The 115343-nt window shown below is 48.8% G+C and carries 87 protein-coding genes and 1 pseudogene (1 of these 88 only partly in view); 69 read left to right on the forward strand and 19 right to left on the reverse strand.

The features are described 5' to 3' along the window. Positions 1–201: 201 nt before the first annotated feature. On the reverse strand, positions 202–357 hold the full coding sequence (locus tag G358_RS32980; protein ID WP_019636682.1) for a hypothetical protein: 156 nt from the start codon (positions 355–357) through the stop codon (positions 202–204). Between the two features lie 572 nt (positions 358–929). On the opposite strand from G358_RS32980, the gene arfA reads away from it, so the two are divergent. The 8 genes from arfA to G358_RS0108020 all read left to right on the forward strand — a co-directional run bounded on the left by arfA (position 930) and on the right by G358_RS0108020 (position 10120). Then, the gene (arfA, locus tag G358_RS0107980; protein ID WP_033403856.1) at positions 930–2459 is read left to right on the forward strand and encodes an arabinosylfuranosidase ArfA; all 1530 of its coding nucleotides are present in this window, start codon (positions 930–932) and stop codon (positions 2457–2459) included. A 150-nt stretch (positions 2460–2609) separates the two neighbouring features. Further along, a complete protein-coding gene (locus G358_RS0107985; RefSeq protein ID WP_019636684.1) occupies positions 2610–3941 on the forward strand; it encodes an ABC transporter substrate-binding protein in 1332 nt (443 codons plus the stop codon). 282 nt (positions 3942–4223) lie between these two features. Continuing rightward, positions 4224–5117, forward strand: coding sequence for a carbohydrate ABC transporter permease (locus G358_RS0107995; protein ID WP_019636686.1), 894 nt, complete (start codon positions 4224–4226; stop codon positions 5115–5117). A gap of 3 nt (positions 5118–5120) precedes the next feature. Next, positions 5121–5954: a carbohydrate ABC transporter permease gene (locus G358_RS0108000; protein ID WP_019636687.1), complete on the forward strand. Its 834-nt coding sequence runs from the start codon at positions 5121–5123 to the stop codon at positions 5952–5954. Positions 5955–5993: 39 nt separating this feature from the next. Next, positions 5994–6956, forward strand: coding sequence for a glycoside hydrolase family 43 protein (locus G358_RS0108005; RefSeq protein WP_019636688.1), 963 nt, complete (start codon positions 5994–5996; stop codon positions 6954–6956). Between the two features lie 75 nt (positions 6957–7031). Then, positions 7032–8273, forward strand: a complete 1242-nt coding sequence (locus G358_RS0108010) for an extracellular solute-binding protein (RefSeq protein WP_019636689.1) — start codon at positions 7032–7034, stop codon at positions 8271–8273. An 83-nt stretch (positions 8274–8356) separates the two neighbouring features. Continuing rightward, positions 8357–9232, forward strand: coding sequence for a carbohydrate ABC transporter permease (locus G358_RS0108015; protein WP_019636690.1), 876 nt, complete (start codon positions 8357–8359; stop codon positions 9230–9232). A gap of 42 nt (positions 9233–9274) precedes the next feature. Next, positions 9275–10120, forward strand: coding sequence for a carbohydrate ABC transporter permease (locus G358_RS0108020; protein ID WP_019636691.1), 846 nt, complete (start codon positions 9275–9277; stop codon positions 10118–10120). 378 nt (positions 10121–10498) lie between these two features. On the opposite strand, the gene G358_RS29660 is transcribed toward G358_RS0108020, so the two are convergent. Further along, the gene (locus G358_RS29660) at positions 10499–11839 is read right to left on the reverse strand and encodes an S-layer homology domain-containing protein (protein ID WP_019636692.1); all 1341 of its coding nucleotides are present in this window, start codon (positions 11837–11839) and stop codon (positions 10499–10501) included. Between the two features lie 55 nt (positions 11840–11894). On the opposite strand from G358_RS29660, the gene G358_RS34255 reads away from it, so the two are divergent. Both G358_RS34255 and G358_RS0108035 read left to right on the forward strand, forming a co-directional pair. Continuing rightward, complete coding sequence (locus tag G358_RS34255) at positions 11895–12191, forward strand: alpha-L-arabinofuranosidase C-terminal domain-containing protein (protein WP_276203558.1); 297 nt, start codon at positions 11895–11897, stop codon at positions 12189–12191. Between the two features lie 251 nt (positions 12192–12442). After that, entirely contained in the window at positions 12443–12889 is a 447-nt protein-coding gene (locus G358_RS0108035; RefSeq protein ID WP_019636694.1) for a GNAT family N-acetyltransferase, read from the forward strand. A gap of 184 nt (positions 12890–13073) precedes the next feature. On the opposite strand, the gene G358_RS0108045 is transcribed toward G358_RS0108035, so the two are convergent. Next, a complete protein-coding gene (locus G358_RS0108045; protein WP_019636696.1) occupies positions 13074–13964 on the reverse strand; it encodes a helix-turn-helix domain-containing protein in 891 nt (296 codons plus the stop codon). Positions 13965–14119: 155 nt separating this feature from the next. On the opposite strand from G358_RS0108045, the gene G358_RS0108050 reads away from it, so the two are divergent. Then, a complete protein-coding gene (locus G358_RS0108050) occupies positions 14120–16096 on the forward strand; it encodes a glycoside hydrolase family 127 protein (protein WP_019636697.1) in 1977 nt (658 codons plus the stop codon). Positions 16097–16547: 451 nt separating this feature from the next. Continuing rightward, on the forward strand, positions 16548–18098 hold the full coding sequence (locus G358_RS0108055; RefSeq protein ID WP_019636698.1) for a response regulator transcription factor: 1551 nt from the start codon (positions 16548–16550) through the stop codon (positions 18096–18098). A 1001-nt stretch (positions 18099–19099) separates the two neighbouring features. On the opposite strand, the gene G358_RS0108065 is transcribed toward G358_RS0108055, so the two are convergent. Then, the gene (locus tag G358_RS0108065) at positions 19100–20005 is read right to left on the reverse strand and encodes an AraC family transcriptional regulator (protein ID WP_019636700.1); all 906 of its coding nucleotides are present in this window, start codon (positions 20003–20005) and stop codon (positions 19100–19102) included. Positions 20006–20139: 134 nt separating this feature from the next. On the opposite strand from G358_RS0108065, the gene yicI reads away from it, so the two are divergent. The 7 genes from yicI (at position 20140) to G358_RS0108100 (ending at position 32003) form a co-directional block, all read left to right on the forward strand. After that, positions 20140–22461, forward strand: a complete 2322-nt coding sequence (yicI, locus tag G358_RS0108070; protein ID WP_019636701.1) for an alpha-xylosidase — start codon at positions 20140–20142, stop codon at positions 22459–22461. A gap of 117 nt (positions 22462–22578) precedes the next feature. Further along, positions 22579–24369 carry a sensor histidine kinase gene (locus G358_RS0108075; protein WP_019636702.1) on the forward strand — a complete coding sequence of 597 codons (1791 nt, stop codon included), beginning with the start codon at positions 22579–22581 and terminating at the stop codon, positions 24367–24369. 114 nt (positions 24370–24483) lie between these two features. Then, positions 24484–25464: an ABC transporter permease gene (locus G358_RS0108080; RefSeq protein ID WP_019636703.1), complete on the forward strand. Its 981-nt coding sequence runs from the start codon at positions 24484–24486 to the stop codon at positions 25462–25464. Positions 25465–25476: 12 nt separating this feature from the next. Then, positions 25477–26379 (forward strand): carbohydrate ABC transporter permease, encoded by a 903-nt coding sequence (locus G358_RS0108085; protein ID WP_019636704.1) that lies wholly within the window; start codon positions 25477–25479, stop codon positions 26377–26379. 200 nt (positions 26380–26579) lie between these two features. Beyond that, positions 26580–28322: an ABC transporter substrate-binding protein gene (locus G358_RS0108090; protein ID WP_019636705.1), complete on the forward strand. Its 1743-nt coding sequence runs from the start codon at positions 26580–26582 to the stop codon at positions 28320–28322. Between the two features lie 106 nt (positions 28323–28428). Next, a complete protein-coding gene (locus G358_RS0108095; RefSeq protein WP_019636706.1) occupies positions 28429–30855 on the forward strand; it encodes a glycoside hydrolase family 95 protein in 2427 nt (808 codons plus the stop codon). Between the two features lie 92 nt (positions 30856–30947). Next, positions 30948–32003, forward strand: a complete 1056-nt coding sequence (locus G358_RS0108100) for a M15 family metallopeptidase (RefSeq protein WP_019636707.1) — start codon at positions 30948–30950, stop codon at positions 32001–32003. Between the two features lie 133 nt (positions 32004–32136). Here the strand turns inward: G358_RS0108100 and G358_RS0108105 are convergent, their stop codons facing one another. Beyond that, a complete protein-coding gene (locus G358_RS0108105; protein ID WP_019636708.1) occupies positions 32137–32973 on the reverse strand; it encodes an AraC family transcriptional regulator in 837 nt (278 codons plus the stop codon). A gap of 127 nt (positions 32974–33100) precedes the next feature. Between G358_RS0108105 and G358_RS0108110 the strand changes: the two genes are divergently transcribed. Further along, positions 33101–35134: a beta-galactosidase gene (locus G358_RS0108110; RefSeq protein ID WP_019636709.1), complete on the forward strand. Its 2034-nt coding sequence runs from the start codon at positions 33101–33103 to the stop codon at positions 35132–35134. A gap of 119 nt (positions 35135–35253) precedes the next feature. Here the strand turns inward: G358_RS0108110 and G358_RS0108115 are convergent, their stop codons facing one another. Next, entirely contained in the window at positions 35254–36327 is a 1074-nt protein-coding gene (locus tag G358_RS0108115) for a M42 family metallopeptidase (RefSeq protein WP_019636710.1), read from the reverse strand. Between the two features lie 555 nt (positions 36328–36882). Next, a pseudogene (locus G358_RS34510) lies at positions 36883–37257 on the reverse strand (transposase); the annotation flags it as partial. A gap of 434 nt (positions 37258–37691) precedes the next feature. Here G358_RS34510 and spoVAE point away from each other — a divergent pair. From spoVAE to G358_RS0108295, 33 genes are all read left to right on the forward strand, one after another. Next, the gene (spoVAE, locus tag G358_RS0108125; RefSeq protein ID WP_019636712.1) at positions 37692–38042 is read left to right on the forward strand and encodes a stage V sporulation protein AE; all 351 of its coding nucleotides are present in this window, start codon (positions 37692–37694) and stop codon (positions 38040–38042) included. Positions 38043–38260: 218 nt separating this feature from the next. After that, on the forward strand, positions 38261–39217 hold the full coding sequence (locus G358_RS0108130; protein ID WP_019636713.1) for an AAA family ATPase: 957 nt from the start codon (positions 38261–38263) through the stop codon (positions 39215–39217). A 3-nt stretch (positions 39218–39220) separates the two neighbouring features. Next, on the forward strand, positions 39221–40468 hold the full coding sequence (locus G358_RS0108135) for a DUF58 domain-containing protein (RefSeq protein ID WP_019636714.1): 1248 nt from the start codon (positions 39221–39223) through the stop codon (positions 40466–40468). Then, a complete protein-coding gene (locus G358_RS29665; protein ID WP_019636715.1) occupies positions 40465–42735 on the forward strand; it encodes a DUF4129 domain-containing transglutaminase family protein in 2271 nt (756 codons plus the stop codon). The genes G358_RS0108135 and G358_RS29665 overlap by 4 nt, the downstream gene beginning before the upstream one ends. A 113-nt stretch (positions 42736–42848) precedes the next feature. Then, positions 42849–43373, forward strand: coding sequence for a YqeG family HAD IIIA-type phosphatase (locus tag G358_RS0108145; protein ID WP_019636716.1), 525 nt, complete (start codon positions 42849–42851; stop codon positions 43371–43373). Beyond that, complete coding sequence (yqeH, locus tag G358_RS0108150) at positions 43370–44497, forward strand: ribosome biogenesis GTPase YqeH (protein WP_019636717.1); 1128 nt, start codon at positions 43370–43372, stop codon at positions 44495–44497. Before G358_RS0108145 ends, yqeH begins: the two co-directional genes overlap by 4 nt. 27 nt (positions 44498–44524) lie before the next feature. Next, a complete protein-coding gene (gene aroE / locus G358_RS0108155; RefSeq protein WP_019636718.1) occupies positions 44525–45394 on the forward strand; it encodes a shikimate dehydrogenase in 870 nt (289 codons plus the stop codon). Between the two features lie 79 nt (positions 45395–45473). Beyond that, positions 45474–45764 (forward strand): ribosome assembly RNA-binding protein YhbY, encoded by a 291-nt coding sequence (gene yhbY / locus G358_RS0108160; protein ID WP_019636719.1) that lies wholly within the window; start codon positions 45474–45476, stop codon positions 45762–45764. A gap of 20 nt (positions 45765–45784) precedes the next feature. Then, positions 45785–46378: a nicotinate-nucleotide adenylyltransferase gene (locus G358_RS0108165; RefSeq protein ID WP_019636720.1), complete on the forward strand. Its 594-nt coding sequence runs from the start codon at positions 45785–45787 to the stop codon at positions 46376–46378. Next, the gene (gene yqeK, locus G358_RS0108170; protein ID WP_019636721.1) at positions 46362–46937 is read left to right on the forward strand and encodes a bis(5'-nucleosyl)-tetraphosphatase (symmetrical) YqeK; all 576 of its coding nucleotides are present in this window, start codon (positions 46362–46364) and stop codon (positions 46935–46937) included. Before G358_RS0108165 ends, yqeK begins: the two co-directional genes overlap by 17 nt. Before the next feature lie 102 nt (positions 46938–47039). After that, positions 47040–47387, forward strand: a complete 348-nt coding sequence (rsfS, locus tag G358_RS0108175) for a ribosome silencing factor (protein ID WP_019636722.1) — start codon at positions 47040–47042, stop codon at positions 47385–47387. Next, on the forward strand, positions 47384–48298 hold the full coding sequence (locus G358_RS0108180) for a CvfB family protein (RefSeq protein WP_019636723.1): 915 nt from the start codon (positions 47384–47386) through the stop codon (positions 48296–48298). The genes rsfS and G358_RS0108180 overlap by 4 nt, the downstream gene beginning before the upstream one ends. A gap of 284 nt (positions 48299–48582) precedes the next feature. Beyond that, a complete protein-coding gene (locus G358_RS0108185; protein ID WP_019636724.1) occupies positions 48583–49356 on the forward strand; it encodes a class I SAM-dependent DNA methyltransferase in 774 nt (257 codons plus the stop codon). A gap of 245 nt (positions 49357–49601) precedes the next feature. Further along, positions 49602–51551 (forward strand): sensor histidine kinase, encoded by a 1950-nt coding sequence (locus G358_RS29670; RefSeq protein ID WP_157274293.1) that lies wholly within the window; start codon positions 49602–49604, stop codon positions 51549–51551. A gap of 682 nt (positions 51552–52233) precedes the next feature. Beyond that, positions 52234–53220: an ABC transporter permease gene (locus tag G358_RS0108200; protein WP_019636727.1), complete on the forward strand. Its 987-nt coding sequence runs from the start codon at positions 52234–52236 to the stop codon at positions 53218–53220. 65 nt (positions 53221–53285) lie between these two features. Then, positions 53286–54161 (forward strand): carbohydrate ABC transporter permease, encoded by an 876-nt coding sequence (locus G358_RS0108205; RefSeq protein ID WP_019636728.1) that lies wholly within the window; start codon positions 53286–53288, stop codon positions 54159–54161. Between the two features lie 70 nt (positions 54162–54231). Beyond that, a complete protein-coding gene (locus G358_RS0108210; protein ID WP_019636729.1) occupies positions 54232–55797 on the forward strand; it encodes an extracellular solute-binding protein in 1566 nt (521 codons plus the stop codon). Positions 55798–56042: 245 nt separating this feature from the next. Continuing rightward, positions 56043–56882 carry a response regulator transcription factor gene (locus G358_RS0108215; RefSeq protein WP_019636730.1) on the forward strand — a complete coding sequence of 280 codons (840 nt, stop codon included), beginning with the start codon at positions 56043–56045 and terminating at the stop codon, positions 56880–56882. 24 nt (positions 56883–56906) lie between these two features. Beyond that, positions 56907–57587 (forward strand): SGNH/GDSL hydrolase family protein, encoded by a 681-nt coding sequence (locus G358_RS0108220; protein WP_019636731.1) that lies wholly within the window; start codon positions 56907–56909, stop codon positions 57585–57587. Next, positions 57571–59955: a glycoside hydrolase family 95 protein gene (locus tag G358_RS0108225; protein ID WP_019636732.1), complete on the forward strand. Its 2385-nt coding sequence runs from the start codon at positions 57571–57573 to the stop codon at positions 59953–59955. The genes G358_RS0108220 and G358_RS0108225 overlap by 17 nt, the downstream gene beginning before the upstream one ends. Before the next feature lie 1361 nt (positions 59956–61316). Continuing rightward, the gene (locus G358_RS0108230) at positions 61317–62618 is read left to right on the forward strand and encodes an ABC transporter substrate-binding protein (RefSeq protein ID WP_019636733.1); all 1302 of its coding nucleotides are present in this window, start codon (positions 61317–61319) and stop codon (positions 62616–62618) included. Positions 62619–62735: 117 nt separating this feature from the next. Next, positions 62736–63635: a carbohydrate ABC transporter permease gene (locus G358_RS0108235; protein WP_019636734.1), complete on the forward strand. Its 900-nt coding sequence runs from the start codon at positions 62736–62738 to the stop codon at positions 63633–63635. Beyond that, complete coding sequence (locus tag G358_RS0108240; protein WP_019636735.1) at positions 63632–64471, forward strand: carbohydrate ABC transporter permease; 840 nt, start codon at positions 63632–63634, stop codon at positions 64469–64471. Before G358_RS0108235 ends, G358_RS0108240 begins: the two co-directional genes overlap by 4 nt. A gap of 92 nt (positions 64472–64563) precedes the next feature. Further along, a complete protein-coding gene (locus tag G358_RS0108245) occupies positions 64564–66339 on the forward strand; it encodes a family 43 glycosylhydrolase (protein ID WP_205621519.1) in 1776 nt (591 codons plus the stop codon). 34 nt (positions 66340–66373) lie between these two features. Then, entirely contained in the window at positions 66374–67687 is a 1314-nt protein-coding gene (locus tag G358_RS0108250; protein WP_019636737.1) for an ABC transporter substrate-binding protein, read from the forward strand. Between the two features lie 9 nt (positions 67688–67696). Further along, on the forward strand, positions 67697–69532 hold the full coding sequence (locus G358_RS0108255) for a cache domain-containing sensor histidine kinase (protein WP_019636738.1): 1836 nt from the start codon (positions 67697–67699) through the stop codon (positions 69530–69532). A 22-nt stretch (positions 69533–69554) separates the two neighbouring features. Continuing rightward, complete coding sequence (locus G358_RS0108260) at positions 69555–71177, forward strand: response regulator (protein ID WP_019636739.1); 1623 nt, start codon at positions 69555–69557, stop codon at positions 71175–71177. A 113-nt stretch (positions 71178–71290) separates the two neighbouring features. Then, a complete protein-coding gene (locus G358_RS0108265; RefSeq protein WP_019636740.1) occupies positions 71291–73081 on the forward strand; it encodes a glycoside hydrolase family 2 protein in 1791 nt (596 codons plus the stop codon). Between the two features lie 345 nt (positions 73082–73426). Then, positions 73427–73615 (forward strand): helix-turn-helix domain-containing protein, encoded by a 189-nt coding sequence (locus tag G358_RS0108270; protein ID WP_019636741.1) that lies wholly within the window; start codon positions 73427–73429, stop codon positions 73613–73615. An 82-nt stretch (positions 73616–73697) separates the two neighbouring features. Continuing rightward, positions 73698–75404, forward strand: coding sequence for a ribonuclease J1 (rnjA, locus tag G358_RS0108275; protein ID WP_019636742.1), 1707 nt, complete (start codon positions 73698–73700; stop codon positions 75402–75404). A 143-nt stretch (positions 75405–75547) separates the two neighbouring features. Further along, positions 75548–76777 (forward strand): M20 family metallopeptidase, encoded by a 1230-nt coding sequence (locus G358_RS0108285; RefSeq protein ID WP_240479975.1) that lies wholly within the window; start codon positions 75548–75550, stop codon positions 76775–76777. Next, positions 76778–78196, forward strand: a complete 1419-nt coding sequence (locus G358_RS0108290) for an MFS transporter (RefSeq protein WP_019636745.1) — start codon at positions 76778–76780, stop codon at positions 78194–78196. Between the two features lie 47 nt (positions 78197–78243). Continuing rightward, positions 78244–79437 carry a M20 family metallopeptidase gene (locus G358_RS0108295; RefSeq protein ID WP_019636746.1) on the forward strand — a complete coding sequence of 398 codons (1194 nt, stop codon included), beginning with the start codon at positions 78244–78246 and terminating at the stop codon, positions 79435–79437. 379 nt (positions 79438–79816) lie between these two features. On the opposite strand, the gene G358_RS0108300 is transcribed toward G358_RS0108295, so the two are convergent. The 4 genes from G358_RS0108300 to G358_RS0108315 all read right to left on the reverse strand — a co-directional run bounded on the left by G358_RS0108300 (position 79817) and on the right by G358_RS0108315 (position 84842). Continuing rightward, entirely contained in the window at positions 79817–80653 is an 837-nt protein-coding gene (locus tag G358_RS0108300) for a carbohydrate ABC transporter permease (RefSeq protein WP_019636747.1), read from the reverse strand. A gap of 16 nt (positions 80654–80669) precedes the next feature. Then, positions 80670–81560, reverse strand: coding sequence for a carbohydrate ABC transporter permease (locus G358_RS0108305; protein ID WP_019636748.1), 891 nt, complete (start codon positions 81558–81560; stop codon positions 80670–80672). A 70-nt stretch (positions 81561–81630) separates the two neighbouring features. After that, positions 81631–82920: an ABC transporter substrate-binding protein gene (locus tag G358_RS0108310; protein ID WP_019636749.1), complete on the reverse strand. Its 1290-nt coding sequence runs from the start codon at positions 82918–82920 to the stop codon at positions 81631–81633. A 32-nt stretch (positions 82921–82952) separates the two neighbouring features. Then, on the reverse strand, positions 82953–84842 hold the full coding sequence (locus tag G358_RS0108315; protein WP_019636750.1) for a beta-L-arabinofuranosidase domain-containing protein: 1890 nt from the start codon (positions 84840–84842) through the stop codon (positions 82953–82955). Between the two features lie 150 nt (positions 84843–84992). Here G358_RS0108315 and G358_RS0108320 point away from each other — a divergent pair, with 150 nt between their 5' ends. Next, positions 84993–85877, forward strand: coding sequence for a helix-turn-helix domain-containing protein (locus tag G358_RS0108320; RefSeq protein WP_240479976.1), 885 nt, complete (start codon positions 84993–84995; stop codon positions 85875–85877). Between the two features lie 334 nt (positions 85878–86211). Continuing rightward, positions 86212–87609, forward strand: a complete 1398-nt coding sequence (locus G358_RS0108325; protein ID WP_019636752.1) for a helix-turn-helix domain-containing protein — start codon at positions 86212–86214, stop codon at positions 87607–87609. Between the two features lie 161 nt (positions 87610–87770). Here the strand turns inward: G358_RS0108325 and G358_RS0108330 are convergent, their stop codons facing one another. Next, positions 87771–88628 (reverse strand): AraC family transcriptional regulator, encoded by an 858-nt coding sequence (locus G358_RS0108330; RefSeq protein WP_019636753.1) that lies wholly within the window; start codon positions 88626–88628, stop codon positions 87771–87773. Between the two features lie 243 nt (positions 88629–88871). Here G358_RS0108330 and G358_RS0108335 point away from each other — a divergent pair, with 243 nt between their 5' ends. The 3 genes from G358_RS0108335 (at position 88872) to G358_RS0108345 (ending at position 93783) form a co-directional block, all read left to right on the forward strand. Then, positions 88872–91166 carry a glycoside hydrolase family 127 protein gene (locus G358_RS0108335; RefSeq protein ID WP_019636754.1) on the forward strand — a complete coding sequence of 765 codons (2295 nt, stop codon included), beginning with the start codon at positions 88872–88874 and terminating at the stop codon, positions 91164–91166. An 827-nt stretch (positions 91167–91993) separates the two neighbouring features. Continuing rightward, positions 91994–93490, forward strand: a complete 1497-nt coding sequence (locus G358_RS0108340; RefSeq protein WP_019636755.1) for an alpha-N-arabinofuranosidase — start codon at positions 91994–91996, stop codon at positions 93488–93490. 5 nt (positions 93491–93495) lie between these two features. Then, entirely contained in the window at positions 93496–93783 is a 288-nt protein-coding gene (locus G358_RS0108345; RefSeq protein ID WP_019636756.1) for a DUF6171 family protein, read from the forward strand. A gap of 140 nt (positions 93784–93923) precedes the next feature. Here G358_RS0108345 and G358_RS0108350 read toward each other — a convergent pair whose 3' ends face one another. Further along, entirely contained in the window at positions 93924–94826 is a 903-nt protein-coding gene (locus G358_RS0108350) for an ArsR/SmtB family transcription factor (RefSeq protein ID WP_019636757.1), read from the reverse strand. A 388-nt stretch (positions 94827–95214) separates the two neighbouring features. After that, complete coding sequence (locus G358_RS0108360) at positions 95215–96066, reverse strand: helix-turn-helix transcriptional regulator (RefSeq protein ID WP_019636759.1); 852 nt, start codon at positions 96064–96066, stop codon at positions 95215–95217. Between the two features lie 166 nt (positions 96067–96232). Here G358_RS0108360 and G358_RS0108365 point away from each other — a divergent pair, with 166 nt between their 5' ends. Beyond that, positions 96233–97621 carry a family 4 glycosyl hydrolase gene (locus tag G358_RS0108365; protein ID WP_019636760.1) on the forward strand — a complete coding sequence of 463 codons (1389 nt, stop codon included), beginning with the start codon at positions 96233–96235 and terminating at the stop codon, positions 97619–97621. Between the two features lie 153 nt (positions 97622–97774). Then, on the forward strand, positions 97775–98929 hold the full coding sequence (locus G358_RS0108370) for an AGE family epimerase/isomerase (protein ID WP_026342145.1): 1155 nt from the start codon (positions 97775–97777) through the stop codon (positions 98927–98929). A gap of 770 nt (positions 98930–99699) precedes the next feature. Here the strand turns inward: G358_RS0108370 and G358_RS0108375 are convergent. Next, positions 99700–100737: a LacI family DNA-binding transcriptional regulator gene (locus G358_RS0108375; RefSeq protein ID WP_019636762.1), complete on the reverse strand. Its 1038-nt coding sequence runs from the start codon at positions 100735–100737 to the stop codon at positions 99700–99702. A 278-nt stretch (positions 100738–101015) separates the two neighbouring features. On the opposite strand from G358_RS0108375, the gene G358_RS0108380 reads away from it, so the two are divergent. The 6 genes from G358_RS0108380 to G358_RS0108405 all read left to right on the forward strand — a co-directional run bounded on the left by G358_RS0108380 (position 101016) and on the right by G358_RS0108405 (position 108524). After that, complete coding sequence (locus G358_RS0108380) at positions 101016–102449, forward strand: L-fucose/L-arabinose isomerase family protein (protein ID WP_019636763.1); 1434 nt, start codon at positions 101016–101018, stop codon at positions 102447–102449. 6 nt (positions 102450–102455) lie between these two features. Continuing rightward, complete coding sequence (locus tag G358_RS0108385; protein ID WP_338042679.1) at positions 102456–103325, forward strand: transketolase; 870 nt, start codon at positions 102456–102458, stop codon at positions 103323–103325. Positions 103326–103327: 2 nt separating this feature from the next. Next, a complete protein-coding gene (locus tag G358_RS0108390) occupies positions 103328–104266 on the forward strand; it encodes a transketolase family protein (protein ID WP_019636765.1) in 939 nt (312 codons plus the stop codon). Positions 104267–104278: 12 nt separating this feature from the next. Then, positions 104279–105853 (forward strand): glycerol kinase GlpK, encoded by a 1575-nt coding sequence (gene glpK, locus G358_RS0108395; RefSeq protein ID WP_019636766.1) that lies wholly within the window; start codon positions 104279–104281, stop codon positions 105851–105853. A gap of 102 nt (positions 105854–105955) precedes the next feature. Continuing rightward, positions 105956–107536 carry a glycoside hydrolase family 43 protein gene (locus G358_RS0108400; RefSeq protein WP_019636767.1) on the forward strand — a complete coding sequence of 527 codons (1581 nt, stop codon included), beginning with the start codon at positions 105956–105958 and terminating at the stop codon, positions 107534–107536. A 76-nt stretch (positions 107537–107612) separates the two neighbouring features. Beyond that, complete coding sequence (locus G358_RS0108405; protein WP_019636768.1) at positions 107613–108524, forward strand: nucleoside hydrolase; 912 nt, start codon at positions 107613–107615, stop codon at positions 108522–108524. A gap of 66 nt (positions 108525–108590) precedes the next feature. Here G358_RS0108405 and G358_RS0108410 read toward each other — a convergent pair whose 3' ends face one another. The 4 genes from G358_RS0108410 to G358_RS0108425 are packed head-to-tail and all read right to left on the reverse strand — an operon-like array spanning position 108591 to position 112460. After that, entirely contained in the window at positions 108591–109625 is a 1035-nt protein-coding gene (locus G358_RS0108410) for a Gfo/Idh/MocA family protein (protein WP_019636769.1), read from the reverse strand. A 1-nt stretch (position 109626) separates the two neighbouring features. Then, positions 109627–110388 (reverse strand): sugar phosphate isomerase/epimerase family protein, encoded by a 762-nt coding sequence (locus G358_RS0108415; RefSeq protein ID WP_019636770.1) that lies wholly within the window; start codon positions 110386–110388, stop codon positions 109627–109629. Between the two features lie 45 nt (positions 110389–110433). Further along, positions 110434–111597 carry a Gfo/Idh/MocA family protein gene (locus G358_RS0108420; protein ID WP_019636771.1) on the reverse strand — a complete coding sequence of 388 codons (1164 nt, stop codon included), beginning with the start codon at positions 111595–111597 and terminating at the stop codon, positions 110434–110436. 14 nt (positions 111598–111611) lie between these two features. After that, positions 111612–112460: a sugar phosphate isomerase/epimerase family protein gene (locus tag G358_RS0108425; RefSeq protein ID WP_019636772.1), complete on the reverse strand. Its 849-nt coding sequence runs from the start codon at positions 112458–112460 to the stop codon at positions 111612–111614. A gap of 122 nt (positions 112461–112582) precedes the next feature. Here G358_RS0108425 and G358_RS0108430 point away from each other — a divergent pair, with 122 nt between their 5' ends. The 3 genes from G358_RS0108430 to G358_RS0108445 all read left to right on the forward strand — a co-directional run. Beyond that, positions 112583–113434 (forward strand): AraC family transcriptional regulator, encoded by an 852-nt coding sequence (locus tag G358_RS0108430; protein WP_019636773.1) that lies wholly within the window; start codon positions 112583–112585, stop codon positions 113432–113434. Positions 113435–113685: 251 nt separating this feature from the next. Beyond that, positions 113686–115308 (forward strand): response regulator, encoded by a 1623-nt coding sequence (locus G358_RS0108440; protein WP_019636775.1) that lies wholly within the window; start codon positions 113686–113688, stop codon positions 115306–115308. A gap of 11 nt (positions 115309–115319) precedes the next feature. Next, positions 115320–115343 carry the beginning of a cache domain-containing sensor histidine kinase gene (locus tag G358_RS0108445; RefSeq protein WP_019636776.1) on the forward strand. 1737 nt of this gene lie beyond the right edge of the window, so only the first 24 of its 1761 coding nucleotides appear in the window; the start codon lies at positions 115320–115322; its stop codon lies beyond the right edge, outside the window.

Below are 115343 nucleotides of genomic sequence, written 5' to 3' on the forward strand. Positions count from 1 at the left end.
TGATAGCCATAACGTCGCAGATTTCAGCATCACTTGGGCTGATAGCCATAACGTCACAGATTTCAACATTGCCTGGTGTTGCGGTGTTTTGGGCGTTTTGATGGTAGTTGTAATGTTTCACAATCGCCATCGAAGTTGCTGTAGCACGTTTCGGCAACCGGCATCGAAGAAACTACAGCAGGGAACATGCATGCTCCTCCGTTAAATTTCCAGACCGCTGTTGAAATATCCGATTCCGCCGCTGAATAACCGGTTCACCGCCGTTGATATTGCCAATTCCGCCGTCGAACTAACCGATTCACCGCTGTTAGCATAGCCAACTTCACCGATTGAATCACCATGTGGCCCGGTTGACATTGCCAGCTACGTCGTTGAATCACCCATTTACGCCGATTGACATCAACAGCTTCGGCGTGGGCCGGCCAGGTTTTGGCCCAACCGAACAGTGCGCCCGTCCTAGTGTTGCCCTCCAGCTTACTGTACCTCAGCTCCCAAACTGACCTGTTGTGCCAGCAGCACCTCGGGTCTCGCACTTCATCCGGAGGCACCTCAATAGTTCCCCTTACTTCAGTCCTTCTATATACAGCAACAGCATCACAGCCTTTTTAGTTCAAATAATCATAAATCAATAATGCCTTTGGACAAACAAACGGAAAAAGATTGGCCGATTTACTGCGCATTAGTAAAAAATATGAATAAATAATCATATATATTATATATTTATATAAATTTAATAGGGTGTTTTAGAGCTAACTTTGGTTAAAACATGCCTTTTTGTGTAGGGAATATAATTAATTTTATATAATTATAAAAAGATTTAGATTTAGTTATTTACATTCCGAATTGTATATGTTACTTTATATTGCAAGCGGATTCATTTAACTATTATAAAAACAGTTTATGTTTAACTGAAACGGAAGGTGAACAAAATGTCCACAACGTCAACGTCAACATCAACGCAGCGAGCACGAATGGTCGTAGACAAAGCATTCAAGATTGCGGAAGTAGACAAACGCATTTACGGATCCTTCATTGAGCACTTAGGACGAGCGGTTTACGGGGGGATTTATGAGCCTTCCCATCCTGCCGCAGATGAGCTTGGCTTTCGCAAAGATGTGAAGGAGCTTGTCCAGCAGTTAAACGTACCGATTATTCGTTACCCTGGCGGGAATTTTGTCTCAGGTTACAACTGGGAAGACGGGGTTGGTCCGGCTGATCAGCGGCCAAAGAGATTGGATCTCGCCTGGCGGGCGCTAGAGCCGAATGAGGTGGGCACGAACGAGTTCATGAGCTGGGCTAAGGAAGTCGGTTCCGAGGTCATGATGGCTGTTAATCTCGGCACCCGGGGTGTAGATGCTGCGAGAAATTTGCTTGAATACTGCAATCATCCGGGAGGCAGCTATTGGAGCGATTTACGCCGCAGCCACGGCTATGAGCAACCGCACAGAATCAAAACCTGGTGTCTGGGCAACGAGATGGACGGCCCTTGGCAAATCGGCCAGAAGACGCCGGTGGAATATGGCCGTTTGGCCTATGAGACAGCCAAGGCAATGCGCCTTGTTGATCCCGACATTCAGCTCGTATCATGCGGCAGCTCCAGTACAGCAATGCCGACATTCCCGGAATGGGAAGCGATTACGCTGGATCATACCTATGATGTGGCTGATTTCGTATCACTGCACCAATACTACGGCAACCGGGACAATGACACTGCCAACTATTTGGCGCGATCAATGGATATGGAGCATTTCATCCGCACTGTCATCGCTACCTGCGATTATATTAAGGCGAAGAAGCGCAGCAAGAAGACGATGTACTTGAGCTTTGACGAATGGAATGTATGGTATCACTCCAACCAGGCGGACAGGGAGATTGAACCGTGGAGCGTCGGTCCTCCGCAGCTCGAAGATGTTTATAATTTCGAGGATGCCTTGCTCGTCGGCAGCATGCTGATCACACTTCTGCGGTATGCTGATCGGGTGAAAATGGCCTGTATGGCGCAGCTGGTCAACGTCATCGCGCCGATTATGACGGAGAATGGCGGAAGAGCCTGGAAACAGACGATCTTCTATCCCTATATGCATGCATCGGTTTACGGCCGCGGCATTTCGCTGCAGCCAGTCGTCGAATCTCCGGTTTACGACGCGCAGGATTATACGGATGTCCCTTATTTGGACAGCGCCATTGTATATAACGAAGCGGAAGAGGAACTGACGATCTTTGCTGTGAACCGTCATCTGGAAGAGGCGCTCGATTTGCAATGCGATGTGCGCGGCTTTGAGGGTTACTGGGTTGTCGAGCATATCGTGCTTGAGCATGATGACCTGAAAGCGGTAAATACCGCTGCCGAGGAAAAAGTGAAGCCCCATTCGCGGGGCGATGCCGCCTGCCAAGACGGCTATGTGAACACCCGCTTGCCCAAGGCTTCCTGGAACGTCATACGACTAAAGAAGGCATAGCCAGAGTATGGTCAAAGTGTAGCCGGAGCATGCCAAGGTATAGCGAGGCAAAACCAAGGCAAAACCAAGGCAAAATCGATGCATAGCCGCCAGATTTAGTTGAATGTATAATTCTACGATCTGACTTGAAAAAATTTAAGGAGGTCAGCTATGAAGTCAAGATGGTTTATAGTGCTTGTCGCAATGTCAATGACGCTCGCGTTATTCGGATGTGGACCATCGCAAAAGAGCGCGGGAGGGGAAACATCTGTTCTCGATGCGGGGGCAGGTGAAGAGGCAACGGAATTATCCTATTGGACTTTCGTAGAGCTACACGGTCAACATTTTGAGAAGATGCTTGGAAAATGGAATGAAGCCAACAAGGATCGGCAAATCAAGTTGAATGTGACAGTGATGCCTTATGACGACATGCATAATAAACTATCGATCGCGGTGCAAACAGGAGTAGGGGCCCCCGATATCGCGGATATTGAGCTAGGCAAGTTCCCGGATTTTTTGGCGGGTACTCCCCAGTTGGAGCCTTTGAATGATGTCATCGACCCGTATCGCGACACGGTCGTCAAATCAAGGGTTGATCTTTACAGCAAAGACGGGAAAAATTACGGCGTTCCAACCCATGTAGGCGCATCGGTTGCGTTCTACAATACGGAAATTTTGGAGCAGGCTGGCGTCGACTACAAGACGATCGAGACCTGGGAAGATTTCAAGCAGGCCGGAATGAAAGTCTATGAAGCGACTGGCAAATACATGGGGACTGCGGATACGAGTGCAACCTGGCAAGCCTCGATGCTGCTGGCGCAGCAGGGCAGTGATTTTACGGATGACGTCGGCACTCCGGTCGTAAATTCCGATGCCATGATCAAAGGCCTGACAATTTTAAAAGATTTGCAGGATAACAATGTTATTTCGACCATCGCCGGAGGGCAGCCGGATACGGAAGAAGCGTACGGCGAATTTAACGCCGGTAATTATGCTACAGCCTTCATGCCTTTATGGCAAATGTCGAGGTATACGAATTATATGAAGGATTTGTCGGGCAAAATAGCGATCGCACCGATCCCCGTCATCGAAAAAGGGATGCCCCGCTCTGTAGGCGGCGGCGGTACGGGGACCGTAGTGACGAAGACGGCTAAGGATATTCAACTGGCTAAGGATTTTCTTGCTTTCGCCAAACTTTCGCTGGACGCAAACAAGGAGATTTGGAACACGCTGGGCTTTGACCCGGTCAATATGGACGTTTGGGACATGCAGGACGTTACGCATAACCCGGATAACCAATTTGTACAGTATTTTAAGAACAATCCCTTTGATGTGCTGAATGAAATCAAGAGCGAAATTCAGCTGATCAAATCGACTTCGGCAACGCCTACGCTCAACAATGTTCTTTGTACAATTACATTTAACGAAATATTTGAAGACGGCAAAGATATTAAGGAAGCCTTAGACGCAGCACAGGCGCAAATTGAACAAGAATTGAAGTAGCTGGGGAAAAGCTGCCGATACAAGCTGCTGCAATGCAGTTGTAGTCGTAGCTGCCATCACAGCTGCGGTTGGAATCGCAACCGCAATGCAGCTGCCATCGGGATAGCAGTTGCCATCGCTAACGCGATCGTAGCTGCCATCGTAACCGCAATGCAGTTGCCATCGCCAACGCGATCGTAGCTGCCATCGCAACCGCAATTTGCTAATCCATCAATTCGTGTGGCGAGCTGCCTCACGCCAAGGAGTAGCAGCTCGCACTCAATTTCAAAAAGGAGTAGTGCGATGATCAAAAAATTTCTCTACTCACAAAAGGTTGCCCCTTACGTTTTTGTGCTGCCTTTTATCGCCGTTTTCATTTTCTTCTGGGTGTACCCGCTAGGCAGCTCTTTTGGCATGAGCTTTCAGAAAATACAGCTGGGACAAGAAGCAAGCTGGATCGGCTTCAGCAACTACGAGAAGCTGATGGGTGACGGTGTTTTCCTCAAGGCCGTGACGAACAGCGCTGTCTACATGGTGCTCACTTTGGTCGTGTTGATTCCATTTCCAATGCTGTTCGCCGTATTGATCAACTACAAATTTATGTGGGGAAGAGATTTCTTCAAATCCTCTTTCTTCTTTCCGGCACTGACCTCCGTAGTCGTGGCGGGAACGATTTTCAGATTGATGTTCGGGGAAATGGAAGGCTCATTGATCAACAGCGTTTTGGGATGGTTTGGGATTGGGCCGGTCAAATTTCTGAAAGGACAGGTAACCGGATTTGTGGCTTTAGTATCGTTGGCAACCTGGAGATGGACCGGGGTCAACATGCTTTATTTTTTGGCAGGCCTCAAAAATATTCCCGACGAATACTATGAAGCCGCCGCCATCGACGGAGCTTCGTCCCTCCAAAAATTCACGAGGATTACGATGCCGTTATTGAAGCCCACAACTATTTATGTGTTAACGATTAGCATCTATGCGGGCCTCGCGATGTTTATCGAAAGCATGATGCTCTGGAACGGCAACAACTCGCCCAAGAACATCGGACTTACCATCGTCGGATACTTGTACCGGCAAGGAATCGAGAAGAACAACCTAGGTTATGCGGCGGCTGTCGGCATTGTACTTCTGGTGATCACGATGATCATCAACCTGACACAGCTGGCCTTCTCCGGGATGTTCAAGAAGGAGGAATGACGAATGAGCAGGGATATTTTCATTAAAATTATCCTCTTCGTATTTTTCTCCATCCTCTGCGCGCTGATCCTCATTCCGTTCTATGCCGTTACTATAGCCTCTTTTAAGCCTGGCGAAGATTTGATCCGTTATGGTTTGAATTTAAGCTTCGATTTATCGGTCATGAATTTTGATAATTTCAACTATTTGTTTACCGGGAATCATGCATATTTCACCTGGTTCTTTAACTCGCTGCTGCTGACGATCGTCCAGGTTGTTCTGACGCTGCTGGTCAGCGCAACGGTAGCATACGGGTTTTCGGCTTATGAATTCAAGGGGAAGAACTTCCTGTTCATGTGTGTGCTGTTAATCATGATGGTGCCGTTTGAAATATTGCTCCTTCCCTTATATACACTGACCCACAATATCGGCCTCATGAACTCTTATTCCGCCATTGTGCTGCCGGGCATCGCCAGTGCCGCCACGATCTTCTTCTTCCGGCAATATTTAAGAGGCGTGCCGAAGGAGATTGTCGCTGCGGGCAGAGTGGATGGCGCCTCCGAGTACGGCATTTATATGCGATTGATTTTGCCCGTCATGAAACCGTCTTTTGCGGCGATGGCGATTTTAAATGGCATGAACAGCTGGAATAACTTCCTTTGGCCCTTCATGGTGCTCAGCGATTCCGGGAAATACACGCTGCCTATTGGCTTGAAAACATTATTAACGCCATATGGCAACAACTATGATTTATTGATTGTCGGTTCGTTTTTCTCTATTATTCCGATCTTCATATTATTTGTAGCTTTCCAGAAATATTTTATTGATGGCATGACGGCTGGAGCGGTGAAAGGCTAACAAGCCGCTCCCAATACATATATAAAGGAGAAACCAGACATGAATACCAATAAGGAATTTATCAATCCAATTATAGAGCAAAGGGCAGACCCTTGGGTGTACCGGCACAGCGATGGTTTCTATTATTTCACGGCTTCGGTTCCAGAATATGACCGTATTGAAATCCGCCGGTCCAAGACGATTCAAGGTCTTGGGGAAGCCGAACCTGTAGTAGCCTGGCGCAAGTATGACACGGGACCGCTTAGCGCCAACATTTGGGCGCCGGAAATTCATTTTGTTCAGGGCAAGTGGTATATCTATTTCGCAGCGGCGCGAACGACGGAGACAAGGGACGGTCTATTCGATCACCGGATGTATGTACTGGAAAATAGCTCGGCCAATCCACTCACAGGCACATGGGAAGAAAAAGGACAAGTCCGGACTCGCTGGGAGTCCTTCGCGCTGGATGCGACCGTATTCGAGCACCGCGGGGAGTTGTATTACGTTTGGGCTCAAAAGGACCCGGACATCGAGGGAAATTCCAATATGTACATTTCTAAAATGAGTAATCCATGGACGCTGACGGGCAAGCAGACGATGATATCGACGCCGGAATATGATTGGGAGATTATCGGCTTCAAAGTAAATGAAGGTGCTGCGGTGTTAAAGCGCAACGGAAAAATCTTCATCAGCTACTCGGCTAGCGCCACCGATCATAACTACTGCATGGGCTTGCTGTATGCGGATGAAGATGCCGATCTTCTTGATGCGAAGTCTTGGACGAAAACTCCTGTACCGGTGTTTCAGACGAATGAAGACACTGGACAATACGGTCCAGGGCATAACAGCTTTACGGTTACGGAAGACGGTCAGGACGTCATTGTCTATCATGCCCGCAATTATAAGAAAATCACAGGTGATCCGCTATATGATCCAAACCGTCATACCCGCGCTCAAGTTTTTACATGGAACAAGGATGGAACGCCAAATTTTGGAACTCCGCTCTCTGACGGAAGATCATAGAACACGGCATTTGCCTTTAACATATATTGCAAGTTCTACTAGATTTTAAAAATAATAGGCTAGGGGGAATTCGATATGAAGAAAAATGTTGTATATTCATTGATGCTAGTTTTTCTAGCAAGTATTATGCTGACGGCTTGTGGCGGCGGTGAGGACAAAAACACGATTACGTTTTGGACGCCGCTCACAGGCGATGATGGCGCGTACATGGATCAGCTGATCAAAGATTATAATGCGACAAACCCCGAAATCAAAGTAAAGCATGTCATTACAGCAGACATGTATACCAAAATATCTACGGTATTGAACTCCGGTAAAGGCGTTCCAGATCTGGCCATTATCCATGCAGACCGTGTTCCCGGCTTCGTAAAGCAAGGCGTACTGGAGCCAATGACGACTGTGCTCGAGTCCCAGCCCGAGATTAATAAAGATAACTATTTGCCCCAGGCATGGGCTACGGGGACTATTGATGGAACGCAATATACGGTACCTCTCGACATTCATAGCAACACGATGTACTACAACAAAGACTTGCTCAAAAAGTATAACGTGGAATCCTTCCTCGATGATGATGTCGTGACGATTGATGAAATGCTGTCCCTGCAAGGTAAATTGGATGAGGGCGATTATGTAGTCAACGATGCCCTGCTCGGCTGGGTTGTTCTGGCGCAAATTCAGAACCTGGGTGGCGACATCCAGCAGGACGGCAAACCGGCCGTCAACACGGAGGCCATGAAACAAGCTTTTACAGAGATTAAAAAGGTGGCCGACGCCGGCTTAATGACTCCGTTTGGTGAGGATGGCTACTTGATGTTCCAATCGGGAAATGTGTTCTTCTCAACGGATGGAACCTGGAGTTCGACGGCCCATGCTGCGGTGGAAGGGCTGAACTTCGATGTTACAAATATTTATTCCACGACAGCGGACAAGTTCACGAACCGTGCTTCCTCGCACCTGTTCGCTATGCTGAAGAACGATAAACGTTCCGATGAGAAGGAGCAGGGCATCGGCGCATTCCTGGAATTCATCCGAGAAAATTCAATGGAATGGGCGAAAGCAGGACAAATTGTCGCAAGTAAACAAGTGATTGAAGATCCTGAATATAGCAATTATATGCAATCTTTCTTTACGTCTAATGAAAAAGAAATTGAATCCCTCTATATCTATACTTATGAGTACTATCCATATGTTGCGGAAGCAGTAGATACGTATGCTGCGGATATCGTTCGCGGCAACGTTGATCTCGATGAGACTTTACAAACGATGCAGAAGTTTGTAGAGGATAAAATCGCCGAAGGTAGCAAAGGGACGGAGTAAGCTAACGAGAGACCAGAGAAGAGTAAAAAAGTAATGTGTCATTTTTTGGCACATTACTTTTCCAAAAGGAGAAATGAAAGGCTATGAACAAAAAATCTTTCACACCATATTTCTTTGTTGGTCCCCATTTGATTCTATTTGCTATCTTTATTTTATTGCCAACGATTTATGGGATCTACGCTTCGTTTACGCAATGGAATTTAATGAATGATCCAGTATGGGTAGGATTCGATAACTATAAAACAATTTTGTTCAACAGTGATTCTACCTTCTATACCCAATTTAAGAACGGTTTAAAAAATACATTGTTATTCGTTGTTCTCACCGTACCTATATTAATTGTTATTCCCCTTATGATCGCTGTGGCCTTGGAACATAAAAAAGTAAAAATGAAAGGCTTCATGCAGTCGATTCTCTATATACCGGGGCTAATTTCCATTTCCGCAGCGGCGTTAATCTGGTCCTTGATTTTTAACAAGCAGTTAGGAATTACCGGCAACATATTTGGATCAACGGTGGCCTGGGCCGCAAACCAGCCCTATGCCTGGATCACTATTATCGTGCTTACGATATGGGGTGGCGTTGGCGGAAATATGATTATTTATCGCGCATCCATAAATGGCGTTTCCAAAGATTTATACGAAGCTGCCGAGATTGACGGTGCGGGGCCGATTCGAAAATTTTCAAGCATCACCTTGCCGTCTATCCGTTTCCCACTCATTTATACGTTCGTCATGACAACCGCTGGCGCCTTTAACGTATTCGGTCAACCTCTAATGATGACTGACGGCGGACCGAGACAGAGCACGCATGTGTTAATGATGTATATCCGCCAGTTAGCTTTCGGTCACGGGGAATCGATTGCCGGAATGGCATCGGCGATGGCCGTTTTGCTGGGATTAGTCATCTTAGTGATCTCGGCGCTGCAATATTATGTCATGAATCGGAACGCCTCATAGATTAAGGAGCTTAGTGGAAATGGAAAGGGAAGGTGCGCCATTATGGTTAAAAAAATAAGTATCTCGAAATATTTAGCTTATTTATTTCTGATCGTTCTATGTGTCATTTGGGCTGTTCCGGTTCTGTTTGGAATTACGACTTCATTTCGCTCGCAAGCGGAGGTTGTCTCCAGCGGCTTTAGGCTGCTGCCTGTAAATTGGATTATGGACAACTACACGACCATACTGGGGAATACGTCGACAGCGCCGATCTTGCGCTGGTTAATGAACTCATTATTTATTGCCACCGCGCATACGTTTTTAGTCATTGTCGTCATTTCGCTTACCGGTTATGGGTATTCCCGGATGAACTTTAAAGGTAGGGACACGCTATTTTTTACATTGCTCGGCATTTCCTTTTTTCCGGGTGTCGTGAACTTAATTCCTTCGTACAAAATTATTGATGCGCTTGGCTGGGTAAATACGGCTTGGGCCATGATTATCCCTGGGTTGGCCGGGATGGGAAATATATTTCTGGTCAGACAGTTTATGAAGGGGATTCCCAATGAATTGGACGAGTCTGCCCGCGTTGATGGCGCCGGTGACTTTAAAATATATGCCTCCGTCATCTTGCCTTTAATTAAGCCTGTATTGATCGTTTGCGGCTTGTTTTCTTTTATCGGATCGTGGAATGATTTCCTCTGGCCGGTTATCGTGTATACCGATGTGGATAAAATGCCGGTTACCGCAGGCCTGCTGTTATTGCAGGACATTTATGGAAACTACCGCATGATCGGGCAGCTGATGGGCTCGGCGATTTTAGCGATGATTCCTACATTTATATTGTTTTTATTCGCACAAAAGCATTTTCTGCAATCCATTAACCTGAATTCAGGGATTAAAGGATAAATATTACTATGCATCTGGAGGGCATCATTTTGAAAAATTATGTGATCGTATACATCTCCTATCCTCCATGATGTATCACTAACGTTAGTTAGATTCTTTGTTACAGTTCCTGAACCGTTATACAATATAACTGAAGTTGCAGCAACTCCGTTTTTTAACGGAACTGTTATATTTCCAAATGTCTGTTTTTCTTTAGGTATATAGTGCCTATCCGTTATGTCTACAATTCCTATATCATCGGGAAATGTATCAATACACTTATACACTCCCCAGATGATACGGAAGGGGCAGAGGAACAGCTTGCAGCATAAGTTTCCGTTATATAAAATGCAGAAATCGTAGCGACTATAAAAGTCGCTACGATAAGTTTGAAATATCTCATTCTGTCACCGTCCACTCCTGTTTCCCTTTATAGAGGGAAGAATATATCCAGTATTCTTTAACATTATCCCCGTGTTCCGTAAAAATGATATCGTATGATATATCAGATATTTTTCCTTTTTTAGGAACTAGCTGTGCGTTTACAGTACTAACTTTATGGTTAGGCTTCTCATTTCCACTCAATCTTACAGTGAATTGAATTCCCCCATTAACCTCATCTAATTTATATAGAGGGAAGTAATATTTATCTGAGTCTGTTTTATTTGCACTTGTTAAGTAATTGTACTCTTTTAATAATTCAGAGTTCTGGAAATATGCTCTACAAGGCTGAATAACTTTTTGCTTTGTTCCATTTACAGTTAAAGTACTAACAGATACCACTGCATAAGCATTTTTAGCTTCCTTTGCCTTATAATAAGGATTTGCCCCGTAAACCATGTTGTCTAACAATAATCCTCTATTTGGATCTTTTGGATCATCCATATCTACAGCAACTAATTTATCTACAGTGCAAGACAGTGTTCCATCCTGCGACTTGGATTGCATTAGATGATCATAAAACTCATATTTTTCACCCAATCGTAAATTATATGCAGAGTTTTCAAAGAAATCAGGCATCATTGTGAAAATATTAGTTTTATGCCACAGGATCTCGGCCGCACTAACAGCATATTTATCACTCTCCAATATTTTCCCACTATTAACTGATAATACACGTTCGATTACGACAACTGCCTGAGCTCTTGTTGTTGTACCATCAGCGTCTATATTTCCAGGAGATGTTCCCATTATCAATCCTGCTTTAGCACCTTCATAAAGGTTTCTGTTAATGTCGTAATCCGCCTTATATCCCGTAATCCCAGCACGTACAGATAACAACATCATTTCCTTACGTGGCATATTAACATTCCAATTGCCGTCTTTAAAATCATTTACATAAATCTGTGCACTTGTAGCGGAATCTACTGCTGATTGATACCAAGGGCTCGATTTTCCAGTGCTACTATCTAGCTTGAGTGCCGTAATTAGCATTTTTGTAAATTCTGCTCTCGTTACTTCTTTATTTGGCTTAAATGTACCATCAGGATATCCGGATACGTATCCAGCTTTGACTGCATTTGTTACAGCTTTCTCTGCCCAGTGACCCTTCATATCCTTAAAGGATGTAACGCTATTAGCGGAAACTCTAGTTACGCTTTCCCCACTGTCAATCATGTTACTACTAAAAATGTTTCCGCTACTTTCTTTAACCGGTTCCTCAGCAGTTACCGTGCTCGTGAACATGATACCGCCTACAAATAACGACATTGTTAAAATTGTACTAATTAGCTTCTTCATCCTAGAACCCTCCACACCGCTTATTTTAATGCTTCTAATCAAACCGTCTTATAATATGTTTGCAAAAATCTTAATTTGGGAAAAACGGTCTAAATTATTGTTAGAACGTGACCGTAGTAGTCTGTATATCCAGGGTCATTATAATCCATGTAGTACATTTCTACTAGTCTTTCGAAAAATTTATCTCCTATTCGTCAGAGCTCATGTCACGGCTGGCAAGATGAATGCGCACAATACCTTTGAGCAGCCGGATGCCGTTAAGCCGGTGGAATTCACAGGAGCTGCCGTGCAGGGCAATCAACTGGCGATCAAGCTGCCGGCCATGTCTGTAGTTACGATTGCGGTAGAGTGATTTCTAAAATATATAAGCTGAAGCAAGGGAAAAAATGATTCCGTAAAAATTGTTCAACTTATATAGCTTCATTGCATAATAGGCTGACCATAAAGCAGATACACTCTGCAATGGTCAGCCTTTTGTGCGGGATGGCCGCGCAATCAACAATTGTATTTTTTTACAAGGGAGATAAAAGTTATGGTTTCTATAACAATATAAGGATATGTTCAGCGGGAGGATTAACGTTTTGAATGGAGGAGGTTTTTAATATGTTAAAGATTGAAAAGGCTCAGAACACCGATGCACAACGCTTGACTGAAATCCAGAAGGCTAGCTTCGATGAGGAAGCGAGACAGTTTAATCATAATCAGCCCGGTGGACCTCCCGGATATGATTCAGAAGATTGGCAGATTGATATGATGAACCATGGACATTATTTTAAAATCGTACTCGATGACGTGATCGTCGGAGGAGCGATTATTTTTATTGACGGAAATCAGATACATAATTTGGGGAGGATTTATATCGATCCCCAGTATCAGAACCAGGGAATTGGAACTCAGGCTATGCAGGAGATTGAGCAAAAGTTTGAAGGTGCCCGCAAATGGTGGTTGGATACGCCTTGTTGGAGTCTTCGCAACCATCATTTTTATAGTAAATGCGGCTACACAAAAGTTAATGAAGCGGATGGACAGTTTATTTTCGAGAAGTATTGACCTTTTGACCTGCCTTATGCGGTTTCATACATATCGTTGTCATTGGGGAGGAGGGGAACCGTAATGTGGTCGACCGACCGCCGTCATGCAGCGAAGCACCGCGCGCTGGGAGCTGCGCGCGGTGCGAATCAGACCTGGGACACGGCCCGGTCGAGCGGGTAAATGATTAAGTTAGCCCCTCCTGCTAATCGGCATCTGCGGAATATTGCTTGCGGAACTGCTGCGGAGAGCACCCGTTCTTGAGCGTGAAGCGGTTGGAGAAATAGGGCGTACTTTTGAAGCCAACGTATTTGGCGATTTCCGCTATCGGCCATTCGGTCTTTAGCAGCAACAGCTTGGCTTGCTCCAGGCGGTAATGCTGCAAGTAGTCATTTGGCGTCATCCCATAGACCTGCTTCATGCACCGTGTAATGTAATTGTAATGATAATGCAGCGCTTCGGACATATCCTCGCTCGTGAGCTCCGCCTTGTAATTGTTCTTAATGAAGGCTTCTGTCTTCTCGGCTACGGCTACGATCGGTGAGGTGTATTGCTCCAGCTGCCGAAGGTCCATCATTCGCAGCAACTCCTCGAACGTCTGCTGCTGTGTCCAGAAAGCGCTGGATTGGCGGGTACCCGTCAATTGGAGCAGCTTCTCCACGAGCTGAAAGGTTCGTTCAGGATAGGGCATATCCCACATCTTAGGCAGTTGCAGGTAGTAGGGTGAAGTCAGGAATGTCTGGTAGTGTTCTTCCGTCTGGGAAACGTGAGTCATCTGCTGCTCAGCAGGGAATTCAGCCCAGGCGCATACCGAATGGAAATGAACCCAATAAAATGCCGCCTCATCCTCGCATGGCCGTACGGAATAATGATAACGATTTGGAAGCAGCAGCAAGGATTGGCCGGCGGTTAGCGTCCACTCCTGATCCTCTTCGCCGATAAACAGCGTGCCGGATTTCATCATAATGAGATCGAATTTCCCCATATTTCGCCGATTGGGATGTTCATCGCCAGGAGCATAAACGGTGTAGCCGCATTCCAAATAATAAGGCGCGGGCGGTGCAGGGAAATGGACGATTTCCGTTGCCTTTCTCACAAGAAACCTCCTTTTTAACTGAGTGAATTTGGTTGTATCTCAGTGTGAAATATTATAAATAATAGGTTGATTGTATTCGTATTATTATTTAAATATATCGGATAAAATCAAAGGTGTCAGTATGATATTTCGAAAATAAGGAGGAATCCTTCAGCATGGGTAAATCTATAACATTTGAGCAAGCTGCAAGAGTGCCGCTAGACCAAGTAAACGTTCAAGACGATTTTTGGAGCTATTATATCGATTTGGTGCGCAGCGTCGTAGTTCCTTACCAATGGGATGCGCTGAATGACCGCATCGGCGCCGCCGAACCAAGCGGCGCTGTCCGCAACTTCAAAATTGCCGCCGGACTTGACGAGGGTGAATTTTACGGCATGGTGTTTCAGGACAGCGATGTGGCAAAATGGCTGGAGGCCGTGTCATACTTGTTGGAATCGCAGCCCGATCCGGAGCTGGAGCAAACGGCGGACGAACTGATCGAAATTATCGCTAAGGCTCAGCACGAGGACGGATACCTCAATACTTACTATACGTTAAAAGAACCGGGCCGAAGATGGAGCAATCTGGCCGAATGCCATGAGCTCTATTGTGCCGGTCATATGATCGAGGCGGGGGTCGCCTACTACCGGGCCACGGGAAAAAGAAAGCTGCTTGATGTCGTATCCCGCTTTGCGGATCATATCGACTCCGTATTCGGCACAGAACCAGGGAAGCTGCGGGGCTATGACGGACATCAGGAAATCAAGCTGGCTCTGGTCAAGCTGTACCATGCAACCGGAAATGAACGTTATTTGCGGTTAGGCCAGTATTTTGTGGAGCAGCGGGGGCAGAAGCCGAACTTTTATGAAGCACAGCTTAAAGAGCGCGGGGGAGAGAGCCACTGGCCAGGAATTGATCATGCGTTTGATCTGGAATACAGCCAGTCGCATGCGCCAGTCAGGGAGCAGGAGAAGGCGATCGGACATGCCGTTCGCGAGGTTTATATGCTGACGGGCATGGCCGATATCGCGGCGGAGACGAAAGATGAATCGCTTCTGGCCGCCTGCCGACGACTGTGGGACAACATCGTCTCCCGGCAGATGTACATTTCCGGAGCCATTGGCTCAATGCCGCAGGGCGAGGCGTTTTCATTCGACTACGATTTGCCGAATGACACTGTATATGCGGAAACGTGCGCCTCGATCGGCCTGATCTTTTTTGCGCACCGTATGCTGCGGATTTCCCCTATGGCCGAATATGCGGACGTGATGGAACGGGCTTTGTACAATACGGTCGTAGCTGGAATGTCGCGGGACGGGAAGCATTTCTTCTACGTCAATCCGCTGGAGGTCGATCCGAAGGTTTGCCGCGGAGCAAACCGCAAATTCGACCACATTAAGCCGGTGCGCCAGGAATGGTTCGGGTGCGCTTGCTGTCCGCCAAACGTAGCCCGCTTGCTCTCTTCGCTCGGGGAGTACATTTATATGGTAAAGGGAGACACCCTGTATACGCATCTATATATTGGCGGGAAGGCCGAGCTTAGCATCGGCGGCAGTACGGTGCAAGTGAAGCAAACCTCCAATTATCCGTGGGATGGACGGATCACACTTGAAGTTAACCCGCAGGAGCCTGGCGATTTTGCGGTCGCGCTGCGCATCCCGGGCTGGTGTAGGGAAGCACGTCTGTCCGTAAACAACGAGCCGTTTCCGCTGGATAGTCAAACGGTTCAAAATGGCTATGTGCGCATTGCCCGGGCATGGCAGCAGGGCGATATCGTGGAACTGGTGCTGGAAATGCCGGTGGAGCGCATGCGCAGCCATCCTCTGGTCCGCGGAAATGCGGGCAAGGTCGCGCTGCAGCGCGGACCCCTAGTCTACTGCCTGGAGCAAGCCGATAACGGAACGAACCTGCATGAAATCGTACTGCCGGCGAACGCCAAGCTGGAGGCAAACTACGAAGCAGGCTTACTGGGCGGGATCGTGGCGATTACCGCACAGGGCTTGCGGCAGGATGCCGTAAAATGGCCAGGCGGTTTGTACAGCTCGGAGGCCGTACCAACTCTGCAAGAAGAGAAGGTGACATTTATCCCTTATTATGCCTGGGCCAACCGCGGTGAGGGCGAAATGAGCGTATGGGTCAGGGAAAAGCTGTAGTCAGGAGCAGCACCAGATCAGTCAGATAGAGCAATCGAATAAAGAAATAAGGAATGGCAGAATAGTATTAGGGATGGGGAAAGAGGGATGAGGAGCCAATGACGGGCAACCTCATCCCTATTCTTGTACCAGTCTTCTTCCGCTATTGAATATGCAAGATTCGCGCGCTTGCATTTCTTATTGGGAATTTTTTTTACAACATCAAGAAAGTGCAATAAATGAACAGGATTATGTAGGTGAATAATTACCAATAGAGTATAATTAGAGGTGAAAGCGCTTCAAGAAATGTAACGTTGGCTTAACTGTTGGGTTAGTGGGACAGTTTATTTGTGCTGTAAAAGTACTCTAAAAGTGCTCTAAAAGTGCTCTAAAAGTGCTCAAAAAGTGATCTAAAGGTTATCTAAAAAGTGCTCAAAAGTGCTCTAAAAATAATCCCGGGGAGGTGTTCAGGATGATTGATGTGCTGATTGTAGATGATGAGCCAAAGCTGAGGGAGGGACTTCGGACGTTTATAGACTGGGAGTCTTTGGGCTATCGTGTCGTGGACACGGCAGCGAACGGGAAAGAAGCATTGGAGAAATTTTCCGAGTATCATCCTGAATTAGTCATTGCGGATATTAGAATGCCGGGAATGGATGGATTACAGCTCATTTCCTGTCTCAGAGAGCAGGCACCGCTGCTTCATATATTAATTCTTAGCGGGTATGCGGACTTCGATTACGCTAAGCGAGCTATTTTCCATCGGACCGATGGTTATTTGCTGAAGCCTGTGGATGAAGAGGAACTGATCGAATATCTCATCAGCATTAGGACAGCTGTCGAGGAGGAAAGGGCTTCCCTGGAATGGGAGCATATAACGAAAGAATGGACAAGGGAAGCTCTGGTCCAGTCATTGTTGACCGGGCAAAAATCGGACGATCATAGCCAAATGATGGAGAGAGCCGAAGAATTTGGACTGTTGTCCAAGAGCTATCAGGTGCTGCTCGTCTCCTTGCACACGGAAGAGCTTGTGCAGTCGGTTCTTTATCCGCTTAGAAGAGCGTTGATTGAGAGATATGAATTTAATGGACGCGGCTGGGTGTTCCAACTGCATGGGCAAGTCGGTGTCCTTCTGCAGGAGCCGCTGCTCGCTGTAGAAAGAGAAGATGCATATCGTGCCGTCGAATTAGCCATTTCAGACATGGGAATTGACTTTACTGCTGTGCTAGGCACCAAAGTAAGCTCATTAAATGAGATTGCAGATTCCTACCATTCGGCTCGCGAGCTGATCAAGATGCATTTTTTTCTCGATGAAGGGAAGCTGTTGTGCCAGGATGCCGTGCATTGCGAGCATGAACAGGTTTGCTCGGGGATTGTTCCGCCCGAAACGCTGACCGACCAAATTTATTATGCCGTCGATATCGGAAATGCCGAGGCTGTGAAATCGTTAGTTAGGCAGGCAGGGAGCAGCTTGATTGCGGAAGGATATACGGAAGCGGAAATCAAACGTCATTTCGTGGAAATTTTGACCTTGGTCATAGGCAAAGGGCTTAAGCAGCATCCTGAGCTCCAGCAGCAAAGCAAGCTCTTCTCGGATATGCTGGCAGAAATCTACCATATGCGCAGCGCACAAGCGCTGTACGGCAAGATCGATTGTTTCCTGCAGCAGTTGATGAGCAATATAGGGGAAAAAGCCAAGCACCGCGAGGTCAAAATCATGCTGGATCTTATTGAGCGGAATTTTAGCGAAAATCTAAAGCTGGAGACGCTGTCAGGCGTGCTGAACTATAATAGCGCATATTTAGGCAAGCTGTTTAAAAATGAAACTGGCGAATATTTCAACACGTACCTTGACAAGGTACGGATCGAGAAGGCCAAATCTTATCTCGAAGACGGGCTTAAAGTATATCAGGTAGCCGAGAAGGTAGGCTACACCAACGTCGATTATTTCCACTCCAAATTCAAGAAGTATGTAGGCACATCCCCATCCGCCTATCGCAGGCAAAGCGAACAGGCGTGGTGATCATATGCTCGTAATCTGCTGTATGGGGCTGTCCAGAAAGTAGTCAGTAATAACTGACTTTTTGGCAACCCCTTGATCTTCATAGTGGTTTGAGGGCTAATGGAATTGGTGAGAGTGGTGGAACTGATGAGAAAGATGTTTGATGAGATTAGTGGTGGAACTGATGAGAATGATGATATTGATGAGATTGATGAGATTGATGAGATTGATGAGACCTGATTGGAATTAGCTGAACTCGCAGGACTGGCCACCCGTTAATGGACACCAGATCCGCTATTTGTTGAAATAGACCCTCTTTCACTATGCTTACGGACCCTGGTTCCGTTATTCGACCAAATGGACTGCGAAATCCACGTTTTTGGGCGCAATAGCGGAACGTAGGTCCGTTAGCTCTCCAAACTCCTCGTTATTTCACCAATAGCGCCCCCTGTGTCCGTAAGGCTTGAATTTGTCCAAGTTACCCACCCAAATACTCATCCAATCACTCACCCAAGCACACAGCCGTCAACCAACCACCAACCAGCAACCAACCACCAACCAACAACCACCAACCACCAACCACCAACCAACAACACCAACCAACCACCTCATACCAGCAATGGTATATGTGTAAAATGGTTAGACGGAAGATGCGGTGTTTTCCGTCTAACCTTTATTTAGGACTTATTGGACAGCCCAATGTTTTTATGCCAATGGATACTTCGGGATACTTCGGGATACTTCGGGATATTTCGAGATACTCCGAGATACTCCGAGATACTTTGGGATACCTCAAAGCTTAGATTATTACATGAAAACATGACTAATCTGCCATGTATAAAGTCTGTTCCAGGCAAGCTATGATGACTGTATTGAGCATTGTGTGTACTGTTCCTGTGCGCGCGGTGCGATTTAATCAGCACAACAACCTGAAATTTTAAAAGCGCTTTCAAGCGCTTGGATTCATGGGGGAGAGATGCTGGCGGCAAGCCTGAGGAACCGGCTGGCACCAGCCAAATGGCTTATCCGTCGTCGATGGATTCGAACCATTTTTTGCGGAATTCTGAAGGTGAGCAGTTCATCGCTTTTCGGAATACCCGGATGAAGTAGCTGATATTGTCATAGCCTACTTCAAGGGCGATGTCGGATATTTTACGCCCGGGTTCCCGGAGCAGCTCGACAGCTTGCCGGATCCGGTAGGAATTGATGTAATCCATCGGGGTCTGCCGGGTCATCGATTTGAAGAAACGGCATAATTGTCCTTCACTCATCGGAATAAGAGCGGCTAATTCCGATAGGCGAATTTGCTGATTATAGTTTTGCTGGATGTATAGGATGACTTTTTTCAGGCGCTCGATTTTGAAAGAATCATTGCTGCTGCTAGCCGTACGGTTACAAAGCTGGCCACGGCCCGCCATATCTGAGAGCATAAGATAGAGATGACCTTTGACAGAACCCTCATATCCGGGAGTTTTCGCCTCGCAGCTGTTCATCATGGCCGCCAGGTTCTGCAGCATGGACTTTCCGTAATCGTGCTTCTCGGATATATGACGGGGGAACGTAGCCTTTCTTTCTTGCAGGGGGAGTATTAAATTCTCCTGAACAGCGTCATAATAAGCGCTGGACAGCATATTCGTTCCAAATACAAGGGTGAAGAAGGAGCAGCCTTGATCCCCGTGGGCGTGCGCAGCATGAATGTCGCCGCCATCGATAAATACAGCTTCGCCTGCCCGTACGACGAAATAATCCGTGTCCACCTGGAACAGTGTCTCTCCCTCCAGGCAGTAGAAGAACTCGGCTTCCTCGTGCCAATGACAGTCCACAACGTGCTCGCCTGGTCCGAATTGGTACCAATAGGTACCGAATGGCAATCTATCGTCGCCATGAGTCTTGCTCTCCTTCAGAGAGCGGCGCATCGCTTGATCCATTTCGCTCACCTCATCAATTTTGTGTTATAAATTCATTAAATTATGTTAGATTAGATTTTTTTTAATCAGTATAATGCAAGTATAGAACGATTTTCGCAAGATTACAATGATTTCAGAAAGGCGGTTCTTTAACGATGAAATTTACAGACGGCAACTGGTTGATTCGTGAAGGATTCACACTGTCTACAGCAGTTCAAGCTCATGATTTTATGATTGAAAATAATAAGCTGACGGCCTATGCCTCGACAACTCCGATCCATGGCCGCGCCAATACGATTAACGGCCAGCTCCTGACGATTCAGTTCCACTCCCCGCTTCCGGGCGTGATTGGCGTCAAGCTGGTGCATTTCGCCGGTACGGTGGATCATGGTCCTCATTTTGAGCTGGCGGGCGGTAATGGCGACCACGTACAAATTACAGAGAACGATGATTACGCTGAGCTGAAGAGCGGCAATTTAAGCGTAAGAGTGAACAAGGGACCGCAGTGGTCCGTTGATTTCTACCGCGGTTCGCAGCGCATCACAGGCAGTGCGTTCAAATCCATGGCTCATGTTGAGGAGACCGGCGGTGCAGTATACATGCGCGAAGAGCTGGATCTGACGGTTGGTGAATGGGTATACGGACTTGGCGAGCGCTTTACTTCTTTCGTTAAGAACGGCCAGGTCGTCGACATTTGGAATAAGGATGGCGGCACAAGCTCCGAGCAGGCTTACAAGAACATTCCTTTTTATATTACGAATAAGGGTTATGGGGTATTTGTCAACGATCCGGGCGCCGTATCCTTTGAAGTGGCCTCGGAAAAAGTGAAAAAAGTACAATTCAGCGTACCAGGCGAATCGCTCGAGTATTTCATAATCGACGGTCCTGAGCCTAAAGAGGTGCTGAATAAATATACGGCGCTGACAGGCAAGCCTTCTCTGCCGCCGGCATGGACGTTCGGCCTGTGGCTGACGACGTCATTCACGACAAATTACGACGAAGCGACAGTCAACTCATTTGTTGACGGCATGGCGGAAAGAGATTTGCCGCTGCACGTATTCCACTTCGACTGCTTCTGGATGCGTGAATTCCACTGGACGGATTTCAAATGGGACGAGCGTACGTTCCCGGATCCGGAAGGGATGCTGAAGCGTCTTAAAGAGAAAGGGCTCAAAATTTGCGTATGGATCAACCCGTATATTGCACAGCGTTCCGCTCTGTTTGAAGAGGGCAAGAAGAACGGCTATCTTGTGAAGAAACCAAACGGCGACGTATGGCAATGGAATTTGTGGCAGCCGGGAATGGCGCTTGTCGACTTTACGAACCCTGATGCATGCGAATGGTTCGCGGGCTACTTGCGCGATCTCGTAGATATGGGCGTAGACAGCTTCAAGACAGATTTCGGTGAGCGGATTCCGACGGATGTCGTCTACCATGACGGCTCTGATCCGGTGAAAATGCACAACTACTACACACAACTGTACAATAAAGTCGTATTTGAAGTACTGGAAGAGAAACTTGGCAAAAATGAAGCGGCGCTCTTTGCCCGTTCGGCTACAGCTGGCGGACAGAAGTTCCCGGTTCACTGGGGCGGAGACTGCTACGCCGATTACGAGTCGATGGCAGAAAGCTTGAGAGGCGGATTGTCGCTTGGCGTATCCGGCTTTGGCTTCTGGAGCCATGATATCGGCGGATTCGAAAACACGGCGCCTGTCGACGTGTTCAAGCGCTGGCTCGCCTTCGGCCTTCTGTCCAGCCACAGCCGTCTGCACGGCAGCAGCTCGTACCGTGTTCCATGGGCATACGACGAAGAGGCGGTAGATGTAACACGCCACTACACGAAGCTGAAATGCCGCCTGATGCCGTACTTGTTCGACACAGCGGTTGAAGCTACGGAACAGGGCGTGCCGTCGATGCGGGCGATGTTCCTCGAATTCCCGGAAGACCCGGCAAGCGAAATGCTGGATCGTCAATATATGCTTGGCGATTCCGTACTGGTAGCTCCTGTATTCAGCAAGGAAGGCGATGTATCTTATTACCTGCCGGAAGGAAAGTGGACTCATCTGTTGACCGGCGAAACGGTCGAAGGTGGAAAATGGCGCAAAGAAAACTACGACTTCTTCAGCCTGCCGCTCTTCGTACGTCCGAACTCCATTCTGGTCATGGGTGCGAACGACGTCAAACCGGATTATGACTTCGCTCAGGATGCAGATGTCAGATTGTATCAAATCGAAGACGGTGCGCAAGTATCCCGCAAAGTCCGCGGCGTTAAGGGCGAGACCGAGCTGGAAATCGCAGTATCGCGCGAAGGCTCCACGCTCCGCATCACTGCAGAAGGCGCTGGCAAACCGTTCAGCATCAGCCTGCACGGCTTCGGCCAAGCTGCATCGGTTCAAGGCGGCGAACTGAATGCCGATGGCAGCATCGCAGTAGGCGCATTCAGCGGCAAAGTGGAAATTCAAGTCACATTAAAATAAAAAAACATTGTTCGGATATCCCCTATTGCTCCATAATAGGGGATATTTTTCGATGTATACCTATTTATAGCTATCGGCATAAGGTTTATAGCTATTGGCACAGGAAGGGGGAATATGATGAAGAGAAAAATAGTCAGGCTGATAAATAATCTCAAACTGAAGCATAAATTGCTTATCACATATATCGCCGTCGTCATGCTCCCTGTTCTTATTGCAGGCGGTGTAGTCACCAGTTACTTTCGTCAGCAGGCAATGGACCGGGCAATCGATCAGGCCACGAATGATGTGCAAAAAATCAAGAGCCAAATGGCGACAATGCTGCGTGTTCCGACGGACATATCCAATACATTTATGTTCAACAAGAAATTAGAGAACACCGTGACTATGCAATATCCCAGCGTACTTGAACTGACCAAAGCTTATCTGGCCTATGACGATTTCAAGGATTACGTTGAGCTGTATCGTGAAATCTCAGCCATTCGTTTCTATTATGACAATTCGACGTTGATTAACAATATGGAGTTTATTCCGTTGGATGAAGCAACGCGGTCATCAGGATGGTATCAGAGAGCGATGGAAACAAAAAGTATAGGGTGGTTTTATATCCCTGACGACGAGGAAGATGTTCCTGTCAACAAGTTGAGCCTTGTACGGCAAATTCCTTTTCCGGAGCACCGGTCAAGCGGTGTGTTTATGGTCGTTCTGAATCAGGAGGAACTTAACCGCATGCTCCGGCGGGAACAGTTTGAGACGCTTATTTTTGATGAACAGGGTTATATTGTGGCGGGTAAAAATCCGGGCCTGGTCGGGCAAACGATAGATCAGCTTGATTTCGGTGTAGATCTTCGCAATCAGGCTATAGGGGCTCATAAGATGGAGGTTAAAGGCGAGCCATCCTATATCGTTGTTGAAGAAATTGTCCCCGAATCCAGCGTCAACGGATTGAAGATCGTCTCCGTATTTGCGACCGATACGATAGTTAAAGATGCGAACTATGTCAGTATTATGGGACTTATTATTATTTTTTTAGTACTGCTGATTGCTTTGCTTTTTGTATATATCGTCTCCTTTCTGATGACGAACCGGCTGCTGCGTCTCAGTCGTCATTTCAACCGGTTAGCTCTAGGTGACCTGGCGGTTGTGTCCTCCGTTGACGGCAATGATGAGATCGGGCAATTGTCACGGCAGTTCAACTATATGGTGGAGAGCATTAACATGCTGATGAATCAGGTGATTGAGAAGACAGAGCAGAACAACATATTGGAGATTGCCCAAAAAGAAATCAAGCTAAAAATGCTGGCCAGTCAAATCAACCCGCATTTCCTGTTCAATGCGCTCGAATCGATCCGGATGAATGCACATCTTAAAGGGGAAAAAGAAATTGCCCATATCGTGCGTCTGCTCGGTAAGCTGATGCGCAAAAATCTCGAAGTGGGCCGGGAACAAATCGCCTTGAAAGAAGAAGTAGAGATGGTCCGTTCTTATTTGGAAATCCAAAAATTTCGTTACGAGGATCGTCTTAACTATGAGTTGAAGGTCGATCCGCAACTGCTCGGTACGCTGGTGCCTCCGTTAATTATTCAGCCGCTGGTGGAGAACGCTGTCGTTCACGGCGTGGAAAATAAAGAAACCGGGGTTAACGTTGAAGTTGTAATTCGGCTTGCGGGAGAGCAGGCGGAGATTATTGTCCGGGATGATGGCATGGGAATGACGCCGGGAAAACTGGCCGAGGTGATGGGCACGATTACTGAACCGGAAGAAAGCGGCCAAAGCAGGATCGGATTAAGAAATGTACACCAGAGACTCATTATGACGTTTGGCGATGGGCATGGGCTAAATATATCGAGTCAATACAGGAAGGGGACGGAATTTAGTTTTACCATTCCTTTATTTCGGAATCAGGTCTGATCAATGTGTAATGTCTAATTTCTATATGGTTTTCTCTGAAATCTGTCGGGTATTCCCTAAACTCCTTCTGGTTTATCTTAAATATATAGTCAGAAGGGGGGATTGGACAGACAAATGAAGACGCTCTCAGCGCAAGCCGATACCAGAAATGTAAGCGCAACCCCTAATCCGCAGAAGAAGCGGAAGAAAGGATTTTGGCGAACGGTAGTACAGCAAAGATATCTTTATATGATGTCCGTACCATTCGTAATATGGTTGTTTGTATTTAACTATTTGCCGATCTGGGGCTGGACGATGGCTTTTCAAAACTACAAGCCGGCCAAATCTTTTTTTGATCAAAAATGGGTCGGGCTGCAAAATTTTGTCGATCTGTTCCAGGACGAAAGATTCTATCTCGTATTGAGAAATACACTGGCGATGAGCGTAATGGGACTGGTTGCAGGCTTTATTATTCCGATCGCCTTTGCGATATTTCTGAATGAACTGAGGGGCAAATATTTTAAGAGAACGGTTCAGACGATATCTTATTTGCCTCACTTTGTCTCATGGGTCGTCGTAGCGGGGATTATTACCAAGATGCTTTCTAGGGACGGAGGCGTCGTGAACGATATTTTGCTTGCACTTCATCTTATAGATGAACCTATCCAGTTTATGGCGAAGGGGAATTTGTTTTGGGGAATTGTAACCGTTTCCGACGTCTGGAAGGAGACCGGCTGGAACGCGATCATTTACTTGGCGGCCATTGCCGGGATTGACGGGGAGCTGTATGAGGCAGCCAGGGTGGATGGAGCGGGCCGCTTCCGGCAAATGTGGAACATTACGCTGCCGGGAATCCGGACGACCATTACTGTCCTTCTCATTATGTCGATCGGACATTTGATCGGAATCGGCTTCGAGAAGCAGTTTCAGCTCAGCAACTCACTCGTAACGGACTATTCGGAAGTTCTTGACCTGTATGCGCTGAAGTACGGCATTAACATTGGCCGCTTCTCTTACGGTACCGCTATTAGTATGTTTACCTCTGTCGTAAGTATCATTTTACTGCTCGGAGCGAATGGCATCATGAAAAAAACAACGAAAGAAAGCATCATGTAAGGAGGGGACAAGATGGCGGCGTCAAAAGCATTTAACGCAACCAAGGCGGAAAAGATTTTTGATATTTGCAACTTCGTTATTATGGCCATTATCATGATCGTCACACTGTATCCTTTCCTGAACGTGCTCGCGATTTCGTTGAACGATTCGACAGATACGGTACGCGGCGGCATCTATATTTGGCCTCGTGAATTTACTTTGGAAAATTACAAGACAATCTTTGGCTACACCGGCTTGATCCAAGGCTTGAAAAATACGATTCTTCGTACCGTAATCGGCACAGTGTTTGGACTGATCAGTTCATCTATGCTGGCATTTACATTAAGCCGTCAAGACTTTGCCTCACGGAAATTCGTGTCGACTTTTCTGGCTCTTACGATGTATTTCTCCGGCGGTCTTGTTCCGACGTATATGCTGATGCGTCATCTCGATCTGATCGGCACGTTCTGGATTTATATTTTGCCAGGGATCGTCAGCGCCTTTAACGTCTTCGTTATCCGTTCCTTTATTGACGGATTACCGTACGCCCTGCAGGAGTCTGCAAAACTTGACGGCGCAAATGATTTTAAAATTTACTACAAAATTATTTTGCCGCTTTGTAAACCAGTTTTGGCGACCATCGCATTGTTTCTGGCCGTGGGGCAATGGAATTCCTGGTTCGACAATTACTTGTATAACGGGAATAAGCCTCACCTCACTACGCTGCAATTTGAATTAATGAAAGTGCTGGCCAGCACGAACCAGGGGGCAGCGATGACGAATGCGAATGATATGGCCAACCAGATGGCCCAAGTATCACCGGAATCGATTAAGATGGCGATTACGATCGTAGTTACCCTTCCAATTTTGTTTGTATATCCGTTCTTGCAGCGTTACTTTGTATCCGGAATGACATTGGGTGCCGTTAAGGCTTAGCAAAAATAACATGGATTTCAGTTCCGCCGCCGACAGGGTTTTCCGTTAGCTAAACAAGGCGGAGCTGATTTTCAAAAAGATTTTCACTCTTATTTTCTATTGGAAGCACTTACTTAACCTGATTTATAACGATGGTATATACGGGCAGGACCTGTTATACAAATATAGTTCTTTATTATGACATGAGGGGGAAAGTAGAAATGAAGTGGAGAAGTCCTAAGACGATCGCTGCTCTTTTACTGGCCGGTACAATGCTGCTTAGCGGCTGCGGAAGCTCCGGCGGCGATAACAAAAATGCGGGAAACGCAGACACAGGCAGTACGAACCAAAGCAGCGAGGCCGAAGCGGATATAAGCCCAGTCACCTTTACGTTTTTCGGTGCGGACTCTAGCCCGAACTGGAACAACATGCAGGATGAAGTAGGTAAAGTTATTACGGAGAAAACCGGGGTTACGCTGGATGCGGAGTTCGATGTAGGCGCTGGCGGCGGCGAGAGTAAAATTGCCCTAATGGCTGCCAGCGGCGATGTCCCAGATATGATTTTCGCCAAAGGCGAGCTGTCCAAATTGGTAGATGCAGGACTCATCCTCGATTTGACCGATTTGATTGATCAGCATGCGCCTAACATTAAAAAGATTTTCAGCGATAACATGAACCGTTTGAAATACAGTAATGATGATCAATCTATCTATTCCATCGTAACGAACATGGGGGTCGATAACGAATACTTCGATGCAACTGGCGGTTTTGAGATCCAGCACCGCGTATTGAAGGAACTCGGTTATCCGAAAGTTCGCACCCTGCAAGATTATGAAAACGTATTGAAGGAATACTATGCGAAGCATCCAACCACGGATGGACAGCCGACGATTCCGCTGACCTTGAGTGCAGATGATTGGAGAATTATGATCACAGTGACCAACCCGGCTTTCCTGGCTACTGGCGCTCCAGATGACGGTGAATACTATGTTGACCCGGAAACTTATGAAGCCAAGCTGCATTATAAACGTCCTGAAGAAAAAGAATATTTCCGCTGGTTGAACCATATGTACAATGAAGGCTTGCTCGATAAAGATACTTTCGTTCAGAAGGAAGACCAATACAAAGCAAAAATCGCCAGCGGCCGCGTGCTCGGTTTGATTGACCAGGAATGGGGCTATATGGATGCGGAAAATGCCCTGAAAACTTCAGGAAAAAACGAATATACCTACTCTCACTTCCCTGTCACACTGAGTGAAGAATATGTTGATCATTCTTTCCAGCCTGCTGGGGTAGACGGTTATGGTATCGCCATTACAACCGCATGTAAAGACCCTGTCCGGGCGATCAAATTCCTCGATTGGCTCGCTTCCGATGAAGGCCAAGTTCTTAGAAACTGGGGGATTGAAGGAAAACATTATACTGTTGACGAAAGCGGAAAACGGATCATTCCGGCTGAGATTACAGAAAGAAGAATGAATGATACGGCGAACTTCACAAAGGAAACAGGCCTCGGCAACCCAGGCGGATTGTATTTTGTAATGAGCGCGCGTTATGGTGATGGAGTTAAAGATTCTACAGGCAATTATTATACGATCAACTTCCCGGAACAAATCGTAGAGCTTTATTCTGATGCTGAAAAAGAGTCGTTACAAGCTTACGGCGCTACTACCTGGAAAGACTTGTTCCCTCAAGAAAGTGATTTTAAAGCGAAGGAATGGGGCGCGCTTTACAATATGCCAGTACCGACTGACGGTGATTATCAAGTGATTTTCAAGAAAACACAAGATATTATTCGAAAGCGTATTCCAGAGGCGGTTCTCGCCAAACGCGAAAACTTCGACAAAATCTATGATGATTTCCTAGAAGAGCTGAATAAAGCCGGTGCGGAAAAAATGGAAGCAGAGTACACAGAGCTCGTTAAGGCAAGAGCCTCGCTTTTCACAGGCAAAGACATTCAATAGATTAGCTTTTGGTATAGATTAACGAAAATTGTATAGTGTGAATTATGAAAAGGCCCGTAATTGCTCGGGCCTTTTCTCTAAGTTTGTCCATCATGGGGGGGAGAAAATGAGCAGAGAACGCCAGTTTGGCAATGAGGAAACAAAGCTGTGGTACAATCAGCCCGCTTCCCGCTGGGAAGAAGCGCTTCCTGTCGGAAACGGAAGGCTCGGGGGAATGGTATTTGGCGGGGATCGCAGTGAACGGATCGCCCTGAATGAAGATACGCTCTGGTCGGGCTTTCCCCGCGACCCGCATAATTACGATGCGCTTCGTCATTTACAGCGGGCGCGTGAGCTAATATTTGCGGGAGAGTATAGGGAAGCGGAGCAATTGATTGAAGCTAAAATGCTCGGCAGGCGTACGGAGTCCTATCAGCCGTTAGGCAATTTGAAATTAGAGCATATGGGTATAGAAGCGACAACGGATTATTACCGGGAGCTGGATTTGGACACGGGCATTGCCACGGTGACGTACCATGCCGACGGTACCCAATTTACGAGAAAGGTGTTTATCAGCGCGGTCGATCAGGTATTGGTTGTCCATCTGACAGCAGAGGGACAGAAGACGATCCATCTAGGTGCTGCTCTACATTCTCCGCTTCTGCACAGTGTCGGCGGAAACGATGAAGGGGACGGACTTGTTATGCGTGGTCAAGCTCCGAGTCATATCGCTGACAATTATAAGGGGGATCATCCTCAATCCATACTTTATGAAGAAGGGCTGGGGTTGTCTTACGAGGTGCATTTACGTGTGCTGCAATGCGGCGGGACGGTGATTGTACGAACGGATGGACAGCTAGAGGTATCCGGCGCAAGCTCAGTAACGCTGCTGCTTGCAGCGGCTACCGATTTTGCTGGTTATGGCATTATGCCAGGAGCGGGCAGTGGAATAAGCATGGCGGAGAAATGCAATTCACCGCTGGAAACCTCGCTTGGGCAAGGGTATGAATTGCTGCTTCACAACCACATCGAGGATCATAGAAAGTTGTTCCGCCGGGTGGAACTGCAATTGGGTTCGGAGTTGAAGAGGGTGTCCCAGCTGGAGCCGGGTGCGCAGCAGAAATCGGATCAGTTGGCCAACAGCTCGCTGCCTACTGATGAGCGTCTAAAGGCTTATCAGTCCGGCAAGCCTGATCCGATGCTAGAGGTGCTGTATTTTCAATATGGCCGGTATTTGCTAATGGCTGGCTCGCGGCCCGGCACGCAGCCCGTTCACCTGCAAGGAATATGGAACCCGCATATGCAGCCTCCTTGGAATAGCAATTATACGACGAACATTAATACCGAGATGAATTACTGGCCTGCGGAAATCTGCAATTTAAGCGAGCTGCACGAACCCTTGTTCAATTTGATCAAGGACTTGAGCGAGACAGGGGCACGTACGGCGCGGATTCATTATGGGTGTGCGGGCTGGACTGCCCATCACAATGTGGATTTGTGGAGAGCCGCTACCCCGTCGGACGGGGAGCCGAGCTGGGCGTTTTGGCCGATGGGCGGGGTATGGTTATGCCGGCACCTGTGGGAGCACTATGCCTTTAACCTGGATAAAGGCTTTCTAGCAGAGACGGCCTATCCATTAATGAAAGGCGCCGCGGAATTTTGCCTCGATTGGCTTGTGCCAGGCCCAAGCGGAGAGCTTGTGACTGCCCCTTCGACTTCGCCGGAAAATAAGTTTTTGACAAAGGAAGGGGAGCCTTGCAGTACATCCGCAGCTTCCACGATGGATCTGTATCTCATCCGGGAACTGTTTGAACATTGTATGCAGGCAGCTGAGCTTCTGGAGATCGACGGGGAATTCGTTCATAGGCTGGCGGAGGCGTTAGAGAATATGGCCAAGCCGGAAATCGGCCTGGACGGACGATTGCGGGAATGGATTAAGGATTATCCGGAAGCCGAGCCGGGGCACCGTCATGTATCCCATCTCTACGGCCTGTACCCTAGCAATGCTATCACGCCTTCCCGCACGCCGGACCTTGCGGAGGCAGCCAGGAAGTCTCTGGAGAGCCGGATTTCTCAAGGCGGGGGCCACACAGGCTGGAGCTGCGCTTGGTTGATCAACCTGTATGCACGGCTGAAAGACGGAAATGCGGCGCATCGTTTCGTGAATACATTGCTGTCCCGTTCAACGTATCCGAATTTATTCGACGATCATCCGCCGTTTCAAATCGACGGTAATTTCGGCGGAGCGGCTGGAATTGCCGAGATGCTGCTTCAAAGCCACGAGGGGACGATAGAGCTGCTGCCTGCACTGCCGGAAGCTTGGCCGAGCGGCCGCTTCAGCGGCCTGAAAGCAAGGGGCGGCTTCACGGTTAGCGCAGCTTGGGAGAACGGCCGCCTGAAATCAGCTGCCCTGACCCCCAGCTTAACAGGGTGGGGGGCAGTCCAATATGCGGAGCCGTTAAGTATTCAAGCTCTTGATGGAACCATCGTCAGTACAGGGGAACGCTTCTGGGCCGAGTCGGGCGAGACGTACTTTATTCAACTACGGAACTAAGACATTACAACCGATGGGCTGGGCCGTCCATAGCCCTAGGATAAACCTGTTGGCAATTGTTATAATAAACATTATTAAGAGGGGGAGATCTTGTGAGCAGTAAACGGTACATGATCGGTTTAGGCTTGGCAGCCTTACTGGCAGCCTTATTGACAGCATTGCTGACAGGATGTTCCTCTGCTTCTTTGCCAGCACACGAACAGAATTTATCCAGTGAAGTAATGTCAGAGGAAGCGGGAACAAGCGTACAGGCGGAGGCGCAAGAGCGTTTTGGAGGAACTGAAGATCCAGAGGCAGGGCGGAACTCTGAGCAAGAAGGGACGAAAACTGGCCTAGGGACGGAAACGGAGCAAGGAGAGTCAGAAGCTGACCAAGGGAATGCAGCAGAGCAAGCAGGGGCGAAAGCTGAGTCAAATTTAGAGAGCGGTCAAGCAGAGAAGGGGCAGGCAATCGAGCAAGCAGGGGAGGAAGCTCAGCTGGAAGCCAAGGCTGAACAAGCTGGAGATCAGCCAGTTGCCGAGATTGCGAAAAAGCGAGCGCTGCCTGAAGGGTTTGTTTATGTGGATGAGGTGCTTGAACATGCTTTTTATGAAATTCGCTATTATAGTGAATATAACTTTGTTGGAGAACAAATCGACGGCTATTACGCACCGTTTGCTATTTTAAGCAAGCAAGCCGCAAATGCTTTAAAAAAGGCGGAACTGGCGTTGGAGCCGCATGGTTATGCATTGCTTATTTATGATGCTTATCGCCCGAAAAAGGCGGTAGAGCATTTTAGCAAGTGGGCGGCAGATGAGCGGAATATAAAGATGAAGAAGGAGTTTTATCCTGACATTGACAAGAAAAATGTGTTCAAGCTTGGCTATCTTTCACATCGGTCAGGTCATTCACGCGGCAGTACTGTTGATTTAACATTGGCTGATCAGGAAACAGGAGAGCCGCTTGACATGGGCGGAATACATGATTTCTTGGGTGAGATTTCCGCACACGATGCCGCAGGCTTGACTGAAGCGCAGGCAGAGAATCGTTTGCTGCTGAAAGAAACAATGATTGCTGCAGGCTTTAAGCCGTACGGCAAAGAATGGTGGCATTATACGTTGAAAAACGAGCCGTATCCAAAGAAGTATTTTGATTTTGATGTGGAATAGCGATCGGTAGACGTTTATACATATAGATTCTTTAAATAACTTCATTCATCATCAGATAATACTGTGCTACTCTTCCCCCGGTTGGCCTTGACCGGGGGCTTTTGCTTTGAATTGTGCCGCGCACAACTATTTATTAAGAATACACTTTACGGAAATGCTGCGGCGTCATGCCGGTATTTTTGCGGTATGTAGCGACGAAATGGCTTGGATCGCGAAATCCGGTAAGCTCGGCGATCGTGGCGACCGTTAGCTCGGAGCGGCCGGCCAACAGCTCCTTCGCCTTATGGATGCGCATCTGTACGAAATAGGCATATGGCGATAGCCCGAAGGCCCGCTGAAACAATTTGCTCAACTGGCGCCCCGACATTTGAGCAATTTTCGCAAAATCATCAAGTCCGACGTCGCTGTCGCTGAGATGTTCTTCCATCCATTTTAATACGGGGATCAGCCTTTCAATATTGCGGGAACTATACATCTGATTGATTTGACCGTATTTGCTCAGCATGCCCAGGAAACGATAGGCATCGGCCGATGTTTCTAAGCCAAACATATCTGTGTCCGTATCGAGCCTGGCCAGCATATGGCTCAGTAAAGTCACAAAGGTTGAATCGGAATCAAGGCGGTATTGCGATGAAGTTTGCACGCCAAACGAAGATATAATTTGCGCAGCCGCCTCGCCGCCAAAGGTCAAATAATAAGTGCGCCATATTCCTGGACCGGCAGACTCGTAACTATGGGGCAGACCCGGAGGCAGCAGCACTCCTGTCCCTTCGGTCAGTCTGATTGTTTCGTTGGCATAATTGAGAATGCCCTCGCCTTCCTCCGTTTGAATCCAATGATACTTGGGATAACCGTCTGGCCGGATGATTGGCTCCTGGTCGGGATTGTAGCCGATACTCTCTACGCTGATCGGCAGTCCGGATGTGCCTGACGGCGAGAATACGAAGCGGCGCATTGCTTTTGCAGTCAATCGGATCACCTGCTTAAATAAAGTTCCATATTATTATATCCTTAATCAATATTATTATATATATTGCAGGATGTGAACATATTACAATGATAATATAATTATATTTCATTAAAGGATGTGCATAGCATTGATTAATGATAAACTGCCGAAAATTTGGTATGGCGGAGATTACAATCCGGAGCAATGGGGACCTGATGCATGGAGCGAGGATGACCGTATGTTCAAGCTAGCGGGCATTGACGTGGCGACGATTAACGTGTTCGCCTGGGCACTTCTGCAGCCGGATGAAGAAACCTATAATTTCGAAGCTTTGGATGCAACGATAGAGCGTTTGTATAACAACGGGGTGTACGTATGCCTCGGGACAAGCACGGCAGCCCATCCGGCATGGATGGCCAAGAAATATCCCGATGTGCTGCGCGTAGACGTACAGGGCAGAAAGCGTAAATTCGGCGGCAGACATAATTCCTGTCCGAACAGCCCGACATACCGGAAATATTCAACACTGATCGCTGGAAAGCTGGCCGAGCGTTATAAGGATCATCCCGCTCTCCTGATCTGGCACGTGTCGAATGAATACGGCGGGTACTGTTACTGCGACAACTGTGCCAAGGCGTTCCGGGTATGGCTCAAGAGACGTTACAACACGATCGAGAATTTGAATAAAGCTTGGAATACGCGGTTCTGGGGACATACTTTTTATGAGTGGGATGAGGTTGTTCAGCCTAGTGAATTGAGTGAGGAATGGAACGGCAATCGTACTAATTTTCAAGGCATTTCTCTCGACTACCGCAGATTTATGAACGACAGCCTGCTGGAATGCTACAAACTGGAGCATGACGAGATTAAGAAGCATACACCGCAGATTCCGATAACGACTAATCTAATGGGAACTTATCCGGAGCTGGATTATTTTAAGTGGGGCAAGGAGATGGACGTCGTCTCATGGGACAATTACCCATCGCTTGATACCCCTGTCAGCTTCACAGCGATGAGCCATGATTTAATGCGTGGGCTTCGCAGCGGGCAGCCATTTATGCTTATGGAACAAACGCCAAGCCAGCAGAACTGGCAAGCCTATAACTCGCTGAAACGGCCTGGTGTCATGCGCCTGTGGAGCTATCAGGCCGTGGCCAGAGGGGCGGACACGGTGATGTTCTTCCAGCTGCGGCGTTCGGTCGGAGCGTGCGAGAAATACCATGGCGCCGTCATTGAACACGTAGGGCATGAGCATACTCGGGTGTTCCGGGAATGCGCCGAGCTGGGACGTGAACTGCAGCAACTGTCCGACAAGCTGATCGATGCGAGAACAGAAGCCAAGGTGGCGATCGTATTCGATTGGGAGAATCGCTGGGCTACAGAGCTGTCGAGCGGACCGACTGTCGCTCTGAATTATGTCAATGAAGTGCATAAATATTATGATGCGCTCTTCAAATTGAACATTGAGGCCGATATGGTCAGTGTGGAAGAAGACTTCAGCAAGTATGATCTCGTTATCGCTCCGGTGATGTATATGGTCAAACCGGGCTTTGCCAAAAAAACGGAGGATTTCGTAGCAGCTGGCGGCACGTTCGTCACGACCTTCTTCAGCGGCATCGTCAATGAGAACGACATTGTTACGCTGGGGGGATATCCGGGAGAACTGCGTTCCTTGCTGGGCATTTGGGCGGAAGAGATCGACGCGCTGTTCCCGGATCAGAAGAACAGAGTCGTCATGAAGCAGCCGTGGGGAGAGCTTCAGGGTGAATACGACTGCGGCCTGCTGTGTGATCTGATTCATTCCGAAGGGGCGGACGTTCTGGCCGAATATGGCGATGATTTCTATCAGGGCATGCCTGTTCTCACGAAAAATCAATTTGGTTCCGGCCAGGCTTATTATGTGGCGAGCAGCCCGGAGGAAACATTCTTACAAGGTTTCCTATCCAACTTGTGCGCTGAGAAAGGGATCAAGCCGCTGGTAAACGCCGGAGAGGGTGTGGAAGCTGCACGCCGCGTGAAGAACGGGAATGCTTACCTGTTCCTGCTCAACCACAACGCAACTGCTGCTGAGGTGGAGATCGGCGCAGATGAGCAGAAGGATCTGCTGACGAATACGACGGTCAAAGGCACTGTTACGGTTCCGGCCCGCGGCGTGATGATCTTGGAAAGTTTGCTGAAATAGTTTAAACAACGTAAAAGAAGCTGGCTTTAGTAGTAGATTGTTCTACTAGGGCCAGCTTCTTTGCTTTTTATAGAAGGATGAATCTGAGTCTCTTTTCTGTGACCTAAATAATCAAACCGTTAACTGTTCTCCAAAATCGTATTTAACGTGCTGCGGTCAAGACCTCGGACCAGCTTTATCAACAGCTCTTTGGCCGCTGCGTAGTCATCTGTGTGTATTATCGAGGACGATGTATGGATATAGCGGGAGCATATACCGATTACGGCAGACGGAACCCCGATGCCGCTTAAATGGACCTGACCCGCGTCGGTACCGCCTGGAGATACGAAATACTGGTACTTGATGCGGTGCGTGTCCGCCATATCCTGTATATATTCAAGCAGCCCGCGGTGCGTAAGCATCGTCGGATCGTAGATGCGCAGCAGTGTGCCTTTGCCCAGCTGTCCGAAAGCCCGTTTATCTCCGGTCATATCGTTGGCGGCACTAGCGTCAAGAGCGAAGAAAATATCGGGCTGAATTAGATTGGCCGCTGTTCTGGCGCCGCGCAGCCCGAGCTCTTCCTGAACGTTGGCTCCGCAGTACAGCGTATTCGGGAGCTTCTCCTCGTGGAGCGTTTGCATCAGCTCGATGGCCAGACCGACTCCATAGCGGTTGTCCCAGGCTTTGGCCATAATTTTCTTAGGGTTGGCCAGCGGTGTAAATTCGCAAATCGGCACAATTTGCTGACCCGGCTGGATGCCGAATGATTCTGCCTCAGCTCGATCATCTGCTCCTATGTCGAGATACATCGCTTTAAGATCTACAGGCTTGCTGCGAGTAGCTTCATCCAATAAATGCGTCGGGGTAGATCCAACTACGCCGATAATGGACCGCTCAGGGGTAATGATCTGCAAACGCTGAGCCAATACCGCCTGGCTCCACCAGCCGCCGAGCGGCTGGAACAAAATCATGCCTGCCTCAGTAATTCCTGTTACCATGAAGCCGACCTCATCCATATGTCCAGCAACCATTACCTTGGGTCCCTGCTCGTCTCCACGCAGCACACCGAACAGGCTGCCTAGTCGGTCTTGTACAAATTCCTTCGTATATGCTGATAGCTTCTCTTTCAGGCAAGCTCGAAGATTTTTTTCAAATCCGGGTGCCGCAGGAAATTCAGTTAATTGTTTAAATAGTGAAAGCGTCTCTTCATTCATCTGTCGTCTCTCCTTCCGTTATTTTCAGTATGAACGAGCTTTTCCAGATTGTCTATTATGTGCACCCTCATTAATGATGAAGCATATATTGCAGAAGAGTGTGCTGCAGGCAGGGAAATTAGGAAAGCAAAGAGGCATAGGAAAATCAGGACATCAGGAAGGTATAGGGAGGTACAGGGAGGCATCGGAGGCAATGGTGATGGAACGTTATAGAAAAGATTGGCTAATAATTTGCCTGTTGTTTATTTTGCTCGTTATTGTACTTCAATTTCTGTATCCGCTCCAATAATGGAAAGGCAGTGATATTCCCTTAGTATCGGTTACAGAAGATCCGTTTATTATTCTACAGGACTATTGTATTCCGGAGGACAGAGGGGAGAATAAAAAAGTCAGTCAGGTAAGCCGATGTACAAGTGTAAAGCAGGGGCTGCCATAATCGAATAATACGTAAGGTGTTGGGATGGGGGTGTCCCAAGAGTAGATAAATCTATTTGAGGGATAGCTCTCTTTTATGAAAAGGACAATAAATTGAAAAAAAGAGCCGGCCAAGAGATGTTATTCTTGGCTGGCTCTTTTTCTTTGCCGACTTGCCGCCGCCTGCTTTAGCAGGTTGTGGGCAAAAAAGCCACCCGACCTCCAGGCTCACTTTGGGTAAGCCGCGAAGCAGGAAGCGTCGAAAGCCTCGATTACTTTTTATCTGGCCAAATACGCTTTCCGGTTCGTGCATTCGACGGACCGACAGGTTGTATCCTTCCTCGCTGGCCAACTTTTTACGGATCTGCTTCTTATAATGAAGTAGGTTAGGCTCACTTGGATTTCTCGATTACCGACGGCTTTGGTGCAAGAAGACTTGAGCGGACAGTCCTTACAATTCACGTTGCCATAGTGCCGCTTGTGAATCTCAAAGCCGCTTTCCGTTTTCTCCCGTGCTAGTCCAAAACAAGTATAATTGTCGGCATACAACCTCCACTTTACGCCGAGCATGAATCGCGAAATTCCCCGTTCTAAATGGATTTATAGTAGTTAGCTTCTGCGGTAAAGAAGGAAAAGTAGATTTAAATGGATTTCATGTCATTAAAAGAAGGGAATTGTCCACCATGGGCGGGATTCTTGATTTTAGGTGCATAAAATCCCTCTAATCCCCTGAAACATTCGTTTAGAGCATAATTAGATACACGAATTCCATTTAGTTTTATTGACGGCCTAATGTTCGGCAGCTTAATGGTTCGACAGACAAAAAATAGAAAACGGTTCGAGTGTCACTACTATAGTAGTAAATTTGCTGATATGGATGATTTACCAAACATAACAAGCATAAAGGTGGCAAATAATATATGTAATCTTGGAAATGGAGGATAGTGGTCATGATTTTTCTATGGGCGTTTATTATTGGAGGATTATTCTGTGTAGTCGGCCAGTTGATGTTTGATGTGCTGAAATTGACTCCCGCTCATACGATGAGTACATTGGTTGTGGTTGGCGCTGTAATGGAAGCTTTCGGATGGTATGATCCGCTGATTAAATTTGCCGGTGCCGGGGCATCCGTGCCTATAACCAGTTTCGGAAACTCACTTGTACACGGTGCGCTAACCGAACTGCAGAAGGATGGCTGGATCGGGGTCATTACCGGGATATTTGAAGTGACGAGCGCCGGAATTTCGGCAGCGATCATTTTCTCATTCCTGGCAGCCCTTGTGGCCCGGCCTAGAGGATAGCCGCAAGTGGACAAGCAGGCTACAATATGACATGATCCCCCTTGCTTGTGCGGGCAGGCTTTAGGGGGATATTTTGATTTCCTTCTATATATAAATAATAAATAATGAATTATTAAGCAAATAAAAAATTACGTCGCGGCTATGAGTGTACTTCCCCTCCCACCTTCATGTACAATAAGTATAAGCATGACGAATTATGTCTGGGGAGGGAATAATTGATGCCCGTAAGAGAGCAATCGATCCAAACAATATCTGCTGTCCGAGCGAACCTAGAAGCTTGCATATTAGGAAAAGAATTTGAAATAACCCTTCTGCTTACTGCTCTTCTTGCCGGAGGCCACGTATTGATCGAGGATGTGCCGGGTACGGGGAAGACCCAGCTTATTAAAGCTATGGCAAAGTCGATGAGCGGGGATTATCGGCGCATACAGTGCAACCCGGACATTTTGCCGAGTGATATTACAGGCGTATCGGTATTTCATCCTCACGAGGAACGCTTCGTTTTCCGGCCAGGTCCGGTCATGACGAATATATTGCTGGCGGATGAAATCAACCGGGCTACGACCAAAACGCAGTCCGCCCTTTTGGAAGTTATGGAAGAGCGAAGTGTGACCGCAGATGGCCATACATATGAGCTGCCGCACCCCTTCATGCTCTGTGCCACGCAAAATCCAATCGATTTTGAAGGTACATATATGCTGCCGGAAGCGCAGTTGGACCGTTTTATGATGAAAATAGCGATGGGTTACCCGGATGCAGCAACAGAGAAGGCTATGCTTCATTTTCACGCCAAAGGCCAGCCTGCAGATCAATTGGAGGCCGTGACCACGATGGAGGAAATCGCTGCCATCCAGAAGGAAATCCGCGAGGTTCACATCAGTGACGCATTAAGCGATTATTTGCTGAGCATCGTCCGCCGCACGAGGGAGCACGACGCTGTCATGCTCGGTGCAAGCCCGCGCGCATCGCTCGCGTTTGTAATGGCGGTCAAAGCTTATGCTTTCCTGCAGGAGCGGGATTATGTATTGCCGGATGACATCAAAACCTTGGCTTCATATGTGCTGTCACATCGTATTTTGCTGCGCCCGGAAGCCCGCCTTGGCAGCATGAATACGCAGCAGGTGCTGCAGCAAATTATTAATCAGGCGAATGTGCCGGTATCCTCGGTAGGTTAAAAGATGCGAGCCTGGCTGGATACATGGAAAACGGAGGTTCGTTCGCCGAAGTTTTGGACCTTGGCATCATTATGGATAAGCTGCCTGTTCTATGTTTTATTTCAGGGAGGCAAAACATCGTTTATGCTGCTGGCGATGGTGTCCCTGCTCGTCTGTTATTGGATTCTCGGCGGAATAGGCGGAATCCGGCGTATTAAAGCGGCCCGGACGATGTCGTTCGAAGGAGAACAGGTGCTGCTCCAGGCCGGGGATCGGGTTCAGGTCCGGCTGCATCTTCAGCTTCCGCGATTTATGCCGCTGCCTTATGTCGTAGTTCGTGAAGTGATGCTGCGTCATAACGGGGAATCCTGGGCTTTTGAAGACAGTGTCGTGCCTCAGATTCGCGGCGAGGCCGAACTTATTTATAACACCCCTGCACTGGAAAGAGGTAAATACGAGTTCGCAGGAACCGAATGTACTGCGGAGGATATTTTCGGATTAGTGGAGCATAAAGGGGTGTTTCAGGCTGCCGGGCATTTTAGAGTGCTGCCGAGAACCGTCTTTATTCCGCAGTGGCAGCTGTACAGCCGCAATTCACGATTGCCTGGCCCGGAGACAGCGTTGTCGAATTCCCGCCGGGAAACGACGCAGATTAACGGGGTCCGCGATTATGTATATGGTGACCGGATATCGAGAATACATTGGAATGCGACGGCCAAGACGGGGACATGGAAATCCAAGGAATTTGAGCATGAGTCGCTGCCCAAAATCGTCCTTGTCCTGGATGCCCATACGGTCAGCTATGCTGCACCGCCGCAATTTGAATTAGCGGTCTCTATCGGGGCCTCCCTGCTGGAATACGGCTCCCGGGAAAGGATCAGCATGGGATTGTGCACGCTCGGCAAGCATGTCCGCCGATTTGCACCAGCCGAAGGATACATTGAGCGCCAGGAGATGATTCATCATCTCGTGGATATCGATGCGGACGGTTACGGAAGCTATAAGGACAGGCTGGAAGAAATACGCGACTTTTTTCCGCCCGGCTCTTTTTTTATCCTGATTAGTCCACTGACGAATGAGGCGGCGATGAGCGTATTGAATTGGGCAAAATCACGCCAAATGATCCCTTATCAAATCCAGGTCGGCAGCGCCAATCCGAGCGGTGGAACCCGTTCGTATTGGCAAGGCGCATTGCATGGCCGGGGCATCCGGGCTGTTCATGTCTCCTCACTGCAGGATCTTCCCGCCGCGATGGGAGGAGGAAAGATATGAACAGACCGTTCAAGCAGAGCGATCCTTTATGGTATAGACTGTTCATGATTTTGTGGCTGCTCATCGTCGCCCTGCAATGGATTGATTATACGGAGCCGATCTGGTTTGAGGAGACAACCGTCATCGTATTGTGTACGCTGATTGCTGTTTCGTTATGCGAAGCTTTGCTGCATTTCCGGCCGTGGATCAACTGGACGGTAAAGGCGCTTGCCGTGGTAGTCATTCTGAGAGTCGTTTTGGGCAGCTATATTTATTATCCTTCGGGTCCGCTGTTCCCGGATCAGGTGAGGCAATTAGCGGAAAATGCATCGCCTTATATATGGTTTGCTTTAGCGGCCTGGGGGCTGTTTGATCTGCTGCTCCGTCTATTGAATGATCGGACCCGGGTTATGATATTTCTTGGCTTTAATTTGGTGTCTTTTACGATTCTGGACTCTTTTACATCTTATTATTTATGGGGAAATGTGGCGTGGCTCGTCTTCGCGGGACTCGGCTGGCTCGTATGTCTGCACTTTCGCAAGTTTCAGCTGCGATACCCCGAGGGCTGGGTTAAGCTGCGCAATGAACCGTTAAAAATCGCTGCGAATATTATCGTTATTTTCGCCGCAGTGCTGTTGATCGGGATTAGTATGCCTGCGGTATCCCCGACTCTAACTGACCCGTATTCGGCCTGGAAAAATAGAGGACGCGCAGCTCAGGGCCTGGCGCCAGGCTCCGCAGCTACGAGCGAAGTGAGCATTTTCACCGACCTCCAATCGCAGGAAGAGATACTGTCCGGATATAGCCGAGATGATACGAATTTAGGGGAAGGCTTTGAGTTTAACTACAGCCCCGTCATGACGATTACTTCCGATGTCCGCTCCTATTGGCGGGGGGAGACTCGGCGCATCTACACCGGGGCCGGCTGGGCTGATTTGAGCATGGAAGGGCGGAATACCCATTTCTATGCCGGAGGATCGGAGAGCGAGCCTCTGGTCAATCGTGGAGCAGGCAAGGTAAAGACCAAGTCGGTTGAGCAAATTGTGACGATGCAGACGGAAAGGGCTTATCCCGTTATATTCGGAGGCTATTCCATCAGCAGCATTGAGGTGCTGGATGAGGAGGCCCCGCGGCCGCGGATGAATTGGGCCAGCAAGGAAGCCGAGCTGTATTGGAACGGTTTTTCCGACGCTGTGCAAGGCTATAATTATCCGAGGCAGTACAAGGTAGTGGCCGAAATTCCGATTATACCGGTGGAGGAATTAAGAAGCTCCGGCTATGATGCGCTCTATTCGTCTTCAAGCATAGACAGCCAATACCTGCAAATCCCGGCGCAGTTCCCGCAAAGGGTTCGGGATTTGGCGCAAGAGGTCACGGCGGAAGGGGACACCCCTTATGAGAAAATGGAGCTGCTGCAGGAATATCTGCGGCAAAATTACGAATACACCAATCAGCCGGATTTATCGCGCAAACAAAGCGGCGACTTCGTCGAAAGCTTCCTGTTTGAAATAAAGCAGGGCTACTGTGATTATTACTCCACTTCTATGGTCATGATGGCCCGCTCGCTGCAAATTCCGGCAAGGTGGGTCAAAGGCTACGCCCCCGGAAGCATGCCGAGCTTCGAGACGCTGCAGCGATTTCCGGAAATGGATAGCGGCTACAGGGTGAGCAATTCCGACGCCCACTCCTGGGCGGAGCTGTATTTCGGCGAAGAGTATGGCTGGATTCCATTTGAAGCTACACCGGGCTTCAGCTCGACGATGCTGACACCTGAAGAAGAGATCGAGGAAGTGCTGGCTCAAGACATGGAGGATGACTTTGAAAGTCATGATGAGCAGGGAAGCTTGTTCGATGAAATAGATGCGCGGACATTGCGCTGGGTGTTCTTTATATCTGTAGCTGCGCTGTTTGTGTCTGTCGCTTATCTATTCCGGGCGGAGTTGTATTTTGCCCTCGTAACAATCCGGCTCGGACGATCCCTGACTCCAGGGGAGAAAATCTCGGTTGCAGTGCTAGGTATCGTGAAGCGGCTGCGCAGGCAAGGGATATACCGGGACGGTCATGAGACCGTCAGAGAGTCGTTTGAACGTTGGGGAAAAGAACAGCCGCAATGGGCTGACATCCTGAATTCCCTGCTGCTTCGCTTTGAGAAGGCCAGTTATAGTCCTGATACGGTATCAATGGACGATTGGCGTGAAGTGAAGGAGCTTTCGCATAAGCTTTACAAGGCGGTTAAGGCAAGGAAGGGGATCAAGTTCTTTACATGGCGGAATGACTTTAATGATTAGATGAAGGAATGTCCCTTATGCGCTTGCATCGGGGACGTTTTCTTTTTTAAAATATAAGGAAGTCGGGTAAAGATTGTGGTATAGTTTGTCGTATGAAACCGAGGTGAACGTATTTGTTTGAGAGATTTTTGCCGAAGCTTAGAGTAAACAGTGTATTTGATATCGATTTGGAAAGCCTTTATGCTCAAGGGTACCGCGGCATCATTACGGACCTTGATAATACCCTTGTCGGGGCAAAGGCTCCTTTGGCTACGCCCGAGCTTGTGGACTGGTTTGAGAAAGTGAAGAATTCCGGGTTTAAACTTGTCATTGTGTCAAACAATAATCTGGACAGGGTGTCAAAGTTCGCAGCCCCTTTAAATATCGAATTTGTGCATAAAGCAAGAAAACCGTTAGGCTCTCCCTTTCGCAGAGCATTAGGGATGCTGGGGCTGGCTCCCCAGGAGGCCATCGTTGTCGGCGACCAGTTGATGACCGATGTCTACGGGGGCAACCGTATGGGATTGTTTACAGTATTAGTGCTTCCGATCGCCGTTGCCGAAGAAGGACTTGGTACCCGGGTTAACCGCCGGCTGGAACGAATCGTCAAGCGCCGGCTTCATAAGAGCGGATTATGGCTGGAGGAGGAAAATAAGTGAGAGAGGAACAGGGCGCAATCTATACCGGGCGCTGCAGCGGCTGCGGCATTCAGCTGCAGAGCGAGCACAAGGACAAGCCGGGCTACATTCCGGCACAGGCCATGGAGAAAGAAATTGTCATTTGCCAGCGCTGCTTCCGGATTAAAAATTATAACGAATCCTCCTCTATTACGGTGGAGCAGGATGAATTTTTAAGGCTGCTGAGCCAAGTGGGCAATAAAGAGGCGCTGGTTATTCATATTGTGGACATTTTTGATTTCCAGGGCAGCATTATTTCCGGCTTGCAGCGGTTTATCGGCAACAACCCCGTCCTGCTGGCGGTAAATAAAATCGATCTTCTGCCCAAGGTAACCAATTGGAACAAAGTCCGCAACTGGGTGCAGAAGGAAGCGAAAGAAGCGGGGCTCAAAGTAGAGGATATTATTTTGTGCAGCGCAAAGCAGAGCAGCGGCTTTGACCGGTTGCTGGATGCCATAACCGCGTCTCGCGGCAAACGCGATGTGTATGTCGTCGGTGCGACGAATGTAGGAAAATCGACGCTGATTAACCGGCTCATCCGGGATTACAGCGACTTGGACCAGGAGCTTACCGTTTCACGCTATCCGGGAACGACGCTGGATATGGTACATATTCCGCTGGATGACGGCCATTCCATCATCGACACGCCGGGGATTATGTATCCCTCCCGGTACAGTGAAATCGTAAGCCCCGAAGATCTCGGGGCACTGCTGCCTGACAAGCCCTTGAAGCCGGCCGTATATCAACTGAATGAAGGGCAAACCCTGTTCTTCGGAAGCTTTGGACGCTTTGACTTCATTCAGGGAGAGCGCCAATCGTTTACGTGCTTTGTCAGCGGGCGGGCTCCGATTCACCGGACGAAGCTGGAGAAGGCCGATGAGTTGTTTGCGGAGCATGGAGGAGAACTCTTGTCACCGCCTCATCGTGACAGCTTGGACAAGCTTCCTGACTGGACAAGACATGAGTTCCGGATCCCGAAAGGCCGCCGCATGGATGTGTTCATTTCGGGCTTGGGCTGGATCAAGATCAATAGCGAGGCGGGATCGGTAGTAGCGGCTCATGCGCCGAAGGGAATCAAGGTGCTGGTACGTCCTTCGCTAATATGATAGACGGTTTCGAAGGAGGTTGTTGAGTTGAATAATGAGGTAAAGAGTGCTGGCGGATTGCCGTTGCTGCTCGGTGTCATGGGAGACCCCATTTCGCAAACGAAGTCGCCGGCCATGCATGGCGCTGCGCTTGAAGCAGCAGGCCTTGCCGGCACTTATGTGCCGATGCATGTTAGGAAAGAGCAGCTGAAGGATGCAATCAAGGGCATTGCCGCTCTTGGATTTCGAGGCGTGAACGTGACCGTTCCCCATAAAGTGGATGTTATGAATTATGTAGATGTCGTGGATGAAGCGGCCAAACAAATCGGTGCAGTAAATACGATTGTGAACGATGGCGGGGTTCTTACCGGATACAATACGGATGGTATAGGCTATATTCGCTCTCTCAAGGAGGAAGCCGTTGCTGACTTATCCGGAAAGCATGTGCTAGTGATCGGCTGCGGCGGCGCGGCGCGGGGGATCGTATATGCGCTGCTGCAGGAGAAGCCGGGGAGCGTCATCATCGCTAACCGCACGATAGAGAAGGCGCAGGAGCTTGCCGACGAATGGGCCCATTTGGGAGCCATCAGCGCCTGCGGCATGGAGGAACTGGCTAACGTCCTGCAGGAAAGCCATATCGACATTGTCGTTAATACGACGTCGGTCGGGATGTATCCGAAGGCCGGTGAGCTGCCGATCCCTGCGGAGCTGCTATCGCCTAATATGGTCGTGAGCGATTTGATCTACAATCCGCTGAAGACCGAGCTGCTGGTTAGAGCGGAGTCGATCGGCTGCCGAATTCATAACGGGCTTGGCATGTTCGTGTATCAAGGCGCTTACGCCTTCGAATATTGGACGGGGCGTCCTGCGCCGATTGAAGCGATGCGCACCGTTGTCTTAAACAGCTTGCAGGTATAATCATCAATTAATATATTGTGGCTTTCATGGAACTTTAAACATAAGCAGTACATTTGAATGTTAAGGGGTTTTGTACTACATGCTCACAGGAAAACAAAAACGTTATTTGCGCAGCCTGGCGCATCATCTTCAGCCGATTTTCCAAGTCGGAAAAGGCGGTACCAACGACCAGGTCATTCGGCACATTACGGAAGCGCTGGAACGCCGCGAATTGATCAAGGTGTCGATACTGAACAACAACCTGGACGATCCGCAAGAGATCGCTTCCGAGCTGGCCGAGGGCGCGGGCGCCGAGCTCGTGCAGTTGATCGGCAGAACGATCGTGCTGTACAAGGAATCGCGGGAATATAAGCAAATCGAGCTGCCTTAAGCCGGGCGGGAGGGACAGGAATGAAGAAAGTTGGCATAATGGGGGGCGCGTTTGATCCGATCCATCTCGGCCATCTGTTGGCCGCGGAAAGAGCCCGCGAGCAGTTTGAGCTGGATGAGGTATGGTTCATGCCATCCCATACGCCTCCCCACAAGCATCAATCCGGCGTCAGCGGAGAGCAGCGCCTTGCCATGGTAGCGGAAGCGATCGGCAGCAATCCAGCATTTAAGCCGCTGGATATCGAGCTGCGCCGGGGCGGCGTATCTTATACGGTCGACACGATCAAAGAGCTGCGGAATCAGCATCCCGATTTGGAGTTTTATTTCATCATAGGCGCGGATATGGTCAACTATCTTCCCAAGTGGGAAGGCATCGATGAACTGACGGAAATGCTGAAGTTCATCGGACTGCAGCGCCCCGGAAGCTTTCTGGAGCTTGACGCTTTGCCGCCGTTTATCCAGGATGCCGTTTATTTGGCGGAGATGCCGCTCGTCGACATTTCATCCAGCATGATTCGCAGCCGATTGTCTCAAGGCAAGTCGGTAAGATATATGATGCCGGACTCGGTCTATGATTATATGACAAGGAGCGGTTTGTATGGGCTACAGCCGTGAGGAATTAATAACAGCGGTGTCCGGTCAGATGCCGGAGAGACGCTGGGGACATACGCTCGGCGTTATGGAGTCTGCAGTCATGCTTGCCGACCGATTTGGCGAAGATGCGCATCGGGCGGATCTGGCCGCACTGCTCCACGATGTGGCTAAGTTTTGGCCGATTGAGCAGCAGGAGGCGGTTATTCGTGATCATGGGCTGAACGCTGAATTGCTTGACTACGACAAGCAGTTGCTTCATGCAGAGGTCGGGGCGTTCGTCGCCCAAAAGGATTACGGCGTAGAGGATGCAGGGGTACTCGATGCGATCCGTTATCATACCTCCGGCCGTATCGGCATGACCAAGCTGGATAAAATAATATGTCTTGCCGATTATATCGAGCCGGGTCGTGACTTTCCGGGTGTGAACCGCATTCGCGAGCTGGCCGGGCATAGTTTGGAGGAAGCGCTCGTAGCCGGGCTGGATTCAACTATATCGTTCCTGATCGAGAAGCGAAAGCGCATTTTTCCGCTCACTGTGTTGGCGAGAAACGATTTGATTCAACAAATAAACCGTAAATAAACCATAAATAGGACAGGTATAAGCTGTGAATAAATTGTAAATATACAATCCAACGGCTATACAAAAAAACGACTATAATAACCAATCAGGAGGTTCGTATGAATGCCGATTTCACCTAAACAATTGTTGGACCTGGCCGTAAAGGCAGTGGATGAGAAAAAAGCAATGGACATCGTGGCGCTGGACTTGCAGGGCATTTCGCTCATTGCCGATTATTTCGTCATTTGCCACGGGAATTCGGATGTGCAGGTTCAATCCATAGCGACTGAAGTTCGCAATCGCGCACATCAAGCTGGCGTAGATATCCGGGGCATCGAAGGAATGGATTCCGCCCGCTGGGTTCTGATGGACTTGGGAGACGTAATTGTGCATATATTCCACCGGGATGAACGTGAATATTACAATATCGAGCGGCTTTGGTCCGATGCTAAAGTTGTGGAGACGGTATGAGTCTGATTGCGGGCACTGTAGTATCTCTCCCTATTGATCGCGAGGTTTCTCCCTACGGTTATTTTCTAACCAACGGGATGCAGGACGTTCTGCTGCATTATTCCGAACTGACGCGTGAAGTTAAACCGGGTGAGACGGTGGAGGTATTTCTGTTCTATGACACGGAAGACCGTCTTGCTGCAACGATGAAGAAGCCTTTATTGACGTTAGGCGAACTTGCTCTCTTGGAAGTGGCGGATGTACATCCCCGTCTTGGCTGCTTTCTCGAGATGGGACTCGGCCGCCAATTGCTGCTGCCCATCCGGGAACTGCCGGAGCTGCGGGAGCTGCATCCTCAGGTGGGCGATGCCGTCTACGTCATTATGGAGCATGACAAGCAGGGGCGATTGAAGGCCAAGCTTGCCGGCGAGCAGGAGCTGGCGCCGATGACCTTTCACGCTCCGACGACGTGGAAGAACGAGTGGGCTGAGGCTATCGTCTACAAGCCGCTGCAAATGGGCACATTCGTCGTTGTCGATGGCGGCGTGCTGGGCTTCGGCGTGATCGGCATGATCCATTCCTCGGAGCGCAGCCGGCTGCTGCGTCTTGGCGAGCGCGTCAAGGTGCGCATCGCCCATATCCGCGAGGATGGGCGGGTTAATCTGTCGATGGCTCCGCGGAAGGAGATCGGACGAAACGAGGATTCGGAACGGATATTGGCTTATTTGCAGGAACGCCCTGGCGGCGGAATGCCTTTTTCGGATGCGACGGCACCGGATTTGATCAAGCAGCGCTTCGGTATTAGCAAATCGGCATTCAAGCGGGCGCTGGGCAAGCTGATGAAGGAAGGCAAGGTTACCCAGAGGGAGAACTGGACTTATTTGGTCAAGCCGGATGGGGAGAACATAAGCGATTCCGCTAAGGGTGAGTAAGCATTAAGCCTTTGCAGTACAACAAAATGCTGCTGCGTGCTGCTGCGGCGGCGCGGTTGCGGTTGCCCGGCGGCACAAAAATATAGCGGCAGCCAAAGCAGTATGCCAGAGCAGCGAGCCTGGGCAACAAGTCAAAGCAGCGGGCCAGAGCAGCGAGCCTGGGCAACAAGTCAAAGCAGCGGGCCAGAGCAGCGAGCCTGGGCAACAAGTCAAAGCAGCAGGCCAGGCAGGCGTGCGGCATCACAACAGCAGCTTTATGCGCATATAGAAAGTCAGGTGACAGCGTGGCATCTTATCGTAAATTTGCCTATGTATACGACGAATTGATGGAAGATATGCCTTACCCGGAGTGGCTCAGGTTTGCGCGGACTGCCTGGGAACGGCTAGGTATGCCGCGGACGATCGTCGAGCTCGGCTGCGGCACGGGAAGCATCACGATCCCATTGGTGAATTCGGGCTTTGAAGTGACGGGAATCGATCTATCTGCCGATATGCTTGCCGTCGCGCGGCGTAAAATGGAGGGTACTTCGCAGGGGGTACGGCTGTTTCGCGAAGGAAGCGTCCGTTGGGTACAGCAGGATATGCGAGACTGGGAGGTGCCGGAACCGGTAGACTCCGTCATTTCGTTCTGCGACTGTCTCAATTACTTGCTGGAGGAAGAAGATATCGTTCGTACGTTCCAAAGAACGTATAGCGGGCTCAAGCCGGGAGGAACGTTTCTGTTTGATGTCCATCATCCCAATACGCTAAAGCGCTATGATGAAGAGCAGCCGTTTATTTGCGATGAGCGTTCGGTCTCCTATATTTGGACTTGCGAGCGCGATGCCGCCCGGGATGAGATTCAGCATTATTTGTCCATCTTTGCCCGGGAAGAAAGCAGCGGGACCGATATGTACCGCCGGTTTGAAGAGACGCATATTCAGCGGGCCTACGATCCGGCATGGATGAAGAGCGAACTGCTTCGCTGCGGATTCCGTGAGGTGACAATTTATGCCGACTTCGAATGGGTTGAGGCGGTCGACGACGCGGCTCGCCTATTTTATGTCGCTGTGAAATGATAAGAGATAATTGAGTTCATATCGATGATTAGCCATTATTTCGCCATTATGTATCGATTGTTTATCGGGCTACCCTTTTCGGGTGGCCTTTTTTAGCAACTACCGCTTGATAAATTGTGCAAATCACAAGTATGGAAGCGGAGAGGCGGAGAGGCATATCTTAGAAATGAACAGTTTGGCTGATCATCCCGATCAGGTATAATGAATGAATTATGCAAATCATTATCCAAAGTAGCGTGATAATTATGAACCCCATTGTTGGGCTATGGCGAAAGTTTCAAAGTTTGCGTCTCGTATCCAAATTGATCATCGGGTACGTTGTTATGATCGTCTTGCCATTTTTCATTTTTAGTGTTCTGTTTTACCGGGAAATGAACGAGAATCTGCTCAGCCAGTTTTTATCCGGAAAAAGACAGTTTATGGAGCAGGCCTATAATAGTCTGGAAGCTGACCTGGTCAAAATCGAGTCAGTCTATTCGCTGTTTCAAAACAACACCGCATTAACGGAATACTTGAACGGCGCATATCATAGCGACTGGGAAGTCATCTATAACTATAAGAAGGAAATACTGCCCGTAATCTCCTTTACATACTTGGGCAACAAGCATATTTCGGACATTCGAATTTATAAAAATAAGGCAGATGTACTGTCGTTAAATCAAGATATTGTGAATGTAAGTGAATTATGGGCAAAGCTCCAAGGCGATAGCGGCAGCGTCGGCAATAACAGCAATAGCGGCGACAACGGCAATAGTGGTAATGGCAGCAATAACAGGAACAGCGGAAATAGCGGTAATAACAGCAATGAAAGCAACAGCGGAATTGGCATCAATAGCAGCAGTCCCTATGAGGAGGAGCTACGTGCCCTCAAGCCCAAGGAAAGTCTTTGGCTCGTCGAACAGCAGGAGGAAGGACAACTGCCGAAATTGAAATATTACCGTAAATTATACACGGATACTTACTCTAAGGAGCTCGGCTATCTCGAAGTTACGATTGGTGATGAGGCTCTGAAGCAGTTTATGAGCCTGCTTAGCAATTCAAGCGCTTCGTCGAGTATTTTATTTGCCGATGTACAGCGGCATAATCTAGTTGTGGCCAGGCAATTGGACCCCGGGCTGGATGTCAGCCAAATGCAGCGAATTATAGATGCTGTTGCTGAGGGGAATAAAACCTCTTTTTATATGAATAAAAATACGCTGCTAATCACCTCAGCCTATTTGGATAAGCTGAATCTTCGTGTGATTGAAATTAGCGATACGCTGGGGCAGTTTCCGTCATGGCGGCAAAAAGAGCTTATATTCGTCATTGTTTGCGGGGGCCTGCTGGCGGTTTTGTCGGCGATGTACTATTTAATCGTATTTTCCATTACAAAAAGGATCATCGGATTGTCCCGTCATATGAAACGGGTTGATTTCAACAATTTTACCGAGTACCGGGGCAGAATTGGCCCGGATGAAATCGGGTTTCTGATCTCATCCTATAATTCGTTGATCAGACGTGTCGACGAGCTGACCAATACGGTCCATAAAGTAGAGCTGATGAAAAAGGAAGCGGACTTTAAAATGCTGCAGGCCCAGATTAATCCGCACTTTCTGTACAATACGCTGGAGACGATGCGAATGCATGCCTTGCAAAGCGATGAGCCGGATGTAGCCGAAATGGCCTGGTCGCTTGGCAAATTACTTCGCTACAGCCTGTCCAAAAGTGAGAATGATACAACGCTGCGTAGTGAGTTGGAGCACGTTGAGCATTATATCGCAATTCATAAAATTCGCATGGGAGCACGGCTGGAAGTACAATGGCATATCGCTGAAGAAATAGCGGACAAGCTCGATGAGTTTCGCGCTCCGCGCTTTATTTTACAGCCAATGATTGAGAACAGCATTCAGCATGGTCTGGCGAAGAAACGCCGGAAAGGGATGATCAGCATATCCATCGCGGAGCAGCCGGAAGAAATCGTCATTACGATTGCAGACAACGGAGCTGGCATCGAGCCGGAACGGTTGGAGGTCATCCGCAGCATATTGGACGGGTCCATTTCTTCAGAGCAGATTCCTTTTTCGGGTGGAATCGGAATTCACAATGTTCATGAACGGATCAAGGCGTTCTACGGGGGAAGCTTTGGTATTTCTATGAGCAGTGTGGAAGGAGAAGGGGCGGTCTGCACGATAAAGGTCGGGAAAAAAAGGAAGTAACAAGCAATGCTATATAAGTTGAACTAATGGAAATGGATGTGGGCAAGTACGTAAAATGTTCAAAAGGTCGCCAAGGTCGCTGTTACCCACCAAGCTGTCGCATATTAAGCTGGCTGTGCCGTAAGTTGCGTAGACCAAGCTGTCGCATATTCAGCTGTCTGCGCCGTAAGTTGCGTAGACCAAGCTGTCGCATATTCAGCTGTCGCACCTTAGGATACCGTACCGTAAGTTGCCAACCCTAGGATGCTAGACCAAGCTGACGCACAACAAATGGAATTCATGTATCTAATTATGCTCTAAACGAATGTTTTGGGGAATTAGATGGATTCCATGCACCTAAAATCAAGGATCCAGCCCATATATAAAAACTTCCCCGATTCTAAGGACACTAGATACAGTTAAATTTACATTCCCTTCTATCTCGTAGAAATTAACTACTATAAATCCATTTATTCTCCTCGGCATCCTTTTTCCCCCTTACCCGCATCCCATTCTTTAGTTCAACTTATATAAGTAGAGGGTCTGATCTTGCATCAGACTCTTTTTGCTGCTTTTTACATAAAATTCGCTTTGTCATCGCCGGAACCTTAAGATAGGACAGCAATCGGCTTAGTAATGATCCGTATTCATAAGCGGGAGGCAATCTTATAATTGTATGTAACTGATAGGAAGGGGGGACGTAATGAAAACGAATACAAACGATGCTATGCGCGAGCTTCCCCTAAACTGGCAGGGCGATTCATTAGGGAGAAGATTCAAGAAACAAATCGCATTTCAAATTTTCGTATGGTTTGGCCTGGCTTTTTTGCTAGTTTTCTCGTATGCACCGATGTTCGGTATTTTGATCGCATTTAAGAACTATAAAATATCGTCGGGCATTTCGGGAATTTTCACCAGTGAATGGGTAGGGCTGCGCTATTTTCGCGAATTGGTGCGGGATTATAATTTTCCTAACCTTGTTCGCAACACGCTCTCCATAAGTGTGCTTAAGCTGATCTTCTCGTTTCCCGTACCGATTATACTGGCGATCATGTTGACGGAGACGCGCAGTGCATTTATGAAACGCTTCGTGCAGACAGCCAGCTATTTGCCGCATTTTATTTCGTGGGTCATCGTCAGCGGTATGGCATACGCCTTCTTCTCTGCAGAGACAGGCTTAGTGAACAACTTATTAATTTCGTTACATATGATCGATGAACCGCTGAAAATATTGACGGATCCAAATTCGTTTTGGGGTCTGGCGGTCGGTTCGGCCATTTGGAAGGAAGCGGGCTGGTGGACGATCATCTTCCTGGCGGCCATTGCGGGCATCGATCCGATGCTGTATGAAGCGGCCGAGATGGATGGCGCAGGCAGACTTAAACGCATATGGCATGTAACGCTTCCCGGTATGAAGGCGGCGATTGTCTCTGTTCTTATTCTGTCAATCGGCAGCATACTCGGCGGCGGCCTCGTTGGTTCAAACTTTGAACAAGTGATGCTGCTTGGCAACTCGCTCAATAATGACAAGTCTCAAATTATCCAAACCTACGCTTTTAATGTCGGACTTGCTCAGGGAAGATACGCTTTTGCGGCGGCGGTTGATCTGGTGCAATCTGTCATCGCAGTCATTCTGGTCGTGTCCAGCAATGCCATAGCGAAGAAAGTGGCAGGGTCAAGCCTGTACTAGTGCAGTGCGTAAACTACTGCTCTGACCAAAAGGCAGCGAGACGATAGAGGAGGGCCATCATAAACATGAGAACAACCGTCGAAGATCGTGTTGTAAACGTTGTTAATTACATTTTGTTGACTATTGTGGCGCTATCCACATTGTATCCGTTCTACTATATTTTGATCGCGTCATTCAACACGGGAACGGATACCGCACAGGGAGGGCTGTTTCTCTTCCCGCGCCAGTTCACACTGGAAAATTATAAGTACTTCTTCAGCAAACAACAGTGGATTGAAGCGTTTGGCATTACTGTGCTCCGCACCGTTGTCGGCACAGTAGCAGGTATTTTGTTCACAAGTCTGGTTGCATACGGATTAGCCAAAAAGGATCTGATTTTGCGGAAGTTTTATTATATTGCCGTTATCGTCGCGATGAACGTGTCCGGGGGGCTCATTACTTATTACGTCATTCTTCGCAGCATTCATTTGCTGAATACGTTCTGGGTGTATGTCATCCCGTCGATGCTCAGCTTGTTTTTTCTATTGATTGCGGTTTCATTCTTTCAGGAAATTCCGGCGGAGCTTAGCGAGTCGGCCCGGATCGACGGGGCTGGGGAACTCAAAATTTTCATACGCATCATTCTGCCGGTCTCGCTGCCGCTGCTGGCAACGATGTGCTTGTTCCTCGGCTCGGGGCAGTGGAATTCCTGGCTGGACTCTGCATATTTTGTGCAGAACAATCACTTGCGGACTTTGGCTTACCGGATGATGGAGGTCATTAATCAGGCGAATATGCCGACGGATGCCCAATCGGCGCAGTACACGGCACAAGCGAAGGTAACCTCCTTCTCCGTGCAGGCAACGGCGATGATTATATCGGTATTTCCGATTATCTGTGTATATCCGTTTCTGCAGAAGTATTTTGTGCAGGGGATGATGCTTGGTTCGGTCAAAGGCTGAACCTCGATTAAATAATAGATATAAATCAATGAACATCATCAGCAACACCATCAAAAGGAGGAGTACAGCAATGAAAAAGTTTCGCAAAATACTACTGACGGCTACGGCCATGCTGCTCGTAATGTCGCTATTGGTCGCTTGCGGCAGCAATAATGCATCCAAGGAAAGCCCGGCAGCAAATGGCGGAAAGACTGAAGGAAACGGGAGTTCATCTTCTGAACCGGTAACTTTGAATTTGTTCGTGGATCAGCCATGGTGGCCGTTTAAGGACTGGTCAGGGGACATTCCCGAGGAAATTACGAAGCGGACAGGCATCCGCTTAAATGTTACTGTAGCTACGGATGAGAAGCAGCTGCCGATTATGCTGGCCTCGGGTGATTTGCCGGATTTGGTCGTCACGAGTACGCAATATCAGCAAATGTCTAATTCTGAAGCCGCTTACCCTTGGCAGGAATTAATTGATAAATATACGCCGGATTTTAAAATCGATCATGATCGAATCGCCGTGAATACGGTGAGCGACGGAAATTATTATACGATCCGCAACAATTTCTCCACAGCGGAGGAATGGAAGCAGCATGAAAAGTATGCCTTCTCGAACGGCGCAGCTATCGCGGTCCGCTCCGATCTGATGGAGGAAATGGGAAATCCAGAAGTGAAATCGCTGGAAGATTTGGATGCTCTGTTTGGACAGGTTAAAACGAAATATCCGGACATGATCCCGCTGGTGCTTACACCGACGCCAACGTGGGCGAAGGGGTATTTTGCCCAAAACTTTGGGGCTATGATTTCAGGCTTGATTGAAGAGAACGGCAAGATGTTGTATGCGCTTAATACCCAGGAATTAAAAGATATGTACCTTTATATGAATCAATTGTACCGGAAAGGGTATATCAAAGCGGAAAACCTGGCTTACAAGAGCGAGGATCAAGCCAAGCAGCTTGCCACTACAGGCAAAGCCTTTGCTTATGCCTGGGATACGTCAGGCGCGGATCGGCTGACCGCAGCTACGCAACAATCGGGATATTCATGGGAAGTGCTGCCGATTAAAATTTCGGATAATTTCAAGCATGAGCGTTATGACAGCGGCTGGCAGGGCGTATTCATTACTAGAAATAACAAGGACCCCGAGGCATCTATTAAACTGGTTCAATTTTTGATGTCGGATGAAGGACAAAAATTGGCGATGTGGGGCCAGGAAGGCACAGATTGGAACTATGACGAGAATGGAAATTACCCGGTGTTCCAATACAATTTTACGGATGAGGATATCAGGCTTCAGAAGGGAGTTTATTATTGGGGGCTGCTTGGCGGCAGTGCAGTAACGGAACAGCTGGCCTATTTTAATCCGGGCACCCAGACGACTAAGGCAAATCAAGAACTGAGCGCACTTACGACATTTAGGCCGGAAATAGGGATGGTGCGGCCGGATAGCGATACAGAGGAGCAAGTGATCAGCACGAATATTGAAAATCTCATTAAAAATGAAGAGTCGAAAGTGCTGCTGGCCAACTCGGAAGAGGAGGCAATTAAAGCCTATGAAACGATTGTAGAGCAGGCCAATAAAATTGGCATGCCTATATTGGAAGCTTGGGCGAACGAAAAATACGAGCAAGTCAAAGAGTTGTTCGAATAAAACGAGGTTTTGAACATGCTGTTGCCGCGAAAACCGCCAAGCGGGTTTCGCGGCTCATTGTCTAAGTTTGATTTCTACCATTGGCCTTGGAATTCTTGTTATAGGCGATGGAATTCTTGTTATAATTGAAGGGATTGGGCGGCAGCTGAATTATGGCCGCGCTAGGAAAGGGGATTGGATACTTAGTAAGGCGTACTGTATTGAGTTGCAGAGGACTGACTTCACGGCTAAGGGGGGCGGGCAGCTTGTTGAAACTGATGATCATCGATGATGAAGAGATTATTCTAAAAGGATTACAGCGGATGGTCAAGGCGGAACAGACGTTGTTTACGGATGTTGTCGGTGTGTCGGATAGCCTTGAGGCTCTCGAACTGATGGATAATTTCCACCCGGATCTCGTCATTACGGATATTCAAATGCCGGAGATGGACGGACTGGAATTAATCAGCCAGGCTGGACAGAAAAATGTGAATAAATTTGTGATTATTACCGGGTATGACGACTTTAATTACGCCAGGCAGGCTATTCGCCTGCAGGTTGTCGACTATTTGTTGAAGCCTGTGGATCAGAAGGAGTTCTCGCAGCTGCTGAAGCGCATCGCTTCAAGCATTGTGGAGGAAAAATACCGCGTGCTGAATCAGGCGGGGGAAGCTGCAAAAGCTGCAAAAGCTGCAAATGCTGCAAATGCTGCAAATGCTGCAAATGTGGAAGATGCAATGGATGTTTCTGCTGACGGAAGCTCCAGCAATATCAAGCTGTTTGAGCAATATATTCAGCAAAATTTCTCGCGCGACTTGTCTTTAGAGGAGGTCGCGGACTATTTAAGTTTGCACCCCAACTATTTATGCCATCTGCTGAAGCAAAAAACGGGCATGACGTTCGTACGGTATTTACGCCTCATCCGGATTGAGCGGGCAAAGGCTATTTTAACCCACAATCCGATTATTCCGCTGGATCAGGTCTCACGCAAAGTGGGCTATGAAAATCCTCGTCATTTTTATAAAGTGTTCAAGCAGTGCGTTGGCCAAACACCGGGGAGCTACCGGGAAGAAGCGGTCAATCGCAATAAAGTAAAGTCATTTTGAATATGCGATCGGAGTGAGAGGACAGTGCACAGAAATAATAGAGTTATTTTGTTTCAAGGGGATTCGATTACGGACGGGAACCGGGATCGTCTGGGCGATAAAAATCATATCCTCGGACATAGCTACGCTTATATGATCGCGGGCAAGCTCGGGAATGAATTTGCTCAACAGCAACCGATTTTTATTAATCGCGGAGTCAGCGGGGACAGAGTTTCCGATCTGTATGCGCGTTGGAATGAAGATGCGATCTGTCTTCAGCCGGATTTGATCAGTATTTTGATCGGTGTGAATGATGCATGGCGAATTGTGGCTGGCGAACCGAGCGGTGCAACAGACCGTTTTGAAAGGGCTTACCGTCATTTGCTGGAGGAGACGAAAGATGTTCTGCCCCAATCGAAAATCATACTATGCGAGCCATTTATTCTGAAAACAGGAGCGACGGAGGAGAAATGGGAGCAATGGTGCAGACTGGTTTCGAACTATCAGCAGATTGTATGGGGGCTGGCCGCTGAATTTGACGCGCTGCATGTTCCGCTGCAGGCCGCGTTCGAGGAGGCAGCTCAAAGGGCTGAGGCATCATATTGGTTGTGGGATGGAGTCCATCCGACGGCCGCCGGTCATGATTTAATCGCTCGAAAATGGCTTGAAATCGTTGGGCGCAGCGGATGGCTGAAGGGGGGGATCAGCGATGAAGCTCCAATATAACAGGGCCGCAACCGATTGGAATGAAGCACTTCCGATTGGAGGAGGAAGGCTGGGGGCCATGCTCTTCGGCGGGGTGGAGCGCGAGAGGCTCCAGCTTAATGAAGACACGTTATGGTCCGGTAAGCCCGGGAACTGGAACAATTCGGAGGCAAGAGGAGCGCTGGATGAAGTACGCCGCCTATTGTCAGAAGAAAAATATGCGGCCGCTGACAAATTAGCAAAGTCGATGTTAGGGCCGTATGCGCAGTCGTATTTGCCCTTCGGCAATTTAATGCTGGATTTTGAGCATGGCAATTATGCGTCCGCTTACGAACGGAGTCTGGATCTGGAACAAGGCATTGCTCGGGTAAGTTACCGTATTGGCAGCATTCAATATTCCCGTGAAATGTTTGCCTCTTATCCTGACCGGGTTATCGTTGTTCGCTTGGAAGCAAGCGAGCCGAAAATGCTCAATCTGCATGTCCGGCTAGACAGCCCGCTGCGCAGCCGGGTAATGGCCACGCAGGACCGGTTGATCATCCGGGGCACCGCGCCAGAGCATGTTGACCCGAACTATGTTCATAGTGACCGGCCTGTAGTATATGGTGATTTAGGGCAGACGGAGGGCATGACCTTTGAGGGACGGGCTGCCGTCAAGCTGGAGGAGGGTTCAGCAGAATACGGAGCCGATGGAATACATATTTATGGTGCTACCGCTGCAACAATCTATTTTAGCGCGGCTACAAGCTTTCAAGCATTTAACATCTCTCCGCGGGCGGAAGGGAAGGAGCCAGCCGAAGCCGCTGAACAGGATTTGGTTGAGGCGTTAAATCGTTCCTATGAATCGCTGCTGGACAGGCATGTCGCTGATTATTGCTCCTTGTTCTCCAGGGTACAGCTTCACCTTGGGGAACGCTCGGCACCAGCGGATTTGAGTACGGATGAGCGGATAAGATCGTATGGCGCCTCCGATCCTGCCTTGGTGCAATTGTTATTTCAATATGGGCGGTATTTAATGATTTCTGGCTCACGTCCCGGTACGCAGCCGGCTAATTTGCAGGGAATATGGAATCAGGAGACGCGTCCGCCGTGGAGCAGCAACTGGACGCTGAACATTAATGCACAGATGAACTACTGGCCAGCTTTGACGTGCAATTTAGCGGAATGTCATGAGCCGCTGCTCAACATGATCGGTGAGCTGGCCGAGAACGGCCGGGATACCGCCGCGATCCATTATGGAACGAGAGGCTGGGTCGCCCATCATAATACGGATCTTTGGCGGCAAACCGCTCCCGCTGGAGGGTACGGGCATGGAGATCCGGTATGGGCGCTGTGGCCGATGGGCGGCGTATGGCTATGCCAGCATTTATGGGAGCATTACGCCTTTGGCCAGGATGAGAATTATTTGCGGGATCAGGCGTTTCCAGTAATGAAGGAGGCTGCGCTCTTCTGTCTCGATTGGCTGCTGGAGGATGCCGAAGGCCGCCTCATTACATCCCCGTCCACATCTCCTGAACATAAATTTGTTACACCGGAAGGTCTTGCCGGTTTGAGCGAAGCCACTTCGACGGACCTTGAGCTGATCTGGGATTTATTCAGCAATTGTATTGAAGCGATGAATATTTTGGGGATCGAGGAATCCCTCCGCCTGGAGTTAACTGAAGCGCGGAAACGCTTGCTGCCGCTGCAAACAGGCAAATATGGGCAGCTGCAGGAATGGGCGCAGGACTTCGAAGATGAGGATGTTCATCACCGTCACGTCTCTCATTTGTTTGCTGTCTACCCGGGGCAGCAGTTGACGGAACAAGCCGCGCCAGAACTGTTTCATGCAGCAAAACAATCGCTGGAGCGCCGTGGGGACGCTGGAACAGGCTGGAGCCTCGGCTGGAAAGTTGGACTGTGGGCCCGTTTTGGAGACGGGAACCGGGCTTTAGGGCTGTTGTCCAACCTGCTGCAACTAGTTCATGACGGAGTGGAAGACGCTTCAAAAGGCGGGGTATACGGCAACCTGCTTGATGCTCATCCCCCTTTTCAAATCGACGGGAATTTTGGCGCTGCGGCTGGCATCGCCGAGATGCTGCTGCAGTCCCATCAAGGCTGGCTCCAGCTGCTGCCGGCATTGCCGGACGCTTGGCCGAGCGGCGAGTTCAGCGGGCTTAGGGCGCGTGGCGGATTTGAAGTAAGCCTGAAATGGGAAGAGGGCCAACCCCGTCAAGCGAAGATTTATTCTTCCGTTGGTGGTGTTTGCAAAATACAGACGGCACATGCTCTGACTATCGAGGGTTTAGCCGGAAACAGCGGCGGCCTGGATTACCTTGTTAAAAAAGGGTTTGCCGAGTTTGATACGATAGCGGGCCAAACCTATACGTTGCGGTTTACAACGGGATAGTTTGATCAGGATTCAGCGTTTACCATTTCGGATGGGTTGTCGATAGCCATCCAAACATGCCCCGGGCCCGCTTCGTGAGCACAGGAAGTAGTGCGCACGAAATAAATCAATATACAAACATGCTTTACGGCCAGGTGCATGGAATGTGTACGAAAAATCGTACACAAGTGCTCGTGCAGCAGCCCGATGCAGAGATTGTATGCGATAAATCGCACACAAGTGCTCGTGCAGCAGCTCGATGCATGGAATGTGTACGATAAATCGCACACAAGTGCTCATGCAGCAGCCCGATGCAGAGATTGTGTACGATAAATCGCACACAAGTGCTCGTGCATCAGCCCGATGCATGGAATGTGTACGATAAATCGTACACAAGTGCTCGTGCATCAGCCCGATGCAGAGATTGTATGCGATAAATCGCACACAAGTGCTCATGCATCAGCCCGATGCATGGAATGTGTACGATAAATCGTACCCAAGTGCTCGTGCAGCAGCCCGATGCAGAGATTGTATGCGATAAATCGCACACAAGTGCTCGTGCATCAGCCGGATGCATGGAATGTGTACGAAAAATCGTACACAAGTGCAGGTGCAGCAGCCGGATGCATGGAATGTGTACGATAAATCGCACACAAGTGCTCGTGCAGCAGCCGGATGCATGGAATGTGTACGATAAATCGCACACAAGTGCACGTGCAGCAGCCCGATGCATGGAATGTATGCGATAAATCGCACACAAGTGCTCGTGCAGCAGCCGGATGCATCAGCCGGATGCGAGCGGAACAGAACTGAAATCCATTGCGGGAGTTGACGCTGATGCCGCCCAAGGATCATTACCTGCAATCGTGACGAATTGTCTACTTTAGCAACGAATGACTCAGACTGGACAGTTGCTGCATAGTAGCACCGGCCTTATTGCCAAACAAAATTTCGTCAAGCCGTTCATCTCCTCACCCTCAAAACAACAATACACCTAGGTTCCGGTTATTTTGGTTCAAGCTACTTTTTTTCTGCGAAAGTTGAGTTACAAATTGGAACACTTCCATATCAGTGATATTTTATCCTGATCTGGGAGTGTTTTTGTATTCCTTCAAATGTACATTTTGTGCATGGTTTGAGGTGTTGTTTGCATTCCTAAAAAATTGACCCTACCACCTAAAGATATGACATGTTTTTAGATTCTGATCCCCGATAAGATGAAATCAAGCAAAAGATTAGATATTTTACAGCGGTAGCAGCAACAAGAGCAACAAGAGCATCAGAGCATCAAGAGCAACAAGAGCAACAAGAGCATCAAGAGGATTACAGCATCAAGCCATCGCAAGAAATAGGCAACTAAGACACTATAGGGGGTTAAGTAAATGGGGAAAAAGTTAAGAAAACCGGCTGCACTGCTGCTGTCACTCTTTCTGGTCATTGGGCTGGCGGCTTGCGGCGGCAAGGATTCGAGCGGCGGAGGCAACTCTGCTGCGGTGAACGGCGGCGGGGAGTCTTCCGGCGGGAAGAAGCAGGAGACGACCAGTATTTTGTTCTGGAGCCCATTTTCCGGTGCGGATGGTCCGTTCATGAAGAAGATTGTAGACAAATATAACTCTTCCCAGGATCAATACAAGGTCAATTTCGTCATTCAGCCGAACGGAGAGTACTACAAGCAGCTTGACGTTGCGCTCAGCACATCCAAAGAGCGTCCGGACCTTATGATCATGCACGTGGATAATGTGCCAACGTACGTAAACAAAGATCAATTGCAGCCGCTGGATGATATCGCTTCCGCGTCTGGAATCAGCAAAGACGATTACGCCGAAGCTCCGGTCGAATATTCAACGATCGATGGCAAATGGTATTCCATTCCGCTTGATATCCATCCTGTCGTCATGTACTACAACAAAGATTTGTTCGAGCAAGCGGGTGTTAGCGGTCCGCCGACCAACCGTGCCGAGTTTGAGGATGCTGTCGCTAAATTGACCGATAAGGACAAAGGCGTTTACGGTTACGTACTTCCAACACTGTGGCCGCAGCAGTTCATTTTCCCATCCTTGGTATGGCAAAATGGCGGCGAGCTCTGGGATGGCAGCGATGTAGCCTACAACTCTCCTGAAGCGGTAGAAATGGTATCCTGGATGCGCAGTCTGGTCGATCAAGGTTATTCCCCAGGCAATGTTCAACAGGACGGAGAAAATACTTTGTTCCTGCAAGGCAAAAACGCAATTCAATTCAACGGTCCTTGGATGAAATCGCAATTTGATGAAGCAGGCTTGAATTATGGCGTGGCTCCGATTCCGCAAATCGGTAAAGTGAAAGCAGCAGCTTTTGCCGGCTCCCATGGTTTCGTCATTCCGAAAGCAATGACTGACGAAGCGAAGCTGGCCGGTATCGGCGATTTCCTGAAATACATGGCGGAGCACTCGATGGAATGGGCAGAGTCCGGTCAAGCGCTGGCCTCGAAGAAAATGATCGAGAGCGAGGAGTTCAAGCAGCTGGAAGTTCAAAGCAGTATCGCCGCAGGCTTTCCAGATGTCCAATTTGCACCAAACGTGCTTAACTGGGGAACGATCTCCGAGCCGATCTGGGGCGAGCTGAACAACGCGCTGCTAGGCAAGAAGGATCCGCAAAAAGCAATGGACGACGCTGTCGCGAAATCACGGCAAGCGATGAAAAATTAACGGCCCGAAGTAATTTAATGCAGAAGGAGACGGGAAATAGGCGGCAGCTGCTCTCTCGTCTCCTTCGATTTTCTGACACACAATGAAGCAACGCCCCAGGGCGGGAGGGATAAATCTATGGTGAAAAGCTGGCACTCCAAATTAACTTCATCATTGTTTGTGCTGCCTTATTTCATTTGTTTTACCGCTTTCTTATTGTTTCCGATACTTTATGGCGTGTATATTAGCTTGCATAACTTTGAGCTTCTATCGCCAGATCATGATTTTGTAGGCTTGAAGCATTATATAACGATTTTTACGCCGGACACCTATTTGAACAGCCTGTTCTTCAACGGGCTGTGGAATACGATTCAGTTCGTCATCTATTCCGTACCGCTGCTGATCGTGGTCGGGCTCGCGCTTGCCATGCTCATCCAGCATCTTCCAAGTAAAATCCGCGGCATGTTCCGCACGTTCTACTTTTTGCCGTATGCGTTATCCGCATCGGTCATGTCCGTGATTTGGCTGATGATTTTCGATACGAACTCCGGATTTCTGAACAGCTTGCTGATGAAGCTGAATATCCCGGCTATTCCCTGGCTGACCGACCAGCCGTGGGCCTGGGTGTCGCTCATTACGACGACCTTGTGGTGGACGATCGGCTTCAACATGATTATTTTCATCAATGCTCTGAATCAGGTGCCTGAGGATTTCTACGAGGCCGCCTCGCTGGACGGTGCAAATGCGTGGGATAAGTTTAGTCACATTACGCTTCCGACCATCAAACCAGTCATGTTGTTCGTAATGATCACATCCACGATCGCTTCGTTTAACGTCTTTGCCCAGCCGTTCCTGCTTACTCGCGGCGGCCCGGGGGACAGCACGAAGGTGCTGCTGATCAACGTGCTCGATCAGGCGTTCATCCGCAAGGAGATCGGCTCCGCCTCGGCGATGGCGATTTTGATGGCGCTGCTCATTATGATCATATCGGTTGTGCAATTTAAACTGACTTACGGAAATAAGGGGGAAGAGTCATGAGCATGAAACGGATCAAAACGCTGCTGCTCGTTCTTCTCGCTTCGGTGGTTGCCGTCGTTTTCCTGCTGCCGCTCGTATGGATGATATCGACGTCCTTTAAGAACGATTTTGAAGCATTGTCCGGGAAAATGAACTTTATTCCGCTCAAGCCGACCTTCGATAATTATATCAAAGGGTTTAGCGGAGAATTGATGAACGTTCCGATCCTGCAATGGATCACGAACTCGCTGATGGTCGGCATCGCGGGGACGGCGATCGTCCTGCTCATCGCTTCTATGGCGGCGTTCGCCTTGGCCCGGTTGAAGGACCTCCCGCTGCGCAGAACGCTGCTGTCGATGTTCATCGCCTCGCTGATGATTCCAGGCGTGCTGACGTTTTTGCCGATGTACATGGAGTTCAACGCGCTTGGGCTGATCAATACGTACGCTGCACTTATCCTTCCTTATACCGCGGGAGCTTTCGGTGTGTTTTTATTGTATCAGTTCTTTATTTCCTTCCCGAAGGACATTGAGGAAGCCGCCCGGATCGACGGGGCGAACAAGTGGAAGCTGTATACCAGCATCATGCTGCCGTCCTCAGTATCGATTATGGTCACACTGCTTATTTTCACATTTATGGGGATATACAATGATTTCGTTTGGCCGCTTTATGCTACGACTTCGCCGGAGATGCGCACGATTACGGCAGGGATCGCCATGATGGCCCAGGGCAGCTATACCCAGTCCTACGGCAAGCTGATGGCGATGACGGCGGCGGCGGCTATTCCGGTTGTTGTGATTTTCATTATCGGACAGCGTTCCTTCGTTAAGGCCATTACGCAATCTGCCATCAAGTGATTAAATCAACAAATCAAATCAACTGATCAACCAATTATCAAGTAAATCAACAAATCAATAGCATGTTCATATCTAGTCATGAGGTGAGGCTTGTGAGAGACAGGCGAATATTGCGCAAACGCAGGCTGATGTATGCGGCAGCCTTGCTTCTTGGCATCGCCGTCATCGTTATAGTAGGAGTGATTGGGATGAAACAGACGAACAGCGGCGGAACTGGCGGCCCATACAACGGACATGGGGGTACATTCAAAAATCCGTTGATCGATATGGATACCCCCGATCCGAGCGTGGTATACAAAGATGGATATTACTACATGACGTTCACCCATAACGGAACGGACGTCATGGTCATGAAATCCCGAACGATCGATTTTAAGCAGGCGGAGAAGAAGGTGGTCTGGTATCCGCCGATTGATACGATGTACTCGGCCAACCTCTGGGCTCCGGAAATTCAATATATTCGCGGTAAATGGTATATCTATTTCGCGGCGGATGACGGACAGAACGAAAATCACCGGATGTACGCGCTGGAAGCGGCCGGTGATGACCCGTTTGGCGAGTACGAGTTCAAAGGGCAAATTACGGACGAGACGAATAAGTGGGCCATCGATGGTCTGGCAATGGAGCATGAAGGGCAGCTCTATTTCGTCTGGTCCGGCTGGGAAGGGGACGTAAACATCCAGCAGAACACCTATATTGCGCCGATGAGCGACCCTTTGACGATCAGCGGACCGAGAGTGTTGTTGTCCTCGCCGGATCAGGAATGGGAAATGGCTGGCGGACCGCCTTACATTCAGGAAGGGCAAGCGATTCTATACCGGGATGGCCGTGTATTTATCGTCTATTCCGGGGCAGGGAGCTGGACTCCGTTCTACAGCCTTGGCCTGCTGGCTCTCAAGGAGGGCGGCGATCCGCTTCAGCCGGAGGATTGGGAGAGAGCGGCTGAGCCTCTGATGACGATGGATGAGGAGGCCGGCGTGTATGGTCCGGGGCATAATTCCTTCGTTAAATCGCCGGACGGCACGGAGGATTGGATCGTCTACCACGGCACGACCAGTCCTGCCGACGGCTGGAACAACCGCAAAGCCCGGGCGCAGCGTGTCACTTGGAATGAGCAGGGGCTGCCGGAGTTCGGAAAGCCGCTGTCCTTGGAAACGGCGATCCCATTACCATCGGGGTCGGGTGTCTATTTGGCCAAGCATGCCAATAGAGACGGAGACCGCCTCAGCTTCGGGAAATTTGCGGCAGCCGTTCCAACGGAGATACCGCTGCTTGTTCGCTACAAAAACGAGACGGGCGCCACCCGAACGCTCGAGGTGTGGGTGAACGACACCGCAGCGGGGTCGATACTATTGCCGGTTACTGCGCAGGATGAGACCGGTTATGCCTACGGACGCATTCGGCTAGAAGCAGGAGGCGGCGAGCTGGCTCTGCGGATGGATGAAGACAGTGCCGCGAGCGACATTCTCGGCGGAATTCAAGCGATCGAAATGACGAGATATGAGGCGGAAACGGCATCCTCTGGTCTTGAAGAGGCAATGGGCGCGGACCTGTCGGCCTCAAGCGAAGGCGTGATGAAGCTGACGAATGAGGAGGGCTCCTCAGCGGCATTTCGGTCGGTACATGTACCTGAAGCGGGCGAATATCGCCTGATCTTCGGTGTTTCCAACCCGGGCGATGAGGAAAGAACCTTTGAACTGGAGATCAATGGAAGCAAAGGTGCAAAGCTGACTGTTCCCGCAACGGGACGCAATGTTTTTACAGAAGTTGTGTTTGAAGGAAAGCTGCAGAGAGGTGATAATGAAATTATGATCAAAGAGGCTTCGGGAGATCTGAGCTTCGATTATATGGACATTATCGCTGACTAGATTGTAACTTTCTGAGTCGTTAGGAGACGAGAATATGAAGAGACATCGCTGGAATCGATACCGCAGCAGAGCAACGATCGGATTCATGTCATTAGCAGCACTACTGCTTCTGCTGCCCGGATGTACGGGGCAGGACTCGGGAGCAGCGCAGACTTCGAAGCCGCCTCATGTCGTGCGCCTGGAATACTGGACGCCCTTTAGCGGCGGGGATAACCAATTCATGACCGAGATGGTGGAGCGGTTCAACGAGGAGCATCCGGAAATCCAGGTTGTCCAGAAAAATTCACGTCTTGATGATTATTATTCTCGCTTGAAAACAGCCGTATTATCAGGCAATGCGCCGGACGTAGCTATCGTCCATTCAACGATCATGCCCCAGTTCGTTCAGAACAATTACGTGGAGAAGCTGACGGCGGAGGCCAAAGATATCGGCATCGATTGGAAGCGCTTTAATCCGAATATACTCCGCTCGGTATTATATGAGGAGGATTATTACGGGGTACCGCTCGACACGCATGCCTTGGTCATGTATTACAACAAAGACTGGCTGTCCAAGGCTGGTGTGCTGGACGAGGCGGGAAGACCTGTTATCCCCAAGGGAGCGGAAGGGTTCAAGTCCTTCTTAGAACAAATTCGGCGGACGGTTCCGCCCGATATCGCTCCGCTAGCCCAGCCCAGCACGCGGATCGATTCTGCCTGGCTGTGGTGGAGCCTGTACAACCAAATGATGGACGGCGGACAGTTCTACAGCGAAGACGGCATGGAGGCCGTATTCAACAATACCGCTTCTTTGAAGGCGCTCAGCTTTGTGAACAGCCTATATAAGGATAAGCTGATCCCGCCCAACATCAACGATGCTTTCCAATTGTTCTATGACGGCAAAGCGGCAGTGCTGATTACGGGGATGTGGGGAACGGGCGCCTTCGAGAAGGCGGCGGGACTTCAGTTCGGCGTCGTCCCCGTGCCGACTTTATATGATCAACCCGCGGTCTGGGGGGATTCTCACAACCTATCTATTCCCAGAAAGCGTGGGATGACGGAGGAGAAGAGAGAGGCGATACTGACCTTCGCGAATTGGATCGTAGGACATGGGGATATGTGGGCGAAGGCCGGGCATGTTCCCAGCATGACCGAGCTTACAAGTTCAGAGGTATTCAACCAGCTCGAATACCGGAGCGATTATGCCGCTACGGCCAACTACGTCGCTTACTGGCCGAGAAACGCCAAACAATGGAGCATCAACGAACGGATCATCAATGAATTCGAAAGAATGATCTATGGTTACCAGACGCCGGAGGAAGCGCTGGATGCGGCCGTGAAGAAAATCAATGCGGATTTGCGCAAGTGAGGGACAGCTATGATGACGATATTGCGACGAGGAATACATTGGCTGAGAAATTTGAAGCTGGCGCAAAAATTAATCCTCATTAACTCCGTTCTGATCGTAATTCCGCTCGGGGCGCTTGGCGTCTATGCGTTCACTAGCTTTCGGGGGACGATGGAAGCGAATGTCGGCGAGTCTCAGCTGCAGACGATGAAGCAGATCACGCTCAATATTGACACTTATATGGAGGAGTTGAACCGGCTCTCGCTGATGCCCTACCAGTACCATGATATCCTCGATTATTTGGCCTCGGAAAGAAAGCCCGGCGCTTCCTTGAGCCTGGAAGAGATTAGCCTGCTGAATAACTTCGTGTCCAAGGTGTTCCTGAATGGACGAATCGATATTATGGGCGTATCGCTCTATGGCTCCAAAGGAGCATCCTATGTGGTCATGCCGGAAAGCCAGTACGTCACAAGCTATAAGCTGGATGAAGATGCGGAGTGGCTGAAGGAGGCCCAGGGCCATTTCGGAGAGCCGATCTTTTTGACGACGCACGAGCTTAAACTAACGAGCGGCTCGGTCTACGAGGTGTTCTCCATCGTGAGGGAGCTGCGCAGTTTCGATACTGGACGGACGCTCGGCTACATCGTGCTTGACGTCGATCCGGCAGTAGTGGAGAAAATATTGGCGCAGGTACAACTTGGCCGGAGGGGGTCTCTTTATATAACGAATGCCAAGGGCGATCTCGTTATTCGCAAAGGCTCTGTCGTTCCGGGAGAGGACGGAGCCGCCGCATCGTTCCGCGGGGAAGGCGTGACCCATTTGGAATCGGACGGCGAACGGATGCTGGTCTCTTATGCCACATCAGAGCTGACGCAGTGGACCACCGTCGGAGCTGTCCCCGTTTCGGAATTGATGCTGGATAGCCTGCAGGTTCGTAATTCCATCACGATTATGGGAATTGTTTGCGTCGGTTCGGCGATGCTGTTCTCCGTATTTACAGCGTACCGGATTACGCTCCCCATCCGCAAACTGAGCCGACTGATGAAGAAGGTCGAGAAAGGCCAGTTGGAAGTAACGTTTCCCGTGAATCAATGGGATGAGGTAGGCCAGCTCGGTAGCGCCTTTAATAAAATGGTCTCCCGCCTAAGCGAGCTCGGCTATTTGCTCTATGAAACCGAGATTCGGGAGAAGGATGCGCAAATTGCTGCGCTGCAGAGCAAGATCAATCCACATTTTCTGTACAACACGCTTGGATCGATAAGTATGTACGCAGAGCTGGAAGGCAGCAAGGAAATTACGACGATGACAAACAATCTGAGCCGCATACTGAGGTATTCCTTAAATGCCCACCAGTCAGGGGTCGTTCTCAAAGACGAGATCGAGCATATCCGCCGTTATATGGCGATTCAGAAGCTGCGTTACGATGAGCGGCTGCATTTCACCCTGGATATCGAGGAGGCGGCGATGGATTGTGAGGTTATTCCTCTCATGATCCAACCGATCGTTGAAAATTCCTTCAAGCATGGACTCGACAAGGGGGTAGGCGAGGGACGGATCTCCCTGACCGGGGGCATTCAGGACGGCCTGCTGCGGCTAACCGTGGAGGACGATGGAATCGGTCTTACTACCGCGCAGCTTGAGCAGATTCGGCACAAGCTGGCCTACTCTCGAAATCTTGGCGGAGCCACGGGCAACGGACTTCTTAACGTACACCGGCGCTTTGTGCTTTATTATGGCGAAAGATACGGCCTTACGATCGATAGCATGCCTTACCGCGGGGTACGTGTCACCTTGACGGTTCCCGCTAAGCATATGCCGGCCCGTGAGGAGGATCGTGCACCGGCTGTGTTCCACTCCACATCATGACTTAACCAAGGAGGAGAATCTTATGCCAAAAATTCTGATCGTCGATGATGAGAAGATATTTCGCAAGGGTCTGCGGGCCATGATTACGTCCTTGGATCCGGAATGGGAGGTCGTCGGTGATGCCTCGGACGGTTATGAGGCCCTGGACCGTGCGGAGGCGCTGCATCCCGATGTTATTTTAACCGATATCCGCATGCCGCGGATGGACGGTATCGCTTTGCAGCGCGTTGTGAAGGAGCGTTTTCCGCAAACGGAATGCGTCGTGGTCAGCGGCTACGAAGATTTTACTTACGCGCTTCAATCGATGAGATATGGCGCCAAGGATTATTTGATGAAGCCGGTGGAGCGGAGCGAACTCGGGCGGATTCTTGCCAAGCTGAAGGAGGAGACGGTAAAGCGGGGCAAGGCTTCCGCTCCGAAATTTGATCAGGAGGAGAACGAACTTATCCGCCGCCATGTGAGCGAGTCCGTCATTGCAGGGTTAATGCGCGGCATGGTGCAGCAGCATCATGTAGATCTGCTGCGCAAAATTGGCGTTGATTTTGATCAGCCTTATTATTGCTGCTTTCTGATCAAGCTCGATAAGGGTTCTATAGGCTCAGAGCGGTATTTCAAAGCCGATCCCTCGCTGTTCCAGCTCTATATCCGTCAATTCGTGCAGGAAATGGTCAACAAACGGATGATGAAAGGGTATAGCCTCGTCCTTTCTGATTCGGAGGTGGCGGGCATTGTCAATTTGAGCAGCAAGGACAACTGCGGCTTGGTCGAGCTGGCCGAGTCGATCCGCAGGCAGATCACCTCTTTATCGAATCTCACCGTAACGATCGGCGTCGGCCGGGTCGCCAAAGGGGTCGATTCCATCTCGGATTCTTATCGTGATGCCGAAATCAGCTTGCTCTACCGGCTGATCGTCGGCGGCGACAAGGTGCTGCAATATGACACGATCCGCGGGGATCATGATTTATATCTCGAGGTCGATCCCGAATCCTGGGGAGCGATGGAGCGCGCCGTCCTGGAAGGACGGGTAGAGGAAGCGGCGAGCCGGGCGGAAGCGGAGATCGGCAGCCTGTGCCGGCAAGCGACGAGCCCCGAGCTCGTCTACCAGAAAATATGCAAGCTCCTAATCCATTTCTACGAATCGGCCGAGAAGCTGAATTTAACTAAGGCATGGCTGGGCGAGAGGGATATTCGCAGCCTCATATTCGATATATGCTCGATTACATCGAGTGAAGAGCTCCTGATCGAGTGCCGGATGCTGCTGACGGCCCTGTCCCGCTGCATTGCCGATTCCAGGCTGGAAACCTGGCACGACCCGGTGGAGCAGGCGCTGCAGTACCTCGAATCCAATTTCCATAAGCAGATTACTTTGAACGAGGTGGCGGGGCAGGTACATCTGAACCCGGCTTATTTCAGCTCGCTGTTCAAACAGCGGACCGGCACGACCTTCGTGGAGCGGCTGACAACGATTCGCGTGGAAGAGGCCAAGCGGCGGCTGATGGACAGCGATGATAAAATCGCGGCGATCGCCGAGGAAACCGGGTTTCCGAATTTGCGCCATTTTTACCGCGTGTTCAAACGGGAGGCCAAGCTCTCTCCGAAGGATTACCGCCGCGAGTTTCGCAAAGATTGTACGGAGCGTTCTTGAAGTTACATTTTTGAAGTTGCATTCTTGAATTTACGTTCTCTTGGAGCTGCATCTTTCAGCGAACAGAGAGGTTCTCATTCATATGACTTGACACTAACAGGAGGTAAAGATCAGTGACTAACATTCAGAACAATAAATCGATTCCGCGAGAGGAATATCCAAGACCACAATTCGTTCGTGCGGATTGGCTCAATTTGAACGGGGAGTGGGAGTTTGCCTTCGATGATGACCGAATCGGGGAGCAGGAGAAATGGTACGGGAATGACTACCCGGCTCCATATCCGCAATCGATTACAGTTCCCTTCGTATTTCAGAGCAAGCTGAGCGGCATCGGGAATCCGGAGTTCCACGATGTGGTATGGTACCGCAAAAGCTTCGATCTGCCGGAGGCGTGGAACGGAAAGCGGATCGTGCTTCATTTCGGTGCGGTCGATTACCTGGCCAAAGTATGGATTAACGGCCAACTGGCCGCTGTCCATGAAGGCGGACACACGCCGTTTCAGGCCGATATCACGGATTTGCTCGTTCCAGGAAGCCAGACGATCACGGTTCGCGCAGAAGATTTCAGCCGGGACATTACCCTGCCGCGGGGCAAGCAATACTGGCTGGAAAACTCGGCGAGTATTTTCTATACGCGGACCACAGGAATTTGGCAGACGGTATGGCTCGAGCCGGTGGATCAGACTTATCTGAAGCGGGTGGCCATGACTCCCGATATCGACCGGAACGAAATTCAACTGCATACTTTTGTGGAAGGCGTGCAGGGCGGCGCGACAGATCTGGAGCTTGAGGTGACGGTGTCTTTTCAGGGAGAACGGATCGCTTGCGATCGCTATAAAGTACTTCGCCCAGAGGAGCACCGCAGCGTTCATCTCCACGATTTTGCCGAGCATGGACTGGGCCGCCTGTGGTCACCGGAGCATCCGAACCTGTACGATATTTCCTTCAAGCTTGTCGGCGATGGCCGCGTGCTGGATGAGGTGGACAGTTATTTCGGGATGCGCAAGGTATCCATTGAAAATGGGCGCTTATGCCTGAACAACCGTCCGTATTATCAGCGGCTTGTACTTGACCAAGGGTATTTCGAGGACGGCATCCTTACTGCTCCGAGTGATCAGGATTTGAAGCGGGATGTGGAGCTGGCTAAAGAGATGGGCTTTAACGGCGTGCGCAAGCATCAGAAGATGGAGGATCCGCGCTTCCTGTACTGGTGTGACCGGATCGGCATGCTCGTCTGGGGAGAAGCCGCGAATGCTTATGCCTACTCCGAAAATTACGTGCGGCAGTTTACCAGCGAGTGGCAGGAGGTGATTCAGCGGGATTACAATCACCCCTGCATCGTGACATGGGTGCCGCTGAATGAGAGCTGGGGCGTCCCGAACGTGCAGATCGATGCCAAACAGCAGCAGCACGGCCTAGCCATGTACCATTTAACGAAATCGCTCGATCAGACGCGTCCTGTCGTATATAACGACGGATGGGAGCATATGACGACGGATTTGGTGACCATTCACGATTATGAGAGCCGCCGCGAGGTGCTGGAGGCCAGATACGAAACGGTAGAATCCACGATAGAAGCCATGCCGGCGAATCGCCGTATTTTCGTCGGCGGGGCAGCTTATGCCGGCCAGCCCATCCTCGTGACGGAGTTCGGCGGAATTGCCTTCAAGGCGAGCGAGTGGGAAGGCTGGGGGTATTCCGGTGCGGATAATGAAGAGGATTATTTACAGCGGCTGAAGGACGTCGTCGATCCGATGTACGCCTCCCCGGTCGTACAAGGATTCTGTTATACACAGCTTACGGACGTAGAGCAGGAGATCAACGGGCTTTTGACGTACAACAGGCAGCCTAAGGCCCCGCTGGAGCAAATTCGGCAAATTATTACGGGCAGAAAGGCGAATTGATCAAGCCAGTTTCTTTTAATTTGGCTTTAGGCGGGTACGCGTTTGTTAATATCGTTCTATAAAAGAAATAAGCTGAACCACTGCGGTTCAGCTCTTTTTTTTATCGGATTAAATGCAGCTTGTCCATTAGAAAACTTTTTGTTGGCAAAGTCATACACGATCACACTTATAAGTGATCTGATTTTTTTTGCACCACTTAAATTCAGTTCCTATTTGAGGCCGATAGTCATCAGGCTTTTATTTTTTTCACAACAGGAAGGATAAGGCTGGAAAAATGATTAGTTATTTTGAGTATAATTGAGTATAATTGAATACAAACCAATGTTCTATAGAGGAGATTGTTCTATGGATGCGGATATGGAGATCATGACGATAGCTCAGGTTGCGAGTTATTTGCAGCTTAGCGAGGTAACGACCTATAAGCTGGTGAACGAGGGAGTCATACCGGCTTTTAAAATTGGAAGACATTGGCGAATTAAGAAGGACGATCTGTTCGATCTGATAGAGCGTTTGAAACATGGTGAAAGAATATAGAAGTCATGATTATCATACTAAACATAGTAGCCCCGGTCTCTATTAGGTGACCGGTATTTTGCAGGAGAGGATCAAGCACATAATGAATGAAGAAGCTAGTAAAACAGTGAAGACCCAGCGACGCCCCAAATCATCTCCCCCTCCGGTTCGGATTTTTGCACTCGGCGGACTTGGTGAAATCGGGAAAAATATGTATGCCGTCGAATACAAAAATGAACTTGTCATTATTGATGCGGGCTTAAAGTTCCCGGACTCCCGTTTATCCGGAATCGATTATATTATTCCTGATATGAGTTATTTGGTTAACAACAAGCACAAAATCAAAGGCCTATTTCTTACACATGGTCATGAGGATCATATCGGAGCCATACCGTTCCTGCTCCGTCAGCTGCAGATCCCGATCTATGGAGGACCGCTTACCATTGGCTTAGTTCGTGCCAAGTTAGAGGAGTATCGTCTGCTTGGGCAGGCCGAGCTGCATGTATTTCATGAAAATGACCGGTATGCGTTTCAGCATTTGGCTGTACATTTCTTTCGTACGACACATAGCATTCCCGATGCTTTCGGTGTCGTTGTAGACACACCATACGGTCCGGTTGTGCATACGGGGGATTTTAAGTTTGATTTCACGCCAGAGGACAAGCCGGCTGACCTGTCCAAAATGGCCAGCGTTGGAGGAGAGGGTGTTCTTGCCCTGCTGGCAGACAGTACGAATAGTGAGCGGGAAGGGTTTACTCCTTCTGAGCGAAAGGTCGGCGATGCGATTCTTGAATCTTTTCGGCAATGTGAAGGACGGATTTTGTTCGCAACGTTCGCTTCAAACGTGCATCGTTTGCAGCAGGTAGTAGAGGCGGCGATGCAATGCGACCGTAAGATCGCTGTAATCGGCCGGAGTATGGAGAAGGTATTTACAATCGGGCAGGAGCTGGGATATATTCGTGTTCCAGATGGCATGCTGATCGATGTGAAGCATATTGACCGTTATGAGGATAACCGGGTACTGATCGTTTGTACGGGCAGTCAGGGAGAACCTAATGCAGCGCTGAGCCGGATCGCTTCCGGGGCGCACCGCTCCGTGCAAGTTTACCCGGGAGACTCCGTTATTTTCTCCTCCTCTCCGATACCGGGGAACGAGCAAAATATTAACCGGAGCATCGATATGCTCATGCGGGCAGGCGCCAACGTTATTTACGGCTCCATTATCGATATCCATACATCAGGCCACGGTAACCGGGAGGACTTGAAGCTCATGCTAAGCATGATCCGTCCTAAATATTTCATCCCGATCCACGGGGAATACCGCATGCTGCTCGCCCATAGCAAGCTGGCGCTGCAGACCGGCCTGCCGGAAGACCGCGTCTTCGTGATGAATGTCGGAGATACGCTGTCCATCTATCGCAACCGTGCCAAGAAAGGCCGCTCCGTTCCTTCCGGTGACGTCTATATTACGAACGGTGAGATGAGGTCATTTGAAGATGAGCTTGTTGAAGAGCGGGGAGAACTGGCAAGAGAGGGCATTGTCATTGTCGTGATGACGATTGATAAAGATACCGGGCAAATTCTCGCCGGGCCTGATATCGTTACGCGAGGCTTTGTCTACATGCAGGATGCCCGTCCACTGCTGCGGAGGGCGGAAATGACTCTGAAGCGAAACCTGTCCAAACAGGGAGAGCGCCAGGAGTACAACCGCTCGGACTGGGTACGTTCGACGCACCGGATTATGCGCAGGTTTTTCATGAAAGAAGTGGGCCGATCGCCGCACATTATGCCTTCTATTTTAGAAGTTTAATATTAGTTTTTAAACAGAGCCTTCCTACCGGGGAGGCTCTGTTTGTCGTTGAATGATGACGCAAAATTTCCTTCTTTTTGTCCTGTGAGTTGAAAAAAGAGAATGAAGATGACAACAATCAGGGAGAATATAAACATTGAATAATGCTTACACTTCCTGACAGGATAACGAAGGAGGGATTTAAGATGAAAGAGCAATTATTTCAAAAACTGCGTGAAAAGAATGGCCGGATGATCGAGATCAGGCGTTATCTGCATGCCCATCCTGAGTTATCTTTTCATGAAGAGAAGACAGCTAAATATATCGCTGATTTTTATACCGGTAAGGATTGTGAAGTGCATATCAATGTTGGCGGAAATGGAGTCGTCGTTACGATCGATAGCGGTAAACCTGGGAAGACCATAGCTATTCGCGCCGATTTTGATGCACTTCCGATTACAGAGGAGACAGGCCTTCCCTTCGCTTCGGAGAATCCGGGCGTTATGCATGCCTGCGGCCATGATGGGCATACTGCATACATGCTAATTCTGGGCGAAACTTTGATCGAAATGAAGGATCAGCTCCAGGGGAAGGTTGTTATTTTGCATCAGCATGCGGAAGAAAAGCCTCCAGGCGGAGCGGTACAAATGATCAAGGACGGCTGCCTGGATGGCGTCGACAATGTGTTTGGCATCCATGTTATGTCCACGATGGAGACGGGCAAAATATATTATCGCGAAGGGAACATACAAACCGGACGGGCTTACTTCAAAGTAAAAATAAAAGGCAAAGGCGGTCACGGATCCTCGCCTCACCTGGCCAATGATGCGATCGTAGCCGGCAGCTATTTTGTCCAGGCTGTTCAGACGATTATAAGCCGCCGATTGAATCCGTTTGATGTAGCATCGATTACGATCGGATCCTTCGACGGCAAGGGGAGCTTTAATGTCATTAAAGATTCCGTTGAGCTGGAAGGTGATGTGCGGGTGATGACGGAGGAAACCAGAGAACTGGTTGAACGGGAAATTCGCCGTAAGCTGGATGGATTACAGGAGACATTCGGAATTACGTATGAACTGGATTATCTGAATGATTATCCGGTGCTTTACAACGATCCAGAGTTGACCGAATTTGTAGCGGAGTCGTTAAAGAACAGCTCGCTTCCCGAAGTAAAGGGAGTTGAACGCTGCGAGCCGCAGCCGCCATCGGAGGATTTCGCGTATTATGCTAAGGAGCGTCCAAGTGTATTTTTCTATGTTGGGGCGATGCCGGCAGACGGCAAATATTACCCTCATCACCATCCGAAATTCGATATTAATGAGGACAGCTTGCTTATTGCCGCGGAAGCGATGGGCGCTGTAGTTATAGACTACCTAAGAGAGGACGACAAATAAATGGACACTCCATACCATGGCACAAATAAGCTAATCATCGGGATCGTATTCGGGGTAGTTACATTCTGGCTATTTGCTCAATCGATGGTTAATGTTGTGCCTGCCGTGCAGGCCGATCTCGGGATTTCCCTCGATATCATTAACATCGCGATCAGTTTGACCGCTTTGTTCTCTGGAATTTTTATCGTCGTTGCCGGCGGGCTAGCGGACAAGTATGGGCGCATGAAGCTGACTTATGTCGGAATGGTGCTTAGCATCGTCGGCTCTTTATGCCTTGTACTTGCCCAAGGGGCTGGGCTGTTAATCATTGGCCGGATCATTCAAGGGCTGTCTGGAGCCTGTATTATGCCGGCTACGATGGCTCTCGTGAAAGCCTACTATGATGGGGCGGACCGCCAGCGGGCGCTCAGCTATTGGTCAATCGGCTCTTGGGGAGGCTCGGGCGTATGTTCGTTTGCCGGGGGCGCAATAGCTACTTACATGGGATGGCGCTGGATTTTCATATTCTCTATTGTGATTGCCATACTTGGGATTTTCCTGATAAAGGGGACTCCTGAAAGCAAGGTTGAACAAAGCGGAAGCTCCAGATTTGACACCAGTGGTCTGCTTACCTTCATCGTTGCCATGGTCTCTCTGAATCTGCTCATTACGCAGGGTGCTTCGTTTGGATGGACTAGTGTAGTCACAATAGCTTTAATGGTTGGCTTCCTGCTGTTCACCTTTATTTTCTTTAGGATTGAAATGCATAAAGCTGGCAAAGGCTTTATCGATTTCTCTTTGTTCAAAAATAAAGCCTACTCGGGTGCGACGATCTCCAATTTCCTGTTGAATGCGGTCGCCGGTACGCTTGTCGTCACCAATACGTATATTCAGGTCGGCCGAGGTTTTACGGCTTTTACTACCGGGATGTTATCCCTCGGGTATTTGGTCAGTGTGCTGGCTATGATTCGGGTAGGGGAGAAGATTTTGCAGAAAATTGGCGCCCGTAAACCGATGCTGATTGGCACGCTGATCACGGGGATCGGGATTGCCTTGGCAGCCTGCACGTTTATTCAAGGATTCCTCTATTCCATCGCAGTGTTTGTCGGTTTTATGCTGTTTGGGATCGGCCTTGGCATGTATGCGACGCCTTCGACCGATACAGCTGTAACTAATGCGCCATCCGATAAGGTTGGAATTGCATCGGGTATCTACAAGATGGCCAGTTCTCTCGGCGGGGCTTTCGGCGTAGCGATTTCCGCAGCCGTGTATGGAGCGATTGCAGCTACTGGCAACCTAGAATTGGCGGCATCTACAGGTTTATTTGTCAATGTCGGTTTCTGTGTACTATCCATACTCGCTGTTCTGGCCATGATCCCCGGCGGCATGAAGGCAGGGGAACAGAGGAAGCCACGATTGATTAAACCACAAAAAGTTTAAATTATCACGATTTAGTTGAAACAAGTGAACTGGGGGACGATCGATATATGCGTAAAAAATTACTAAGCATGCTTGAAGCCCGAAAAGCAGAGATGGTTAATATACGGAGACATTTGCATGCCCATCCCGAGCTCTCTTTCCATGAAAAAGAGACATCACAATATATTGCCGATTTTTATCAAGGCAAAGATGTGGAGATTCAAAGGGGGTGGGACGGCTACGGCATGATCGTAACGATTCGTGGGGGGAAGCCCGGCAAGACGATCGCGCTTCGCGCCGATTTCGATGCTCTGCCGATAACGGAGCAGACGGGCCTGCCGTTTGCTTCTGAGAATCCCGGTGTGATGCATGCCTGCGGTCATGATGGTCATACCGCCTATTTGATGGTGCTCGCCGATTGCCTGATTCAATTGAAGGAGGATATCCCGGGAACAATTAAGATTATCCATCAGCATGCCGAAGAGACCCCTCCAGGCGGAGCAAAGTCCATTGTTGAATCGGGACTGCTGGACGATGTGGATCAAATCTTCGGCATTCATTTGTTCCCAACCTCACCGGCAGGGACAGTAAGCTATCGCAGCGGTTATGCGATGGCGGGTAGAACTTACTTCAAACTAACCATTCATGGCAAAGGGGGGCACGGGTCTTCCCCGCATATGGCGAATGACGCCATTGTCGCTGCCAGTCATTTCGTTACCGCTGTACAGACGATTGTAAGCCGCCGGCTAAACCCGTTCGAGACCGGGGTAGTCACTATTGGCTCTTTTGACGGCAAAGGGAGCTTTAATGTCATTAAGGATTCGGTTGAACTGGAAGGCGATGTCCGTTATATGAACAAAGATACGCAGCAGCTGATTGACAAGGAAGTTCATCGGATCGTGAAGGGTGTCGAGGGCATGTTCGGCATTACGGCCGAGCTGACATATACGGCGGATTATCCTCCCCTCTATAACAATCCTGAAATTACCGCCAATGTAGTCAAGTATCTGAACCAGGGAGTAGGCGATTATCTGACTGCAGTTTCGGAGGCGGATATGCTGTCAGGATCGGAAGACTTTGCTTATTATCTGGAGAAAATTCCGGGCTGCTTCTTCTATATTGGCTGCAAGCCTAAAAATACGGATGAGGTCTATTTCAACCACCATCCGAAGTTCGATATCGACGAAGACGCTTTGCTTGTCGCAGCTAAGTCTGTCGGCGAAGTTGTATGCGGATATTACGGTCTGGGGCAGCAGCCATAGAGGCCATAAGCCGTAACATACAGGGCTGTTCCAATAGTCATCGGTTGATGATTGTTCGGGACGGCCTTTTTTTCAATTAGCTAACGGTAGTGGCGGCTAGGAATTCAATAAAATATGAAACAAATAAAAAATTTAACTGACCACTAGTTCATTTTTTCGTATGTAAAAAAGTGGGGGAGAACTCCTTTAAGCCCTTTGCTATAAGCCAGCTGGATTTAATAACAGAGGAGGTTGAAGTGTGCCGGAGATCGTAAATCCCAGCAGGAGACCGCAACACGCATTTATTGCTAAATCAAACTCCCCTTCGTCGAGATCGCGGAGGGGAGTTTGTTTAAGGTGCGACCAGTATGGGCGATAACTTGCGGTGCTGGATTTCAAATTACTTTACAGATCCGCTAGTTAACCCAGATATAAAATAACGCTGCAGGAAAGCAAATAGAATAATGATAGGAATAAAGCTGATAATAGATCCAGAGGACAGCAATCCCCAGTTTGTGCCGTATTCCCCTACAGCTAGGTTTGTAAGACCTACATTTAGAGTTTTAAGGTCGTTTGAATTGGCGAAGATTAAAGCGATTATAAAATCATTCCATGTGGTATACGCGGAAAAAATAGCTACAGTGGCCAGCCCAGGCCATACTAAGGGTAGGAACACCCTGACAAAGGTTCGCAATTCACTAGCTCCATCAATTAATGCAGATTCTCTTATACTGGTAGGAACAGAATCAAAGGAATTTTTCATCATATAAATGGTAAATGGCAGCTGAAATGTTACATATATAATGATCAATGCAATATGTGTATTTAAGAGATTTAAGCTCTTGATTATGGAGAATAAAGGTATTAGCAACCCATGGAAAGGAATCATCATAGCCGCTAGAATTAACATCAGCACCCCATTTTTAAAAGGAATGTCTAATTTTGAAAAACCATATCCGGCTAATGAACTAACAATAATGACAAAAAATACAGTACTGATCGTTAGTAAACCACTATTCGTAAAATAAGTGCTAAAAATGCCCTCTTGGAAAGTAAATATTGTTCTATAATTATCCAATGTTACATTCGCTGGAAGCCATTTTGGCGGGTATTTTGCAATCTCACCAGGCTTTTTTAACGAGGTACTAACGATCCAAACGAAGGGTAGCAAAAATAAAAACGCGATGAAACCATTGAGGATGTAAAATTTTATTCTATTTGAACCTTTTGCATTCACTTTGAAGCACCTCCTGCTATTCAACTGGATCCTTTAGGACTTTAAACTGAACAAAACTTAGAGCGATGAGTACAACTAACAAAATAATAGTCATAGCAGAACCATATCCTAAGTTGAAATATTTAAATGAAGTATTGTATATATGATGAACAGCAGTAGTTGTTGTCGCAGAAGGTCCACCGTTGGTCATGATTAGAAATTGTTCAAACGCTAATACAGACCCTATTACGGAGACTACTAAAGATAAACCGATGGATGGCAATAATAAGGGAATCGTAATATATAACGTTTGCCGCCATTTGTTAGCTCCATCGATATTCGAAGCTTCATACACTTCCTCGGATATTCCTTGAAGTCCCGCAAGCAGAATCACCATCGTAAAGCCGGCCATTTTCCAAGTGATCATAAAAGAAATCGCTGGTAGCGATGTATTGGCTTGTCCCATCCAGTTCATAGGTTCCTGTACGATGTTAAAGAGCATTAAATAATAATTAAGCACTCCATAAAGATCATTATAAATCCATAACCACATTAAACTTGAGGCAACCATGGAAATAACCACAGGCATGAAATATATCGATCTAAAAAAGGTGACTCCAGGCAGTTGGTTATTAATAAGCAACGCTAATATAAAGGCAACTATAAGTATGGCTGGTGTAACGAGCAACGTATATTTTAATGTAAACCACATGGTATTCCAGAAGGTGATATCTTGAAACAACCTGAAATAATTGTCTAGTCCGATAAATAATTTATCTCCTAGGACAGGCCAATTATAAAAAGACATAGCTAAGGATTGAAACAAGGGATAAATGAAAAAAACGATGTTTAGCAACAAGGCCGGTAATATAAATGCTAGATGACTAAATTTTAGCTTTCTATTAAAAATATATTTTTTTACCTGCACTCGACTGTCCCCTCCCATGAAGAATGAAGGAGAGAACAGAACTCCCCTTCATTCCTATTATTTGCTTTCTTTAGCGGCTTAATATTTCAATGATGTTCTTTTCAGCATTTTTAAATGCTTCTTGGGGTGAAAGTTCTCCATTTAGGGAAAGCTGCATAAATCCAAGAACCGGCTGACTAAATATTTCGTTATATTTTAAGGAATAAGGCGTATGCCCCAATTTTAAAGACTCTGCAAACACTTGATAATGGGGTGAGTTTTTAAAATACTTATTGTCCAGTAGATCTTCCCGCACAGGAATTGCACCATTTTTGGCAAATGTCTCAACTTGGACCTCTTCACTCAAGGCATACTGTAAAAACTCTAGCGCTTCTTCTGAATGCTTTGATTCTGTTGGAATCGCTATCAAATCTCCTCCAGCAAAGGAAGCATGATTTTTACCTTCATTCCGTGGAATTAAGGCAATCCCGTAGTCGATATCCGGATAATCTGTATCAAATACATTTACAATAAAGTTGCCTGTAACAAACATACTTGCCTTCCCCGAAGTAAACGCGTCCTGCGCTTGAGCCCAGCTGTAGTTTGTTACTCCTTCCGGGGTTACTTTATCCTTCTGGGTTAAATCCGTATAAAACTGCAGGGCTTCAATGGTTTCTGGAGAATTGATCTTTGCTTCTGTTCCATTTTCATTTAAAATATCTCCTCCATTTCCCCAAATATAGGGCAGAAACGTAAATGCTTGTCCTCCAACATCCGCTCCAGCGTAAACATAAGCAAACCGATCTGTTGTTGTTAATTTACGAGCGTACTCCCTTAAATCTTCCCAGGTTTCTGGCGGGGAATCAGGATCTAATCCAGCTTCTTTAAAATGTTCTTTGTTGTAGGCTAATGCAGATACTTCGCCGCTGAACGGGAGGGCATACTGCTTACCGTTATAAGCCCCCTGGGTAGCCATGGCTTGAATTAAATGCTCTTTAAAATCCAAAGAGTTATAGTAATCTGTTAAATCTTGAAACGCACCAATAGAAGCGAAATACGGAGCGTAAACCAAGTCAATCGAAATAATGTCAGGAGCTGCCCCAGAAGCCAAGGCCGTGGAAAATTGCTCTGTAAAGTTTGCATTGGGAAAAGAGGTCAGCTCGACCTTGAAGCCCCGGTTCTCAGAATTGAATTTATCCACGGCTTCTTTAACATTTGGAGCACTTGCTTCCCGCGTCCAAAGCTGCAGTATCTTTTCTTTATTACTTCCGGAATCCTTCTTGCTCGCAGCGGTATCCGATGATGAATTACTGCTGCAGCCAACAACCAGCAACGATAGGGTAAGCATTGAAACGAATAACCACTTCAAAGATTTGAACATTTCTTTCTCCCCTTTTTTAATTTATGAAAAAACTATATGAATAGTTTTTTATCCACGATTGGAAAGTAAACGGAATACCTTTGATCCATCACCTCATATAGCGGAATAAAGCGAATGCCCTCAGGCTGATTTTTCGTTCTGTAATAACCGGGATTCCACCAGCTATGCTGTCTTTCATGGTCGGGAAGCAGTATCGATTCAGGTTCATCCAGGTTCCCGGACAACTGACGCTCCTCTGCGACTAATCCGGCCAGTACGATCGGCCCATCCAGAAAAGCAACCGTACCAGGCTGACCTGGCAGCGTCTCTGTGGTTAACGTCTTGGGAAATTCTACGTCAATGACGGTATTCTCTTTCCAGGTTCTCTTTATTTCAATAAATGAGGAGGGAGTAAACTTCCCTTCAATCGGCACGCCATTTATCTTCATTGTCGGAGTACCGTGTAACCACCAAGGTAAACGGAGCTTCAATCCGAACTCCAACTTATTATCACAGGAGATAGTCAGTCGATAGACAAACCGATTTGGGCGTGACGTAGGGATCGGAGGAATATCAACCCTGGTAATCGCCTCCATTCCCGAGACCGACCATTCATTTAGTGGATAAAGACCGAATTGAGCATCCTGACTAAGCTGAATTTTTACTTTTTGCTTATCATGCTCAAACTCCAATATGGAAGGAATCCATTGACATACAGCAATTCCTTCTTCGTATCTCATAAATATTTCCTCTTGATATGCAGAATTAGCTTGCATCAAGGTACCGTGACAGCACCAAAAATCTTTAGTCGGGGTTCCCCATTTTTTCTGACTTCCGGCACCTATACCGAGGAAATAGGAGACCATTCCATCTTCTCCATTTTGGTGAGCTAGCACGCCGTTGATAAATCTTCGCTCCCAGTAGTCCGCATACTCCGCATCACCTGTCCAACGCAATAAAACATTAGCCAAGCGCATCATATTGTAATTGCAGCAGTGTTCCTGACCTACTCCTAATCGATCTGAGAGTTTACCGGGCGGGATCCATAATTCCCCATCGTCTGCTGCGCCTGTAGCTCCGTAGCCCCGATCTGTTACAGCACATTTCCAGAACGCTTCAACTACATCTCTCCATCTACGGTCTCCCGTAACCTCCCAGGCTCTGGCGGCACCTAAGATTTCAGGTATTTGCGTATTGGCATGTTTATTAGTCAGCACATCTTCCCCGCGAAGAAGGGCATCAAAGAAACGGCGACGGTCATAACGATATATTAATTCGCGGTGCTGCTCATGCCCTGTAACCCCATAGAGCTGCGACCAAACCTCAAGCATTCCTCCCGTTTCCAGATCCAATAAATCATCCATTTCTTCTTGAGAGAATTGACCTGTCCATTTATAAAACCAGGAGGCGATATTGCTCATCATATCCAAAGCCTGCTGATTTCCTAGCAATTCGTACATATCATACAAGCCCATTAATAGCTTATGAATCGTATAGTGTGGTGCCCAAACCCACTTTCCCTTAGCGATCCTGTACATGTACGATTCTGGAAAAGCGGCTAGCCATTCGCCTCCGTTCTCCACTTGGCATTTTGCTAGTTCAGCCACAATAAAATCCGCCTTAGCCTTGACTAATTGATCATTCGTTTGGGCAAAAATTTTTGCTGCAGCTGACAGCCAGTGTCCCGTAATATGGCCACGCAGTTCACAGGTGGGGGATTCCCATCCCCAGTGCCAATTTTCTGGGATATCCATATTTGCGGATGACGCTGTTGTAGTTCCACCCTGCCCGCTGTAACTCCAAAGTCCTGCTTCCAAATAAAAATTACGCAAAAGATTTTCACTCGTCAGTCTCATTACATAGCTTGTATTCAATTGGAACCGTTTTTTTAAAGCTCCCGGAGCCAATTTGACTTTATCGCAACCAAATTCGTTCATTGCCATAAGCATAATCTCACCCATCGATATATTTTTTTTGTATTTCATTTTCATTTTATATAGCAGTATATAAACAGACAATGCACTATATTTTTATTTACATATACTTTTTTTAGTTTTATACTCGAATAAACCTGTACTTTTTATGTAAAAGAGGTGTTTGAATTGGAAACTAATATTTATTTGACGGGAGATCGTTTTCCACTAATTAGGGATATAGGCAAAAATCAAATTACCGGCATTTATACTCATCCAGATCGTATTCAGGATTTTGATGTTTTCCTGTTTGTTACCCAGGGGGAAATGCAGGTCATTGAGGAAGGAACCGAATATATCGTAAAGGAAAAGGAGCATTTATTTCTGAAGAAGGGACTGCATCACTGGGGACTGCCACGCAAAACCATGCCGGAGACGTCCTGGTATTGGATTCACTTTAATACCATGGCTGACGATCATACAACATACAAAGAATACTCGATTTTACCTGAATTGGATTATTTCTCGCCTTCTGATTATCAATATCGATTTATGCTGCCTAAATATGGATACTGGCCGCAACATGAGACCATTGAGCATCGCCTAAATTCATTATTGGAAGATTATTATCAAGTTAGGGAACATCGCATGACGCACATATGTATTCAATCTTATCTTTTATTCATGGATTTACATCGAGCTTCATTGAAGCCCTTCTTGGGGAATGCTGGTGGTAGATCCGATACGATTGCGGAACGAGTTATGAGGTATTTAATGAAAAATACGGAGAGAGATTTCGATGCCCAGGCTTTAAGCAAACACTTGAATTTAAACTATAGCTACATCTCGTCCGCTTTTAAGAAGCAGACTGGCCAAAGTGTTATCGAAGCCCATACGAAGCTGAGAATAAATAAAGCTATCGAGTTGATGAAAAATAGCTCGTTGATCGTTTCTGAAATTAGTGACAAGCTAGGCTTTCCGAATCCCTACTACTTCAGTAGGGTATTTAAAAAAGTGCTGGGAGAATCGCCGACGTCTTACATGAAACAAATTTATAAAACATAAAGCAGAGAAGGGGCAAGGTTTGATACCCCTTACATTTGAAAGATTTGCAGATGATGCTTTTATCTATGCTATCTCCGATGGTAAGAAGAGGGTACAACTACTTCACGAAATGCAATCTATCAGCAGAGCCTGAAGGTGAAACTACTCGCTTGTGAGGTCAGCTACTCAACTAATGGGTAACTATTAGGAGAATTTCAATAAAATATGAAACAAATAAAAAAATTAATTGACCACTAGTTCATTTTTTCGTATAATATGTAAAAATATAGGAGAATAAATAGTTAAGCTATATTTTTTGTAATAATTCGTTAATGCATAGGAAGGAGGAATCGGAATGACGAATGAACCTACGATTCGTTCTATATTAGAGAAAGAACTTGAGCGCAAGGGTTACTCTTTGACCAGCTTTTCCAACCGTTCGGGGATTAATCGCGGGACACTCAGCGCCATTCTGAACGGAAACCCTCCTAAACCCATTGCCATCCGGCAGCTGGATTTAATAACGGAAGCAATGGAACTGCCGGAAGGCTACTATTATCCGTTATACGTCAACGAGTGCGTGGACTCAGTCCAGCCCAACAGACGCAGGCTGAAAGCCTTCCTGCTGCGCTGCGCGGAAATTGGCCAAACAGATTGTATCGAGAAGGTGCTGGAACGAATCGTAGATGATCTGAATAATATTCCGATGATTTTTGACATTGGTGAGGAACTCTACGAGAAAGGACTGCGTGAGGAATCTCGCTTATTTTACAATGTCGTGATTGAGAGTGAGAAGTATCAGCATTCGGAGCGACTGGCTATCAGCCATTACCGGATTTTTCGGTTATCGTTGGGGGATGACGCAGAAGCTAATCTGATTGCGGCTACACGCTTTGAGCTTTACTTGAATCGATTGCCCGAAGGTTATCAAATGGAAGGCTTCATGCAATTAACGAGTGTTTACCTTACCTTACAGAAGTATGATCAGGCTGAAATATATGCTGATGAATTAAGAAGACTAGCAAAAACTGTCTATGCAAATTATGAAAGAGCATATAAGCAGTCTAGGGAGTTTTATTTTGGCGCTGAAAGAGAGCTTGTCGTATATTATGGCCAAGGATATTTGCTTAAGGGGGTTGCGTTACAGTTTCAGAGAAGATACGAGGAAATGAAAGAGTACATAGATGGGTATGCTGACCTAAGCTGGTTTGTTGGACTAAATGATACTGGGAAGCAGGAGGTAGAGAAATTCAAGTTATTTGCTGAATTGAATATGTATAACTTGAAGGTACTACTTGGAGATAAATCCATTATCCCCGAATATATCGATAAGGTTAAAAAACATCCCTATGAAATCTTGCCTACTTTACGTGTTATCGTTGAGGCGGCTAATATCCATGGTTTTTTTATAGACGAATTACTAGGTCAATTTGATATTGATACAGAGCTATTTAACCAGAATGGTAATTACTATAATAAAGTTGTAAGTAAGGATAGATACTTAAGGTTAAGTTACCAGTTATCGGTGTATTATTTCAGAAAAAAGGATTTTAAGGAAGGAATAGAGAAAACATTATATGCACTTAATTATGCTATTATTCTTAATAATAATAATTATTTTATGAAATTAGTACCATTATTTGAGCGATTCAGACCTTATGCTACGAATGAACAACTTATGGAGTATGGAAGTTTAATTAAGGGGGTGTTAAAGGATGCGGAAATGGATTACGGCATTAGTACTTGTTATTAGTTTGGGCTCTACTCTGCTAGGTGGAATTCAAAATCCTTCTAATCCAATGAAACCATTAGAACACGGATGGAACTAATCCCCAATTTATTATATATTACATATCAAGATGCCGACAATTGGGGTAGAATACCCGTATAGTCGGCATTTTGTTTTATCGTTCATCACTTATAAAACAACAGCCGATTCGCGTACGCGTTCCGGTATTCCGTCGGGGTAAGACCCGTCATTTGCTTGAAGGATTTCATAAAGTGATGGCTGTCGTGGTAGTTGAGCCGAATTGCAATTTCGTTGATCGTTTGATTCGTGTCCGTAAGCAGGAAGGAGGCGGCTGCAATTTTTTGTTGTAAAATAAACTGCTTCAATGATACTCCGGCTATGCTGGAGAACAGATGAGACAAATATTTCACGTTGTAGCCGAAATGATCGGCGATTTGGGATACCTTAAGCGGCTCGTAACGATGCCACTGGATATAATCGACGATGTCGTTATAGAGCTGATGCTGCTTCAGTTTGCGATCCGGGCTGATTTCATGCCGGAATAACTGGTTGTACAGCTCGCAGAGAATCGTCGTTGTCATGTAATTGCTCAGCGTCTGTTCCCGGTAGTTGCGGACGGCATCCTGCAGTTGCTTCATCAGAACAATTATTTTGTCCGTGCTCCGCAGCGTTCCTTTAGACGGAATGACGATGCTTCCGGCCTGGTGTTCATGTCTGGCCATATCAATGGCCTGGACATCGGCTCCGCCATCGGACGGGATAAAATGCAGCCAATAGAAGCTGCAGTCCGAGGAGCGGTATCCATGCTGCCTGGCGCGGGGAGGCATCAGCAGGAAGTCGCCTTCCTCTAGCACGTAACGCTCCTTTTCATCCGCAATATATAATACTCCCTTCGTCTGCACAAACAATTCGTAATCCATAAGCACCCTGCTCAAATGTATCCAATCCGGTGAGGGGGAAACGAACTTGCCCGTCATCGTCATATGCAGCGGTTGATCCACGTTAAACAGATAGCCGTTCATGCGGGAGTTCCTCCTCTAATTATGACTTTTTAACACTTGACGTTAAGCTGTTCCAAGCGAATTTGAATGATTAGATGGTGATAAGCAACTATTTTAACGATATCATTTCTCATGGATTATTCCTACAGTAAAAATAATAATCTAACCTTTTTACACTGATTCGAACGTTTCGCTATTTTCCAGCCTATTCTCAACCGCTAATCTGATATTAGCGGTTATTTTGAGGTGAAAGAGGGTTGAAAGATGAAGATGAAGACCATCGTACGGAGCAGTGCACTGCAGGATTTTCGGCTGGAGCAGGTCGTATTGACTGGGGACTATCATGTTAACGCCTTCGCGAAAGAGCTGCAATATTTGCACAGCTATGACGTAGATCGGCTGCTGGCCGGCTTCCGCGAGAACCGGGGCTTGCAGCCGAAGGCGCAGAAATATCCAGGCTGGGAAGACACCGAGATTCGCGGCCATACACTGGGCCATTTCCTGACGGCCTGCTCGCAAGCCTACGAGAATACGAAGAACCCAGCCCTGCAGCAGAAGCTGGAATATATGATGACTGAGCTGGCGGAATGTCAATTCGAGAGCGGGTACTTGTCGGCGTTCCCCGAGGGGCTGATCGACAATATCGAGCAGCGGCAGCCCGCTTGGGTTCCCTGGTATACGATGCACAAAATCATCGCTGGACTGATCTCTGTATATCGCGCTACCGGTTCAAGGATCGCTTACGATACGGTATTCAAGCTGGGGGACTGGGTGGCCTCGCGAACATCCCGCTGGACCGATGAGCTTCAGGCTACTGTGCTTGCCGTAGAATATGGGGGCATGAACGATTGCTTATATGATCTCTATAAAATTTCCGGAGAAAAGAGGCATCTGGACGCGGCCCATAAATTCGACGAGCTTCCGCTATTCGAAGCGATCCAGCAGGGACGGGACATACTGCGGGGCAAGCATGCCAATACGACGATTCCGAAGTTCCTCGGTGCGTTGAACCGGTATCTCGTTTTGGGCGAAAGCGAGCGCTTCTACCTGGAGGCTGCGCAGAGTTTCTGGGACATGGTGGTGTATCATCACAGCTACATTACCGGCGGCAATAGCGAAAGCGAGCACTTCGGAGAGCCGGACATTCTGAACAGCAAACGTTCCGATGTTACCTGCGAGACCTGCAACAGCTATAACATGCTCAAGCTGACGCGCGAGCTGTTCAAGCTGACAGGCGATGTGAAATACAGCGATTTCTACGAGCGGAATTACGTGAATGCGATTTTGTCCTCGCAAAATCCAGAGACAGGAATGACGATGTATTTTCAGCCAATGGCGACCGGGTATTTCAAAATATACAGCTCTCCCTTCGAGCATTTCTGGTGCTGCACGGGCACGGGGATGGAGAGCTTCACGAAGCTGAACGACAGCATTTATTTTCATAGCGGAGACACGCTGTATGTCAATCAATATTTCAGCTCTACGCTAGATTGGGCTGAGCAAGGGATCAAACTGGTCCAGCATGCGAAACTCCCGGAGTCCGAGGAGGTTTCGTTCGCCTTGGAAATCGAGCATGGACGCAGGAAGCGGCTGGATTTGCATTTGCGGATTCCGTATTGGGTATCGGGCCAGGTTGAGGTGAAGTTGAATGGAGCTGCGGTGGAGTGGAATTCTGAGCAGCAGTATATTGTCATCGACCGGGAGTGGGACCATGGCGACGTGCTGACGTTGACACTGCCCATGAAGGTACTCGTCTCCAGATTGCCGGACAACGAGCATGCTGTCGGCTTCCAATACGGTCCTGTCGTATTGAGCGCAGGGCTAGGTATGGAGGATATGACGCAGGCGGCAACCGGGATCATGGTGAGTGTGCCGACCCGTAAAATGCTCGTGAAGGACTTCATTATTCCTCAGGGGATGACGCCGGAGCAGTGGCTGATCGATCTCGAGCACCATCTGGTAAGGCGGGGCGATGAGCTCGCATTCGAGCTGAGGAACACGGATGAAGACGAGCGCCTTGTATTTACGCCGCATTACAGGCAGCACCGCGAGCGGTACGGCATCTATTGGAACATCGTGGCAACGGACTCGGACGAATTGAAGCAGCATTTGGAGCGGGGACGCCGGGAGCAGTTGATCAAGGAAGCGACCATTGACAGCGTGCAGGTCGGCAACGATCAATACGAGCTGGAGCATGGGATTAAGGGAGAGGAGACCTTCGGCGGCGCATGGGACGGCCTCAACGGACGGCTGGCGCATGCGGGCGGCTGGTTCAGCTATAAGCTTGGCGTTGATCCCGAAGCTGACAATTTGCTCCAGGTTACGTATTTCTCCATCAACCATAACCGGCTCATGAATATTTACGCTAACGGCACGCTGCTGGCCATTGAGAGAACGCCGCTAGAGCGCAAACGTGAATTTTTCACGAAACAGTATCCGATCCCTTCAGAGCTTCTTCTTCAGGGGCAGCGGGAAATTGAATTCAAGTTCGTGCCGGAAGGCGACTTAAACGGAATTTACGGCGTGCTTCGGACGATGAGACCGATCGAAGATGAATAGTTAAGTTTTAAGCGATTTTAGGGAGCAGAGGTCAGCTCGGCCCTAGAATCGCTTTTTTATTTGGTGAGAAGGGGATTAAACGGAGAGTGACATTCCAATCAAGCTAGGTTATATCGCCCCAATCAAGCAAGCTGTGGTAAATCGATCCAATTAAGCTGCGTTAAAATAAACCCGGTTTAAGTAGGGGACAGCTAGCCATTTATTCACGGGAAGAACTGTTTATATATGCACATATGCACAGGGCGAGCTGGTTCACGGGGAAATGAGTCAGTAGCATTTGGGGAATAGTAGCTGCTGAGTAAATTAGCTGTATTTGCTGTATTAAATTAGGTAAGTCTGACGCTGGATGTACAATTAACTGGATTTCTTACAGTAGAATCAAAATTATTGGCTGGGGAGGCGAAAATGCTATGTTTTAAATGCATGACATCCAGTAATTTCTTCAAATCAACTGCATTGATCATAAATAGATGCATGAGATCCAGTTAGGGGTTAGGTGGTTACCGCGTGAGCAAGCGCCTAAAAATAATATCGTTCAACTCAACCTTCATAAATTTGTCCAGTAAGGGATGGATGGGTTAGCAGTATGTTCATTTACAAGCATCGATTGATGCTTGCTTTTTTATCGGTAAATTTATCGTTAAATAATGTGCTAGAAGCATGCTGCAGATATCAGATGAATTACATTGGATCGAAAATGGGGCAGCTGACCTGTCTGCAGATTTTAGCATACGCAACCGGTTGACGAATGAATCAGAACATGCCTATAATGTTTGTGTAAGTATTAATTGATTAATATAATTATTAACTGAAAGGCGGTTGTTTTCATGGCAAACCGGGCAATTCTTAACGTCGACCTCCGTAGAGGCACTATTAACCGCAATATTTATGGTCATTTCTCCGAGCATTTGGGTCGCTGCATTTACGAAGGGATTTGGGTCGGCGAGGATTCCCCGATTCCGAATACGAACGGAATTAGAAACGATGTCGTGCAAGCGCTAAAGCAGATTAACATTCCCGTGCTCCGCTGGCCGGGCGGCTGTTTTGCCGATGAATATCATTGGAAGGATGGAATCGGCCCGCGGGAAGAACGCAAAAGAATGATCAATACGCACTGGGGCGGTGTGGTTGAGAATAACCATTTCGGCACGCATGAGTTCATGATGCTGTGCGATATGCTCGGATGTGAGCCTTATATCAATGGAAATGTGGGTAGCGGTACTGTCCAGGAGATGTCCGAATGGGTGGAGTATTTGACCTTTGGCGGAGTGTCTCCGATGTCCGAGCTGCGTCAGGCCAACGGACAACAGGAGCCTTGGAAGGTAACCTACTTCGGCGTCGGCAACGAGAACTGGGGCTGCGGCGGAAACATGCGCCCTGAATACTATGCGGATCTATATCGCCGTTACCAGACGTACGTGCGTAACTATGACGATAATAAAATCCATCGTATCGCCTGCGGGCCAAACGTAGACGATTATAACTGGATGGAAGTTCTGATGCGGGAAGCTTCCCGGTTCATGGACTCTATAACATTGCACTATTATACGGTTCCAGGCGACACATGGGAGGATAAAGGACCAGCTACTGGCTTTGAGACGAGCGAGTGGTTCACGACACTGGAGAAGGCGCTGCGGATGGATGAACTCATTACGAAGCATAGCGTCATTATGGATAAATACGATCCTGAGAAGCGCGTAGGCCTGATCGTCGATGAATGGGGAACCTGGTACAACGTTGAGCCGGGCACGAATCCTGGTTTCCTGTATCAGCAAAATTCGATTCGCGATGCATTGGTCGCCGGTCTGACGTTCAATATTTTCCACAAACATAACGAACGGGTTCGCATGGCGAATATCGCTCAGACGGTGAATGTGCTCCAATCCGTCATTTTGACCGAAGGGGAAAAAATGGTGCTTACACCTACATATCATGTGTTTGATATGTTCAAGGTTCACCAGGATGCCGAACGGATCGATCTGGAGGTGGACGGCGGAACGTACAGCTACAACGGACGGGAGATTCCGGCCGTGACCGGCTCGGCTTCAATCAATGCCGACGGAGTGGTTCATATCAGCCTCTGTAACACGAACCATGCCGAGAAGGCGGTTGTTCCGGTAGATGTACGCGGCTGGGGCGGGCAATCCTTTGAGGTAACGGGAACGGTACTGGCGGGGGATACGATTGACGCTCACAATACGTTCGATGCCCCGGATACGGTAGCACCGCAGGCATTCCATAGCTTTACGGTTGAGGGCGGAGTGGTGACAGCCGAGCTGCCTCCGATGTCCGTTGCCGTGCTGGCATTGACTCCTAAGGCTTAAGTGATATGGCGACGTCATCCTGTAAAGGCTGCCGGGAGGAGTATAAGGTAACGGAGGAGCAAATTAGTCGCATTCTGGCCTCTTCCGCTTTTGCACCAGAACACTGCGTTCCAGATGAAATTTATGAGCAGCGGCTGGAGCTGTGCCGCTCCTGCCCCAAGCTGCAGGATGGAACGACCTGCCTCGTCTGCGGCTGCATCATTCCCGTTGTGGCCAAGCTGAAGGAGCGGGAATGCGCCTTGCCGGGTCAAAGCCGATGGGGAGCTTATCGTGAGGGAACGGCGTTAAGTTAATAAATCAGCCTGTTATATGACGACTCTAGGTAAGTGTGCTTTTTAGAACAAAATATGGAAATCCCCGATCTCATGATCGGGGATTTTTTCTAATACTTTGATAGCTGTTAAAAAGCAAGCTTATGAATACAATCCAGACATCAGCGATAGTACAGCTCAAAGATCAGATGCTCGTTATAATTGCCGAAGCCCTTGCCGAAAAGGGTCAAACCACCAACATGTTCGGCATCATCCTCGACGGACAGTTTGAACGTCCATTGCTTATGATGGATATGAACATCGGCTAATGTAACATCGGATATTTTCAATCCATCCATGTATGTTCCTTCATGCGTAATGCGCAGCTTCTTAAGCAGTCCATATTGGTTGGTCTGATGATGCCACCAGCCAGGCGTATATTTGCCTCTGCTGTCTCCATAATCGCCCGGGCTTGTCCAATATCCCAGCTGGACTCCGTTCAGGTTGAACGTAATATCGGATGGCCAATTATTGTTCGTGCTTGGGGCTTCAGAAGCGATTTCCATCGTAATGACAAGCTCTTCGGGCTGCTGACTAGACAATAAGAAGTTGGGGATTTTATATTCGATGAAGCCTTTGCCGAACCACAGAATGCCCGCATTAATCCGTTCTTGATCCCAGAAATGCCTTGGATCGTCAAAGCTTCCGATGATATGGTCGACCGTAGCGAGACCGCATGTCGGTTCAATTATGAAGTCGGAGTAATGGCCGACAGGGATTTCGGTGCGGTGGCATTTGTATTCTTTGTCCTCCATGCGGGGAATGACTATTTCGATGCTGTCGACGGCGAGTGAGCATATTTTTTGCAATCCGTTTCTTCCCGGGGCCATTACGCTGGCAATGAGGCCTGCGGCTTCTAGTTTGCGGACGTGCATCGTCATAATGGCACTGCTTAACTGCAGCGCTTCTGCAAGTTCTTTTATGTTCATCGGCCGCTCGGCCAGCAGGGTCATGACATTCAGCCGGACAGCACTGGACAGTGCTTCATATACAGGCAGCGATTGCTCTGTAAGATTTAGTTTCATTCAAATTAAGCCTCCACCTTATTTTATTTATACTAATGTTATGCGATTAATGAATTTATTATTTAAACACGCTATATTTATTGTAGTTGATGCTGCTCAATTTGGAAAGCCTGCCTAGACGCTGTTCTTCCACTGAATTTTTTTCGCCAATATTACCTTGCGAAAGTGCCTGTGGCAGCCAGGTTCAAGATGGGACTCGCCGAGCATAAAAATTTTCGTTCCGGTATATGACTGTGGAGGAGCATGAAGGGGCGGCCATTGCCGGGAAGAATAGTCCATCGGGTATTCCAGCAGCCCGTGCAGGGGCGCATGAATGCAGGAATGCTGCCGAAAGGCTTTGAATTGCAATATAGCTGTCAGAGGACATGTATGTCCTCTGACAGCTTTTTTAATCAAATTTGGAGGGGGGAACGTTATAGTATTTTTTAAAAGCCTTCGAAAACGTAAAAGGATCGGGGTAGCCAAGAAGGCTGGCGATTTCCTGAATCGTATATTTCTTTAAGTTCAGGTAATCTCTCGCCCGGTTCATCTTAACCTGGTAAATATATTGTCCCGGAGTAATGCCCAATGTCTTTTTAAAATAAGTGATGAAGTATTTCTCGGATATGCCGACAAGCTGGGCGAGCTCACTCATTTTAATCGATTTGTGCAGGTGGTTGTGAATATAACCGAATACCGGCTGCAGCACGTCCAGATTCCGCTCGGTTGTTCGTGGCCTTCTCCCGCTCAAAAATGTGCCGGTATACCGGTCTTGTCCATAGAGCTCAATGATTTTGGCGATGACAGCCGTTAGACAAGCTTTTAAATATAGACGGTTCCCTGGCAAGCTGCTTAACTGATTCGATTGCGTAAAGGCTTTGCCAAACAGGATGGTTTCCTCCCGAATCAGCTCTTCCGGTATAATTCCCGAGAGTGGAAAATCGCTCAGAATTCGCTGCTGCTTGCCGATTTCGAAGTCGAAATGCACGTAAATAAACTGACAGCCCTGATCGGTAGTAGAAGCCATATAAGGAATTCCTGGATAAAAAAAGACCACATCTCCCGGCCTGGCCTGATGTTCGATTCCATCGATTCGAATCGTAACGATTCCGGATTGTATGAACCAAAGATCGTAGTCGATGTGCGCCTTATGCTCGACCCACTTCCCGTCATGGGCAAGCTCAAAAACAGACTTCATTCGCAGCGAGATCAATTCCGATAACTCATTGAGAATTCCCATGTCCTTCATTTTCGTATTCATTGTCATCCCTCTACCGTAAGACATATTCCAAATAATCTTAGTATACCATTGAAGTTGATGATACTATAACATCGTACTATTTGACATGAACGTAAAACTATCTCATATTCTACTCTTGGAATCAGTCTCCTATAATGGGGTCATCACCCATTAGGAGGGCTTGATCATGACAGATTCGAAAATGCCGCAACCGAAAGTTGTTGTCATCGGGGCGGGAAGTTTATTTTTTGGCCGCCAATCGATTTGGCAAATGGTCGACTCTAAATATTTGAATCAAGGGACACTTGCTTTGGTGGATACGGACGAAGAAAAGCTGTCCAAGATGGTGAGGCTTGCTGAAATGGTTGCCAAGGAGAACCATGTGCCCCTTAAAGTGGAGGGCTCGACGAATTGGAGAGAGGTACTGAAGGGTGCTGATTTCGTCGTCCTCAGCTTTGCTGAAGATACTGTAAAATATCGCGGTATCGATTGCCAGGTAGCTTTAAAATACGGAATTCGCATGTGCTCCGGGGATACGATCGGCCCAGGCGGGATTTTCAGGGCCATGAGAGAGCTGCCGGTCATTATGGAATGCGCTAAAGACATCGAGGAGCTTTGTCCCGATGCGTGGGTCATTAATTATATCAATCCGTCTGCCGTCCATGGCATCGCTTTAAGCCGATATGCGCCGCAGCTGAAAACCTTCGCCCTTTGCGATAGCCACCACATGCCGCATAAGAAAGCTTATTATGCCATTCGGGCAGGCATCATTGAGGATATTAGTGAGTTCAATGAGGAAATCGATCGGAAATTTGATTTCCGCATAGCTGGCGTCAATCATTTCACCTGGCTGCTTAAGGCCGAGTATGATGGGAAGGATGTCATGCCCCAGGTAGCTGAGTCGATGAGAATATCGGCGGGAACGGAAAACGATGGCGGGGATACAGGCGCAAAGGCGCTTTATAACGATGCCATCACCTATGAGCTCTATCACATTTTCGGATATATTCCGACATGTACGGCCCACACGAAAGAATACGTTCGCTATTGGCAGGGACTCGGCAAGTCAAAGGACGTCATTCCTCCTTTATCGATCTGGGAAACGGAAGATCGGTATCAACGCCATGAGGAGATGTGGGAGCAAGTGGATGACTTCCTTTCCTGCAAACGTCCTACTGCGGACTACATGAAATCATTCGGGCCCGACCACGCCACGGATATTATCGAAAATATGGTGGGTAACTTGGGCAAGCGGTTTTTTATTAATACGCTCAATAACGGGGCTGTAACGAACATGAATGACGACGCTTTCCTTGAATTGCTATGCGAAGTGAATATGGACGGAATCAAACCCCTTCACGTGGGTGAGATGCCGCGGGGAATCCGGGGCATGCAGGAGCTCGTGCTGGATACGCACGAACTGACTGCAGAGGCTGTTGTGGAACGAAGCTTCACGAAATTGAGAAGAGCGATGCTGACTGATCCGCTGACAAATTCCATACACGATACGGATTTGATGATAAAAGAACTGCTGGAGTTGGAGAGAGAGATTATCCCGGGATATTGGTACGAGTAATTAGAGTAACGTGGGATGTTCCTAAAATACCTGCATAAGCGGCTTAAAAAACTTCATTCAATTCCTGAAGCCGCGATGGTACGCTTGGAACAAGTTGTTGAAAAACGGATACCGTTTAGAAACGATTCCATGACGAAAGGCAGGAACAATCCCATGTTGAACGATACAGAGCAGCAATGGCTGGATGGCGTCATCAGAAAACTGACACAGAAAATGGACGTGGTCAGCGAGCGTTCCCGGAACAAGATTCCTTATACGACGATTAACGGTGTGCACGACGATCGGAGCGCCCACAATCCTTCGGGCGATAACACGGACGGCATTTGCTGGTGGACCAACGGTTTCTGGGGAGGCATGCTGTGGCTTATGCACCATGAAACCGGCAACGAGAAGTACAAGGAGATCGCACAAATCTCCGAAGCCAAGCTGGATCGGTGCTTTCAAGAATTTTACGGTCTGCATCATGACGTTGGATTTATGTGGCTGCCAACCAGCGTGGCGAATTACAAAGTGACGGGAAACGCGGAATCTCGGAAGCGGGCGCTCCATGCTGCAAATCTGCTGGCAGGCCGCTTCAATTTGGCAGGGGGCTTCATCCGAGCATGGAATGACCTGGAGGAAGGCGATACGAGGGGCTGGGCGATCATCGATTGCATGCTCAATATACCGCTCCTGTATTGGGCCACTGAAGAGACGGGGGATCCACGTTTCAAACAAATCGCAATGAGGCACGCGGATACGTCCATGCAGGCCTTCGTTCGCCCTGATGGCTCTGTCAATCACATTGTCGAGTTCGACCCTTTTAATGGAGGAGTCGTGAGGACGCACGGCGGTCAAGGCTACGGGGAAGGCTCTTCCTGGACGCGCGGGCAGACCTGGGCTTTGTACGGCTTCATGATGAGTTATAATCATACCGGAAAGGACGAGTATTTGCAGACGGCCAAGCGGGTTGGCCATTATTTTATGGCCAATATTCCTGAGGATGGCATCATCCCGGCTGATTTCAGACAGCCGGAGGAGCCAAGGCTGATGGACGATACGGCAGCAGCCATTGCGGCATGCGGATTCATCGAAATCGCCAAGGCCGTCGGCGGGCATGAAAGCCGCTCCTTTGTGGCGGCGGCGCTGAAGCTGCTGCGAACGCTCGACGAATCGCGGATCGATTGGTCGGCCGATACCGACCACTTCCTGCTAAACGGTACCGGAGCCTATCATAGCGATACACATCATCAGGCGATTATTTACGGTGATTTTTACTTCATGGAAGCAATATTTAAGCTCAAGGGCAACGATCTTTATTTGTGGTAGATAAAATGTTGAAGCTATGCCGAGGTGCTGGCCCGGCAACGATAGCGGTAAGCGGATAAACGGATAACTGGATTGTTAAGCTTAAGAAGGAGGGGCTGCCCAGAAAGTCAGTTTTTACTGACTTTTCGGACAGCCCCTTGATCTTCATAGGGGAGCCTGGGGTTAGTGGATTTGGTGAGAGTGAAATGATGAAACTGACGAGACTGATGGGGGTGATGGAAAGAATTGGCTGAACTCGTGGGACTGGTTACCCGCTTACGGACAGGAGATTCGCTATTTGTTGAATTAGGCCCTCTTTCGCTATGCTCGCGGACACTGGTTCCGTTATTCGACCAAATTGACTGCAATAAACAGGTTTTTGGGAGCAATAGCGGAACGTAGGTCCGTTAGCTCTCAAAATTCCTCGTTATTTCACAAATAGCGTTCCCTGTGTCCGCTGCTGGGTTCGCATATGACCAACCAGTTGCTCATCCAGCCATCCAAGCTACACAGCCATCCAAGCTACAGCCGGGAATCAATTACCTCATACCAGTAATGGCAGATGTGTAAAAAAGTTGGACGGAAAAACGGTGCTGCACCCCAAAAGTTAGATTTTATACTCTAATTTTATGGGGGAACTACCAACGAGATGTTTTCCGTCCAACTTTTATTTTAGGGACTTATTGAACAGCCCCTCTTGTACGTTGATTTTCACCTTCGAGTTTTATATGGAAACCCAGAGGCTGCCTGTACGGGATACCCTATCAGGAGAGATCCCCGGCTATCCAATGCTATTCAGTTCGGCTCGATGACCCGCGCGGAATAAACTGGGTATCCACCTTTACTTTCGTCTTCACCGGCTGGGGGGATTCGATCGATTGAATCATCAGGTCGACGGCGAGTTGTGCCATCCGTTCCTTCTCGACATGGACGGTGGACAGTTCCGGCGAGACGATCCGCGCTTCCGAGATATTATCGAATCCGACGACCGATACATCCTCCGGAATCCGGTAGTTAAGCTCTCCTAAAGTCTTGATGGCGCTGATAGCAATATAGTCGCACTCGCAGAAGAAGGCTGTCGGCATAGGTTTGCCAGAGGCCAGGTAGGCGGACAGCTGACTTTTTAATTCCTCCTGGGAGGATAGGATCGTGGGAGCTACGGCAAAGAAGCCGTCCTCGGCCACCTCCAGCTGATGATCGCGAAGAGCGGCGAGAAAACCTCGTTTGCGGTCTTCGAAATTATGAATCTTCACGTTCGAAGCGATGTAGCCGATATTGCGATGTCCTAACTCCGCCAGATGAGCGCCTGCCTGATAAGCGCCCATGACATTATTGATTTCGATGAAGTGAACCGGAAGCGTCTCGTAGCAGGTATCGAGCACGACGAGCGGAGCAGTCAACTCATTCGCGATTGCTGCTATTTGTGTTTGACTCAGATTCGTTCCAAGCAGGATGACGCCGTCGCTTCTTTTTTCCTCCACGATGGTTTTAATTTCCTCGACATAATGCTCCGGCTCTACCGAAGAGAACATGAGCGAATAACCGTAGCTCCGGCATCGTTCCTCGATGTATTGAATCAGCTCGCGAAAAAAAGGCTGTTGATAATATTGTTCAAGCACGATGCCGGAATTGGCGAATGCCAAAAAGAGTAACGTTTTGAGCGCCTGCTCGGGCGCTGCCGACTTGGATTTAGGGGAATATCCGTGCTCTTTGGCGATTTGCAATATCCGCTCGCGTGTTTCCGCGCTGATGCCCTGCTTTCCGCTTAGCGCAAATGATACGGCCGCTTTGGAAACCCCGGCGATTTTGGCGATATCCTCCATTCTCACAGTTCAGAATCTCTCCATTCCCATTCAATTGTTTAGTAGGTTTAGTTTACACATCTCTAAAAAAATTATCAAGGACAGGATGAAACTCAACTTAATTATTTAGTTAAAATCACTTAATATATGCTAAAAAACAGTGAATATCGTTGACTAATTCCTAAACTGGTGGTAATTTTAACTCATAACGATGGAATTGACTAAACTTTATCTATTTTAATTTAGTCAATAATCTTAAATTTGTTTAGTTGGTTTAGTTCGACAATACCTGAGGAGTGTGCCGGATGAAGAAATTGAAATTGGGATATGCCCCTACACGTCGTTTTACGTTCAGTGCGGAGGATGCGTTCAAGTACAAAGTAATGATTAAGGAGAAGATCCAAAGCTTCGGAATGGACTTCGAGCTTGTAGATCTTGAAGGAATCAATGAGGAAGGGCTGCTGTATGACGATCACATCGCTGCGGACAAAATTGCAGAGCGGTTCAAACGCGAAAATGTCGATGCCGTCTTTTTTCCGCATTGTAATTTCGGGACGGAGGATACGGTGGCGAGGGTAGGCAAAGCGCTGGGCAAGCCAGTGCTGCTGTGGGGGCCGCGCGACGAAGCGCCGCTGGAGGACGGCATGCGCCTGCGCGATACGCAATGCGGGCTGTTTGCGACAGGAAAGGTTCTGCGTCGTTTTAATGTGCCGTTTACGTATGTGACGAACAGCCGGGTAGATTCTCCGGTATTTGAGCGGGGATTTACGAATTTCGTAGCCGCGGCGAACGTGGTGAAGCAGTTCCGCAGTCTGCGAATTTTACAGATTGGCCCTAGACCGACATCGTTCTGGACGATGATGTGCAATGAAGGCGAATTGCTGGAACGGTTCGGCATTGAGCTTCATCCGATCACTTTGATCGACATTCAAAGAGCTTCAAAGCAGATCGAGAAAGGCAGCAGCTCCGAGCTGGCAGAGGCGATCGATTATATTAAAGCAAAGCTGGATTGGTCGGAGGTCACCGAGGAAGACGTTCGGCGCATTGCCGCTTTGAAGGTAGCGATGAAGCAGTACGCCGTGCAGAACGGATGCTCAGCTATTGCCATCCAATGCTGGTCGGCCTTGCAGGAGGCGATGGGCATCATGCCGTGCCTTGCCAATGCGATTCTGACCGATGAGCAAATTCCGGTGACGTGCGAGACCGATATCCACGGGGCGATCACCTCGGTGATGGTGCAGGCTGCAACGATGAATCAGCTGCCGACTTTTTTTGCCGACCTGACGGTTCGTCATCCAGAGAATGAAAATGGGGAGCTATTGTTCCATTGCGGCAATTTTCCGGTATCGCTGTCTGTGGAGGAGCGGCCGAAGCTATCCCGTCATTTTCTGTTTGACGATCATGCCCCGGGGACGCATGAAGGCGAAATCAAAGGCGGCGGCATGACGCTGGCCAGATTCGATGGGGATCACGGGGAATATCAATTGTTCCTCGGCAAGGCTCGCGGCATTCAAGGGCCGTATACGCGCGGTTCTTACGTTTGGGTGGAAGTGAACGATTGGCCGTTATGGGAAGAAAAGCTGGTCAAAGGCCCTTATGTGCATCATTCGGTAGGTATACATGCCAACGTTATCCCGGCTTTATATGAGGCATGCAACTATATTCCCGGCTTGACGGCGGATCCCGTCGATCCGACAGAACAGCAAATCCAAGCCTGGCTGCGCGGTTCGAATTTATAAAACATCATGAACAAGGAGGCGGCGGTGAAGATGGAAATTATTGAATTGAAAGCGAAGGCGGCGCAAATACGCATGGATCTGCTCCAGATGATTCATAGAGCCAAGGCGGGACATACCGGCGGATCGCTAAGCAACGCTGATATTTTGACGGCACTTTATTATCGAGTCATGAACCTCGACCCGGCTCGTCCGAAATGGGAGGATCGCGATCGTTTTATAGCGAGCAAAGGTCATGCGGTGGAATCCTTGTGGTGTATTTTGGCGGATAGAGGATTTTTCCCAAAAGAAGAATTAGAGACATTCTCACAGTTTGGAACGCGGTTAATCGGTCACCCGAATAATAAAGTGCCCGGGATTGAGATGAATACGGGAGCCCTGGGGCATGGCCTGGCGATCTCGGTGGGCATGGCGCTGGCCTCCAAGCGGGACGGACGCGGCTACCGGGTATTCTGCCTGATGGGCGATGGGGAGCAAGCGGAAGGCTCCGTCTGGGAAGCGGCAATGGCGGGAGCTCATTACAAGCTCGATAATTTGGTTGGCATCATTGACCGGAACGGGCTGCAGATTAGCGGCTCCACGGAAGAGGTAATGGGACTCGATCCGCTGGACGAGAAATGGGCGGCATTTGGCTGGAACGTCGTTACGATCGACGGCAATGATATGGAGCAGCTCGTGGATACATTGGAGGCAGCTCCGACCGTTCCAGGGAAGCCGACGCTCATTATTGCCAATACCGTGAAGGCGAAAGGCATCTCCTTTGCCGAAAATGTGCCGCATTGGCATCATCACGTACCTAACGACGAGGAGCTTGCGCAGGCGTTGGCCGAGTTGTCCGCGGTTTTGGCCGGCTATCAACAGGAAGGGCAGGTTCGATAACAATGGGGAATAAAATTGCTAATCGTCAAGTTATTTGCGATACGCTGCTGGAGCTGGCGGAGACGGATCGCGACATTATGGTGCTGGCTAGCGATTCCAGGGGATCGGCGGCAATGGGACCGTTCGCGCAGGCCTATCCGGAGCAATTCGTAGAGGTCGGCATCGCGGAGCAGAACATCGTCGGCATATCGGCGGGGCTGGCGCACAGCGGGAAAAAGCCGTTCGTTACTTCGCCCGCCTGCTTCCTCTCGATGCGAAGCATCGAGCAGATTAAAGTGGACGTGGCTTATTCAGCTACGAATGTGAAGCTGATCGGAATCAGCGGCGGCATTAGCTACGGGGCGCTCGGGATGTCCCACCATTCCGTGCAGGATTTGGCGGTAACGCGAGCGATCCCCGGCCTTGCGGTCATTCTTCCGGCGGATCGTCATGAGACGAAACGGATGACCGAGGCGCTCGTGAATTATGAGGGCGGCGTCTATGTTCGCATAGGGCGAAATCCGGTAGAGGATGTTTACGAATCCGCGGATTATGATTTCGTCATCGGCAAAGCCGTTACGATGCGCGACGGCTCGGACATTACGCTGATCGCCGCAGGGGAGACGGTCCGGATTGCGCTGGATGCCGAAGCGAAGCTGAAGGAAGCTGGAGTTTCCTGCCGGGTGATCAATATGCATACGATCAAGCCGCTGGATGAAGAGGCGATCATTAAGGCAGCGAGGGAGACAGGCCGTATTATTACGGTGGAGGAGCATAGCGTACACGGCGGTCTTGGGGCTGCGGTAGCAGAGGTCGTCGTGCAGCATCATCCGGTGCCGCTTCGTCTGCTGGGCATTCCGGATGAACCGGCGATTGCTGGAAAAACGAAGGAAGTATTCGAACATTACGGGATCAGTGCGGAGAACATCAAGAACTTGGCGCTGGATATGCTGGGACAATAGGAGCCAGGGGCGATGACGAACAAACAAGGATATTTGCTTACTATAGATCAGAGTACATCGGGAACGAAGGCGCTCATCATTGACTCGGCGGGGGTCATCATTGCGAAAAGCTCGATAGAGCATACGCAATATTACCCCTCCCCCGGGTGGGTGGAGCATGATCCTATTGAAATTTACGAAAATGTGCTGCGCGCTTCCGAGGCCGTGCTTCAGCAGGCTGGCATCGAACCGAGCCGGCTTGCAGCCCTCACCCTGACGAATCAACGCGAAACGGCGGTGATGTGGGATCGGGCTACGGGGCTTCCGGTATGCAATGCCATCGTCTGGCAATGCCAGCGCACGGCAGAACGCTGCGAGACGTTAAAGGCAGCGGGTTATGAAGAGGTCGTAAGAGCGAAGACAGGGCTGATGCTTGATCCTTATTTCTCGGCAGCAAAATGGCGCTGGATGCTGGAGCAGGTGCCTTATATCGACCGCCTGCTGGAAGAGGGACGTTTGCTGGCAGGCACGATGGACAGCTGGCTGCTCTGGAAGCTGAGCGGCGGAGCGGTTCATGCCACGGATTACACGAATGCGAGCCGAACGTCGCTGTTCAACATCCACGAGCTGCGCTGGGACACCGAGCTGTGCGAACTGTTCGGCGTGCCGATAGAGCTTTTGCCTGAGGTGAAGTCATCCGATGCGGTATTCGGGATAACGAATGCGAAGGATTCACAGCTGTTGTCCTACCCGATACCGATTGCCGGGATTATCGGCGATTCGCAGGCCGCTTTATTCGGACAGCACTGCTTCGAGACAGGCATGGCCAAAGCGACCTATGGCACGGGGACATCCGTGCTGATGAATATCGGCGAGCAGCCAGTCGCCGCAGAGAATGGCCTGGTGCTCGCGATCGGCTGGAGCATCGGCGGGAAAATAACCTATGCCCTGGAAGCTGTCATTCGTACATCGGGGGACACGATCAAGTGGGTTCGCGATAACTTGGGCTTGTTCCATACTTTTGCCGAGCTGGAGGAGCTGCTGCTTCAGACGCATCATAATGAAGGCGTTTACCTTGTTCCTGCCTTTGTCGGGCTGGGCGCGCCATACTGGGAGCCGCAGGCCAGGGCGATGATATCCGGGATGAGCCGGGGGACGGGCAGACCCCATATTATTCGGGCCGCGCTAGAGAGCATTGCTTACCAGGTTCGGGACGCCATTGAGCTTATTGAAGAGGGGACGGGAATACCTCTTAAGATGCTCCGCACCGACGGGGGAGCTTCCGACAACGCTACTCTCATGCAATTTCAGGCGGACATGCTGGGCTGCGGAGTATCCAAGTCGGATGTTGCTGAACTATCGGCTTTGGGCTCGGCTTATATGGGCGGGCTTGGCATTGGAATTTGGGATTCACTCAGTGAAATTGCCAAGCAAATGCGAAAATACGAGATTTACATGCCTTTAATGGATCAGACGCACCGGGCGCAAAATTACGAGGGATGGAAGAGGGCGGTGGGAGTTGTGCTGCAAGACAGTGCCGCAGCCGATCATTCGCCTATCGCCGAAGCTTCTGAAGCCGGTTCTAAAAAAAGCATACAATGCTCTTAAAAAGCAGCATACCTCCGCCCATTGCTCCATGATACAGTGAAACCAAGTGACATGAAGAGTGACTTCATGTTTCAAAGTGGGTTCACTGAAAGGAGCAAGCAAATGACAAGCATTATCAATCCTGTGATCCGGGGATTTAATCCGGACGCATCGATGATTCGCGTGGGGGAGGATTACTATCTTGCCACCTCTACCTTCGAGTGGTTTCCGGGTGTGCAAATTCATCATTCCAAAGATCTGGTGCATTGGCGGCCTTTGACGCGTCCGCTAAGCCGCGTGTCTCAATTGGATCTGCTTGGAGCACCAAGCTCTGGAGGGATATGGGCGCCGGCGCTCACTTATGATCAGGGAACGTATTATTTGATGATTACGGACGTAAAGAGCCGTAAGGGCGTATTTAAGGATCTTCATAATTATTTATTGACGGCTACGGACATTATGGGCCCCTGGTCCGAACCGATTTATTTGAATAGCAGCGGATTTGACCCGTATTTATTCCACGATGATGACGGGCGAAAATGGCTGCTCAATATGAAATGGGATTTTCGCAAGGGAAAGGAACGGTTTGCCGGCGTAGTCATGCAGGAGTATTCGCCTGAAGAAGAGCGCCTTGTCGGTCCGGTTCACACCATAGCGACAGGTACGGATATCGGCGTCAGCGAAGGGCCGAATATGTTCAAACGAGACGGCTGGTATTACCTTCTGCTTGCCGAAGGAGGCACAGGCTGGAACCACGCAGCGACCCTGGCTCGTTCCCGCCGTATCGAAGGGCCTTACGAGTATGATCCAGAATATCCACTCATCACAACGGTGAACGCTCCGGATTATCCGCTGCAAAAGGCCGGGCATGCCGCGATTGTGGAGACGCAAAATGGAGAATGGTATATGTCCTTCATTTGCGCACGCACCCTGCCGGGACGCAGGCTGTGCCCGCTTGGCCGGGAGACAGGCATGCAGAAGCTGGAATGGACGGAGGATGGCTGGCTGCGGATCGCCGGAGGCGGACGTTTGCCGCAGCTCGAGGTTGAGCCCCCCGATCTTCCGCTTCATCCATTCCCGTCGCTTCCCGAGACGGATCATTTTGAGGCATCAGAGCTCGGCATTCAATACCATACGCTTAGAGTTCCGGCGGATGAAGAATGGCTTAGTCTCACAGAGCGTCCGGGGTATTTGCGGATGCGCGGCCGCGAATCGCTATACTCCTGGTTCAGGCAGAGTATGGTGGCGAGACGGCTGGAGCACTTCGTATGCGAGGTGGAGACCTGTGTCGAGTTCGAGCCGGAGCATTTCAATCAGATGTCCGGATTGACCTTATACTACGATGACCGCGATCATTTCTATTTGCGGGTCAGTCATGATGAAGCGATTGGCAAGCATGTGGCGCTGACATTATCAGATCAAGGTAATTATGATGAGCCGAAAGGCGCTGTCGTCTCGGCGGAGGGCTGGGATCGGGTATATTTGAGAGCGAATATCGAATATGATGCGATTCAGTTCAGTTGTTCCCCTGACGGCATAAATTGGATCTATGTCGGCAGCCCGCAGGATCTGGGGCAATTGGCCGATGAATATGAGGGAAAGCTTGGGTTCACGGGTACCTTCATCGGATTATGTGCTCAGGATTTGTCGGGTACGCAGCGGCATGCAGACTTCGATTACTTGCGCTATACGGGCAGGGAGTAGTCCGCCGAGGGCAAGGGGTTATGGATAAACAAGGCTAGCATGAAATCAAAATCCAGGTTAGGGAGATGAGATGAACATGAGTATGCCTTATGATGTGCCAGAACAGAAAAAGATTAGACTGATCATAAACACCGATACCAAATGTGAAGCTGATGACCAGTATGCCATCGTGCATGCGGTGCTGACGCCAAGATTTAAAATCAAAGGAATCATAGGCGCCCACTTCGGCACCCGCAGAGAGACGACGATGGAGGAATCTTATGCAGAAATTCGTTATGTACTGAGTCTCATGGGATTGCAAGACCAGTTCGAGGTATATAAAGGAGCCCCGGTAAAAATTCCGGACACAAGCACGCCTGTACCTTCCGAGGGAGCGGAGATCATTATACGCGAGGCGATGAAAGAGGATGAGCCGCCGTTATATGTCATTTTCCTCGGCCCTTTGACGGATTTGGCTTCGGCTTATTTAATGGAGCCGGCCATCGCTGGCCGTCTTACCGCGATTTGGATTGGCGGCGGCGCCTATCCCGAAGGAAGCCGGGAGTTCAACCTTAGCAACGATATCGATGCCGCTAACGTTGTGCTTCAATCCCCCATTCCGCTCTGGCAGGTGCCCAAAAACGTATACGACATGGTGCGTGTCGGCCTAGCCGAGCTTGCGGTAAGAGTGAGGCCGCAGGGGGAGATCGGCAAATATTTGTACGAGCAGTTAATTCAGCACAACATGGATCACGGACATCAGGCGCATTGGCCAAAAGGCGAAATGTGGGTGCTGGGCGATTCTCCCGCGGTTGCGCTTCTGCTGGATGAGCATATGTTCGAGTACGATAACGTTGCTGCACCAAGGATCGATTCGCAGATGAGATATGTCCCCGGTCAAGAGGGGCGAACGATTCGCGTATATCGCAGCATCGATGCCCGGTTTACATTGGAGGATTTCTACGCCAAGCTGGCTTTATTTGCATTAGCCGAGTCCGGTAAAAAATAGGATGCTAAAGTAAAAAGCTGCCCCAAGTCTATCCAAACTCTATAGACGAGGAGCAGCTTTTTCGTGTTAAAACAGCTCTACGGTTTGCCTGCAATGACGCCTAGAAGAAGCATAAATGGCATCAAGCAAGCCCATGGAATAGGCGGTTTCCTGCAGCGGGACGTAGCTGCCATCACCGTAGGCAAGCTTCCGATAGAATTGGCCGATCAGCCTGGCATGGCCTTGCCCCCAATAGGATTTGCCGACGGCTGGCTGTTGATTCGTGCTGAGCACATCGCTTTCCAGCCATTGAACATCCCCGCCGCTGACCAGCATAAGCTGGTTATCCATGTAGCGCAGCAAGCCTTTCTCCATATGCATTTCAATAAAAAAGGGACTGTTCTCGGAATGCCCGTTCGTAGCATAGAACATTCCGGCCTTGCCGTCCTTGTAATATAAAGTGGCTTCGGCGGTATCCTCGACCTCAATGATGTCCTGCAACACCCGCGTGTCGATATTTCCTTGAACCGCTTCAATCTCACCTCCGAGATAGTACAGTAAATCCAGCATATGCACGGCTTGATTGATCAAGAGGCCGCCACCTTCGGTTGCCCATTTGCCGCGCCAGGAGTCGGATCGGTAGTAGTCCGCCGTTCGCCTCCAGGTTAGGAACCCTTTAATGCCGAGCATTCGTCCAAGCGTTCCCTCCGCAATTAGCTCCCTCGCTTTTTCGATGGACGGGTTCAACCGATTTTGCAAAATCGCGCAGCAGGCCACGCCGGAAGCCTTCACTGCATCCGCTACCTTGCGTGCTTCCGCCACGTTCATGGCAACCGGCTTTTCCAGCACGATATGCTTTCCGGCCTCGGCCGCCTGAATGGCCATTTCCGCATGCAAATGATGCGGGGTGCATATATGCAGGCTGTGAACCGCCGGATCGGACAAAACCTGCTCAAAATCGGTGTATATCCGGCAATCCTCCTTGCCAGCAAGCGTCTCGGCACGCTCCTTCACAATATCGCATGCGCCGAATAGCTCGGAGGCCTCCGATTGCCTGAGCGCTGCAGCATGAATCGGGCCGATCGCTCCGCAGCCGACAATGACGGCATTCAACCGATTCATTTTAGGAGAACCCGAACTTTTGCAAATTGTTATAACTGATATTCAAGCTTTCGAACGCGTCCGTCGGCCCGTCATCCCGTTCGATCAAATACCACTTGACTCCAGCATCCTCGCAAGCTTGCAAAATTTCCGGCCAATTGAGATTGCCTTCCATAATCTCGGCCATGATCTGCTGCGAGTCGATGATCGTCAAGTCCTTCAGGTGAATGGCCTCGATGCGGTTTTTCAGCCTGCTGATCCAGGCGCTGGGGTCGCCGCCGCCTATCTGTACCCAGTAGGTGTCCAGCGTAAACAGGAAGTTCTCCGGATTCGTCTGTTCGACGAGCACATCCATACCAAGCTTTCCGTTATAGTTTTGAAATTCCCAATGATGGTTATGATAGCTGAACTTTAGTCCGTTTTGCGCCAATTCATCGGCGATCGCCGAGAATTTCTTGGCGAAGGCGATGTAGCCCTCGGCGCTATGATACTCGGCAGGTAATCCGCCCAGCCCCGCCAGCCCGCAGCCCAGCGTATGATGATCACGGATCACGCCATCCAGATCGTTGATGAATCGGTCATAAGGGATATGGGTGACCACAACTTTCAAACCATGGCCGCGGGCGATCGCCGCCAGCTCATCGACAGGGATATGCCAAATCGCGGATAACTGAATCGTCGTATAGCCCATTTCTTTAATTTTTCGCAGTGACTCATCAAGCTCATTTGGCGTTCCGGCAAAATTCCGAACTGTATATAATTGCGCGCCTAGAATTTTCGTCATTTACGAAACCTCCTTTAATGTGCTGCCTTCAGTTTCCTATCCCGACTAATGCGTTCCCGACACGTCGACGACCTTTTGGACGACGTTTTTCGTTACCGTGGAGCTTTTAATTCTCTCCTGCAGGAGCTCATAGAAATGCTCGTGATCAAAGCGGTCAAGCTCTGCCCAGTCATCCGTCCAGGTTGAATAATGGATCGCATTCGAAATGAGCAGGCCGTGAACGCCATCCTCCCCTGGTGCTAGCAGCTTTTCGCCCTGCAAAATCGCCTTTGCGAAGTTTTTCATAATGCCGATGTGCTGTTCACCGCCGTCCCCCGAGACGGGAATTTCGCAGCGCCAGCATTCCGGCTTCCGGAACGGGTCTACGTTCATCCGATTGTGCTCCCGTTCCGAAATGCGGTTCCGGTCAAACGTGATGCGATTGTTCTCGACGACGATTTTGCCCATATCTCCGGAAATCTCCAGCCGATTTGTGCCTGGTGCCTCGCCCGTTGACGTAATATAGACGCCTGTTGCACCGTTTGAATATTCCAGATAAGCGGTCACATCATCCTCCACCTCGATGTCGTAATATTTGCCGAAGCTGCAGAAGGAGCGGATTTTGCTGGGCATGCCGAGCATCCACTGGAGCAAATCCAGGTTATGCGGGTTTTGGTTGATCAGCGTGCCGCCGCCCTCGCCCTCCCAAGTAGAGCGCCAGGAGCCGGAATCATGATAGGCCTGCGGACGGTACCAGTCCGTAATGATCCAGACGACTCGCTTAAGCTCGCCCAATTCGCCGCTTTGCACGAGTTCCCTTACTTTTTGATACACGGGATTCGTCCGCTGATTATACATGATGCCAAAAACTTTATCCGACTGTTTCGCGGCCGCGTTCATCTCCAGCACCTGCTTCGTGTATACGCCGGCTGGCTTCTCAACAAGCACATGCAGGCCGCTGGCAAAGGCCTCGATCGCAAGCGAGGGATGATCATAGTGGGGAACGGCGATTAAGACGGCATCGATCAGACCGCTTGCATACATGTCTCTTGCATGTTCGAATATGGCCACTCCCGGTAGGTTATTTTGCGCCCATGCTCTGCGCTCTGAGCTAATATCGCATACTGCGCCAAGCGTCATGCCCGGTACCTTATGCTCCTTATGAATTTGCAAACTGTGGGACATGCCCATATTGCCGATGCCGATGATGCCGAGGCGTACATTTTCCATGAGGGTATCCTCCTTTAAATATTGTTCAGAATCGATATTAAGGATGAATGCGCTAATCTGAAGGTGTGAAGCCCGCTAGCTTCAAGCGTATCGGCCAGCGGAGCTTGCTCCAGCTCGGCCAAGCCTGTAAAGCTGCCCAAATGCGGCTCCAGCGACAGGAAGCCTTCATATCCGCCAGCCTTCAAGCTTCTTAGCACATCCTCAACCCGCCCGTCTCCCATGCCTGCGGGAACATTGCAGCCGTCCTCTAGAGCATCCTTGATGTGCACATACCGGATATAAGGCTCCAGGGGCTCGAAGGCTGCCGGGTATACCTCACAGCCGCATTGCACAAAGTTGGCTGGATCGAAGGCGCTGGCGAAATACGGCGACCGGCACGTTTGCATTAGGTCAAGGCAGCGCTCTGGACTGTCGCCGTAAATATCCTTTTCATTCTCATGAAGGATCGTTAAGCCGCTGCCTTCGGCAGCTTCCAGAATAGCGCCGATGCGGTCGATAACCTCGTTCCGGTATAGGGCGGAATCGCTTCCTTCCGGCATATAAAAGCTGAAAATGCGCACATATGGACTGTTCAAGGTGTGAGCGGTTTCAAAAATTGTTTTGGCCATATCCAAATGAGCGCTAAAGTCATCCGAAATGTTAATTTTACCGATGGGAGAGCCGATGGAAGATACTTTAACGCCGTAATGCTCAAGCTTTTTTTGAACTTCAGCAATTTCCTCGCGTGACAGAACGGAAATGTTCTTCCCATTTACCCCCCTGATTTCGATAAAATCGATACCAAGCGAATTTAATCCCCGCAACTGTGTCTGAAAATCTGCATCGATTTCATCGGCAAAGCCCGAAATATAAAACTTGGACACCCGTGGATCACCTCTTCTATGGATATTCCTCTTCAATTTATCATTAATATTTTCTAAGTTCTTCCCGATAATTGTTTGAAACTATGCGAATCTTGCTATATGTTTAGGGTGAGGTGATTTCGATGGAAGCAGGTCAGCAACGGAAATTTCATTATGCGGCTGCGGACAGCTCATTTTTTTATCACCATGCCAGAGATGAGCAGCCCAATCCGCTGGATTATAAGCTCCATTATGAGAAGGGTTACGAAATATTTATGTTTATCAACGGAGCAGGCAGCTTTACGATTGAGGGCAGTAAATACGACTTGGAGCCATACTCGATTCTGATGATGAATTCGAATGAGCTTCATGTCGTTAATATCGCTGAACATCTGCCGTATGAGCGGATCGTTTTAAGCATGGATGCCAATTTTTTGCCGCCCTTTATGGCTGGTGGTATTGATTTTTTCCGCACAATCAAATTCCGCAAGCTAGGGGAGGATAATCAGTTAAGCGCAGACATCGTTAAAGCAAGCGGCCTGCTTGAATTGTTCGGTAAACTGCGGCAGGCATTGGAGCAGAGGAGTACCGAGCATGAATTGGTCGCGAAATGCATCATCGTGCAGATTTTATCGGTCATCAATGATCTGGCTAAAGCGGAGCTGCCAAGCAGCAGCAAGCTGGAAGATGCCAAGGTCAGGGCGGTGTTGGAATATATTAATGCGAATTTGGAGGAGCAGCTTACGCTGGATGCGTTGTCGGAGAGATTTTTTGTCACGAAATATCATTTGTGCCGCATTTTCAAGGAAACGACCGGATTTACGATCAATCAATATATTACTTATAAAAGAATTCATTTGGCCGACCGGTTGATGACGCAAGGATTTACGCCTACCCAAGCCTGCTTCATGTCTGGATTTAACGGCTATTCGAGCTTTTTCAAGGCCTACCGCAAGCTGACCGGAGGGACGCCGAGAAGCGGGAAGCCGCAATGATGAGAAGCGAAAATGATATAGATGGCCCAAACTGCAAAAACTGCACATTGGTCTTAAAAAACTGCGATCAGACCTTGAACCATCGTGTTAAAGTAGATTTAACGAGGTTTGAGCGTATTGCTTTCCTGAAATTGTACATTGCCAAATTATACAGAACCTTCGCTGTCATAGCGTACCGGAACAGCTTGTTGTTATATAATTAAAGTGCGCTTTAGCGACCTCTTAGCCCGTGCAGAAGGAGGAAGATGACAATGAACATTAGGGTGTTGTTGGCCGATGATGAACCGGTTATTTTGCGGGGATTGAAGAAGCTGATTTCATGGGAAGAGCTTGGGCTGATGATCGTTGGGGAGGCCAATGACGGAAACGAGCTAAGACAGCTCATCCAGACATGTGACCCGGATTTAATCATTAGCGACATTAGTATGCCTGGCTGCAGCGGGATCGATATCATTCGGGAAGTCCACGAAAAGAACCTGCAGGTCAAAGTCGTATTTATTAGCGCTTATCAAGAGTTTGCCTATGCTAAGCAGGCGATTCAATACGGGGCGCTCGAATATTTGGTCAAGCCGGTGATTAAGTCTCATTTGGAAGAAGTTGTTACGAGAGCAGCAGCGTTAATTCGTGAGGAGACAGAGGGCGAGCGGGCAAAGGAAATGCTTGATCATTATGAACGGAAGAATCGCACCGTAACGATCGAGGAGCTGCTCGATAGCTTGACAGATGGTAATCGGAAAGCCGCCGCCGAGTTGATCCATTTGGGGGCTATCGCCATAAGTCGGTATACAACGGTATGTTTGCTGGAGACGGATACGGACACGAATACGGATGCGGATGCGGTAATGAGCGGGGCTTCGCACTGGGAGGAACGGGAGCGCAAGCTGGTTCATTTCGCATTGAACAATATTATTAAGGAAACGATAGAAGCTGCTGGAAATGCACTTATGTTTCATAAAGAAGGTCAATTTGGCATTCTGGTTCAGCACGAAACCCTTGGGGAGCCAGCACAGCTGGCGGAGGATTTGCATGGGAAGATTAATAACTATTTGAAGCTTAAAGTATCTATCGGAGTCGGGAACGCGGTTTCCGGCGCCGAAGAAGCAGAGCATTCGTACCGTACTGCCTTGAAAGCGCTTAGAAGAAAGTATTTCGTCGGCTTGAACCGGGTTATTGCAAACGAAGGGGCGGATTTTGAAACAACTGAATCCTCCAGCCATACCCTAAACGAGCTGCAAGCGTCGTTGGTCAAGGCTTTGACCTCTCAGCAGAGAGAGCAGATTCCCGAGATGACGCAGCAATTGCTCAGTTTGATTAAGCAGCAGGCTGGCGGCAGCAAGAACGTGGCGGTTTCGAATATTTATAACACGATTCTGGTGCTGGAACAGGAGATGTCCCATATCGGGGTTTCGATAGATCGAATTCATCAGGAGCCTTCCTCGCTGCTTGATCGGCTATCCGGCTATTGCACATACGAAGGCGTGGAAAGGGAAGTCGAAGCCATCGCGCAGCAGATTTATGAGCAAATCGCCCATAAACTGACGAATAAGGAAGCCGTGCAGTTGGGCGAGATCAAAGCGTACATCGAGGAGCATTACGCGGAGAACATTACGTTGGACTCCATGGCCGCGTTAATCTATATGAACCCCTACTATTTCAGCAGCTTTTTTAAGAAGCATACGGGGCAGAATTTCAAACAGTATTTGACGGAGGTGCGCATGAAGCATGCTGTTCGCCTGCTGCTTGAGACCGATATGATGATTTACGAAATCTCCGATCGCGTAGGATATAACAATGCCAGACATTTCAGCGACATGTTCAAGAAGATGTACGGCAAGCTGCCGCAGGAGTACAAGCAATCTGCTAAAGTCGAATAGGAGAACTGCGTATGCGCTTATGGGATCGCAAGTTT

This window comes from Paenibacillus fonticola DSM 21315 (genome assembly GCF_000381905.1).
GTDB classification, from domain to species: Bacteria; Bacillota; Bacilli; order Paenibacillales; family Paenibacillaceae; genus Fontibacillus; species Fontibacillus fonticola.

Coding starts and splice junctions, on each gene's coding strand:
- G358_RS0108050 (WP_019636697.1), top strand. CDS start 14,120: ATGGGTAAATCTATAACATTTGAGCAAGCTGCAAGAGTGCCGCTAGAC.
- G358_RS0108415 (WP_019636770.1), bottom strand. CDS start 110,388: ATGACGAAAATTCTAGGCGCGCAATTATATACAGTTCGGAATTTTGCC.
- G358_RS0108380 (WP_019636763.1), top strand. CDS start 101,016: ATGAAGAAATTGAAATTGGGATATGCCCCTACACGTCGTTTTACGTTC.
- G358_RS34255 (WP_276203558.1), top strand. CDS start 11,895: ATGTTTGCAAAAATCTTAATTTGGGAAAAACGGTCTAAATTATTGTTA.
- G358_RS0108165 (WP_019636720.1), top strand. CDS start 45,785: ATGAAGAAAGTTGGCATAATGGGGGGCGCGTTTGATCCGATCCATCTC.
- G358_RS0108340 (WP_019636755.1), top strand. CDS start 91,994: ATGGCAAACCGGGCAATTCTTAACGTCGACCTCCGTAGAGGCACTATT.
- rsfS (WP_019636722.1), top strand. CDS start 47,040: ATGCCGATTTCACCTAAACAATTGTTGGACCTGGCCGTAAAGGCAGTG.
- G358_RS0108360 (WP_019636759.1), bottom strand. CDS start 96,066: ATGAATACGAAAATGAAGGACATGGGAATTCTCAATGAGTTATCGGAA.
- G358_RS0108310 (WP_019636749.1), bottom strand. CDS start 82,920: ATGTTCAAATCTTTGAAGTGGTTATTCGTTTCAATGCTTACCCTATCG.
- G358_RS0108035 (WP_019636694.1), top strand. CDS start 12,443: ATGTTAAAGATTGAAAAGGCTCAGAACACCGATGCACAACGCTTGACT.
- G358_RS0108410 (WP_019636769.1), bottom strand. CDS start 109,625: ATGAATCGGTTGAATGCCGTCATTGTCGGCTGCGGAGCGATCGGCCCG.
- G358_RS0108430 (WP_019636773.1), top strand. CDS start 112,583: ATGGAAGCAGGTCAGCAACGGAAATTTCATTATGCGGCTGCGGACAGC.
- G358_RS0108225 (WP_019636732.1), top strand. CDS start 57,571: ATGAAGCTCCAATATAACAGGGCCGCAACCGATTGGAATGAAGCACTT.
- G358_RS0108370 (WP_026342145.1), top strand. CDS start 97,775: ATGTTGAACGATACAGAGCAGCAATGGCTGGATGGCGTCATCAGAAAA.
- G358_RS0108005 (WP_019636688.1), top strand. CDS start 5,994: ATGAATACCAATAAGGAATTTATCAATCCAATTATAGAGCAAAGGGCA.
- G358_RS0108330 (WP_019636753.1), bottom strand. CDS start 88,628: ATGAACGGCTATCTGTTTAACGTGGATCAACCGCTGCATATGACGATG.
- G358_RS0108400 (WP_019636767.1), top strand. CDS start 105,956: ATGACAAGCATTATCAATCCTGTGATCCGGGGATTTAATCCGGACGCA.
- G358_RS0108135 (WP_019636714.1), top strand. CDS start 39,221: ATGCGAGCCTGGCTGGATACATGGAAAACGGAGGTTCGTTCGCCGAAG.
- G358_RS0108325 (WP_019636752.1), top strand. CDS start 86,212: ATGACGAATGAACCTACGATTCGTTCTATATTAGAGAAAGAACTTGAG.
- spoVAE (WP_019636712.1), top strand. CDS start 37,692: ATGATTTTTCTATGGGCGTTTATTATTGGAGGATTATTCTGTGTAGTC.
- G358_RS29660 (WP_019636692.1), bottom strand. CDS start 11,839: ATGAAGAAGCTAATTAGTACAATTTTAACAATGTCGTTATTTGTAGGC.
- G358_RS0108200 (WP_019636727.1), top strand. CDS start 52,234: ATGAAAACGAATACAAACGATGCTATGCGCGAGCTTCCCCTAAACTGG.
- G358_RS32980 (WP_019636682.1), bottom strand. CDS start 357: ATGTCAACCGGGCCACATGGTGATTCAATCGGTGAAGTTGGCTATGCT.
- G358_RS0108295 (WP_019636746.1), top strand. CDS start 78,244: ATGCGTAAAAAATTACTAAGCATGCTTGAAGCCCGAAAAGCAGAGATG.
- G358_RS0108385 (WP_338042679.1), top strand. CDS start 102,456: ATGAACAAGGAGGCGGCGGTGAAGATGGAAATTATTGAATTGAAAGCG.
- rnjA (WP_019636742.1), top strand. CDS start 73,698: ATGAATGAAGAAGCTAGTAAAACAGTGAAGACCCAGCGACGCCCCAAA.
- G358_RS0108010 (WP_019636689.1), top strand. CDS start 7,032: ATGAAGAAAAATGTTGTATATTCATTGATGCTAGTTTTTCTAGCAAGT.
- G358_RS0108270 (WP_019636741.1), top strand. CDS start 73,427: ATGGATGCGGATATGGAGATCATGACGATAGCTCAGGTTGCGAGTTAT.
- glpK (WP_019636766.1), top strand. CDS start 104,279: ATGACGAACAAACAAGGATATTTGCTTACTATAGATCAGAGTACATCG.
- G358_RS0108290 (WP_019636745.1), top strand. CDS start 76,778: ATGGACACTCCATACCATGGCACAAATAAGCTAATCATCGGGATCGTA.
- G358_RS0108115 (WP_019636710.1), bottom strand. CDS start 36,327: ATGAATGAAGAGACGCTTTCACTATTTAAACAATTAACTGAATTTCCT.
- G358_RS0108405 (WP_019636768.1), top strand. CDS start 107,613: ATGAGTATGCCTTATGATGTGCCAGAACAGAAAAAGATTAGACTGATC.
- G358_RS0108090 (WP_019636705.1), top strand. CDS start 26,580: ATGAAGTGGAGAAGTCCTAAGACGATCGCTGCTCTTTTACTGGCCGGT.
- G358_RS0108335 (WP_019636754.1), top strand. CDS start 88,872: ATGAAGATGAAGACCATCGTACGGAGCAGTGCACTGCAGGATTTTCGG.
- G358_RS0108020 (WP_019636691.1), top strand. CDS start 9,275: ATGGTTAAAAAAATAAGTATCTCGAAATATTTAGCTTATTTATTTCTG.
- G358_RS0108350 (WP_019636757.1), bottom strand. CDS start 94,826: ATGAAACTAAATCTTACAGAGCAATCGCTGCCTGTATATGAAGCACTG.
- G358_RS0108075 (WP_019636702.1), top strand. CDS start 22,579: ATGAAGAGAAAAATAGTCAGGCTGATAAATAATCTCAAACTGAAGCAT.
- yqeK (WP_019636721.1), top strand. CDS start 46,362: ATGGGCTACAGCCGTGAGGAATTAATAACAGCGGTGTCCGGTCAGATG.
- G358_RS0108315 (WP_019636750.1), bottom strand. CDS start 84,842: ATGGCAATGAACGAATTTGGTTGCGATAAAGTCAAATTGGCTCCGGGA.
- G358_RS0108205 (WP_019636728.1), top strand. CDS start 53,286: ATGAGAACAACCGTCGAAGATCGTGTTGTAAACGTTGTTAATTACATT.
- G358_RS0108250 (WP_019636737.1), top strand. CDS start 66,374: ATGAAGAGACATCGCTGGAATCGATACCGCAGCAGAGCAACGATCGGA.
- yhbY (WP_019636719.1), top strand. CDS start 45,474: ATGCTCACAGGAAAACAAAAACGTTATTTGCGCAGCCTGGCGCATCAT.
- G358_RS0108055 (WP_019636698.1), top strand. CDS start 16,548: ATGATTGATGTGCTGATTGTAGATGATGAGCCAAAGCTGAGGGAGGGA.
- G358_RS0108390 (WP_019636765.1), top strand. CDS start 103,328: ATGGGGAATAAAATTGCTAATCGTCAAGTTATTTGCGATACGCTGCTG.
- G358_RS0108240 (WP_019636735.1), top strand. CDS start 63,632: ATGAGCATGAAACGGATCAAAACGCTGCTGCTCGTTCTTCTCGCTTCG.
- G358_RS0108260 (WP_019636739.1), top strand. CDS start 69,555: ATGCCAAAAATTCTGATCGTCGATGATGAGAAGATATTTCGCAAGGGT.
- yicI (WP_019636701.1), top strand. CDS start 20,140: ATGAAATTTACAGACGGCAACTGGTTGATTCGTGAAGGATTCACACTG.
- G358_RS0108230 (WP_019636733.1), top strand. CDS start 61,317: ATGGGGAAAAAGTTAAGAAAACCGGCTGCACTGCTGCTGTCACTCTTT.
- arfA (WP_033403856.1), top strand. CDS start 930: ATGTCCACAACGTCAACGTCAACATCAACGCAGCGAGCACGAATGGTC.
- G358_RS0108255 (WP_019636738.1), top strand. CDS start 67,697: ATGATGACGATATTGCGACGAGGAATACATTGGCTGAGAAATTTGAAG.
- G358_RS0108095 (WP_019636706.1), top strand. CDS start 28,429: ATGAGCAGAGAACGCCAGTTTGGCAATGAGGAAACAAAGCTGTGGTAC.
- G358_RS29670 (WP_157274293.1), top strand. CDS start 49,602: ATGAACCCCATTGTTGGGCTATGGCGAAAGTTTCAAAGTTTGCGTCTC.
- G358_RS0108420 (WP_019636771.1), bottom strand. CDS start 111,597: ATGGAAAATGTACGCCTCGGCATCATCGGCATCGGCAATATGGGCATG.
- G358_RS0108130 (WP_019636713.1), top strand. CDS start 38,261: ATGCCCGTAAGAGAGCAATCGATCCAAACAATATCTGCTGTCCGAGCG.
- G358_RS0108365 (WP_019636760.1), top strand. CDS start 96,233: ATGACAGATTCGAAAATGCCGCAACCGAAAGTTGTTGTCATCGGGGCG.
- G358_RS0108015 (WP_019636690.1), top strand. CDS start 8,357: ATGAACAAAAAATCTTTCACACCATATTTCTTTGTTGGTCCCCATTTG.
- G358_RS0107985 (WP_019636684.1), top strand. CDS start 2,610: ATGAAGTCAAGATGGTTTATAGTGCTTGTCGCAATGTCAATGACGCTC.
- G358_RS0108440 (WP_019636775.1), top strand. CDS start 113,686: ATGAACATTAGGGTGTTGTTGGCCGATGATGAACCGGTTATTTTGCGG.
- G358_RS0108180 (WP_019636723.1), top strand. CDS start 47,384: ATGAGTCTGATTGCGGGCACTGTAGTATCTCTCCCTATTGATCGCGAG.
- G358_RS0108085 (WP_019636704.1), top strand. CDS start 25,477: ATGGCGGCGTCAAAAGCATTTAACGCAACCAAGGCGGAAAAGATTTTT.
- G358_RS0108235 (WP_019636734.1), top strand. CDS start 62,736: ATGGTGAAAAGCTGGCACTCCAAATTAACTTCATCATTGTTTGTGCTG.
- G358_RS0108065 (WP_019636700.1), bottom strand. CDS start 20,005: ATGGATCAAGCGATGCGCCGCTCTCTGAAGGAGAGCAAGACTCATGGC.
- G358_RS0108000 (WP_019636687.1), top strand. CDS start 5,121: ATGAGCAGGGATATTTTCATTAAAATTATCCTCTTCGTATTTTTCTCC.
- G358_RS0108345 (WP_019636756.1), top strand. CDS start 93,496: ATGGCGACGTCATCCTGTAAAGGCTGCCGGGAGGAGTATAAGGTAACG.
- G358_RS29665 (WP_019636715.1), top strand. CDS start 40,465: ATGAACAGACCGTTCAAGCAGAGCGATCCTTTATGGTATAGACTGTTC.
- G358_RS0108210 (WP_019636729.1), top strand. CDS start 54,232: ATGAAAAAGTTTCGCAAAATACTACTGACGGCTACGGCCATGCTGCTC.
- G358_RS0108285 (WP_240479975.1), top strand. CDS start 75,548: ATGCTTACACTTCCTGACAGGATAACGAAGGAGGGATTTAAGATGAAA.
- G358_RS0107995 (WP_019636686.1), top strand. CDS start 4,224: ATGATCAAAAAATTTCTCTACTCACAAAAGGTTGCCCCTTACGTTTTT.
- G358_RS0108080 (WP_019636703.1), top strand. CDS start 24,484: ATGAAGACGCTCTCAGCGCAAGCCGATACCAGAAATGTAAGCGCAACC.